The following is a 115,343-nucleotide window of genomic DNA, read 5'->3' as shown; positions in this document are numbered from 1 at the left end:
CCGGCCGGGGTGGACGCCACCGCCGACGAGGTGGTCCGCCTGGTGACCGAGCTGGCCGACCGGACGCTGGCCGGCACGGCGTTCGCCACCGCGGACGACCCGGCCGTCCTGGCCGGAGTCGGGGTGGCCGCGCCGGGCCTGGTCGACGGCACCCGCGGGACCGTACGAGTGGCGCCCAACCTGCGCTGGCGCGACGTACCACTGCACGACCTGCTCGCCGACCGGCTGGCCGGTTCTGCTCTGCCCTGGCTGCCCGGCGGGTCCCGGCCCTGGGACGAGCGGCTGCTGGTGGACAACGAGGCCACGCTGGCCACCCTCGCCGAGTTCGCCGGCGACGCCGGACCCGACGACCGCGACCTGGTGCTGGTCACCGGCGGGGTCGGCGTGGGCGGCGGTCTGGTCGTCGACGGCCGGCTGGTACGCGGCAGCGGCGGGTTCGCCGGTGAGGTGGGTCACCTCGCGGTGGCGCCGGACGGCGCCCGGTGCGGCTGCGGCCGCCGCGGCTGCTGGGAGACGCTGTGCGGGCTCGGCGCCCTGCTCGACCTGGCCGCCCCGCCGGACGACCCGGTGCACCGGCACGACGAGGACCTGGACGTACGCCTGGACCTGCTGCTCGAACGCGCCCGCGACGGCGACGAGCGCACCCTGGCGGCGTTCGACCGGGTGGGCCGGGCGCTCGGGCACGGCGCCTCGATGCTGGTCAACCTCACCAATCCGCGGGTGCTGGTGCTCGGCGGCTACTTCGCCCGGCTGGGGGAGTTCCTCCGCCCGGTGGCCCAGGCCGAGCTCGCGGCCCGGGTCGTCGCTCCGGACGCCGGCGGCGTCCGGGTCACGTTGTCCCGGCTCGGGCTGGCGGCGGCCGCGACCGGTGCCGCCCACGCGGTGCTCGCGCCCGTACTCGACGACCCGACGCTGGTGCCGACCCTGGCCGCCCAGTCCCCGGCGACCACCCAGTCCCCGACGTCAGCCGTACACGCATCACCAACTCTCGTAGAGGAGATCGGATGACCGACTACACCCCGACCCGTGAGGACAAGTTCTCCTTCGGCCTGTGGACCGTGGGCTGGGAGGGCGTCGACGTGTTCGGCTCGGCGGTCCGCGCACCGCTGGCGCCGGCCGACGCGGTCCACAAGCTGGCCGAGCTCGGCGCCTACGGCGTGACGTTCCACGACAACGACGTCTTCCCGTTCGACGCGACCGCGGCCCAGCGCTCCGACCACGTGGCGGCGTTCCGCAAGGCGCTGGACGAGACCGGGCTGACCGTCCCGATGGCCACCACCAACCTGTTCGGCCACCCGATCTTCAAGGACGGCGGGTTCACCGCCAACCACCGCGACGTACGCAGGTTCGCGATCCGCAAGGTGGCCGAGAACATCGACCTGGCCGTCGAGCTGGGCGCGAAGGTCTACGTGTGCTGGGGCGGTCGGGAGGGTGCGGAGTCCGGTGGCGCCAAGGACGTCCGGGTCGCGCTGGACCGGATGAAGGAGGCGTACGACATCCTCGGCCAGTACGTCCTGGACCAGGGGTACGACCTGAGGTTCGCGGTGGAGCCGAAGCCGAACGAGCCGCGCGGCGACATCCTGCTGCCCACGATCGGGCACGCGCTGGCGTTCATCAACGAGCTCGAGCACCCCGAGATGGTCGGCCTCAACCCCGAGGTCGGGCACGAGGAGATGGCCGGCGTCAACTTCGCCCACGGCATCGCCCAGGCGCTGTGGCACGGCAAGCTCTTCCACGTGGACCTGAACGGCCAGCACGGCCCGCGTTTCGACCAGGACCTGCGCTTCGGCGCCGGCAACCTGCGCGGTGCGTTCTGGGCGGTCGACACGCTGGAGAACGGCGGCTACGACGGTCCGCGACACTTCGACTTCAAGCCGCCACGGACCGAGGACATGGAAGGCGTCTGGGAGTCCGCGCGCGGCTGCATGCGCAACTATCTGATCCTGCGGGAAAAGTCGCGGGCGTTCCGCGCCGACCCGCAGGTGCAGGCGGCGCTGGCGGACTCGAGGCTGGACGAGCTGGCCCGGCCGACCCTGGCCGAGGGGGAGACCCTCGCCTCCCTGCGCGAGGAGAAGTGGGACGACGCGCGGATCGAGGCCCTGGCCGAGCGGGGGATGGGCTTCGAGCGGCTGGACCAGCTGGCCATGGACCACCTGCTGGGCGTGGCCGAATGAGGGTTGGTGGCGTGGTGAGTGGGTTCGACCGATCGGACGAGGGAGTACGTACGCATGACAAGTAAGCCAACGCTCGGCGTGGGCATGGTGGGCTACGCGTTCATGGGCCAGGCCCACTCACAGGCCTGGCGGACCGTGAACGCGGCCTTCGACCTGCCGTACGCCGTGGACATGGCGGCGATCGCCGGCCGCAGCGAGGACAAGGTGAAGGCCGCCGCCGAGAAGTTCGGCTGGCGCTCCTACGAGACCGACTGGCGCGCGCTGGTCGAACGCGACGACATCGGCCTGGTCGACGTGTGCAGCCCCGGCGGCAACCACGCCGAGGTGGCGATCGCCGCCCTCGCCGCGGGCAAGCACGTGCTGTGCGAGAAGCCGTTGGCGAACACCGTCGAGGAAGCCCGGGAGATGGTGAAGGCCGCCGAGGCCGCCGCGCAGAACGGCATCCGCTCGATGGTCGGCTTCAACTACCGACGAGTGCCGGCGGCGGCGTTCGCCCGTCAACTCGTTCTTGACGGCAAGCTGGGCGCGATCCGGCACGTCCGTGCGGTCTACCTGCAGGACTGGATCACCGACCCGGAGTTCCCGCTGGTGTGGCGGCTGAAGAAGGAGGAGGCGGGCTCCGGAGCGCTCGGCGACATCGCGTCCCACATCGTCGACCTCACGCAGTTCGTCACCGGCCAGACAGTCACTGGCGTCAGCGGGCTGACCGAGACGTTCGTCAAGGAACGCCCGCTGGTGGCCTCCACCGAGGGGCTGCGCGGCACGGGTTCGTCCGAGCGCGGCGAGGTGACCGTCGACGACGCCGCGTTGTTCATCGCCCGGCTGTCCGGCGGCGCGGTCGCGACGTACGAGGCGACCCGGTTCGCGACCGGCCGCAGGAACGGCCTGCGGATCGAACTGAACGGCGAGAAGGGCTCGCTCGTCTTCGACCTCGAGCGCCTGAACGAGCTCGAGCTGTACCTCTCCGACGACGACGCCGGAACGCAGGGCTTCCGGCGCATCCTCGTCACCGAGCCCGAGCACCCCTACATGTCCGCGTGGTGGCCGGCCGGGCACATCATCGGCTGGGAGCACAGCTTCACCCACGAGGCGTACGACCTGGTGACCGCGATCGCCGCGGGCACCGACCCGGCTCCGACGTTCGCCGACGGACTGCAGGTGCAGTTGGTGCTGGACGCCGTCGAGCGCAGCGCCGAGTCCGGCTCCGGCTGGATCCCGACCACCGACAACAGCTGAGCGCAGGAGGAGAGCATGCCCCGTCCCGTCACTTTGTTCACCGGCCAGTGGGCCGACCTGCCCTTCGAGGAGATGTGCCGGCTCGCCTCCGAGTGGGGCTACGACGGCCTGGAGATCGCCTGCTGGGGCGACCACCTCGACGTCTGGAAGGCCGCCGAGGACGACAAGTACGTCAAGGCGAAGCTGGACACGCTGGAGAAGCACAACCTCAAGCTGTGGGCGATCTCCAACCACCTGAAGGGCCAGGCCGTCTGCGACGACCCGATCGACGCCCGGCACAAGGACATCCTGCCGGCGAAGATCTGGGGCGACGGCGACCCCGAAGGGGTCCGCCAGCGGGCCGCGGAGGAGATGAAGATGACCGCCCGGGCCGCCGCCCGGCTCGGCGTCGACACGGTCGTCGGCTTCACCGGCTCCTCGATCTGGAAGTACGTCGCGATGTTCCCGCCGGCGTCGGAGGCCCTCGTCGACGCGGGCTACCAGGACTTCGCCGACCGGTGGAACCCCATCCTCGACGTGTTCGACGAGGTGGGCGTGAAGTTCGCGCACGAGGTGCACCCGAGCGAGATCGCCTACGACTACTGGACCACGGTCCGTACTCTCGAGGCAATCGGCCACCGTCCGGCGTTCGGGCTCAACTGGGACCCCAGCCACTTCGTGTGGCAGGACCTCGACCCGGTGGGCTTCATCCTGGAGTTCAAGGACCGGATCTACCACGTGGACTGCAAGGACGCCAAGCGCCGGGTCGGCAACGGCCGCAACGGCCGGCTGTCCTCGCACCTGCCGTGGGGTGACCTGCGGCGCGGCTGGGACTTCGTCTCGACCGGCCGCGGCGACGTCCCGTGGGAGGACTGCTTCCGGGCGCTGAACTCGATCGGGTACGACGGCCCGATCTCGGTGGAGTGGGAGGACGCCGGCATGGACCGGCTGATGGGTGCTCCCGAGGCCCTCGCCACCGTGCGGGCGCTGTGTGAGATCGAGCCGTCCGCGTCGTCGTTCGACGCCGCGTTCAGCTCCGAGGGCTGATCCACCCCCGGGCCACCCGGGCGCACCGGGTCCGTCCCGGACGTACGACGAGAGGCCGGGGCCGCGCGAACGAGCGCGGTCCCGGCCTTCGTCGTCTGCCCCGTCCGTCTCCTCCTGGCCGCCCCTCCTGATCGTCGCCCTGCGCCCTGTCTCCCGGCTTTTCTCATCCAACGTCCGGCGCGGTGTGACAGATCGATATGCGGGGTAGCTCCTCCTTCGGTCACAGATCGCGGGGCACACGCCCTTTGCCCCGTTCATCGTGGGGGAGCCATGAACCATCACGGACCGGCCGGATCGCAGCGGTTCGCGTCGTTCGTCCCGGCCGGGCCGCGGGCCGCCCGGGTCGCTCGTGCCGTGCTGACCGGCCTGGTCGTGCCGGTGAGCCTGGCCGCCGCGGGATGTGTCCTGCCCGGAGCCGGCCTGGAGGCGAAGGCGCTGGCGGCGGTTCCGCCGGCCCGCTCGGTGCCGGTCCCCAGCTCGGACTCCGGCTCGGGTTCCGTGTCGGGTTCGCTCCTGGCCACCGAGTCGGGTGCGGTCGCGTGGCGCGGGCTGCCGTTCCGGTTCGCCAGGGACGGCTACGGCGCCCGGAGCCTGAGCGGCACCCAGCGTCCGTTCCGTACCGGCAGGGTCCTCCCGCGGATCGACCAGGGCAGCCACGACGCGCACGGCGTCCGGATGGTGGTGATCTCGGGCCGGCAGTACGACCACCCCAACTTCCAGGCCAACTACGGCCTGGCGAACCTCGAGTCGTACGAGCTCACCGGCGACCGCTTCTACCTCGGCCGCGCGCTGGCGCAGGCACGGCGGCTTCGCGACCGCCGGGTGGTCTCGGGTGGCGCGTGGTTCCATCCGTACGACTTCGACTTCCAGCTACACCGCAACTCGACCGAGACGATGCGCCGGCCGTGGTACAGCGGACTGGCCCAGGGCAAGGTGCTCGCGTTCTTCACAGAGCTCGCACGGGTCACCGGTGACCCGAGTTGGCGGAGGGCCGCCGACTGCACGTTCGACAGCTTCCTGCTCCCACCCGACGCCCATGCGCCGTGGGTGAGCATGACCGACCGCAACCACCTGCTCTGGCTGGTGGAGTATCCGTTCGGCTCACCCCAGCAGGCCGACCAGGTGTTCAACGGCCACCTGTCCGCGATCTTCGGCCTGTGGGACTACTACCGGCTCACCCGCGACCGGCGCGCGCTCGCGATGTACGACGGCGCGGTCACCACGGTCCACCGCTACCGCGCCTCGCTGCGGGTCCGGGGCGGGCCCTCGATCTACTGCCTCACCCACCACGCGGTCGCGACCAGCAGCTACCACCGGATGCACTCGCTCCAGCTCGTCCAGCTCTCGCTGCTGACCGGCCGCAGCGAGTTCGCCCATCTGGCCGAGGCGCTGGTCGGCGACAGCCCGTACCCGGTCCTCGCCGCGCCGCGCCGGGTCGGCCTGGCCGCCGGGCGGCACGTGGGTCTCACGTACGACGTCACCACCGGGAAGGTCACCGGCACCCGCACCGTGACGCTGAAGCAGGCCACCGTCGGGACGACGGTCCGGCGGATGCGGTTGCAGGGCCGGGGGATCTACTACCGCATGGCCACGGGCAGCCCGCTTGCCGGGATGTGGGTCCCGGAGCAGGCGGGGCTGAGCATGATCCGCGGCGTGGTGAGCCGGCTCGTCTTCCGTACCGACCGGCGTGCCGTGCTGGCGGCCGGCCACACCTACACCGGACTCAAGTACGACAGCGTGGGCAACCGGACCGCGATCGTGCGGGTCACCGCCCGTACCACCGCCGGCGTCAGCTACGACGCCGTCGCCTGGATCGGTGGCGTACCCCACCTGCGCATCGGCAGCGGGAAGCTCCGGGGATACTGGGTCGCGCAGCCCCAGCTGACGAAGGTGACCTGAGCCCCTGCCGACCCGGAGGCGACCCGGGAGCGACCCCGAGGCGACCGGTTGGCGACCGGAGCGGCAGACCGGCGCTACCAGAAGCGGGCCCGATGTGGGAGCCGTCGGCGCGAACTGTGCCGACGTCGGTCATTGCTCCATGAGTATCTCCAAATGCCTAACGTAACTTCCCCTGGACAGGCACACTGGATCACGCCGATCTTCCCCAGGGGAGGAGATGTGCCATGCCGGTCTTCGTGCTCTTGTCCGCGGCTCTTCGAGCCGACGCATCACCGCCTGAAAGCCCGGGTCCGGGTGGGCACTCGCAGGGGAACACCGACGGGTCCGATCGCCCCGGCGACACCGCCGGACAGCGCGGTCCGCTCGACGCCGAGGCCGCCCGGGACACCGGGCAGCTCGCCGCCGGGTCCGCTGCCGCATCGACCGCGTCGACCGCATCGACCGGGTCGGGCCCCGCCGGGGCCGATCCCGCCGAGCAGTCGGCCGAGCCCGTGGCGGCTGCCACGGCGGGGTCCGCCGCCGCGGCGACGGACGCGACCGAGTCCACGGAGGAGGAGCTGCCCTCCCTGGACGAACTCAGCGACCGGGCACCCGATCTGGTCCGCCAGTACCTCCGGGAGATCGGCCGCGTCCCGCTGCTGACCGCGCAGGAGGAGGTCGACCTGGCCCGGTCGATCGAGGCCGGCCTGTTCGCCGAACGCCACCTCGCCGAGGGTGGCCCCGTCCAGGCCACGCAGGCGGAGCTGGAGATGCTGGTCCTGCTGGGCCGGGCCGCCAAGCGGCACCTGATCGAGGCCAACCTCCGGCTGGTCGTCTCGGTGGCCAAGCGCTGCACGGGACGTGGCCTGCCGCTGCTGGACCTCATCCAGGAGGGCAACCTCGGCCTGATCCGGGCGGTGGAGAAGTTCGACTACACCCGGGGCTACAAGTTCTCGACGTACGCCACCTGGTGGATCCGGCAGGCGATCTCCCGCGCGATCGCCGACCAGTCCCGGGCCATCCGGGTGCCGGTGCACGTGGTGGACGCGATCAACCGTGTGCTCCGCGCGCAGCGGCAGCTTTTCCAGCAGCTGGGCCGCGACCCGCTGATCGAGGAGGTCGCCGAGATCGTGGGGCTGCACCCCGACCGGGCCAGCGAGCTGCTGCGGCTGGCGCGGGAGCCGGTGTCCCTGCACACCCCGATCGGTGAGATGGAGGCGTCCGAACTCGGTGACCTGATCGAGGACATGGACGCGGTGGCGCCGATGGACGCCGCGGCCGCCTCGCTGATGCGCGAGCACATCGAGTCGGCGCTGGCCCAGCTGGGCGAGCGGGAGCGGTACGTCGTACAGATGCGGTACGGCCTGACCGACGGGCAGATCCACACGCTGGAGGAGGTCGGCCGCAGGTTCGGCGTGACCCGCGAACGCGTCCGCCAGATCGAGGCCAAGACGCTGGCGAAGCTGCGGGGCGGAAGCTGGGCGCCGGGGCTGCGGGAGTACCTCGCCTGAGGTCGAGCGGTTGCTCGGGCTCCGACGCAGGCTCCGGATCACGCGGGCGCCGGGAGGTCCGGTCGATGCCGGACGGCCCGGCGCCTGCGTGCGCCCGCTACCGTGAACCCGTGCGCCGTCGGCAGACTCCTCCGCGCGAGGTGAAGAACTCCCTCGCCCTGCGTCCTCACGAGCGGATCCTCGCCGCCGCGCGGACCGCGACCGAGGAGTGGGTGGTGGCCACCGACCGGCGGCTGCACCTGCCCGAACCCGGCGGAGCCGACACCTTTGCGGGCATCCCGTGGGAACAGCTCGAGCACGCCGAATGGGACCGCGACGAGGAGGTCCTGCGGGTCACCGCCGCCGCGCCGCTCGGGCAGCCGATGCCGACGTGGCGGCTGCGGTTCGACCCGCCCGACCAGCGGCTGCTGGCGCTGATCCGCGAACGCATCACCGCGAGCGTGGTCACCGAACGCCACGTGCCGCTGCGAGGCCGCGTCGGCGTACGCGTGATCGCCCGCCGGCCACCGGCCGGTGACCCCGACGCGGCCGAGGGCGGGATCGTCTGGGCGCTCGCCTTCGACGAGGGGCTGGACCCGAACGACCCGGACGTTCTCGACGCCGCCCACCGAGCCCTCGCGACCGTTCGGGCGGAGATCGAGCCGTGACCCGGCGGGCGGTCAGGCCCGTCGCGCCCACCGCCGTGTCCACCGTCGTGCTCGCCGTCGTCCTCGTCGCGATGACGGCGCTCGGCGCCTGTACGCCCAGCGCGGGCGACCTGACCGCCCCGACCGCCCGTCCCACCGGCTCGCCTCCCGCCGGCGGGGAGCCCGTACCGCCACGAAGCCCGCCGCCCCAGCCGCGAGGGCCGTCCGGGTGCGCGGTCACCGGCGGCCCCGGCGGTGGCGACGACGCCGGCTCGAAGGTGTCGTACGAACAACCCCTCTCCGCCGGACAACTCCTCTCCGCCGAGCGGTCTTTCGTCGCGAACAGCGCGTCCGCGCCCGCCGGGCAGGCGGCGCCGTGGAAGGACCGGCCCACCGTCTCGTTGTGCTTCGACGTACGGTCCGATCCGCGGGTGGTGCGCGGCTCGGAGCAGGTGACCTTCACCCCCGACCGGCGTACCTGCGCGGTCGTCTTCCGTGCCTGGCCGAACAAGCCGGAGACCGCGCGGGCCGGCAACCGGCTCGAGGTCACCTCCGCCACCGTGGACGGCCGCAAGGAGATCCCGAAGGTGGCGGCGGCCGGGGCGCCGCCGGGTTCGCCGGGCACCCTGGTCAGGGTGCCGGTCAGCCGCTGCGTTCCCGCGGGCCGCACCGTCCAGGTCGACCTCACGTTCACGTTGACGGTTGGGGCGGACACGCCCGAGCGGGTCGGCTACTCCTCCCGCGACGGCGCCGTCTGGCTGGGCACGGCGTACCCCCTGCTGGCCTGGCAGCGCGGCAAGGGGTGGGTGACCGACCCGGCCGTCGACCTGTTCGGCGAGACCGTGACCAGCGAGGAGTTCCGGCTGCGGCGGCTCGACGTGGTGGCGCCCGACGGCGACCAGGTGCTCGGCACCGGCCAGGCGGTCGGCAGCATGCCGTCGACGAAGGTGCGGGGGAGTGTGGTGCACCGGTTCCGGGCCGACTCCGTGCGCGACGTCAGCCTCACGGTGGGGCGGTTGCGTACGGAGAGCCGCGAGGTGGACGGCGTACGCCTGCACGTCGGGGTGCCCAGCAGTTCGGTCGCCTCCGCGGGAGAGTGGGCCGACGCGACCGCCGCCGCGATGCGGTCACTGTCGACCTACCTCGGGCCGTTCCCGTACCGCGACCTGTGGGTCACGGTCGCCGACAGCGTGGGCACCGGCATCGAGTTCCCCGGCTCCATCCAGTTCGGCAACGTCTCGCCGACGCGCTACCCCCAACTCGTGCCGCACGAGGTGGCGCACATGTGGTTCTACGGGCTGGTGGGCAACGACCAGGCCCGGGACCCGTGGCTGGACGAGGCGCTCGCGGAGTACGCCGAGACGCTGGTCGACGGGACCGGGGCCCGGTCGGTGCGGTTCCAGGCGCCGTCCCGGGTGCGCGACCGGGTGGGGCGCTCGATGGCCTGGTACGCCGCGCTGCGCAACCCCGACCTGTATGCCGCCGGGGTCTACCGCCAGGGTGGGGCGATGCTGCACCGGGCGCGGCAGGCCGCCGGACCTGCGACGTTTGACCGGCTTCTGCGCGGCTACCTGAACGCCAACGCGCACCGGATCGCCACCCCGCGTGACTTCGCCCGGGCGTTCGCGAGCCGGCCGAAGGTGATCGCGATCCTGCGCGAGTACGGCGCGATCCCGCGGTGATCCACGGTCCTCGCCGACCCCGTGCGTGAGCCTGCCCGCGACCCCGCCGGGACCCCGCCCGCGACCCGCCCCGGGTCGTGCGACGTGATCTGGGGGGCTGCTAACGTATGCGTGGCCGGGCTCGCCCGGCGCGCGATCCCGCGTAGCTCAATTGGCAGAGCGTCCGGCTGTTAACCGGCAGGTTGCTGGTTCGAGTCCAGCCGCGGGAGCGTCACGAGGATCCCCCGACCGGTGGTCGTACCGGTCGGGGGATTCTGCTTTTCCCGGAGCGACCTCACCCGGGGTTTCCGGGGCCACACCGTCCTTCGTTTCCCTGTCGTTCTGCCCGTGGATGCGGTTCTCTACATCTGCCGGTCGCCCCCGCCTTGTCCGTGTACGCTCGCTGGACAGCGCCCGGCCCGGTCACCAGCCGTGTCAGCCGTCCACGCCCAGCCGTCCACCGACGCGTGGCTTGTCGCAGCGGTCCAGGGAGGTCATTCATGGCGGTTCCCGACCTCCGTTCGGCGGTCTTCTCGACGAAGTACGCCATCCTGATCGACGTCGGGTACCTCTATGCCGCTTCCGCGGACGTCCTGTTCGGCGCCCGTGAGCGCCGCGAGTACCGCGTCTCCGCCGACGAGCTCATTCAGGCCCTGCAGAAACACGCTGTCGAACGGCTGCCGGGCGAACTCCTCCGCGTCTACTGGTACGACGCCGCGCACGATCGCGTACCCACTGTCGACCAGCGGGTGATCGCGGCCCTGCCGATGGTCAAGCTCAGGTTGGGGAACCTCAACAAACAGGGGCAGCAGAAGGGCGTCGACGCGCAGATCCGCGCCGACCTGGACGCGCTGGCACGCCACGGCGCGGTGACCGACGTCGTGCTGCTCGCCGGCGACGAGGACCTGGTCCCTGCCGTCGAGGCCGCCCAGGCTTATGGCGTACGGATTCATCTGTGGGGCGTCGAGCCGTCCTTCGGCAGCAACCAGGCCGAGCGACTGGTGTGGGAGTCGGACTTCGTCGAGGTGTTGGCGGCCGACCTGCTTCGTCCGTACGTACGACAGGCGCACCCGGCGCCCACCCCCGGATCGGTGTCCGCTCCCTCGTCGACGACCGCCTCGGCACCTGCTTCTGTGGCTGGGCCGGTGACGACGCCGGAGCCCGACACCACCTCCTCCGCAGCGGCCGCGGCGGCCGCAACGCCGCCGGTATCGGGGACGTCAGCATCGGGCACGTCGGCATCGGGCGCGCAGGCAGCGGGTACGTCGGCAGCGGGCACGCCCCAGCGAGTGCCGCCGGACGGACAGGCGGGCACACCGACGCCCGCGCAGGTGTTCGCCAGGCGGGCCGGAACGACCACCGCCGTCGCGGCGGCGGGTTCGGTCCGCCCGCCGCGCACCGACTCACCGAACGCCGCACCAGCCCACGGCCCCGCGTCCGGTCCCGCCGCGGGTCCCGCTCCGGCGCCGGCCACGACAGCCGACGCCGCGCCCACGATCGGTGCGCAGAGCGCAGGTCCCCGGCTCGGTCCGGAGCGGAACGCGGTCGAGGAGGTCGGCGAGCACGTCGCGCAGAAGTGGATCCTGACCCGCGGCCGGGACTGCGTACGCGACTTGCTGCCCGGTCCGATCCTGCCGACCGTCATCGACAGCGAGCTGCTGGTCGAGGCGGAGAAGGAACTCGGCCACTCGCTGCGGCCCTATCCCGAGGCGCGGGTCTGGCTGCGGGACGGTTTCTGGGCCCGGCTAGGCCGCGAGTTCGAGCTGGCCGACCACGGCGAGCGTGCGGATCGAGGCGACCACGCCGACCATGGCGAACGTAGGCAGACCAAGTAGCCGAGGTGTCACGGCCAGGCGCTAGGCTCAGCGGGCGGTCGCGCACGCGAGCGGCACGGGGCGGTAGCTCAGCCGGTTAGAGCAGGGGACTCATAATCCCTGGGTCGCGGGTTCGAGTCCCGCCCGCCCTACCCCGGTTGACCTGCGGAGACGCAAGATCCGTCCAGACCTTTCGGAGTGTCATGGATCGGGTCATGGATCGAATCTCACTATGATCCGATCCATGCCGGCCGCGAAGCGCGTCGCCAGCGGAGACGCGGAACCATCGAGCTCCTGCCGTCGAAGAAGTACAGGGTCAAGGTCTACGTCGGCGTGGATCCCGTCTCGAAGCGCCGTGTCGACCTGACCGAGGTCGTCGCGACGCAGGCCGAGGCCGAGAAGGCACTCACCCGGCTTCTCCACCAGGTGGACGAGCGGCTGAACCCGCGGACCAGTGCCACCGTCAGCCAGTTGCTGGATCGCTGGCTGAACGTGATCGATGTCGAGCCCAGCACCCGCCAGGGCTACGAGCGCAAGATCTCCAAGCACATCCGTCCGATTCTGGGAAAAGTGAAGGTCGGTCGCCTCGACCCCGAGACCCTCGAGTCGTTCTACGCCGACCTTCGCCGGTGTCGTGAGCACTGTGGCGGGCGTCTCTATGTCGAGCATCGAACCCGGCTGCCGCATGAATGCGATGAACACCCATCCGCCGCATGCCGGCCAGCGAAGCCTGCGACGTGTCGCGACTGCTAGCGCATGTGCAAGAGGCACGTCTGCCGTGGTCTTTCCGACTCCAGCATCCGCCAGATCCACTGGATCCTCAGCGGAGCCCGCACCCGTGCGGTCCGGTGGCGTTGGATCGCGGTCAACCCAGCTACACAGGCAGAACCGCCTGCGTTGCCACATCCCGACCCGCGGCCGCCGGCAGCGGCCGAGGCGGCTCGCCTGGTGGAGGAGGCGTGGTCGCGGGACCCCGAGTGGGGTGCCTTCGTCTGGGTCGCGATGACGGTGGGGGCTCGCCGCGGTGAACTGTGCGCGTTGACGTGGTCGACCGTGGATCTGGAGAACGCAGTCTTGACGCAGACACCATCGCGGGCGCGAACCTCGCCAGCATGGACACCACGACCTGGGGTGACGCGGAGCAGACGAAGATCGTCGCCGCGCTTCGTGTGAGCTATCCAGCCGGTTTCGCCGACGTCGGGACCGCCTGGGACCACTGGAGCGATCTGGCGCTCGGTGCCGACGGAAGCCTCCAGGAAGGCCACGGGTCGTTCGTTGGCGACGACACCGACCTTCCCCTGCCGGTGTCCTGACCGATGCTTCCTCTTCCGGACCACCTTCACCGTAAGCTCGTTCATCTCAGGAGTCCGCGCCATGGCCCGTTATCCGCACGCCGACTGGGATCCGCACCCGGAGGCGACCAGCCAACCCCGCATCCGACCGTGGGGCGTCGTCCTGCACACGGCGGTCTCGAACGCCAAGAACATCAAGAATGCCTGGCTGCAGTCATCGGTAGAGAGTCACTGCTGGGTCCAGGGGCGCTGGAGCGCTCCAAGGCGGCACCAGTGCGTGAAGCGGTTGGTGAGTTGGTAAGTGAGGGCGTCGAGCCCGCGGTCCCGTGCTGTGACAATGCGATCGTTGGCGGCGACGTGTAGCGGCGATGGCCGCTCGAAACGGCTGGGCGCCAGTTCTTCGCAGGAGCACGCCGGTGCCCGCCCCGGCTCCATGTCGCAAGCGACAGCGGCCCGTCTGTCTGGCGGACGGGATTCCCAGGAAATCGGACGGGCGTCGCGGACGGTCTTGGCAGGGCGCTTCGGCCACGGAGATCCTCGTGCCGCGGAGTCGTCGCTGCCTGGCTTCAGCGTGCTGATCGGAGAACGATGATGACAAGTCCGTCCGACCACCCCACACCGGCATCGGCGGCCGAGCTCCACCTGCCCCTCAGTCGTGGTCGTGCCGTGCTCCGGTTCACCGTGCACTACCTGGAGATGGTGGTGGCGATGGTGGTCGGCATGGTCGCGCTGGGTCCGTTGGAGTCATTCCTGGCCAGGGCTGTCGGCCGGCCGGACGCGCTGGATGGCTCGACGGTGAGCATGCTGCTGATGGCTGTGAACATGACGGTGCCGATGGCGGCGTGGATGCGGGTCCGCGGGCACCGGTGGCGGCTGACCGCGGAGATGTGCGCCGGTATGGACGTCCCGTTCCTGCTCGTACTGGTGCCGTACTGGGCCGGTGCGATCAGCGAGATGGCGCTGATGATGGTCGGGCACACGGTGATGTTCGTGGGGATGGCGGCGGCGATGGTCGTTCGCCGGCAGGAGTACGCCGGCCACGGCCACTGACGCAATGGCCTGTGAGTTGTCGGAGGCTCGTCCCGACGGCGGGTCAGGCGTGCCGCGTGCTGCGCTGGGTGGCCTGGAAGTGCGACGGTGAGACGCCGTAGAGATGTTGGAACGCCTGTCGCATGGTCTCGACCGTCCGGAAGCCCACCCGCGCCGCGACGGCGTCCTGGGTCAGGTCCGTATCGGCCAGCAGTTGCGCCGCGGCGCTGGTGCGGCGCCGACGGATGAACCGGGCCGCGCTTACGGTCAACTCGCGGGTGAACAGCCGGGACAGGTGCCGCTCGCTGACTCCGACCCGCTGAGCGACCAGCGCCGGAGTCAGGTTCTCGCCGAGGTGGGTCTCGATGAACTCGACTGCCTGGCGTACGACCGAATTGCGCGGGGTCGTGGCTGTGAACACGCTCATCTGGGCCTGGTTTCCCGGACGCTGCATGTACGTCACCAACTGCCGGGCCACGGCCCGGGCGACGTCGGGCCCGGTGTCGGATTCTATGAACGACAGGCACAGGTCGAGTGCCGCTGTCACCCCCGCCGACGTGCACAGCGAGTCCTCCACCAGGTAGATCGGCGCCGGGTCGAACCGCACCGCCGGGAACCGGGTGGACAGGAATTCGGCGTGGTCCCAGTGCGTCGCCGCGCGACGCCCGTCGAGCAGTCCTGCCGCCGCGAGGACTCCGGCGCCGGTGCACACCGACGCGACCCGGCGGCTTTCGCGTGCGAGGCGGCGTACGTGAGCGACCAGTTGCTGGTCCTCCATCGCGGACATGTAACCGATCCCGCCCGAGACGACCAGGGTGTCCAGCGGGCCCTTCACCCGCTCCAACGGCGCATCGGCCTGCAGCGTCAGGCCGGTCGCGGTGCGGATCATCCCGCCCGACAGCGCGGCCAACTCCACTCGGTACTCGTGCCGACCGCGCACATAGTTCGCTATCTGCAGGGTCGAGACCACGCAGGCGATGTCCAGGGCCTCCGCCGCCGGATAGCCCACCACCAGGATCCTTCGCGCGCTGGACACCCTACCTAAGCTACGGGGCCCGGGGCCTCTCGTTCGAGGGCGTACAGACCGGAACCCCAAGATTTCAGCCAAACCCGGTGGCGTCGCTGCGCACCGCAGTGCCGCGGGAGCACGCTGACACTCGCATCCGGGTGGAGCACGCGGGAACAGACACGCTGGGAACAGAAAAGGTGACAACCGACCGGTGACGAGCAGCGACCACGGGGATCTGACCAGCTTCGTCGGGCGGGACGCCGAACTGGCCGAGTTGGCGGACCTCGTAGATGGCCGCCGTCTCATCACGCTCACCGGAGTCGGTGGCTGCGGAAAGACCCGCCTCGCCCGCCGGCTTCTCAGCCGGCCAGGTGCGGTGTGGGCGGACTCCATGGTGACCGCCGACCTCGGAGCACTGACGGACGCTTCGCAGATACCGGCGGCGGTCGCAAGGGCGGCAGGCGTCATGGTCGAGCCCGGCCGAAGTGAAGTACTGCGGCTTGCCCGCCGCCTGGCCGACATTCGCATGCTGTGGCTGGACAACTGCGAACACCTGCTCGAGGCGGTGGCGGATCTGGTCACCGCGGTTCTGCGCGAGTGCCCGGTGGTGACCGTCGTGACAACCAGCCGGGTGCCGCTCCGGATCCTGGGCGAGACGGTGTGGCAAGTGCCTGCACTCCTACCCGCGGACGCCTGCCGACTGTTTGCCGACCGGGCAGGGCTCGTCGCGCCACGGTTCGCGCTCACGCACGACGAGGCGCTTGTTCGGGTCATCTGTGAGCGTGTGGACCACTTGCCGTTGGCGATCGAACTGGCTGCGCCGTGGATCCGGGCACTGTCGCTGGAACAGATTGCCAGCGGTCTCAATCGCTCCTACGACCTACTCGTCGGCGGTCCGTCCGACGCCGCCCCGCGACATCAGAGCCTGCAGGCGTCCATGTCCTGGAGCCACGATCTGCTTACCGAGGCGGAGAAGCGGTTGTTCCGCAGGCTGTCGATCTTCGCTGAAGCGTTCACGTTGGACGATGCCGCCCGCTCGGATCTCGATGGGGGCGACTCGAAGCCCTCCGACGCCGAGGACGCTGGCGCCGCTGCCGGGGGGCCTGCCGGGGTGGCCAGGCTGATCGATGCATCGCTCCTCACCGTGACCGAAATCCAAGGCGAGTTGCGCTACACCATGCTCGACACGGTACGGCAGTTTGCCAGCGAGCGACTGGTCGAGTCCGGCGAACTCGACGCCGTCAGACGGCGGCACCTGGCCCTGCAAGCGGCGCTTGCGGTCGAGGCGGATCGCGGCCGCAACGAGAACCAGGAACGGTGGCGTGGCGAACTGATCAGCCGTCAAGGGGACCTTGCAGCCGCTGTGACCTGGGGCCTCGCGAGCGACGCCGGCGCAGACAACAAACGTGCCGCTGAACTCGTCGCGAACCTCGGTCACTACTGGCTGCTCGACGGGCAGATCGGCGAAGGCCTGGGACTCACCGACGTGGCACTCGACTCGTGCCCCGACGACCCCGCGCTCCAGGCCCGGCTGTACGCGACGCGCGCGCTGCTCGCTATGGCCTCCGGGCACCTGGATGCCGTCACCGAGGCCGCCCAGAAGGCCGCGGACCTCGCTCGCAGATCAGGGGACTTGGCGACCCAGGCGCGTTCCGAAGCCTTGGCCGCCTTCCCGCAGTTCTTCGCCGACTTCGACGCCTGCGCCACAACCGCAACTCGCGCACGCGACCTCGCCGACACCGCCGGCGACGCGTTCGCGGCCGACTGGGCCGGCGTCCTGGAGTCCTATGCACTGCTTACGCGCGGCAGGAACGATCAGGCTGATGCGCTTGCGCGTACCGTTGCCGATCGCGCGCGGCTACGCCGCGACCGCTTCTGCGGCGCCTTCGCGGTCGGCGTGGGCATATACACCTCGATGACGCGTGGCCAGCTTTCGGTAGCCGTACGCGTCGGCCATGAGGCACTCGCCCTGGTGGCACCGCTGGGTGACCACTTCGCGACCGGAACGTTGACGGGCAACACCGCACATGCTTTGGCGGTCCACGGTGACCTGGACGCCGCGATGAGGCTGCTGCACCCGATCGCCCGGTCTCTTGACACGACTGTGGAGGCCGACGCGGTGGGGTTCATGGTTCCCATGGGGCTTGTCCACCTCTGGCGCGGTGAGCCAGAGCGCGCGTTGACGTGGTTCCAGCGGGGCGTCGCGAGACTTGAGCGACACGAACTCGACTGGTCGGCGGCCCGCAGCCTCCCCGGTCTGGTCGCGGCGTTGCGCTGCACCGGGCAGACCGATGCGGCCGAGGAATGGGCTACTCGCGGGTCCCGTCTCCTCGAGAAGTTCGGGGCTCCCTTCGAACTGGCTGACCTCCTCGACGAGCATGCTCGTCTCGTTGGGGACTGTGCACCTCGGGCCCGCGAGTTGCACCTACGCGCGCTCTACATCCGTCACAGGAACGGCGTGCCGCTGGGTAACGCCGCAAGCTTGGAGGGCCTCGCGTCATTGGCCGAGGCCGGCGGGGACCTGTGCGAGGCTGCGCGTCTCAGTGCAGCTGCGGATCGGACAAGGACGCTCATGGGTCATCCCCGGGCCGCAAACGACCAGACTCGTCACCGGCGGATGGAGGCACGCCTTCAGGGGGCACTGGGTCCCCGGTTCGGGGAAATCTGTCGCGAGGCGGCGACGACAGATCCTCGATCGATGGTGACGGCGCTGCTCCGCGGGCGGGGGCCACGCGTCCATCGGTCCGGTCCCCTCGCCGCACTCACTCCAAGCGAGCTGGAGGTTGCGACCCTCGTGTCGCAGGGACTCAACAATCCCGAGATTGCCGCTCGGCTGTTCATGAGCCGCGGAACCGTCAAGGCCCACCTTGCACATGTCTATCCCAAGCTGGGCGTCCCAAACCGGGCGGCACTCGCCGCGTTGGTCCACCGAACGCGGAACTGACGGTACCGCCGCCCCCACTTGCCGGCGCTCAGCAAGCCGTGGCGAGCTGGGCCTGAGTGATCGAAGCGCGGCGCGTAGACGCAGTTCAGGAACAAGCTCTCGGCGCCTTGCAGCCTGCACCACCACCACCATCACCGCCTCAAGATCGACGATTGGCTCGCCGGGCACGACTTGTCCGCCAGGCACGAGCCGCCGCGGCGACGCCGGCAGCCACGACTCCGGTGCCAAGCCCGATGAGCATGGCAATTCCACTCGTGTAGATCCGCAGGACGAACTCGCGCCGGCCGGGACTGAACAGGTCGGCGAATCCGACGGCGCTGTCGGGTGGCTGGTGGCCCAGTGACGCCCCCGCGCCCCACAGCAGTTGGTGGACCAGCACCAAGGAGAGTCCATAGAGGGTTCCGAGGACGAGGAAGTCCAGGACGGGCCGGCGGTTCTCGCGGATGATCGCCACTGCCAGCCACGCCGCGAACGGCGTGAGCGCCAGCACGTAGTAGAGCGGACCGCTCTCGGGGCGAACGATGCCCAGATCCGCCAGGACGGTGCGCGGCAGGCCCAACGCCGCAAGCAGGAGCAGCAGCCAACTCGGCATGTCCGAGGCCGGGAACCGGCCACGGAGTGGTCTGCTGCGCTGGTAAGTCGGTTCTTCCTGCGCCGGCGAGCCTGAACGGCTGTCTATGGTGTCGTCACGCTGATTCATGCCTCGGATCCTCCGATCCGGTCGCGACGTGAACATCAGCCAGGTGGCCATTGCACGCGCCGGCAAAGTTCACGGTCGTCCGGGCGGCCAGGGGCTCGTCTGGCCATCTGGCCGATTCGGTCGCACCCGGATCCTCCGCATAGTTGAGGGCCGCTGGTCGACGAAAGTACCCACAGGGAGGCCTGCATGTGGACGATGAGTGCCGGTGTGACCCGTACCCGGCTGTGGCGTCTCTCCCAGCGGCGGCGCCGCATGACCCTGCTCCTGCACGTGATCTCGGCGGGTGCCTGGATCGGAATCGACGTGGTCGTCGCGGTGCTGGTCCTCACCGGCTGGTTCGCGGCCGACGTGGACGTCCGCAGCCTGGCCTACCGGGCCCTGGCCGAGTTCGTGGTCTGGCCGATGCTGGCATCGGGGTTGGTGTGTCTCGCCACGGGGGTGCTGCTCGGCGTGGGCACCAAGTGGGGTCTCGTGCGGTATCGGTGGGTAGCGGTGAAGCTGGTGCTCAACCTGGTGCTGTGCACACTCATCGTCGTGGTGCTGCAGCCGGGCATGGACGCCGTGGGCACCTACGGTGAACACCTTCTTACGGGGACCCCATCATCCAGCCGCGTCAGGACGCTGTTCTTTCCGCCCGCCGTCTCCTTGTCCACACTCACCTTCGCCACTGCGCTGGCGATCTACAAGCCCTGGGGGCGACTACGTCGCTCGACCCGACGTGCGGATTCCTGACGTAGCCCGCCGTCGGGGCGCCGTGCCCGTGGAATTGCGTGGCTCGATCAGCATGGGATCTCCCGGTTGGAGTAGAACGGCGCCGTGAAGGGGATTTCGTCGCCGATCCAGCCTCGAAGGGCTTCGAACGTGGCGGCGTACAGGCCCGCCTCGTACGCCGGGGGAGTGACCCACCAGCTCACGTCCACGTCGTGGTGCAGCGTCTCCTCCGTCAGTGGGCGACGCACACCCAGGGGATACAGGTACAGGCATCCGATGTATCCGTGGTCGGGGTTGGTGAGCACGTAGGTGTAGGACTTGTCGTCGCGGAACTCGGCTTCATGCCAGACCAGGTCCACGTAGTTGCCCTCGAGGGTGACAGGCCCGGTGGGCCAGGACCCGCCGCGTGTGCGCCGGATCAGGTCCAGACTGGCGTTGATGCCGGCCACGTCGGCTTCGAGGTCGTCGCGGGAGATGGCGTGAGCCTGGACCCGCCCATGCTTGAGGTTCCGTGGCACCACGGCTCCGGGGGCGATGGCCAGCTTCTTGGTCAGCCCGGTGAGGTCCATGTCGTCTCCGGTTCGTTGGTCCTCGAAAGTGCGGTGCATGCTCCGCGCGTCGGTTGGGTCGTCAGATGGTGCCGCGCCTGATCGCCGCGTCGATCAGGTCGAGCATGCCCTCGACCCCGCGGCGGGGGGCCTCCTCGTCGGCCGGGGCCGGCCAGCTGAGGAACACGTAGGTGAGGTCGACGGATCCGTCCGAGGTCTCGGCCATCGTCACGGTGACCAGCTCCCGCGGTTCGTCGAAACGAAGGGCGACTCGGTGCGGAGGGTCGAGCTCGGCGTACTCGAACCCGAAGGAGATCTCCGAGCCGTCCGCGTCGGAGATCATGACCGCTTCCATTCGGCCGCCCGGTCGAGGATCGACTCGCATCCGTTCGGCAGGAGTCTCATAGCCGGGCACGACGAACCACTGCTCGAGCTTGCTGGGCTCCACGAATGCGGCATGCACTCGTTCGGCGGTCGCGGGGAGATGTCGACGCACGGTAAACCCGCCGCTCGTCTCCTGGTGGGATTGCTCGGACATGATGCCTTCCTTCCGACCGGGCCGGTCCATCGACCAGCACCCGTGATTCACGCGTCGGGGTTGCGGAGCGTGAGTACGACGACTCCGGAGTCGAGGGTCCGGTTGGCCGTCAGCCTGAACTTCTTGTTGAGCCCTTGCTCGATGAGGAGGTCACCCTCGTCGCCGACGCCGGCCAGGTGGGGATGGACCCACAAGTGCAGCTCGGTGAGAAGGTCTGCGCGCAGGAGCGTCTTGGCCACCGGCCCGTAGCCGTGCATCAGTATCGACGCGCCGTTCTGAGCACCCAGTTTGCGCACCTCCTCGACGAGATCGCCGTCGAGAACTGTGGTGTTGTGCCAGGAGGGCTCGGTGAGGGTCTTGGAGGCGACGTACTTGGGGATGGCGTTGATCGCCTCGGCGTACTCGCTGTCTCTTCCCGGCCAGGCGCCGGCGTAGACCTCATAGGTCTTGCGGCCCATCAGCATGGCGTCGGCGGCCCGGAGTTGTTCCAGCGCCAGGGCGTCCGATTGATCGTCGATGTAGTCGAAGTGCCATTTGTCCATGTGGTTCACAACTCCGTCGAGACTGACGAACGTCGAGCTGCTGATGTTCCTCACAGGGTTCCTCTCATCGGGTCGTGGGGCCGGCAGGCGGCGCGCTCGCTCGTCGCCGGCGATTCGGAGAGATGCTCCTCGCCCCGACAGCTTGATCGAGCGAATCGGCGGTGACGAAGTCCGGAAACTTGGGCATTCCGTCTGGACGCGCCCGCCGGTCGGACACCACGTCGAGCGTCGAGACGGTGGTCCGCCGGACCTTCCTGGGACCGCGGCCCGCACTACGCCGACGCCGCGGGCCTGCGGTGGAGCTGCCGAAGAAGGTCAGTGACGGAGGTTCCCAAGACCTTGATGACCCCGTACCGCCTCGATACGATCTTCCGAATATCGGAGCTGTCTCTGTTATTTCGTACGGTCGTTGCCTTCCCCCTCTCACGTTGAGGTCGGTGAGCCATGGCAGTCGAGGTACCGGTACGTCTCGCGCTCGTCGGCCTTGGCGCGATCGGCTTGGCTGCTCATCTCCCGGCGATGCTGAGGTCGGAGGCTGTTCAGGTGGTTGGCTTAGCCGATCCATCGCCGGAGCGGCGGGCGGCCGCAGCTCCCCGTGCACCAGGTGCAGCGGTGTACGCGGACGCGGCGGAGGTGTGCGGGGCGGCCGGGGTCGACGGCGTGGTCCTGGCGACGCCGCCATGGGTGACCACCGGACTGGCGGAGCAGTTTCTGCGGGCCGGGCAGTTCGTGCTCGCGGAGAAGCCGATCGCAGTGTCGACGGCGGATGCTCGGAAATTGGCCACCTTGCCGGACGAGAGGCAGCGACGGCTGCAGGTCGGGTTGACGTATCGACACGATCCGGCTCTCGCGCGGCTGCGGGAGTGGATCCGTGATGGCCCGCTCCACGGTCCGCTGCTGATCCGCGCGCACATCTACGACGAACGCCTGAACGCGAAGGACCCCGACCACTCGGCACGCATCCGCCAGACGCTGCGCCACGGTCCTCCGGTGCTCCACGAAGGTGCGCACGTGTTTGACTGGCTGGCCTTCCTGCTGGACGGTGCGAGCCCACGCGTATCCGATGCTTGGTCAGTGCGCTCAGATCCGGGTCTTGCCTCGCCCAACCTCAACGGGGCAAGGCTGACCTACCGGTGCGGAACGAATGTGCTTGTGGAGTTCGGCTGGCTGACGTCCGAGCTTCCACGCTGTGAGCTCTCCATCCTCGGACAGCATGGCTATGCCGTCCTCGACGGCTTCACCTTCCGCCTGACGCTTACCGCCGACGGCGAGACGAAGGTGTACGACGATCCGGTCGACCGGACCGAGCGCTGCTTCGACCGCCAGCTCGGCGCGTTCGTGGACCTGGTGAGGGGACGGAGCGATCGGGCGGTACCGGGGCTACCCGAGGGGCTTGCTGCGCTGGACCTGAGCGAGCGGATCGCAGCCACGGCGTCGATGTTCACGATTCCCGGGAGGGAGCGCACGTGATCGACTTTCACACCCACACGCCGGCATGGAAGACCGCGACCTGGTTGGCAGGCGCGTCGTTCGGTGCCCGGGAGTTCGTGGAGTTCATGGACTCCACGGGGATCGACGCCGCCGTGGTTCTGAGCCACGACGGACTCTTCAATCCAACTCCAGAGGCCAACGACGAGGTGGCCGCGTTCGTGGCGGAGTATCCGGACCGGATGGCGGCGTTCGGCACCGTCAGCCCCCGTCAGAGCGGCGCGGTGTCGGAGGTCGAGCGCTGCTTCGCCCAGCTGCACATGCGAGGGCTCAAGCTGCACCCGTGGCTGCAGGGGTTCTCGATGCACGAGCCTGCACTCGACCCGATCTGCGAGGTGGTCGCCGAGGCAGGAGGAATTCTGCTGAGCCACGACGGCACACCGCCGTACTCCACGCCGCTGCAGATCGCGGCCCTGGCTCGAAGGCACCCGAACCTCCCCGTGGTGCTGGGACACGGTGGTCTGCACGACTGCTGGCGGGAGGCTCTCGCCGCCACGGTGGAGACGCCGAACCTCTACCTGTGCATCTGTGGGACACCGCCGTACGCGGCTCGCAGGATCCTGGCCGAGGCCCCGCCCGGAAAAGTCCTCTTCGGCACCGACGCCGGCCTGTCCGACAAGGCGAGCCAGGACTACGCGGTGGCGCGGGTCCGCGAGATCGACGGCTGGGGGATCACGCCGGCTCAGCGGCGATCGATGCTGGAGGAAGCTCCGCGCACTCTGCTGGGCGACCGAGGGCCGGCTCGGGGGAGGGCATGACCGACACGATCGCCGCCGTTCACACCGCGTTGGTGAGCATCCCGGCACATCCTGACCTTGTCGTCCGCGGCGCGAAGGGCTCGCACGAGCGGTCCGACTTCTGCCTGGTGAGGGCCGTCACCGCTGCTGGGGTCGAGGGATACGGCGAAGTGAGCTGTACGCCGCTGTGGAGCGGTGAGGACGGGCCGACTGCCCAGCACTTCGTACGGACCGTGCTGGCGCCGGCCCTCCTCGGTCGTCCCCTGGTGCCGGTGGCCGCGTTGGACCAGGCGATGGACCGGGTTCTTGCGCGCAACCCGTTCACCAAGGCGGGTGTGTCGACTGCGCTGTGGGACGCGTACGCGCGCACGCTCGACTTACCGCTCGCCGTCGCACTGGGCGGCCCTCTTCGTACCGAGGTGCCCATCAAGCTCTCGCTGTCCGGCGATGGGGAGCGCCTCGAGCAGGTGCACGCCGCGGCTGTGCAGGCGGGTTTCACGGCGTTCAAGGTCAAGGTCGGTCTCGGCGTCGAAGGGGACGTCGCCAGGGTCGCGCATGCGAGACGGTTGGTCGGCCAGGGCGCGTTCCTCGGGATGGATGCCAATGGCGGCTGGTCCCGGGGAGAGGCGCGCATCGCACTTCGCCGGCTGCATGACCAGGACGTCGCCTTCCTCGAGCAGCCGGTGGAGGCCGGCGACCTGGAGGGGATGGCTGCACTTCGGGCCGAAGGTCTCCCCGTGGTGGCCGACGAGTCGGTCTTCGACCTGGCCGACCTTCGCCGGGTGATCCGGCAGGACGCCGCGGACGTGGTGAGCGTGTATGTCGGGAAGGCCGGAGGGCCCGGCCGGGCGGTGGAGCTGGGTACGGTCGCGCACGCATTCGGGTTGGCTTCGCTGCTGGGTTCCAATGGCGAGCTCGGCCTTGCTGCCGCCGCCCAGATTCACGTCGCTGCGGCGCTTCCGGGCCTGACCACGGCCTTTCCGTCCGACATCATCGGCGCGCACTACTACGCCGAGGACATCCTCGCCGAACCGCTGCCGAGCGACGGACAGCGCGTACGTCTGCCGCCTGGTCCTGGGCTCGGTGTACAGCTTCGTGAGGACGTGCTCACCCGGTTCCGCTGACCTCGGTGACGGGCCCAGAAGAGGGGACGCAGCTGCGATGATCGTCGACGTTCACAACCACACTCCGACCCACCGTGACGCGGTACCTGACGGCGAACACCTGTCCTTCGACAGCTGGCGTTCTGACCGCTCGGTCGTGACCACGAACAGCTGGGACGACTTCGACCGGGAACAGGCCGACGCCGACGTCACGATCGTCTTCAACATCGCGGTGGACGATCCGTTGCGTGCGACGGGCCTGCCGTACTTACCTGAGCGGACAAACGACGCTACCGCGGAGTTCGTTGCCGCGGCGCCGGAGCGGCGGATCGGTTTCATGTCTGTCAACCCGCTCGCACCACGGGTGTTCGACGAGGTGGAGCGCTGCCGCGACCTGAACCTGGTAGGTGTGAAGCTCGGGCCCAACTACCAGAACTTCGACCCGCTCTGTGACGAGGCGCGTCGCCTCTACGCCTACTGCGAGCGCGAGGGCCTGCCCATCCTGTTCCACCAGGGGACCTCGCCCATCCAAGAGGCACCGTTGCGGTACACCCACCCGCTCGTGATGGACGAAATCGCGCTGGCATTCCCCGAACTGAGGGTGGTGATGGCGCACATGGGTCACCCCTTCGTGCGGGAGACCGTCGCCGTGATCCGTAAGCATCCACACGTGTACGCCGACGTGTCGTCGGTGTACCTGCGGCCGTGGCTGGCCTGGGAGGCACTGACCTTCGCCAGTGAATGGGGCGTGCCGCACAAGCTCCTGTTCGGTTCCGACTACCCGATCTCCACCTCAGGTGAGGCGATGGCGGCGCTGCGACGGGTCAACGACATTGTCGAGGGCACGAAGCTTCCGCGGGTGCCGGACGACTCGATCGAGCGGATCATCCACGCGGACGCCCTGTCGGCGCTCGGATTGGAGAAGCAGTGATCATCGACGCGCATGTACGGGTTGGCAGCGGGCGTGAGGTCGACCTGACCGTCGAGCAACTCCTGGCGACGATGGACACGCTGGGCATCGATCGCGCGCTCGTCGCCCCTGGCGAACGCTGTACGGCCTACGACAACCGCGAAGGCAACGAGACGGTGTGCAGTGTCGCCGCGGCGTCAGATGGGCGACTTGCTGCCTACGCAGTCGCGAATCCCTGGCGCGGCCGCTACGCACTGGACGAGCTCACCCGAGCGAAGGACGCCGGCGCGGTTGCCCTGGCGGTGGATCCGGTGCTTCAGGGGTTCGACGTGCTCGACGGTCTGCTCGACCCGTTGCTCGCGTTCGCGGCGGAGCAGGACTGGTTCGTCTACATCCGTACCGGAACTCCCCCGACCGCGCTCCCGCTCCCGGCGGCCTCTCTCGCGCGCCGTTACCCGGAGCTGCGCTTCCTAATGGGCAAGAGCGGCGCGACCGACTTCTGGATCGACGCGGCACCGGCCCTGCGCCACGCGCCGAATCTCCACGCCGACACGGCGTACGCGCCGTGGGACACCGTTCTCAGCGAGTTCGCCCGCGACGATCAGATCGGATCGGGGAGGTGTGTTTTCACCACGGATGCGCCCTACACGGTGCCACAGGCCGAACTGGCCCGGATCCTCGAGTGGGCGACCATCGATGACGCACAGCGTGCGGACGTCCTCGCCGGATCCGCGACGCGGCTGCTCGGCGCGAACCTCCCAGCAGGCTGGAAGTGACAAATGCGAGGTGGACGATGACGCCCGCGGAACAGGCGGCGACCACCACCGCGCCCAGGGTGCCGCCCGGCGATACGGCTCTGCTGGTGCGCGGGGTCTCGCCAGTGCTGGAGGTTCCCTTTACCGACGCGGGTGAGGTCGACTACACGGGTTTCGAGCGGGTGGTGAGGTACGTCCTGTCCACCGGTGTCACGAGCGTGATGTTCCCGGGCTTTGCCTCGGAGTTCCACAAACTCTCCGATGCCGAACGCGCGCGACTGGTCGACATTCTGCTGCAGCACACGCGGGACCGAGCGGACGTCGCTGCAGTGCTCGCCGTCCAGGATCACGCCACCCGGCTCGCGGTCGCCCATGCACGCAGGCTCGTCGAGGCCGGCACGGACCTGATCAATCTGCTTCCGCCGTACTTCCTCACACCGACCCCGGAAGCCGTCCGCACGCACGTCCGTGCCGTGCTGGAGGCGGTGGCGCCGACCCCGGTCGTACTCCAGTACGCGCCTCATCAGACCGGCACCAGCCTTGACGCGGCCACGATCTCCGGGCTCGCCCGCGAGCATTCGAACCTGGCATTGGTCAAGGTGGAGTCGACACCACCTGGTGCGTTCATCGCAGCCTTGGGTGCGCAGGATCCGGCGCTTCCGGCGGTGGTGGGCTACGCGGGCGTGCAGCTTCCGGACGCCCTTCGACGCGGAGCCGTCGGCCTGCAGCCGGGCTGCTCGGTGACCGAGATCTACGTCGAGATCTGGCGTCTGTTCGAGCGGGGCGACCGTGTCGAGGCGCTGGACCTCCATCGGCGTCTGTTGCCGTACATCTCCTACTGGATGCTCGACACCGAGTTGATCATCGCTGCGGAGAAGCTGGTCTCCGTCCGGCGTGGCCTGTTCGAAAGTGCCCACTGCCGAGCCCCAGCCCACCGACTGGACGCCGAGGAGATCGCGATGATCGACCGGCTGCTGGAGGAGTTCGCCGACCTGCTCCCGCCGCTGGGCAACTGACGGGGAAGCTCAGCACGTTTCGACAGTGATCTCGTGGGGGGACGCCCGGTCGTGCTCGACGCTGATCGGGATCAGGCTGCACGACCAACCGAAGACATCAATGCCGGTCACCGGGACGACCTCGGTGTCGACGGTGGCTCTGGACACCCGGTCGGATGCAACCGGCAACAGGATCGTCAACGAGCCGGTGGGGGACTTGCCGGTCACTCGGTAACGAAGAACGCCGTCTGTGCACGTGGCGGCGCTGATGCGGGCCTGGTCCCGTGCCACCACGAAGTCGGCCCACTCGAAGGCGCTCCAGATCGGCATCCTGAGCTCACTTGCAGCCTGCCAGCACAGCTCCATGTAGGCCCGGGAGTAGGTGAAGAACGACACCGGGTGGGAGAGCATGGACAGCGGGCTGAAGTAGCGAGTGACCTTGTCCTCCATCAGCTTCCGGGTGAGGTGTGCCTGTCCCCGTGGATCCGCTGAGAGCAGACCCTTGACGGCGAGGTCGTCGTAGGCCTGGGTGGACTGCTGGAAGCAGTTCACGACGGTGCCGTCGGCGTCGACGAACCTCACCGGACGCGCGGAGCCGGTGAGGTACTGCAACCAGGAAGGCCCGGCACCGACGGAGTTCAGGTCCATACGGACACCGAGTTCGGCGTAGAGCTTCGGCAGGTCGACGTAGCCCTTCCAGGCAAGGCAGTGGTTGCGGTTGGTGGTCGGGACACCGCCGCCGTAGTGGCGATCGAAGTCTGCGAGGTCCTTACGCACCAGGTCGAGGATCACCTCTTCAGGGTCCTCGCCACCGAAGGAGGGGTCGGACGGGTCGTGGTGGACGCCGAACGAGTGCCCGCGGGCACGCCACTCCGCGACCTTTTCCGGAGAGGCGACGGTGCCCCTGGACGTGCCCGACATGAGGTAGACGGTGATCTTCCCGCCGTGGGCATCGACCGCACCGAGCAGTGTGTCGAAGTGTTCCGATGCCGACCAGTCGTCATCGGAGTCGAGAACGAGAACGCTCCTGTGGACGGGCTCCGGGTAGTACCACATCCGAGCTTGTGGGAACGTCGCCATCTGGTTGACCGCGTTGACCAGCATCGCGGCGTGAAGATCGGCCTGCGGCAGATGCCAGCATCCGGAGTCCGCGTAGCCGGTCAGCAGGTCCTGGATGCGGTACGGCTCGCCTGCGCCGAGGCCCCGTCCACCCACTCGGTCCGGGTCGCCCTGCCGAATCAACGAAACGGCCTGGGCCAGGTCGTAGGTGAACACGACAACATGGCCGTCTCCGAACGGCAACTCGACGATCGCGGGAAATGACGTCGCCGTGCCGATGTCGGCGTACAGTCGTGCGACCGTCAGGGCATCTGCCGGCAGGGCTTCGGGTGCGTAGGCGTCCGCGGGTAGGTGGGTCTCGATCGGCTCCTGGGGCAACCCGCTCGCGATCGGGCTGGTGTCGCTCGGGCGGACGTATGCCGGCGCCACCATGGTCGAAGCTGACCTCAGCCCGAGGGCACGGGCCAGGTAGTAGGAGGGCCGTACGAGTACCAGCCGTCCACCACCCTCGGCGAAAGCGCGCAGCCGGGCGGTCTGCACCTTGGAAGGACGCGACCGCGCGACCACTACGGCTGCGAACTCCGTAAGGTCGTGGAGTCGCGGGCTGCGCAAACCGATGATCTCGAGGTCCGCGAGGCCCTCCGCACGGAGGATCTCCGCCAGGTAGCGGCCGAACTTCCCGACGTCCTGTTCGTCGGCGACGATCACGGCGACAGTCACGGCGCTTGTCCCGGTGTTCGAGTCGGCCCTGGTCGGAAGTCCGGAACCTCGAGCAGAACGCTGCCGGCGGCCATCGACCGGGCTGCCAGCACGGCCGGAGCTGCTGTGTCCACCGCCTGGTACACGTCGAACGACGGCTGGCGGCCTGCGAAAACGGCGTCTCGGAAAGAGACGTGGGTGTAGTAGTCCGCGTCACCGTGACCACTGCCGTGTGCCTCGGCAGGAGCATCGGTGCGTTCGTACCGCCAGTCGACGTCGGCGAGGTCGTGCATCTGCGCGTCCGTCAGCCACACCTTCGGTCGGTCGCGGTTGCTACGGGTCCACTCGACCCGCCCACCCGTGCCGATGAGTTGGTACCAGTGCCAGTTGCCGGGCGGGTGTGGCTGGGCGAAGCTCGCCGCCATCCGCAGGATGGTCCCCTTCCTGGTCCGCATCAGTGCCACCTGCATGTCGGATTGGGCGATCAGGGGGTTCGCCACGCTCGGTGACTCGGTACTCATCCCCACCACCTCGGTGACACGGTCGTCGAGGATCCTCAGCATCGGGCTCAGTTCGTGTGGCAGGTAGTGGATCGGCGGCATCTGCTGCGCCCACGTGGGCAGGGCATCCGGGCGCTCGGAGATCCCGTCTGGTCCCATCAGCTCACCGGATCGAGGGTCCTGGAACATCCCCTCTGTGTAGTGGTGGAAGTACTGCCCCTCGCCGAGGGTGACGCGGCCGAGTCGGCCGGAGGACACGAGGTCGCGCCAGGCGTCGACGAAGCCCCAATACCGCGTCTGCTCGGCCAGTTGGTAGGTCATGCCGCTCCGCTCGACCGCAAGCACGAGCCGCCAGCAGTCCTCGACGCTGTGCGCCGCCGGCACCTCCGCATGGACGTGCTTTCCCGCATCGAGGGCCCGTGCGGCGAGCAAACCCTGGTCCCGGCTCCTGACCGTGAGCGCCACCGCATCGACGGAAGGATCTTGAAGCACGTCGTCGTAGTCGCTGTACGTGTGCACGGATGCCGGATCCTCGGTGCGGGACAGTGCGGCCTGGTGCAGGGCCTCGATCCGATCGCACAAGGCCGTGATCCGGTATCCCGGAATGCGCGCCAGCAGCGGGATCCACGTCAAGAGGGCCCGAGGACCGAGACCGACGACGCCGACGCGGATCTCGTCCATCAGGTGCCGGCCGCGCCTGCGTGGGCGTGGTACTCGGCGGCTACCGCGGCGAAGGAGCTCTGCGGACGGTCGGGGATGAAGATATCGATGCTCGGGACCGGGACGCCGTGGCTGGAGTCGAGTGTCCAGCCATCTGTTGTCTCGAATCCCGGGTTGTCGACGGTGAACCCCAGCGTCTCGATGTGATCGAATCCCACGTCGACGGGGAAGATCTCGTCCCCTCCCCGGCCCTGGAGGAGGCGGAACGTCAAGGTTGCGCTGGTCCTGCCGCGCAGCCGTTCGGTCACGTCGAGGGGGCCGTGAAGTGTGGAACACTGCTGCCACAGAGCGAAGCCGTGGTGGCGGACATCCTCGGACCAGATCAGCTCGCCGTCGAGCAGCACCTGCTTGACGTGCTTGCCGGGGCTGCCGACCAGTCCACTGAAGACGTCGTTGTGCCAGAACGAGAGTTCGTGTCGTGGCGCGTCCGGGTCGACCCGGACGTCCTGTGAAGCCTGGGCGTAAGCCCCTTCCTGTGTGCGGACAGGGGGGACCAGCAGACTGAGGCGCCCGTTACCGTACATCGCCTTGTTGGTGGAGGAGATGGTCGGCGCGTTGTCGAGTTGCAGCCCGTACGCCGTGACGCCGGCGATCTTGCCGGCTCGGGCGTACTCGAGCCCGGTGCGAACCGCCGAGGCACAGTAGTCGGGTCCGGGTTCGTTCCATGCGTCGAGGAAGCGACCCGTGTACACGAGCAGGACGACGTCGAGGTCCCACGGATGCACGGCGGCGCGGATCTCGTCCAGGCATGGTCCGGCGCTGTCGGCGACGACGGTGTTGAGGTTCCGCCCGTCCAGGAACGGATAGAGCACGAGGTCCAGGTAGGGGCCGTACTTTGCGAGGAACCCCGGATCGGTCGCCGCGTGGAAGTAGGTGCAGAGGTAGAAGGCCAGGTCAGGGTTGATGTCCTGAGCCACCTTGCGCAGCTGTGCGACGTACTCGGTGGTGAAGGTCTCCTGGTTGAACTCGAAGTCGTCGATGCCCCACGCCTTCACGTTCGGATACGCGACAGAGAGCTCGGCGCAGGCGCGGGCCCAGGCCACGTAGTCCATCACGTAGGGCCGTGAAGCGCGGCCTCCGTCGCGGGAGGTCTCGCTGGGAGGAACGAGATAGACCCAGACGTCGATATCCACATCCGCGGCGGCCGGCGCGAACTCGAGCCGCAGGTCGTCCCAGTCGGTAGGGGAGTCCCACACCCCGTAGATGTAGGTGTTGGCCCCGAGATCCAGCAGCTTCTGGATCATCGCGGGTGTGTCGACGTGGCGGTAGCCGTCCGTGCGTGGAGACGGCTCCCGCAGCGTCGCGCCGACGGTGTTGCCCCCGCACTGGGAGGCTCTGATGCCGCCGGTCGGGATCAGGCCGGACAGTCGTGAGTTGCCTACTTCGGTCATGCCGACCTCCTGGCACGGGCGGCTCGTCATCCAACGGGATTTCGTAGATGCAACTCAATTCTTGAAGGATGCTAGAGACAGTACGTGAGCCAGGCAAGGGCTCTCCTGCATCGAAACCTTGGTGGAAGCCCAGTTTCGGCACCTTCGAAAGTTCGGTCACTCGAAGGCTGTGCAGCCGTCCGTCCCAGAGGTAACATCTCGCATCTCGTAGATGTATCTGCTATCTCGAATGATCGTTCCAGCCACTCACGTTTCGGAGCTGCACTGCCTGCCGGCAGGCCCTTGGCAGGCGTCGTGGAGTAGGTGAACCGGCTTGGACACGACGCTCCGCCCGGAACACGAGGAGGGCTCATGGTGGCATCGAGGATCTCCCGCAGGGACTTGCTACGTGCCGGCGGCGTAGCCACACTTGGCGCCTGCACCCTTACCGGCTGCTCGTTCCTCTCCACGAACCCCGACAAGGGACCTGGGCCGACGGCTGCGGCGAAGGGAGCGAAGGAAGCGCCCATGCTCGCGGCGCAGGTCAAGGCTGGGAAGCTGCCGAAGCTTACAGAGCGGCTCCCGAAGGATCCCATGGTGGTGAAGCCGCAGAGCGAACTCGGCACGTTCGGCGGGACGATGCAGCGTGGACAGATCGACCTGAACAACGACGGCCTGCAGTACATGGGTTGGGCCGGACTCGTCGAGTGGACTCCCACCACCCCACCGACCCCGGGGCCGGGGCTCGCGAAGTCATGGGAGATCGAGGACGGCGGACGCGCGTACGTGTTTCACCTACGTGACGGAGTCCGGTGGTCGGACGGCAAGCCCTTCACGACCGACGACATCATGTACGTCTACGAGCACGTCTACTCGAACAAGGAACTGGCTCCGGTCTTCCCTGCCTGGCTGTCTCCGGGAGGCAAGCCAGCGAAGTTCGTCCAGGTCGACAAGACCACCTTCCGGATCGAGTTCGCGGCACCGAACGGACTGCTGCTGAAGTACATGTCCTTCGTAGGCACCTTCGTGGGCGCCAACCCGTTCCTCCAGCCCAAGCACTACATGAGCAGGTTCCATCCCGACATCGCCGGGAAGGACGCGGTTCAGTCCGCCCTTAAGAAGGAGAACTTCTCGGCCTGGGTCGACTTCTACCACTCCAGGCACGACCACTGGCGGAACCCCGGCCTTCCGGTGCTCGGCCCGTGGCGGATCACCAAGCCGGCGAAGGGCAACAACGCCACCGCGGAGAGGAACCCCTACTACTGGAAGGTCGACCCCGAGGGCCGGCAGCTGCCTTACATCGACCGGGCCGTCTACACGTTCCTCGATCAAGAGGCTTTCGGACTACGCGCGGCCAACGGGCAGGTGGACCTCGCGGCGTGGGACCTCAGCTACCAGTCGGCACCGATGCTGATCAAGAACCAGAAGGACAAGGGCTACCGCTTCCTGCGCTGGAAGCCCGACGGTCTGTTCCACGCGGTGAACCTGAACCAGAGCCACCCCGACCCGGTACTGCGTGAGCTGTTCCAGGACATCAACTTCCGGGCTGGTGTCTCCCACGCCATCAACCGCGAGGAGATGCGGGACTCGCTGTTCTCCGGGCAGGGGTCCTTCCAGCAGCCCTGCGCACAACCGGAGGACCCGTACTTCGTCAAGGGCATGGGCCAGCGCTTCGTGGCGTTCGACGAGGCCAAGGCGAACGACTACCTGGACAAGGCCGGGCTCACCAAACGCGGCGGCGACGGCATGCGCCTGCGCCCCGACGGGAAACCGATGAAGCTCGTCGCCCAGACTTTCACCATCGGCGTCGGTGTGCCCAGCGTCAGCATCCTCGAGTTCGTGAAGCGCTACTGGGCCAAGGTCGGCATCGACATAGCGATCAAAAACATCTCGTCCGAGCTGTGGTACGCCAGCATCTGGCACGGCGACTTCGACCTGAACTGCTACGTGCCGGCCGGCTACCTGTGGGACATCGACTCGCTGTGGTACATCCCCACCAACGGCCTCACCTACTGGGCCCCGAAGTACGGAAACTGGTACTCCGACCCCAAGGGCAAGTTCTCGATGAAGCCGGAGGGCGAGATCCGGCAGCTGCAGGTGCTGTACGACGAACTGGTCCAGCAGGCCGACGACGATCGGCGCCTCGCGATCGGCCGGGAGATCCTCAAGCTGCACGACAAGAACGTCTGGATCATCAACACCGTCAAGTCGGCCTTCGCCCCAGTCGTGGTGAGCGACGACCTGGGCAACGTTCGCGAAGACGCGGTGGCGAGCTACCGAACGCTGTACGAGGCGGCGACCGACCTGTCCCAGCTCTACTTCAGGCACCCCGAACGGCACACCTGAGCATGGGGCGCTACCTGCTCCGCCGATTCGTCTACATGATCCCGACGGTGTTCCTGATCTCGTTGGTGTCGTTCGCGATCATTCAGCTACCGCCGGGTGACTACCTGACCACTGTGGTGGCCAACCTGTCGCGCAGCGGGCAGACCGTCGACCCGGCGCAGCTGGCAGCACTGAAGCAGCGTTACGCACTCGACCAGCCCCTGGTCGCGCAGTACGCCAAGTGGATCAGCAACATCGTCCTGCACGGGGACTTCGGCCAATCCTTCGAGCACGGCCGCTCGGTCGCCTCACTCCTGGCTGAGCGGCTGCCGCTCACTCTGGCACTGGGCATCGCGACATTCCTGTTCACGTGGGCCGTCGCGCTCCCGGCAGGAATCTACTCAGCGGTGCGAAAGTACTCGGTCGGCGACTACCTCATGACAGCGATCGCCTTCGTCGGTATCGCCGTACCAGGCTTCCTGCTGGCGCTCACCGTCGCGTACATCCAGTTCCGTTACTTCGACAAGAGCGTCGGGGGGCTCCTGTCCCCGGACTACGTCGACGCTCGGTGGAACCTCGGCAAGGTCCTTGACCTCCTGGACCACCTGTGGCTGCCGATCGTCGTACTCTCACTCGGGGGTATCGGAGGGACGATCCGCGTGCTCCGGGCCAACCTGCTGGACGAGCTCCGCAAGCCCTACGTCGTCACCGGCAGGGCCCGCGGCCTGTCCGAACGCAAACTGATCGCGAACTATCCGGTCCGGGTGGCGCTGAACCCCTTCATCGCCACGATCGGCTGGCTCATCCCCGCTCTCTTCGACGGCGAAGTGCTCGTGGCGACCGTACTCGGGCTGCAGACGACGGGACCGTTGCTGCTCGGCGCCCTGCAGAGCCAGGACATGTACCTCGCCGGAAGCATCATCTTCATCGCATGCGTCCTCACCGTGATCGGAACCCTGATCTCGGACATTCTTCTTGCGCTCGTCGACCCGCGGATCCGCGAAGGCCAGTACTAGGAACAGGAGGGAGGGCCATGACCGCCGTGACAGACGGGCCGTCGCCGACCGGACAGACGTCGAGTGAGATCTATGTCGCTCCTCAACGCAAGCTGATCTGGTGGCGCTTCCGGAAGAACCGGTTGGCTGTCGCCGGCGCGGTCGCTCTCGGCCTCATCTACCTCCTGGCCGCCTTCTGTGAGTTCTGGGCGCCGGCCACACCGGACACCTATCGTGCGACCTACAGCTACGCGCCCCCTCAGCGGATCCACGTGTCGTTCCAGGGTGGTCTGCACTTCTTCGTCGACGACTACAGGTCACAGGTAAGCGGGAAGACCCTGCTGCGAGAGTTCACACCCGATCCCAGCCGGCGGGTCGCCCTTCGCTTCTTCCCTCACGGCGAGAAGTACAAGCTGTGGGGCGCTTTCCCTACCACGGTCCACTTCTTCGGACCGGCGCAGGCCGGACACCCGTTCTACCCCCTCGGCGCCGACGAGCAGGGACGTGACCTACTGACCAGGCTGATCTACGGGAGCCGGATCTCGATGTCGGTCGGCCTGATCGGAGTCGGTCTCGGACTCGTGCTGGGCACCGCCCTCGGCGGAGTGTCCGGCTACTTCGGCGGGATCACCGACACGTTGATCCAGCGGGTCATCGAGTTCATCATGTCGGTGCCGACCCTACCCCTGTGGCTCGGCCTGGCGGCGGCCGTGCCACCCGGGTGGGGCCCGATCAAGACGTACTTCGCGATCACCCTGATCCTCTCGCTGATCGGCTGGACCGGCCTGGCCCGAGTGATCCGCAGCCGCTTCCTGCAGATCAGGTCCGAGGACTACGTTCTCGCCGCGGAGTTGGACGGTGTGCGGCGGTCACGAATCATCGGCCGCCACATGTTGCCAGCGTTCACCAGCCACATCATCGCCACCCTCACTCTGTCCATCCCGGGCATGATCCTCGGCGAGACCGCCCTGTCGTTCCTCGGTCTTGGACTGCAGCCACCCGTGGTGAGCTGGGGAGTCCTCCTGCAGGACGCACAGAACATCAGGGTCCTCTCGACAGCACCGTGGTTACTGCTCTCGGGGGCCGCCGTCGTGGTCGCGGTCGTGGCGCTGAACTTCCTGGGTGACGGCCTACGCGACGCCGCCGATCCCTACGACAGCTGAGGAGGGTAGATGCCAGGCGAACTTCCGCCGCTGCTGAGTGTTCGAGGCCTGAGAACCGGCTTCGACCTCGACGAGGGCCATGTACGGGCGGTCGACGGCGTCGACCTCACCGTGCGAAGCGGCCACACGTTGTGCGTCGTAGGTGAGTCGGGATGCGGCAAGAGCATCACCGCCAGGTCGATCCTCCAACTGGTGGAACGCCCAGGCCGAATCATCGAGGGTCGAGTGCTCTACCGACTCGGTGAAGACCACCCTCTCCTGAAGGCTCCGCACCCATCTCGACAGGATCGCGCAGCGGTGCAGGCCGCCAGTGACGGCACGCTCGACCTGGCACGCCTCGATCCGAAGGGAACCGCGATCCGGGCCATCCGCGGCAGCGAAATCGCGATGATCTTCCAGGAGCCGATGGTCTCGCTGAGTCCCGTCCACACGATCGGGCACCAGATCGCGGAGAATATCCGCACCCACGAAGAGGTGACCAAGAAGGAAGCGCGAGAGCGAACCATCGACGAACTCCGAAGGGTCGGTATCCCGCGACCGGAGCGTAGGTTCGACTCCTACACCTTCCAGCTCTCCGGCGGGATGCGACAGCGCGCGATGATCGCGATGGCGCTGGCGTGTCGACCGAAGCTGCTCATCGCCGACGAGCCCACCACCGCCCTCGACGTCACCACTCAGGCTCAGATCCTCGAACTCATTCAGGAACTTCAGGAGCAGCTTGACATGGCGGTGATGCTGATCACCCACGATCTGGGAGTAGTGGCCGAGGTTGCCGACGAGGTGGCCGTCATGTACCTCGGCCTCGTCGTCGAGCAGTGCGGTGTCGACGACCTCTTCCACGATCCGCGGCATCCGTACACCAGGGCTCTCTTGGACTCGATACCGACGGTGGGCCCCAGGGCCAAACGCAGACTCGCGGCGATCCGCGGCATGGTTCCCCATCCGTACGACCGACCGGTGGGTTGCCCCTTCCACACTCGCTGCGTTTCCGCGATGCCGGGTGTGTGCGATGCCGTCGTACCGCCCACGCTGACGGTCACAAGGGCTGACGGGACCGTGGACCGCGCGGTCCGATGTCTGTTGTACGACTCCGCCGAGTCGGTGCGGAGAGGGCCGATCAGGGCCGGGGAGGCGGGGCGATGACCGCGCTGGAAGAACACTCGGACAAGGGGCGGGGTGCCGGCTCAAGCAGACCTGACACCGACGACGAGGCGCTGCTCGCAGTCAGGAACCTCTCGATGAGCTTCCACGTGTCGCGTGGCTTCCTCGGTATGGGTGGTCGGATGACCGTCAACGCGGTCACCGACGTTGACCTGACGATCAGGCGGGGGGAGACGCTTGGTCTGGTGGGGGAGTCAGGCTGCGGCAAGACGACGCTGGGGCGCTGCGTCCTGCGAGCGTACAAGCCGACATCGGGCACTCTGGCGTATCGGCGCGAGGACGGGAACGTGGTCGATCTTGCCGGGCTGAGCCGAAGCGAACTCCATCCCTACCGCCGGCAGATCCGCACCATCTTCCAGGATCCGAACTCCTCGCTCAACCCGCGCATGACGGTGCTCCAGATCGTCGCGGAACCCTTGCTGGCCCATGGGCTGGCCAAGGGAGACGACCTCAAGGACTGGGTCGCGGAGACGTTGCGGCTCGTGGGCCTGCGCCCGGAGTTCATGCGCCGGTACCCGCACGCGTTCTCAGGCGGTGAGCGTCAGCGCATCGGCATCGCGCGGGCGCTCATAACCCAGCCACGGCTGGTGGTGGCCGACGAGGCAGTCTCGGCTCTCGACGTGTCGATTCGCAGTCAAATCCTCAATCTGCTCGAGGACCTGCAGGAGCAGTTCGGACTCACGTACGTCTTCGTCTCGCATGACCTGTCGGTAATCCAGCACCTGTGCGACCGCGTGGCAGTCATGTATCTGGGCCGCATCGTCGAGGAAGCCGTCACCGACGACCTGTTCTCCCACCCACGTCACCCTTACACCGAGACGCTGTTGCGCGCCCTGCCACTACCGGATCCGCGGCTTCGCGGCGCCAAGAAACGCATCCCGCTCCGGGGTGAGGTACCGGACCCAGCGCAACCACCTTCAGGATGCACCTTCCACCCGCGCTGCCCGTACGCCGCGGACAGGTGCGATTCCGAGGAACCGGAACTCGCGCCGGTGGGTGGCGACCGCACGTCGCGGTGCCACTACTCCGCCACCCTGGACCTCATGGGCGTCACCGCCTAGGCGACGGCCGCCACTAACATTTCCGAGATACTGAAAATAGCAACGAGGAGGGCCGCGTGGGCGCGGAACCAAACCCCCGGGCGGCGTCCCCTTCGACGGATCGCGCGCTGCGGGTCCTGGAGACTCTGGTCCAGGCCGAGAGCTCACTGACGTTGACGATGCTCGCGCAGGAAGCCGGCGTACCGCTCGCAACCTGCGCGTCGATCGTGCAGACCTTCGAGGAGCGAGGCTACGCAAACCGGCAGGTCGTCGGCCGAAGCCACTTCTGGCAACCGACGCTTCGGCTGTACGCCATGGCAACTCGCCTCGTGCGCAAGATCGACCCGACCAACGTCTCCCGCCAGCATCTTCGTTCGCTGAGCGACAAGGTCGGCATGCCGGCCCACCTGGGGGCACTGGACGGTGCGACGATCGTCTACGTCGCCAAGGCCGCGACACCGGGCTTCGTCCAGTTCGACACCTTTGTCGGGAAGGTCGCGCCCTTCAACCTGACAGCCCTGGGCCGAGCGATCGCCGCCTACCTGCCGGAGTCGGAGCTTGTGTCGCTACTTGACCACCTGGCTCCCGGCGCCGGTCCTCGAGCGCGACGACCAAGTGTTCGGGCTTTCCGGCGGGAGCTTGCCGAGACGCGCGAGCGCGGTTACGCGTTCGAGGACGAGGAGGAACAAGCCGAGATCAGCTGTGTCGCCGCTCCGGTGTTCGACGCCGGCGATCGGGTAGCGTACGCCGTCGGTGTGACCGGCTTCTCAAGCGAGTTCTCCGGAGCCAAGCTCCATACGGTGGCTGCCGCCGTTCGGCAGACAGCGAGTGCGATCTCTTCCGAACTCGGCTCCCTGGTTCCGCCACAGCGGACCCTCACCTGATCCGCAGCGCGGAGGCGCGCCGCTCCGGTCCACGCCGTGTCGCTGACTGGCTGCCGGCGAACTGCCGCTCGAACTCGTCCGCCAAGTCGGGCGGCCTGGATATAGCGGGGGGTCGGGGCCAGGGGCGCGAAGTGCCGAGGTCGCGGGCGCCTCCTCCGACCGTGGATTCCTCGCCTACGCAGATCTGCGTAGGCGACCGGTGCCTGATCGCGCTTGCCGTCGTAGCTGGTTGCGCAGCTGGTAGGAGCTGGGGAACGGTGCGGGAGCCCTAGGATCTCGGTATGCAACGCCAAGTCGAGTCGTTCCGTGTGCCGGTCCGGGTACAAGATGCGTTGCTTGCACTTTTCGTCACGGTCATGCAGGTTCAGGGCGCCGTCGCCCTCGGTGCGGACAAGGTCTCGGCCCGGCCGCTTACCGATCTGGGCTACCTCGGATACGTGCTTTTGGTCGCCAGCGGTGTGGTGATCGCGTTCCGGCGCCGGTGGCCGCTGGCGGTATTCGTCACGACTGCGTTGGCCAGCCTGGTCTACTACGGCTTCGACTTCCCGGATGCGCCCGGCTGGCTCGGCCTGTTCGTCGCCTTGTACACCCTCGCCGCCTACGGTGACGGGCGCCGGTCGCTCCTGATCGCCGGCGGGGGCATCGCCGTGCTGGCCACGAGTTGGCTGGTCGCCGCGGCCGACATCGAACCCAGGGCCGCGATCGGCTGGGTGTTCTTCCGGATCGGAGCGTCGGTGATGAGCGTGGCTCTCGGCGAGTCGGTCCGGTCCCGGCGGTTCATAGCGGCCGAGGCCCAGGCCCGAGCTGAGCGGGCTGAGCAGACTCGCGAGGAGGAAGCGCGCGCTCGGGTTGACGCCGAGCGGCTGCGGATCGCGCGCGAGGTGCACGACACGGTCGCTCACGCCATCGCGATCATCAACATTCAGGCCGGGGTCACCGCACACGTGCTCGACAAGCGGCCGGAACGCGCGCGGGAAACGTTGGTGGCCATTGCGCAGACCAGCTCCGAGGCGCTGCGGGAAATGCGGGCCATCCTTGGAGTGCTCCGGGACGCGGGCGACGGGCGAGGGCCGCACCCGGGCCTGGGGCAGATCAGCGAGCTCACCGCGAAGGCGCGCGATGCCGGGCTGGACATCAAGCTCGAGGCGACTTCGCCAACCCCTTCACTGCCGAGCGCGGTCGGCAGTGCCGCTTACCGGATCTTGCAGGAATCGATCACCAACGTGATTCGCCACGTCGGCCCGACCCGGGTGACTGTTGCGCTCAACTACGGCATCGACGCCTTGGAACTCCGCGTGATCAACGAGGCGTGTCACGCCCCAGCCCCTCACTCCGCCGGCTCGCAACCGCCACCCCAGCTCCCGACCGACAATCGTGCCGGTAGCTCGGCCGAACCACCGGGCCGCGGCATCCTCGGGATGCGGGAGCGCTGTCAGCTGCTCGGCGGAGAGCTGCTCGCAGGGCGACGTCCAGACGGCGGGTTCGAGGTGCAGGCACGGCTGCCCCTGGCACCAAGCGGAACCACTCACCTATGAACGCAGCAACCGCACCGCAAGGCACCATGCCGATCAAGGTTCTTCTTGCCGACGACGAACTGCTCGTGCGATCCGGTTTCAAGGTCCTCCTCGACCTCGAAGACGACATCACGGTGGTTGCCGAAGCCACCAACGGCGCCGAAGCGGTCGAGCGGGCCCGCACCACCCGCCCCGACGTTGTGCTCATGGACATCCGCATGCCCAAGCTGGACGGAATCCAGGCCACCGACCAGATCGGCAGGACACCCGGACTGGAACACGTTCACGTCCTGATCCTCACGACCTACGACACCGACGCGTACGTCTTCGAAGCGCTGCAGGCGGGGGCCAGCGGCTTCCTGCTCAAGGACGCCGGACCGGCCGAGCTCCTGCACGCCATCCGAGTGGTCGCTGCCGGGGACGCACTGCTCGCACCACGGATCACCCGGCGCCTCATTGCCCAGTTCGCCGCGCAACGAACAGCCACCCATGCCGGGCAGGAACGACTCGCTCCGCTGACCCAGCGCGAACGGGAGGTCCTGGCCCTGGTCGGACAGGGCCTGAGCAACGATGAAATCGGTGCCGAACTCTTCCTCAGCCCCGCCACCGCCCGCACCCATGTCAGCCACGCCATGGTCAAACTAGCTGCTCGCGACCGTGCGCAACTCGTCGTCATCGCCTACCAGACCGGACTCGTCAGCCCGTAGGCATAGGGGCCACCCGTTCATGCGGGTGATGGATCAGGTGAGTGCGGAACGCACGCGTTCGTAGGAACCGCACTCGGAACCCTGCCGGCGACGTCGCACCAGCAGCGGCCCCCTCGTCTCGTGACGTCATCGCCCCACCTTGTTGCTGCGCCATGTCCGGGGCCCGAAACCTTGTCGGATCCGAGGACGACGGTGGGGTCCCCGCTTCGACTTGTCGCGCACGACCTACGACGACGGGCCTTGTCGGAGACCGGTCGCCTACGCAGATCTGCGTACGCACAGCCGTCCGTCGTCGGAGGCAGTACGGAACCCGACGACGCAAGGATTGAACCCATGAAGGTGCCTGCGGACGTTTCCTGCCTGCGTGATGGACGTGACCCGCCGAGCGGGTCACAGAGTGAGCAGATCCGCGCTGACGACAAGCGTGCTGGATGATTCGCGACCTCTTTGGTCCCTCGCTTCGTAGAAGGCAACGGGACAAGGAGATCGGGCGCAACGGTCAAGGACTTGAGGAGAAACTGGTGACGACGACCGAGACCCACACAACGGACGGGGCCCTGGCGAGACTGGCCCGGTCCTGTTACCGGCGGCGCCGCCTGGTCCTCACGATCTGGATCGTGGGCGTGGCCGCCTTGGCGTTCCTCGGCTTCGGCTACGGCGCTACCCCCGACAACGACTTCTCCGGCGGAAACACGAGCTCCGCCAAGGCGCAGGTCCTGATCGACAAGCACTTCCCCGAGCAGCAAGGGGACACGCTGACGCTGGCGATCAAGGCGGACAGGGGGGTCGACGATCCGTCAGCCCGGCGAAGGATCGAGAAGGTCATCGCCGACCTGGACGCCTCGCCCATCACCGGTCCCGTCACCTCGCCGTATCAGGACAAGAGCCTGGTGACGCCGGATCGCCACATCGCCCGTACGATCATCCCGCTGACCGACAAGGATGTGGACACATCCAAGGTCAAACTCCTGGTCGACACGGTCAAGGAAACCTCCGGTGACGGCGTGACGCTGGCGCTGGGCGGAGACGAGGCAGCCAAGGCCGAGACACCCAAGCAGGGACCGGCCGAGGGTGTGGGCGTACTCGCAGCGGCGGTGATCTTGTTCATCGCCTTTGGGTCGCTGGTGGCAATGGGCCTGCCGATCGTGACCGCGTTGCTGGCGATCCTCGGTGGCATCGCCCTGATGCAGCTGGTGGGGTACGTGGTCCCCTCGCCGGACTTCACCGTGATCATGGCCGCGATGGTCGGGCTCGGTGTCGGCATCGACTACGCGCTGTTCATCGTGACGCGCTACAAGGACAACCTCGAGGACGGCGACGAGCCCGAGAACGCCACGGTCAAGGCCATCACCACCGCCGGTCACGCGGTGCTGTTCGCGGGCACTACCGTCGTGATCGCGTTGCTCGGCCTGATCGTCATGGGACAGCGGCTGATGACCGGAGTGGCCGTCGCCACTTCCGTGATCGTGCTGGTGACGATGATCGCTGCGGTGACCCTGCTGCCGGCGTTCCTGGGCTTCACCGGCCGCAAGATCAACTCGCTCCGGCTGCCGCGTCGCACGACCCGCCGCGAGCCCGTCGGTGCCGCGTCACAGGGACGCCGGAACCTCGCCGAGCGTTGGGCCGGCGTGGTGCAGCGCAGGCCGCTGGTCGCCGCGATGCTGGCCGGCGTGGCTCTGCTGGTGCTGGCCGCCCCCACCCTGTCGATGCGGCTGAGCCTGCCCGATGCCAGCGTCCAGCCCCACGACAGGAGCAGCTACATCTCATACAGGATCGTCTCCCAGGGCTTCGGTCCCGGCTTCAGCGCACCGCTGATCTTCGCTACGGAGGTCGACGCCAAGCACGCGGATCTGCGTCCCGTGGTCGAAGCGGTCAGCGGGACCAAGGGCATCGCCTACGTCACCCAGCCTCGGGTCAGCAAGGACGGACAGGCCGCGACCTTCATGGCCTTCCCCAAGACCGGATATCAGGATGCGGCGACAGCGGACCTGGTGCATCGGCTCCGCGACGAGGTACTGCCCAAGGCGCCCAGCGGCGATGGGATCTACATCGGCGGCCCCAACGCCGCCACGATCGACTACGCCGACCAGGTCAACTCACGCCTGCCGCTGATGATCGCGGTCGTCATCGCGGTGTCCATGGTGCTGCTGATCGCGCTGGTCCGGTCGGTCACGATCGCGCTGCAGGCCGCCGTGATGAACCTGCTGTCGATCGGCGCCGCCTACGGTGTGATCGTCGCGGTCGTGCAGTGGGGCTGGTTCGGCTCGGCGCTCGGTTTTCCCACTGCCATGCCGATCACGACCTGGGTGCCGATGATGATCTTCCCGGTCTTGTTCGGCTTGTCCATGGACTACGAGGTCTTCCTGATCTCGCGGGTCCGGGAGGAGTACGAGCGCACCGGTGACACCCGAACGGCGGTCATGGCCGGATTGGCCCGGACTGCCAAGCTCATCACCGCCGCGGCCGCCATCATGATCGCCGTCTTCACCACCTCCCTGCTGGGCCCGGACGTCGCCGTCAAACAGGGAGGCCTGGGTATGGCCGTCGCCGTGCTCATCGACGCCACCATCGTCCGGATGGTCCTCGTCCCCGCGGTGATGGAACTGTGCGGCAAGGCAAACTGGTGGATGCCCGGGCGCCGGGCATCGAAGCAGACGCCGATCCTACCGGCCAGGGCGAGGGAAGAGGCCGGAGTCTGACCGAACCCGGAGCCGGAGTGCGGGAACCTCGGGCGGTTCCCGCACTCGACCGCCGAACAGCGCATCCCGCACTACATTCCCGAGTCGGAGCTTGGGTCGCTGCTGTCTGGCTGCCAGCGAACTGCCAGTCGATCTCGTCGCCAGGTCGGGCACATCTCCGCCCGCCGTGGTGCGGGTTGTGGTGCGAAACGCCGGCGATCGGTGTGGTCGGAGTGGCTGTGGGGGAGAGGCGTGAGGGCAAAGTCGCTGGTAGATGGCCTGGTAGGCGTTGGTAAGGGTTCTCATAATCCCTGGGTCGCGGGTTCGAGTCCCGCCCGCCCTACCCCGGTCGGCTGCTCACTGGGGCTGGGCCGGCCCCTTCCGGTAGAGCGCGGTGGGACGCCATCACTGCGGCACGATGAACCAGGCACGAGCTCGGCGACACCGAGCTCTCGCAACCGTTGAGCGTGTTGCGCACGGTCACCCCGACAGGGGTCGGGAGGCGCCACCGGAAACGGCCCCCGGCCGCGTGGAGCCTCGCGCCTCAGGTCTCGTCGCGTGCGAGCCGGTTGCGGCGGTCCTCCTCTCGCTTGGAGTACGTGGCCGCACGGATGGCTTCGTCGGACTCGAGGCCGCTGCCCAGTGCGCCGCCGACGGTGGCCGCCGACGCGACGAACCAGGCCAGCACGAACAGGTCTGCGTAGCGGAATGGTTGTTTGAGGGAGCTGCTCATCACGGCGGGATCGAGGATGAACAGCGCCCAGAGCAGGTTCAAGACGTAGAGCGCCACGTAGCAGATGAGCACCCCGACGGTCAGGGTCACCAGCGTCGAGGTGTTGTACAGACGCGACCGCTCCCGCGCTGGAGAGGAGTCGTCATCCGGCCGGTCCCACAGGCCACCGTCGATGACGAGCCAGCCGACGACGAGCGCGATGGAGGCGATCGTCGCAATGACCAGGCGCCACGGCGACAACGAGCCTGCCAACAGCCACACGGTGGAGTTGATGGTGGCGATGGCACCGGTCGTGAGTGCCGCGACGAGGGCTGTCTTGAGCCCGGGCACGAGTAGCCACGGCCGGTTGGCGAGCACCATCCCCAGGAGCAGGCGCCAGCGGCCACTTCGCCGCGGCAGCGGCACTCGGTGGCCGTGCTCGGAGGTGGGGTCGAACATGCCGCTGATGACCTCGCGCAACGCGTGTCTGCTGCGCCTGTGCATGCCGAGCCCGCCGAGCGCGGGGAGGGACAGCACTGCCGCCCGGTGCTGCGGGTCGGTCTCGATCAGCAGGTATCCGCCGTCTTCGTCACGAAGGGGAAGTTCGGTGAGTCCTACGACCACATCCCACTGATGTTCGTGGGCGTGGTCGTTCAGTCGGGACAGCGCAGTGTCCACGTCCTCACTGGCGACCGTGAACGGCTCGCTGACCACCTCGAGGGCCCACTCGCGCCGATCCTCGCCGTCGGGCGGATGGAGGTCGCCGAACCGGCGGGCTATCTGAGTGGGCTTGGCAGGGTCGGCGACAAGGCCGACGCGTATCGCCTTCATCTGCCCGCCGTACCCGCGGCGCCTACGTGGAAACGCGCGAGCGAACGGGTTGACCGTCGCAAACGGAGGGGCTCCAGACGCTACACACTCATCCGCTGCCCGCAGCCGGCTGCTCATGGGTTCACAGCCGGTGGCGGACCGTCTCTGTCCTTCCGGATCGCTCGATCACGAGGTGGTCTGGGCGTGCGGCTTGAGCACGACCTTGGTCCAGCCGTGCTCGCGGGCGTCGAAGTGCTGGTAGGCCTCGACCGCCTTGCTGAGTGGGAGTTCGTGGGAGACGAGGAACGACGGCTGCGCGCTGTTCGCGGCGATCAGGTTGCAGAGCTTGCGGTTGTAGCGCTTGACCGGGCACTGGCCGGTTCCCATGTGCTGGCCCTTGAACCAGAACTTGCCGTAGTCGACCGCCGCCTTTCCCTGTTTGCCGAGCTCGTCCGGCGATCCCGGGTCACTGGGAACGAACACGCCGACCACGCCGATCCCGCCGGTGAACTTCACCGAGTCGATGAGACGGTTGAGCGTGAGGTTGTTCTGCTCCTTGCCCTGCGGGTCGTGCGCCTGGTAGCCGACACATTCACAACCGCGGTCCGCTCCCTTGCCGTCGGTCTGCTCCAGGACCGCCTGGACCGGGTCGGTCTTGGAGTCGTCGATCGGAACGGCCCCGATCTTCTCCGCCAGCGCCAGGCGGTCGGGGTGCCGGTCGACCACCATGACCTTGGAGGCGCTCTTGAGTACGGAGGAGTAGGCCGCGAAGAGACCGACAGGTCCGGCACCGTAGACGACCACGGTGTCACCGGCGGCGACACCTGCCATCTCGGTGGCGTGGTAGCCGGTCGGCCAGATGTCGGCGAGCATCACGTAGTCGTCTTCCTTGTCCCGGGCACCAGGTGGGAGACGAAGGGCGTTGAAGTCCGCCCAGGGCACCCGCAGGTACTCAGCCTGTCCGCCGCTCCACGGACCCATGTCGGCGAAGCCGTAAGCCGCGCCCGCAAGCTCTGGATCCGGATTTGCCGTGAGGCAGTAGTTCGTCAACCCCGCGTTGCAGTTCTCGCAGGTTCCGCACGCGACGTTGAACGGCACCGCCACCATGTCGCCCTGGTGGAGGTCCTGCACGGCCGATCCTGTCTCGACGACCTCGCCGAGGTTTTCGTGCCCGAAGATCCGCCCTGGCTCGAACGACGTCCTGCCTTCGTACATGTGCAGGTCGGACCCACAGATGTTCGTCGACGTTATCTTGACGATCGCATCGGTCGGTTGCTCGATCGTGGGATCGGGAACGTTCTCTACGGCTATGTCACGTGGGCCGTTGTACACGACTGCTTTCATGGGCGATACCTCGCCTTCCGAGCTGGGTTCCCGGCCGCCAGTGGTTGGAGCCTCATCAGCAGGGGTACGTCGGGCCGGGGCTGGACGCACACCAAGATCCGCTGTTCCGCAGCCTCGATTCAGTTCCGGCAGTCCTGTCAGGCGGCTCTGCTGGGAGCGCGAGCGAACTGGTCGACGATGGCCGCGCAGAAGGCCGGCAGGTCCGCCGGTGAACGGCTGGAGGTCAACTGCCCGTCGATGACGACCTCTTCGTCGACGACTTCTGCTCCGGCGTTCCGCAGGTCGGTGCGCAGGCTCGGCCACGAGGTCATCCGGCGGCCGCGCACCGCGTCGGCCTCCACGAGGGTCCAGGGACCGTGGCAGATGACACCTATCGGCTTACCGCTCTCGACGAACGCCTTCACGAAGGCGACCGCATCCTTGTTCATGCGCAGTTGGTCCGGGTTCATGGTGCCGCCGGGCAGGACCAAGGCGTCGTAGTCGTCCGCGGAGGCATCGGCCAGGAGCCGGTCGACCGGGAAGGTTCCGGCGGGATTGAGGTCGAACTGGCGTGCCTGGATCTCGCCGGGGTGAATCGAGAGGATCTCGCTTCTTGCCCCGGCGCCATACAGTGCACCCCGAGGTTGTTCGAGTTCCACCCGCTCCACTCCGTCGGTGGCCACGAACGCCACCGTCTTGTTATTCAGTGGGTAATCCATGGTTTCCACCTTCCTGACCGTTACACGCGTCGGGTGTTCCCGGCCTCGGATTCCACGCAACCAGACTGGGCACTTCCTCACAAGGGCCTGCACCCGGAAATAGTTGCAGTGCTAATCGCCACCGCACAATATTTGTCATCCTTGCCAGGGACCGCTCACGACACTCAGGGTTAGGGTGGTGGGAACTATGACGCGATGCCGTGTCTGGAGACCAGGAGGCGAGTATGCCGGTCCAGAGTAGGAGCAGATTCGAACGGTTCTTTCGTGCAGCGGCGAGCCTGGACGTCGACAAGAACGATCTCAAGCGTTACCAAGATTTCCTGGACAACAAAATCTACGATCTGTTCCTGATCGCGAAGGCGTCGGCGAAGGCCAACGGCAGAGACGTCATCCAGCCGGCCGACCTGCCCATCACGAAGGGGCTCCAGGAGAGCATCCATGAGTTCCGGCGGCTGGACGAGGAGATCGAACTGACCCCCACCCTCGACATCCTGGCCGCACGGCCTCCGTTGGACGTCACGATCAGCGACGAGACCGAGGAGAGGCTGCCGGGCGTGGCCGGCGGCCTCAGCATCGCACTGGCCAGGACCTTCAAGATCATCGACCCTGGTCTGAAGAACCCACAGACGGAGCACTGGTCACGAGTGTTCCAGATCTTCGGTCAGCTCCTCTGAAGCCGCCCTGAGGTGGACGTCCGCGAGCGTTCACAGGAGGTGTACAGATGCCCAAGGTCTTGATAATTACCGGTGATGGTGCTGAGTCACTCGAGGTGCTGTATCCGTACCAGAGGCTCGTCGAAGAGGGTTATGACGTCGAGGTCGCGGCCGTGGAGAAGAAGAAGCTTCAGTTCGTCGTACACGACTTCAGCCCTGATTTCGACACCTACACAGAGAAACCTGGCTATGCATGGCCCGCGGACGTCGCGTTCGCCGACGTCGAACCCGCCGACTACGCAGCACTCGTCATCCCCGGCGGACGCGCACCGGAGTACATCCGGAATGACCCCGACTGTCAGCGAATCGTGCGTCACTTCTACGAAACCGACGCGCCGGTGGCGCAGCTGTGCCACGGGCCGTTGATCCCGGCAGCCGCGGGTGTCCTTGCTGGCCGACGCACGGCGGCATACCCGGAACTCGAACCGGACGTCACTCTTGCGGGTGCGGAGTTCGTGGACGCAGCCGCTGTCGTCGACGGCCAGGTGGTGTCCGGAAGGGCGTGGAACGACCACCCTGCCTGGATGCACGAGTTCATGCACATCCTCCAGGCCAAAGCAGAACCGCCGGTGGTCTAGACGAGCCGCTTCGGATGACCTGTTACGAGGGCGTCCTCCGCCCATGACCGCACGGTCACGGCAGGTGCTGGGCCGACGTGTGTAGCGAGCACCTCGCCCCTCTTCATGACGATGAGCGTGGGCACGGAACGAACTGCAAGGCGTTCGGTGACCCGTGGCGCTTCGTCCACCTCTACCTCGACGAGTTTCACCTGTCCGGCCAGATCCTTGGCGACCTGCTCGAGGATGGGCGTCATGCGGCGGGACGGAGGGCACCACGGTGCGCACATGTAGATGAGGACGGGAACCTGCGACCTCTCCACGATGTCGGTGTATGAGTCGTCGTCGGTGTCGACGACCCAGGGGAGCGCCGACTTGCAGGTGCCGCAGCGCGGCGCATTCTCAACCGTGCTCCGTACGCGGTTCATCCTGCCGCAACGCTCACATGTCACGCTGGCCAGGGGGTCGTGCGACGTCATAGGCTTCTCACGCTCCATGTCGAGCCGCATGGGTTGTTGCCCGACGTCAACGATCGCGAGGATCAGCGGGGTCGATCCATAAGCGTTTTCACCTAGCCTGCGGGCAAAAATGTCGTTGAGTGCAGACCGCGCCCGTGACCTGGTTGTAGAACATCCCCGTCACCAGACATCGTCCCGCGCTCCCCGAACCCTGTAAAGGTCGAATCCGGTGCGGCGTGATCAGCCGCGGAATCCCCACGTGATTCCTGCACGCCCGGGCGGCGGTCGCGGCGCTGCGATGAACAGGTATGTGCCGTGATCGGGTCCCCTTCGCTCTGCTAGGGCGTGATCTTCTCGGGCAGTACATGTTCAGGGGTCGGCCGGGATGGACCCGGTAGTGGCGAAAGCGCTGCCCGCCTGCGGGACTGGCCGGCGGGAGCCATCCATTTCCTGAGGGCACGGACCGCTGTGGCCCAACGGCGGGCGGCCGCCCGCTGAATCTGGCCCGATCGGGAGTGTCGGGTCTGCCCGGGGGGCCGTGTGCCTACCTGAAGGTCGGCCATGAGCCGGTCGACCGCGGCCAACAGGGCTCCCGCCAGCTCCCAACCCTGTGGGTCGCGCCACACCAGTGAGCGCAGAAGCTGGGCTGCCGCGTCGCGATCTGTACGGGCCTGGGCCAAGGCGTGGCCCAGGTCGTCCCGGTTGGGCTTGGCGTCCGGGGTGATTTCGGTGGTGACGATCACGCCGAAGGCGTCGAACGAATCCGCCAGACGGCTGAGGAGGACCGCCAGCAAGGCAGCCAGTTGCTCGTCGGACAGAAACGCCCTGCGGTGAGGACTGCCGCAGAGGTCAACCATGGTTCGGCAGAGCGACCGGACCGATACCGCACAGTGGTCCAAGGTGTCCATGCGGCTGCGCAAGATCAGCCGCGTATGCAGCAGTTGACGGCCGCGAGGGTTCAGGCGCAGGCTGTCCTCGGCCTTGACGAGTGCGACATCCACCCTGACGAAGTCCCGGTCGATCCGACGGGCCTCAGCCAGCCATGAACCGGCGTTCTCGGCGCTCACTCCCTGTTGGATCTCACGCGCCATGCGGCGCAGTAGCTCACTGAGCTGGTCGGCAAGCTTGTCGACGGCTTCGCCGGCCGTCTGGACGTAGACAGAGGGGGGCACCAGCAGGTTCAGCAGCACTCCCACCCCGGCCCCGATCAATGTCTCAAGTGCCCGTCCTTGAGCCGTTGCCGCTGGGTTGGCAACCCCTATGACGAGCATGCCGCTGATGGCGACCTCCTGTACGGCCGGCCCGAGTCGCAGGATCCGGCCCAGTGCAAGGGACGCGAAGATCAGGATAGCCAGACTCCACCAGGTGAGTCCCACCAAATGGGCGAAGCCAACTGCGACGAGCACACCCACAACCACGCTGACCACCCGCTGCACTCCGCTGGTGAGGGTGGCATACAGCGTGACCTGGACGACGATCAACGCGGTGAGTGGCGCAAGCAGAGGCTGCGGGCTGCCCGACACCTGCTGCGCCACTATGTAGGCGATGACCGCGGCGGCCGTGGCCCGCACGGCCTGTCGGACGAACGCGTCAGGGCCTCGCCGGGTAAGGCGTACGATCTGGGCTGGTCCGTGGGCGTGTTTCAGCTGCCGCTCCGCCCCACCGGCACCTGGCCGCCATCGGTGGCTCAGCACCAGCTCGCGCCTGACACGGGTAGACACCCGGGGCGTCGGCGCCGCGCCGGAGGCGTACCCGGTGACAGCGGTCGCTTGTGTGTCACCGTGCGACCGGAGGCCCCGCCGATGGCCGTCTCGGACGTCGTCACGGTATAGGCAGTGGACAATTATTGGAACTTTCTGCTCTGTACCAATGAAGAGTCGGCTGATGCGCGTCCATCACCTGATAGATTCGCCGGTCGTTCTCAGCATGTGCCACGTCGTGCCGGACTGTCGACAAATCACTGAAACTCTCGGCCAGGACGAGAATGCTCGCCTCGAGGAGCGCGGTTTCTGAGAGTATGGGAGCGGTACCTCGGTATTGAGAACGAGGAGCCTGTCGACACAGACGCGCACCGGAGATTTCCTGCGGTGGCTTCGTGAAATCCTCCGATACGGAGTGATCAGCACGCGTGCATCCCAACGTCTTCACCCTTTTGCAACGAGAGATTGCAACATGGACTATGACCAGTTTCTTACCATTGTGGAACGAGCAGGCGGGGCCGCAGGAGTAGGGGCAGATCGCGCCACCGCTGTCACTCTGCAGACCCTGGCCGAGCGGATCTCTCCCGCCGAGGCGCGTCATCTCGCCGGCGAGCTCCCACCGGAGCTGGGTCCCCTGCTGTTCACCGCCGACCCGGCGGAGGGGTTCGATGTCGACGAGTTCGTCCGCCGCGTAGCGGAGCGGGGCGACATGGATTTTCCGACCGCAACCCGGGCCGCGAGCGCGGTCTTCACGGCACTCTCCCGCGCGCTGAGCGAGCGCGAGTTCGCCCACCTCGTCGCGCAGCTGCCCAAGGATTTCGTCCTTGTCCTGCCCACCGGACCGGAAATCCTTCCGGCCGGGGCCTTCCTCGAGCGGGTTGCCCAGCGCGCCCAGCTCCATGACGGCGATGCCAGCCGGGTCACCGATGCCGTTCTTCAAACCCTCGCCGAACGCATCGCCGCGGGGGAGGTCGACGATCTGATCAGCAGGTTGCCCTTCCCGCTCCATGACCCCCTCCGAGCCGGCAGGTCCGTGGACGGCGATCAGGCCCGGCGCATGTCGGTGGAGACGTTCCTCGACCGGGTGGCCGAGCGTGAAGGTGTGACACCCCAGGAGGCGTTCGTCCACGCTCGAGCGGTCATGACCACGCTGCATGAAGCGGTCGGGGAGGAGTTCCACGACGTCGTGGCGCAACTCGGTCCGGCGTACGCGGCCCTGTGGTCGGGCTGAACGCAAGCCGTTCTTCCTTCGGTACGAAACACCCCGGGTCACGGTCGATCCGGAGCCGCGTTTCGCGAGTCGCCGGCCTCGGGGACGTGGGGGCGGTTTGACAGAACCCGACCAGGACGGGGCTTTCGGCCTTGCCCACCACCCAGCCGTCGGCATGTGCTTGGTGGTAGTCAATCGGTCGGGGAGACATCATCATGACCGCCACGCCATCAGTCGCACGAAGGTCGATCCAGAGCGTCAATCCGTACCAGAACGAGGTACTCCGCGAGGTCCCCGCGATGTCCGACGAGGAGGCCGACCGAGCAGTCGACCAGGCTCAGCGGGCGTTCCAGGAGTGGCGGTGGCTGCCCGCCGGAGAACGCGCGCAGGTCGTACGCCGGGCTGCCGACCTGATGCAGCAGCGTCGCGACGAGTTCGCACGTACCGCGACCTTGGAGATGGGCAAGCTCATCGAGGAGAGCTACGGCGAAGTGGATCTCGTGGTCGACATCCTCCGATACTACGCAGAGCAGGGGCCGGAACTCCTCGCCGACGAGCCGATAGCCGTGGACGAGGGCACTGCAGTCGTGACGAACCGCCCGCTCGGCGTGCTCCTGGGCATCATGCCCTGGAACTACCCCTTCTACCAGGTGGCCCGCTTCGCGGCGCCCAATCTGGTTGCGGGTAACACCATTCTGCTCAAGCACGCAAGCAACTGCCCGCAGTCGGCACTCGCGCTCGAGCAGCTGTTCCGGGATGCGGGCGCTCCCACAGGCGTCTACACGAACCTGTTCGTACGCGGATCCGCGATCGGGCAGATCATCGACAATTCACTCGTGCAGGGTGTGTCGCTGACCGGCAGCGACCGGGCAGGTGCGAGCGCGGCCGAGCGTGCCGGGCGCAGGATCGACAAGACCGTGTTGGAGCTCGGCGGGAGCGACCCGTTCATCGTGCTCGACGGCAGGGACTTCGACCGGACCATCGACGCCGCGGTCGTCGGCCGCCTGGGCAACATGGGGCAGAGCTGCGTGAGCGCCAAGCGGATGATCGTCGTGTCCGACGTCTACGACGAGTTCGTCGACCGGTTGCGCCGACGCTTCGAGGCGCTCACCCCGGGCGACCCGATGGACCCGGCGACGACCCTCGGCCCTCTATCGTCCGAACAGGCCGCCGAGAACCTCGTGAGTCAGATCCGTGACACCGTCGCGGAGGGCGCCACCCTGGTGACCGGTGGCAGGCGCATCGACCGGCCCGGCGCCTTCGTCGAGCCCACGATCCTCACCGACGTACGTCCCGGGATGCGTGCCTACCACGAGGAGCTCTTCGGGCCGGCGGCCGTGGTGTACCAGGTCGCCGACGACGACGAGGCTGTCGGCCTGGCCAACGACAGCCAGTACGGGTTGGGCGGCGTCGTCATGTGCCGGGATCTCGACCGGGCCCACAGGGTCGCAGAGCGGCTCGACACCGGCATGGTCTGGGTCAACCACCCCACCTCGTCCCGTCCCGAACTGCCCTTCGGCGGCATCAAGCGCTCCGGGTACGGGCGAGAGCTGTCCGACCTGGGGATCAAGGAGTTCGTCAACCAGAAACTGGTCCGTACCTTCCCGACGACCTCGGCGATCGGCTTCGCCCAAGGCTGAGCAGCGCCGACACGCACGATGGGAGGCGGCACATGGGAGCGCGCGAGGAACTGGATCAGGTCTGACACATGCCGGCACGGTTTGAGGGCACGATCTTCGACGTGGACGGCGTCCTCGTCGAGTCTGCCGCACGAGAAGGCGTGGCGTGAGTCGTTGCGCGAGCTGATGCAGCCGGACTGGCGCGACACCCGCGACCGGGAGGGCTGGACACCGGAAGCCTTCACGTCGCGCGTCTACCAGGAGGAGTTGTCGGGAAAGCCACGCATGAGCGGTCCGCAGCCCCCGTCACGACCCGAGATATAGCCTGGCCGCAAATACTGAGCAAAGAAAAACGAGCAACACCCAGGGGTATTTAGCGTGATCACCGGATTGCCGTCAGCCGCGCTCACCCAATTCAAATGAAATACTCGCGTAGCTCGGCACGGGACAGTGCTAAAAGGTGGCTTGGAGATCGACGCTGTAAGCCTCTTTACACTCTGCCCTGAGGGGGTGAGACTGCGAGGTAGTGCGCAGACTTTCGCGACCTCGTGTTTGTTGCGTTTCCTGGTCGAATCTCTGCGTCCAGGTGTCCGGTCTGGATCACAGCCTTCCGGTGCTGCACGCGTTCCGCTGATGTGGCTCATCCATGTTCGGCGACGGACATGACCTGCAGTTGAGACCTTTCTGAACGGATTTGATCATGGCGAAAGCGGTTGGTATCGACCTGGGTACGACGAACTCGGTGATCGCCGCGGTGGTGGATGGTACGGCCACCGTGGTCCCGAACGGCGAGGGGCAGCGGACGACGCCGTCGGTGGTGGCTTTCACCGAGCAGGGTGAGCGGCTGGTGGGCCAGTTGGCGCGCCGGCAGGCGATCCTGAACCCGAAGGGGACGATCACGTCGGCGAAGCGGTTCATCGGGCGGCGGTTCGACGAGGTGAGCAGCGAGAGCCATGCGGTGTCGTTCGATGTGGTGGCCGGCCCGGATGGTGCGGTGCGGTTCGATGTGCACGGGAAGATGTACTCCCCGGAGGAGATCTCCGCGCTGGTGCTGCGCAAGCTCGCCGAGGACGCGGCGAAGTTCCTTGGTGAGAAGGTGCACGAGGCGGTCATCACGGTGCCGGCGTACTTCAACGACGCGCAGCGCCAGGCCACCAAGGACGCGGGCCGGATCGCCGGCCTGGAGGTGTTGCGGATCATCAACGAGCCGACGGCGGCGGCACTGGCGTACGGGCTGGACAAGAAGGGACACGAGACCGTCCTGGTGTTCGACCTGGGTGGTGGGACGTTCGACGTCAGTTTGCTCGACGTCGGCGACGGGGTGGTGGAGGTGCGTGCCACCGCGGGCGACACCCACCTCGGCGGCGACGACTTCGACCGCCGGGTGGTCGACTACCTGGCTGACGAGTTCCAGCGCACCGACGGCATCGACCTGCGCCGGGACCCGCAGGCGCTGCAGCGGTTGTTCGAGGCCGCGGAGAAGGCGAAGGTCGAGCTGTCCTCGGTCACCCAGACCACGATCAACCTGCCGTTCATCACCGCCGACGCCACCGGCCCCAAGCACCTGAACACGACGTTGATGCGGTCGACGTTCGAGGAGATCACCCACGATCTGGTCGAACGTTGCCGGGGCCCGGTGGAGCAGGCGATGGCTGATGCGAAGGTCACCGCCGACGACATCGACGAGGTGATCCTGGTCGGTGGGGCCACCCGGATGCCCGCGGTGCAGAACCTCGTCCGGCGGATGACCGGCGGCAAGGACCCGAACATGACCGTCAATCCCGACGAGGTGGTCGCCATCGGCGCGGCCATCCAGGCGGCGGTCCTCAAGGGCGAGATGAAGGACGTCGTACTGCTCGACGTCACTCCGCTCTCGCTCGGGATCGAGACGTTGGGCGGGGTGATGACGAAGGTGATGGACCGCAACACCACCATCCCGGCGCGGCGCACGGAGACGTTCAGCACGGCCGAGGACAACCAGTCCGCGGTGGACGTGGTGGTGTTGCAGGGCGAACGTGAGCGGGCGAGCGACAACCGGGTGCTGGGGAGGTTCCGGCTGGAGAACATCCGCCCGGCGCCGCGTGGTGAGCCGCAGGTGGAGGTGACCTACGACGTGGACGCGAACGGCATCCTGAACGTGTCCGCCCGGGACAAGGCCACCGGGGCCGAGCAGGCGATCACGATCAGTGAGAGTTCGAATCTGGACAAGTCCGAGGTGGACCGGATGGTGTCCGACGCCGAGCGGTACCGCGCCGATGATGCCCGGATCCGGGAGGTGGTGGACGCCCGTAACGGTCTGGACGCGGCGGCGTACCAGGTCGAGCGGCGGCTGGGTGAACTCGGCGACGCGGCGCCCGAGCACGAACGCGCGCGGGCGCAGTTGTTGTTGGGTGATGCCCGTGAGGCGGTCAAGGACGACAGCGCTCCGCTGGAACGGCTGCGGTCGCTGACCGGTGAGCTGCAGCAGATCTACCACAGCCTGAGCACCGCGGGAACCGGCGGCGAAGCGGGCGGCCCCGAAGGGACCGGGGGCCCGGATGCCGGCGGACCGGGCGGTCCCGGTGGTCAAGGTGTGCCCGGGCAGCGTGGAGCGACCGAGAACGAGGACGTGATCGACGCGGAGTTCACCACCGACTGACGTAGGAACGTCTACGGGACAGGGTCTGCGATGACGGAGCAGAAGCCGGGACGCCCGCCGGACCTTGAGGGGCCGGGGGCCACCGAGACCGACATGCAGAACGCAAACGAGCAGCCTGGCCCGCCCGGCCGCGATGATGCGCTGGTGGAGGCGCAGGCTCGTGCGGCCGACTTCGAGGACCGGTGGCGCCGTGCCCTGGCCGACGCCGACAACCAGCGCAAGCGGCAGGCGCATGGGTGGGACCGGCAGCGCGCCCAGGTCACGGCGAGCCAGGCCGCGCAGTGGCTCCCGGTTGTGGACAACCTCGACCGGGCTGTGGCGCACGCGCAGGCGGTGCGACCGGAGGAGAAGCAGGACTTGTTGCTGGAGGGTGTCCGGGCCGTTCTGGAGCAGGCGGTCGGGGTGCTCGCGGCGCTCGGCTACCCACGTCGGGACGACGAGGTGGGTGCGGTGTTCGACCCGGCTCGGCATGAGGCGGTGGCTACCGTGCCCAGTGCGGAGGTGCCGGCGGGGACGGTGCTGGACGTGGTGAGCCCGGGCTATGGCGAGGGGGAGCGGCAGCTGCGACCGGCGGGCGTGGTGGTGGCCACGAAGGCGGCGTAGGGCGAATGGCCGACCGCGACTTCTACCAGGTTCTCGGGGTGCCGCGTACGGCGACCCGGGAGGAGATCCAGCGCGCCTACCGGCGGCTGGCGCGGGAGAACCATCCCGACGTCAACAAGGATCCCGGTGCCGAGGACCGGTTCAAGGACGTCTCGGAGGCCTACGACGTGCTGTCCGATCCCGATCTGCGCAAGCGGTACGACGTGTTCGGCGCGGACTTCCGGCGGGTGCCCGACGACGTCGACCCCGACACGTGGGCACAGGCGCAGGCGCGGGCCCGCACGGGTGGCCGTGCCAGGGCGGGCGCGGGTGCTCGCGGTGCAGGTGGGTTCGGCGGGTTCGAGGGGTTCGAGGGGTTCGGCGGCACGGAGGGCGAGGAGATCGACCTGGAGGACCTGCTCAGCGGCATGTTCGGCGGGCGGGCAGGTCGCGCCGGACGTGGGCGGGCTGGTCGGGGCGGTCGCGGTTTCGGCCCGATCCCCGGTGCGGACCAGGAGGCCGAGCTCCCGTTGACGGTCGAGGAGGCTTACCGGGGTGGGCCGCGGTCGGTGACGTTGTCGACGTTGTCCGGGCCGGGTGGCACCCGGCAGTACGAGGTGAACGTTCCGCCCGGCGTGACCGACGGGCAGCGGATCCGGCTGGCCGGCCAGGGCGGGCAGGGCAGCGACGGCGCCCCGCCCGGCGATCTGTATCTCGTCGTACGACTCCTCCCGCATCCCCGTTATCGCGTGCGGGGGCGGGACATCCATCTCGACCTGCCGCTCGCTCCGTGGGAGGCGGCCCTCGGCGCGACCGTGGCGGTCGACACCCCGGGCGGTGAGGCGAAGGTCAAGGTGCCGCCGGGGACTTCAAGTGGGAGGTCGCTGCGGCTACGCGGCCGGGGGATGCCGAACCCACGCGGCCAACCGGGTGACGTCTACGCCGAGGTCCGGATCGTTGTGCCGTCGCACCCGAGCGAGGAGGAGCGCCGGCTGTGGTCGGAGCTGGCCCGCATCTCCGGGTTCGACCCGCGTGCGGGCTCCGGCACCGGCGCGCCCGGTACGTCCAGCTCATCGTCAAGTCAGTCGTCTGGTTCCGGGGCAGGGAGGCGCTGATGTCGTTCGCACTTGTCCGGATGCGGGTCCGTCGGGAGGAGCGTTCCGGCCGGGAGGTGCACCTCGGCCTGGAGGAGTTCGCCGCGCGGGTAGGCCTGCACCCAGATCATGTGCGCCGATTGGTGGTGCTCGGCCTGCTGGACGCCGACGCGGATCCGTCCGGGCGGCTGCACTTCGCCCCTGCTCAGGTGGCGCGTGCGGCGCGGATCGAGCGGCTGCGGGCCGGGTTCTGTCTGAACTACGCCGGGATCGGGGTGGTGCTGGACCTGCTGGACCGGATCGCCGAACTGGAGGCGGCCGAACGCGCGGCCGGTTTGCGCCTCTCGCGGCACCCGCCGCAGCCGTCTACCTCTGTCGACACCGGTAGGCGCATCGTCACCAGATCCAGTGGGCGCGGACAGCCGTCTGCCGCCCGACGCTATGGAGGCATCTCGTGGACCCGAACCGGTTGACTCAGAAGAGCCAGGAGGCACTGCAGGAGGCGCAGTCGGCCGCGTTGCGGTTCGGGCATACCGAGGTGGATGGTGAGCACCTGTTGTTGTCGTTGCTCGACCAGCCCGAGGGCCTGGTGCCGCGGTTGTTGGGGCAGGCTGGTGTGGACCCGGGCTTGTTGCGCAAGCAGGTGGAGGAGGAGCTGGAACGCCGGCCGCGGGTCGGCGGGCCGGGTGCGGAACCGGGACAGGTGTACGTCACCCAGCGGCTGGCCCGGCTGCTGGACTCCGCCGACCGGGAGGCCAAACGGCTCAAGGACGAGTACGTCTCGGTGGAGCATCTCGTGGTGGCGCTGCTGGAGGAGGGGCCGGCCAGCGCCTCGGGCCGGATGTTGCACGACCTCGGCCTGTCCAGGGACCGGTTCCTCGCGGCACTCACCCGGATCCGGGGCAACCAGCGGGTCACCTCGGCCCAGCCGGAGGCGGCGTACGAGGCGCTGGAGAAGTACGGCCGCGACCTGGTGGCCGACGCCGCGGCCGGTCGGCTGGACCCGGTGATCGGCCGGGACGCGGAGATCCGGCGGGTGATCCAGATCCTGTCCCGGAAGACGAAGAACAACCCTGTCCTGGTAGGAGATCCCGGGGTCGGGAAGACCGCGATCGTGGAGGGCCTGGCACAGCGGATCGCCAACGGCGACGTACCGGAAGGCCTGCGCAACAAGGTGGTCTTCGGGCTGGACATGGGTGCGCTGGTCGCCGGTGCGAAGTATCGCGGTGAGTTCGAGGAACGCCTCAAGGCGGTGCTGAACGAGGTGCGTGCCGCCGAAGGGCGCATCATCTTGTTCGTCGACGAGTTGCACACCGTGGTGGGTGCGGGTGCGGCCGAGGGGGCGATGGACGCCGGGAACATGCTCAAGCCGATGCTGGCCCGCGGCGAGCTGCACATGATCGGCGCCACCACGCTGGAGGAGTACCGCAAGAACGTCGAGAAGGACGCCGCCCTGGAACGCCGCTTCCAGCCGGTGATGGTGGACGAGCCGTCGGTGGAGGACGCGATCTCCATCCTGCGCGGGCTGCGGGAGCGGCTGGAGGTGTTCCACGGCGTGACGATCCAGGACGCCGCTCTGGTCGCGGCCGTCGTACTCAGCCACCGTTACATCTCCGACCGGTTCCTGCCGGACAAGGCGATCGACCTCGTGGACGAGGCGTGCGCGATGCTGCGGACGGAGATCGACTCCATGCCGGCCGAACTCGACGAGCTGACCCGGCGGGTGCGCCGGCTGGAGATCGAGGAAGCCGCGCTGGCAAAGGAGACCGACGCCCCGAGCAAGGAGCGGTTGACACAGCTGCGGCGCGAGCTCGTCGACCTGCACGCGCAGGCGGACGCGATGCGCGCGCAGTGGGAGGCCGAACGCCAGGCGCTGCGGCGGGTGCAGGAGCTACGGCAGGAGATCGAGCAGGTACGCCGCGACGCCGAGCAGGCCGAGCGCGACTACGACCTGAACCGGGCCGCCGAGCTCCGCCACGGGAGACTGCCCGAACTCGAACGCCGGATGCATGCGGAGGAGGAGCAGCTGACCGAGAAGCTCGGCGAGCGGCGGCTGCTGCGCGAGGTGGTCACCGAGGAGGAGATCGCCTCCATCGTGTCCCGGTGGACCGGCATTCCGGTGAGCCGCCTGCAGGAAGGCGAACGCGAGAAGCTGCTGACCCTGGACCAGGTGCTGCACGAGCGGGTGATCGGCCAGGACGAGGCGGTCAACCTCGTCGCGGACGCGGTGATCCGGGCGCGGTCGGGCATCAAGGACCCGGCCCGCCCGATCGGGTCGTTCATCTTCCTCGGGCCGACCGGTGTCGGCAAGACCGAGCTGGCGAAGACGCTTGCGCGGGCGCTGTTCGACACCGAGGACAACATGGTCCGGATCGACATGAGCGAGTACCAGGAACGCCACACGGTGAGCCGGCTGGTCGGCGCGCCCCCCGGCTACGTCGGCTACGAGGAGGGCGGCCAGCTCACCGAGGCGGTGCGCCGCAAGCCGTACTCCGTGGTGCTCTTCGACGAGATCGAGAAGGCGCACCCCGACGTGTTCAACCTGCTGTTGCAGGTGCTCGACGACGGCCGGCTCACCGACGCGCAGGGCCGCACGGTGGACTTCCGCAACACGGTCATCATCATGACGTCGAACGTCGGGTCGGAGTACCTCCTCGAAGGCGCGACCGCTAAGGGTGAGATTGCCCCGGACGCCCGGGCGCGGGTGATGGCCGACCTGCGGTCGCGGTTCCGGCCGGAGTTCCTCAACCGGGTGGACGAGATCGTGTTGTTCAAGCCGCTCACCGAGGCCGAGATCGAGCAGATCGTGGAGCTGATGTTCGACGAGCTGCGGGCCCGCCTGGCCGACCGGCGGATCACCCTCGACGTCACCGAACAGGCCCGCCGGCTGATCGCGGCGGAGGGATTCGACCCGATCTACGGCGCGCGTCCGCTGCGGCGGTTCATCTCCCGGGAGGTGGAGACCCGGATCGGCCGCACCCTGATCGCCGGCGACGTCCACGACGGGGCGGTGATCACCGTCGACGCCCACGACGGCGACATCACCGTCACCTACCACAACCCCACACCGAAGGCCCGCCTGGAGGCAGCGTGACGGTTCGATCGAGGAAGGAACGGGACTGATGACCACACAGACCGAGACGAACGTCGTCGAGTGCGCCAAGTGCGGTCGCCGCAACCGGGTTCCGGCGACCGGGGACGGTGAACCCCGATGCGGCAACTGCCGCGCACCGTTGCCGTGGATCGTCGACGCCGACGACGAAACGTTCGCCGACGTGGCGGACCGCTCGCGGCTGCCCGTCGTGGTCGACCTGTGGGCAACCTGGTGCGGCCCGTGCCGGATGGTCAGCCCGGCGCTGGAACAGGTCGCCCGCGACCTCGCCGGCCGGATCAAGCTGGTGAAGGTCGACGTGGACAAGGCACGCCTGGTGTCCGAACGCTTCCGAGTCCAGGCCGTCCCCACGCTGCTGGTGATGCGTGCTGGCCAGGTCGTGTCCACCCAGCTCGGCGCGGTACCCGCCGCGCGCCTGCGTACCTGGGTGGAGGAGGCGCTGGCCGAGGATCGGCCGGCAGGGGAACAGACCTGACAGCCGGGCTGGGAGCCCGAACCGAGAACCCCACCGGAGAACGGAGGAACCGACATGCCCGTCGCGCTGGATCCACACCTGGAACAGATCCGTACGGTCGAGCCTCGCACACCCACCGGGTGCGAGGAGTGCCTGCGAATGGGCTCGCCGTGGGTGCACCTGCGGCTGTGCCTGACCTGCGGCCACGTCGGCTGCTGCGACTCCTCACCGCTCAAGCACGCCCGCGCGCACGCGCACCACATCGGGCATCCGATCGTGGCGTCCTACGAGCCCGGCGAGGACTGGCGCTGGTGCTACTTCGACGAGCAGTTCGTCTGACCGCAAGACCGGTGAACCGCCGCGAACGGGCCGTGAACCACCACTGATACGACATCGGAGAGAGGGCCGTCACATGAACGACCGAGCCCCGTCCACACCGCAGGAACCGTCCACGCAGGTGGAGACCCCGGACGCCCACGGCGCCTACCCGCGACTGGACGCGCCCCAGATCGACGCGCTGACCGCCCGAGGCTCGCGACGCCCCGCCGAGGTCGGGGACGTCCTCTTCGGCGAGGGGGACGAGCCGTACGACTTCTTCGTGGTTGTCTCGGGCAAGGTCGCCAATGTCGCCGACCACGGGACCCCGGAGGAACGGGTCATCAGCGTGCACGGTGCCGGCCGGTTCCTCGGCGAACTCGGTGTCCTCACGGGACAGCCGTCGTTCTTCACCGCGGTCGTGGTGGAGGCCGGGGAGGTGCTGGACGTGCCACCCGAGGCGTTGCGGGAAGTGGTGGCACACGACCCGGCGCTCGGCGACCTGATCCTGCGGGCGTTCCTGCTCCGGCGGTCCTTGTTGATCGAGTTCGGCGTCGGGGTCCGGATCGTCGGTTCCTGCTACTCCCAGGACACCCGCCGGCTGCGGGAGTTCGCGGCGCGCAACCGCCTGCCACACCGCTTCCTGGACCTGGACAAGGACCCCGGCGTCGAGAAGCTGCTGCGCAGCCTGGCCTTCCGTCCGGAGGACACACCGATCGTGATCCTGGGCGGGCGCCAGGTGCTGCGCAACCCCAGCAACGCCGAACTCGCCCAGCGGCTCGGCCTGCTCGTCCCCGAGCCGTCCACCCCGCTGCACGACCTCGTGGTGGTGGGCGCCGGCCCGGCCGGCCTGGCGGCGTCGGTGTATGCGGCGTCAGAGGGCATGGCGGTGATCACTCTGGACTCGGTCGCGACCGGCGGGCAGGCCGGCACGTCTTCCCGGATCGAGAACTATCTCGGCTTCCCCTCGGGCATCTCCGGTGCGGAACTCGCCGAACGTGCCGTCCTCCAGGCGGAGAAGTTCGGTGCCCGGATGCACATTCCCGCCACCGCGGCGGCGCTGAAGCAGGACGCGGGCCATTACGTCGTCGACGTGGAGGACGGCCCGCCGGTGCTGGGCCGCTCGGTCCTGATCGCCACCGGCGCACGGTACCGCCGGCTCCCGGTGCCCCGACTGGAAGAATTCGAACCGACCAGCATCTACTACGCCGCCACCCAGCAGGAGGCGCTGTGGTGCGGACGCGTCCAGGTGGCGGTGGTCGGCGGCGGCAACTCGGCCGGCCAGGCAACGCTGTTCCTGTCCAACTCCGCGAGCCGGGTCGTCCTCCTCGTCCGCGAGGACGACCTGGGAACGAGCATGTCACGCTACCTGGTCGACCAGATTCGCCGCACGCCGCAGGTCGAGGTACGCACCCACACCGAGGTCCGCGAACTGGTCGGGGACGGCACCCTGGAGACCCTGGTCGTCGAGGACAACCACACCGGGAAACGCGAGGACGTTCCGGCGCGTGCTCTGTTCGTCTTCATCGGCTCGACTCCCTGCACCTGGTGGCTGGGCGACGAGGTGGCACGCGACGACAGCGGTTTCGTCCGGACCGGATCCGACGTCGAGCGCGACGGAAGCTACCCGGGAACCTTCCTCGAGACCAGCCTTCCCGGAGTGTTCGCGGCCGGTGACGTACGCAGTGGGTCGATCAAACGCGTTGCCTCCGCGGTCGGGGAGGGTGCGATGGCGGTCCGGCTCAGCTACGCCCACCTGACGAGGGGCGAGGGGTACACCGTCGGTAGGAGTTGACCGCTGCGAAGATGAATACGGTTCCTTATGATTTGTCCTGGTGTCAGCGCCGCATCTCGGTGAAGTGGCACCCTGAGTTGTACGAGTCGTACACTTGGCCGCATGAGTGCGGCAGCAGAGGTTCCTCCGGAGCTGGCGATCAGCGATGCGCGTGATCGTCTGGCGGACGTGGTGAACAAGGCGACCTACGCCGGCAGCGTTACCTATCTGACTCGGCGCGGCCGGCGTGTCGCGGCGATCGTGCCATTGGCGAGGGCAGCGGCGGACGAAGCGAAGGTGCGGGAGGCTGCTGTGGCGGCGGCCTGTCGTGAGCTTTGGTCGTCGGTGCAGGAGGCGGACCAAGCCACGAAGGAGCGGGTCAGGCAGGTGATCGATCGATTGATCGAGACCGCTGAGGACGCTGCCGATGAGGCCTCCGTAGCGGCAGTAGAGGCGGAGCGGGAGGCCGGCGCGAGAGCGGTTTCGTGGGAGTCGCTGCGCGACGAGCTCGACTCGTGAGCTACCAGATCCAAGTCGAGCCCGCCGCGGTGCGGGCGCTGCGGCGTCTACGCAAGGGCGACCAGTTGGCGTGGAAGCGTGTCGCCGTGGCGATCGACGAGCTGGCCGCCGAGCCGAGGCCCCACGGAGCCAAGGCGCTGCAGGGGAGAAGTGGACTGCTCAGGATCAGGGTTGGCGACTACCGGGTCATCTACGAAGTTCAGGATGCGCAGCTGGTGGTCCTCGTCGTGGATCTCGGCCACCGGCGCGACATCTACCGCTGACCGAGCCGCAGGCTACGGTTTTGGACCCACTGGGTTGCGTACACAGAGGCTCTCCCGATACGGCGAAGAGGCTCCTCGTGGTGCGGGTTGTGGTGCGAAACGGTGGTGATCGGTGGGGTCAGGGTGGCTGTAGGGGGTGGACCTGGGGACAAAGTCGCTGGTAGATGGCCCGGTAGGCGTTGGAAGGGGTTCTCATAATCCCTGGGTCGCGGGTTCGAGTCCCGCCCGCCCTACCCCGGTTGACCTGCGTAGATCACATTTCGTGACCGAAATCTATGTCCGTTTCGCCCCTTTTCGTGGTGCGAGTTAGTCCCCTGGTCACCGTCGTCGGTGGCCTCATGCTTTGACTGTGTCCACACGTAAGCGCACGGATGAAGTCGGCCCCAGAACCCCAGGAGCTCATCCGTCGCGGTGAGGAGCCTGCTACTGGTGGAACTCAGCACGTTGGTGCGGCGGCGTCGTAACGGGCTTTAGCTAGTTGAGGGGTGGGAGCATCCACGACGCAGGCGTTGACGAACCTCCCGAGTGGATTTCCCTGTGCCGACGGGACAAGGCCCCTGTCACCGAGATGGTGAGATAGCCGCGGCCTTCAGGTCAGGGGTCCAAGGTCGTCAGTGGCCGCGCGTCACCTGGGAGTCTGCAAGGGTCTCATCGACTTGTACGAACCGGGCTCGTTGGGCACAGCGGGTGCGCATGCTGATTGATCACGCGCGTCTGCCACGCGAACTGCGCTGGAGGGGAGACCTCATCCGTACGTTTCCTGCCGTAGGGCTGCTTGCCGTCGAGGAGACAGTGCTTGCCACCATTCTCCGTGCCGTTGCGCGAGGCTGTGCTTGTCAGGAGGGCTCGTGTAGGTAGTGGTCGGGGTTGGCGGCGAACTTGTCCAGGTCGCCGGGGCCGGGCCTTCCGACGTCGTAGAAGACTTTCGTTCGGCGGGCTGGGCCTGCGCCCACTGGATTACTTCGCGTAGGTCGTCGGAGATTGTCGTCGCTGGGCTCGCGTACTCGTCGTACCAAGCGCCTTGCCGGTGGCTTGCCTTTTTCGAAGGTGATCTCCAGGATCCCGCACCCGGGATCGGGGTTACGGTTCACCGCAGGCGGCAGTTCGATCCGGCACTTCTTGCGACGTGTGCTCGATGAGTTCCACAACTTCGGCGGCAGGAGGTCGAGCGGCCCGCTCTTACACGCCGCGCCTGTGGGTGACCGGGCAGTTGACGCTCCCTGGCCCGTCCTCGGTTACCCACGTCGCGGACCCACTCGGGCATTAACACGAAGTCCGGAACGTGCTTGCGGTCGACCAGCCCAGCCCTTCGGTGAACGGAGGGGGATAGCTGAAGATGTGGATCTTGCCGGTGCCGGGCTCCGGATCGCCGGTATAGGTGCACCAGCGGTTGATGATCCCCTGGCCGGGAGTGCGGTATTGATCACGGCCGTCGAGTCGCACCATGGAGTTGCGGGCCGGCCTACCGACCCGAACTCGCCGACCCCGACTGAGGCGTCCGAGCCCTCGCTCGACGCTCCGTCCCACGTGGACCGGTTCCCAACCTCGGCATTGACCTATTGAGCCTTCTCAAATCAAGCCCCCGGCCGCAAGCGCCTACAGCGCGGCGCGTGTCCTGCATCGCTTTGGTCTGCGCCGCTGAAGGTCGTTTCACTTCTCATCGGTAGTTCGGAGACCCGAACTGATGCCGACAATGTTGTCCGCTTCTCTAATGGTTGAATGACGAAGAGCGGCACACCAGGTGAACAAATTCGCCAACCTTGCGCGATCCTGACTCGTCGTGAGAACTCTGGGCGAGCAATTTCGAGCTCTGTCGAACTGCAGAAAGACTCGCGTCGGTATCTATTGCACTCTGGCGTCTGGAGTAGGTCGAAGGTCGATCCCTTTGTGGACCCGAATCGTCGTAGCCTTGCACGCCGCGGTGTTGGGAGGCGCCCGACACCACTGGTACAACCCCAGGAAGCCACGGCGCGGATGGTACGCGCCTCGCTGGCGGGGTTGGGCTCTGCGCACGGGACGGTGCAGCAGCTCGTGCCCGGGTCGGCGAGCCGGGTCGTAGTGGCCGAGGCGGGTTCAGCCATCGTCGCAAGGCTCGGTTGATTCGGAGTTGAGGAACTCTTGACCGTACGGTGAGAGTGGTGTTTTCTAGTGCAACCGGCCTCACAAAAGCGTTTGGAGGCCGTTGCCCAGGGGGACGGGAGTTCCGATGCTGGTCTCCTCTTTTTCTGTTAACTCGACCTCCTCGTCGACCAGACGTGCAAGGTCTTGCTCGACTCAGTCGATCGGCCTCAGCCATCCCTCGACGTTCGCGCCGAGACGGGGCCGGGTTTCATCGCGGCGCGTCACACGGTGCGGGTACTAGGAGGCGGCGATGGACGTCGGGCTCATCGAGCGAAATCCTCAGGCAGTGCCGGCGCGGATGAGTCGTTTCGCGCATCAGAAGTTCGCAGGGCCCGAGGTTGACGGTGACCTCAAGGCTGCCGCCGAACGACTGGAGGAGATCCGGCAGCACCACCTCGACCTGTACGCCAGGCGCGACGTCGTCACCCAGACCACGTCCGCGGCCGGCGACCGGGTCGACTGGGTGCCTGTCGAGTCCCAGGTCGACGGCGCTCCGGCCGAGCCGCCGACGCTGAATGGCATCGAGCAGGACCCGGCCCGTCCCACCCGTGCCGCCGCCCGTGCGCTGCGCGCACCGGAAGTGGAGAAGGGCCCGCCAGGCACGGTCCCGGTGATGCGCAAGAACATCGACCAGCTCCGCCCGGTCGGCACCCTTCAGGACTACCTCGCCAAGGGCCCCTACCGGCCCGAGTTCACCCCGCCGGACGACCCGCATCCGCCCGCCATCGGCGCCGAGCACAAGTACGCGCACGCCTACCAGTTCGTCACGAACTATGGCACCGAGGCCTACATCAACACCTGGAAGCCGTACGTCCAGTGGTCCAACGAGTTCTCCCTCGGCCAGCTCTGGACCGTACGGGGGAGTGGCGCCGCTCTGCAGACTCTCGAGGTCGGCGCCCAGACCTACAAGGACCTCAACGGCGACTGGGAGCCGCACCTCTTCATCTTCTACACCACGAACGCGTACTCCCAGAGCGGCGACAACCTCGGGGGTTACAACACCGACGTCAGGGGCTGGGTCCAGGTCGGCACGTCCTCCTTCCCGGGCATGCGGGTGGCCGAGAGCATCGCCGGCGGCGACCAGTACGACCTGCTGATCAAGGTCCAGCTCTACCAGGGCAACTGGTGGGTCCGCATCGGCGCCGAGTGGATGGGTTACTACCCGGCCAGCCTCTACAGCGACACCGGCCTTCGCACCATGGCCGACCAGGTCGACTGGGGCGGCGAGATCGTCGACGACTCAGCCAACCATCCCGAACCCACCAGCACCGCCATGGGCAGCGGGACCCTCCCCGGCGCGGGTTGGACGCACGCCGCGTACATGCGCAACCTCACCTACCAGAGCGACGCGAACGGCACGATGGTGGGGATTCAGGGCGTGCCACAGGTCACCAACGCCGCGGCGTACGACATCTGGACCGACTTCAGCGGCACCAGTGGCTGGGGCTCGTACTTCTACTGGGGCGGGCCCGGGGGAGTGTGACGTGACCGCGGGAGACGAGCTGCCTCCGGTACTTCCGTCAGGGCCGGACGACGAGTACGAGTGCGTGCTCATCGATCCGGAGGCGGCTCGCGCCCCGTCTGCGGGCGAACCCGGTGAGTCGCTGTGCCCGCCGGGATACGTTCCGCGGCTCAAGCGCCGAACACCTCATCGTCTGCACGGCAAGGAAGTGGCCTCGGAAAAGCCACCCGAGGAGAACCCGCATCCACCGCCTGCCGACTGACGAAGTGTGTCGACTGGCTCCCCGCGTAGTTCCGAACGAGTGATGGGTCCATCTCCACCTCTCCAACCGAGGAGGCAGGCGATGCCAGGAGCTCAGCTACGGCGAGTTCCTCGTCCAGGCATGGATCTGGAGACGCTACGCCGCATAGGGCCGTTCCGGCCCGGAATCCCGCGGTCGCAGCTCACCGTGCCTGTCAGCCCCGACGGGCGGGTCGACGACACGGTCCTGTTCCAGGATCCGGCCGACGCCGCGAAGGCCTACTACCTGCCCCGCTACCGGCTCCGCGTAAGCCAGGCCACCGGTCACTACGAGATCACCACCTCGTTGGCGGACGGTCTGTGGCGGACGACGTTCGGGCTGGAGAGCTTTCCGGCGCCGGAGATCTCCCGGGCCGATGCCACAATCCTGCCGCACCAACTCTCCGTGAGTGTTTCGTCGGCCGGACAGATGGTGCGCGACTACCCCGTGGCCGAGTTCACCCCCAACTTCGGCGACACGCAGGTTCGGCCGGAATTCGTTCTGCTACTGGCGTTGCCGGAACGCGACGCGCTGCTGCGCGCGTTCACCCGCGACGAGGAGCAGGCCCGACTGGTGGTCCACCGCAGCATCACGGTCGCAGTGCAGTCGGCGTGGCGAAAGCCCGATCCGGGTGTGCTGGTCGTGGTGAAGCCCGACGTGCTCGACACGCACGTGATCCTCCCCGACCTCGTACTCAGCGTCGGCCCGAACCCCATCCCGGAGCCGATACGGCACTTCGAACCCATTCCGATCCCGGAGGAGGGGACTCCGAAGCCTCGTCCGAACGAGACACTGCTCCAGGCGGAGGGCGTGGCAGAGCGACTGGCGCAGGTGAACCTGCGACAGCAACTCGTCGTTGACCGGTCCTTCCGCCGGTTCTCGCTTCAGCCGGCCGTGGCCGCCGCGCCGCTGCTGCGGCAGGTCGTCGTGCGGGACGACGTGCGAACGCCCGACGTGGTGGTTCGCGACCACCGCACCCCCAGTGGGGACGGGACCGGACCTATCGTGCGTGACCACCGGCGCCCCCTGCCCATCCCGTGGCCACTGCCAGTGCCTCCGGTACCTCCGGTGCCGATACCCGACCCGGGTCCTGTCGTCGTCGTCGACGATCCGAACGACACCGAGTCCCGGTACCTGCTCGTCAGCAACACACTGGACAGCGTCGTGCCGCTCCGCTTCGACGTGGACGCCCACCCCTATCTGTTTCCCTCCGGCCAGCCGGCCGCGTCGAAGGGATTCGCCACCCTGGTCGTGCCCTGGCCGGCCGAAGGGCCCACGTCGCGCAACCACGTGTACTTCCAGGACCAGAACGGCGGCAACGTCTTCTACTACCTCCCCGACGCCTTCCTCATCGGACAGCTCGCCGAGGCGCCCTACGGCCCGGAACTGTCCTTCACGGTCGGCAGGGCGACCGATGCCCAAACCGGCACCGAGCGTGCGCTCGCCCTGATCAGCGTGCACCTGGTGCCTCAGACGTCTCCGGCCCGGCTGTACGCCGCTGCGGCCGCCCTGGCCGGGCACGTACCCGCGGGCGCAGGCCCGCCGGAGCTGCGAGCGGCCGTCCATCCCGCCACCTGCACTCTTGGACTGCCCGGGGGAGCGATCACGACGCACGCTCCGCCGGACCTGGTGCGCGGCTGGTGGGTCTCGGAGAGCTTCGCCTTCGACGACCTCCGCGACGTCTACGCCGTCCTGACGACCGGAGGCGCGGCCAGTGCACTGCTGCGCGGCCGGGTGGACGTCACCGTGGACGATGAAGTCCACCAGGTGCCGGTCGAGTTGCGACTCGATCGGCCGGCCGTCCCTCCACTGTCCTGGATGGAGAAGCCCGGCTCCGACGGCTCCCTGACGGTCACCCTGCTCAACGAGGGTGACGTCGAGTTGGACGTTCCCGTGTTGTCTGCCTGGACCGACGGAGCCGCGGCATCGATGACGGGTCCGCTGCCCGCGACGCTCGCTCCAGGCGCGACGCTCGACGTCACGGTCATCCCTTCGCAGGCCCCGGCGCAGCCGGACAAGGCCGACGTGACTCTCGACGTCACCGGGGTCCGCGTCGTGGTGCAACCCGAGCAGGTCGTCAGCCAGACGCTGGACCGCCGGGTCGAACGCCTTCCACGCGTGGTCACGCTCATCACCACCACTGGAGGCCTTGGCACCTCGGGCGACCCCGAGCGCGACCTCTCGGTCATCGGCGTGCAGTTCGAGGGCGTGTCCGGCGCCGTACTCCTCGACCACACCACGCTCCAGCACGACATCGCCGTACCGGTCCCACTCGAGGACTGGCTGCTCGACCGCGGGCTGGGGTCGTTCCGCTTCCGTCAGACCCTCGTGCACGTCTCCGGTCGCAGCCAGGCCGACACCGACTGGCGTTCCACCGACAGCAACCTACTGGCCCTGCCCCAGCCATAGGAGAACCAATGTTCACGGGCCTTCCCGACTTCGGCCGACCCGAGCGTTCCGGCGTGGCCGAGGGTTACGTCGCCTACGAGCAACCCGGCATGCTGTCGGTCGCTCCCACCTCGTTGAGTCCGGAGCCTCTGCAGGTCGACCAGTACCTCCAGGAGCGGGACGGCGGGATCGCGCAGTTCACGCTTGTCGCCGCCGGTTTCTCCTTTGAGACAAGCACAACGGCGACTGATCCGGCCACCGACACGGCGCACTCACGCCCCGCACCGCTCGGTGAGGGATGGGTACGACTCGTCGCTCCCGCCGACCTCAGGCTGCCGTCCACCGCGCTCGTGCCGCAACCATGCGACGCCGTGGCCGGTGTGGTGCTGCCGACGTTGGTCCGCCTCGACGGCGTGGCCGGTGAGCTGCTCGTCGGCACCCTCAGGGCCGGCCTGCGAACCCTGGGGGCGGTCGCGCTGGTCACCGTCCGCGGGGTCGCCGCGCGCTGCCAGGGCAGGCTGACGGTGGACGTGGACGCACTGTCGAACGGGATCGGCCCGGCACCTGTGCGGCCCGCGAATCTGGAGGAATGGGCGCGTGCCGGTCTGCCTGGCGTCACGGTCACCGAAGGTCCGGGCGACGTTCACCTGTTGGCCTCTGCCGTGGTGGATCGGATCGTGGCGCGACTGGCCGCTCCGGTGTTCGTGGACGAGGAGGAGGGCGGGTGGCAGTTCGCCGAGCAGGTGCGCACCTCGACCTTCACCTGGGACCTGACCGAGCCCGTGCTGGCCGTACGCCTGCTGCGCCTGACCTGTGACCCGGTGCTCGGCGAGCGCGGGGACGCCGTCGTTCGCCGTCACGAGGTGCCACCGCTCACCGACGGGCGGGAGCAGGTGACCGTTCACAGCACTCTGCCCGCGATGCCGGCCGGAGCGGTCGTTGCCTCGGTCCGTCTGACGGCACCGCCGGCCCCGCCCGTCCGACCGTTCGCGGCCGCGGCTACCGCTCGCCTCGTGCCGCCCACACCTGCTTCGGCGACGCTCCACCTGGCGCCTGGCGAAGCACTCGCCTACGACCTCGAGGGCTCGGTGGTGCTGGAGACCGACCAGGCGCCGAGGACGGTCGCCGGACAAAGCCGCCGCGTGACGGCGGACTCCACCCCGGTGGTGACTCCGGCCGACCTGGGGGTGAGGCTGATTTCCGCGCACGCCACCGGCGAACTGCTCGGCCTGGCCAACGTCACGGTCACCGCCCGGGCCCGAGTCGCAGAGGACCCAGCCGTCTTCGTCAGCCGGGCTTCGCTGTCCGTGGATGACACCCGCGCCTGGCTCGCCGTCCCGCGCGAGGCCATCGACGTGGCGGTCGAGGCGGAGGCAACCACCCGCGGTCCAGATCCCCGAAGCGTCCGGCAAGCCTTACCCGACGCCGCGGTCTGGCTCGACCCGTTCTCGTTCACCAACCCACCATGGGTGGAGCCGGACGACCGGGTGCTGGTGGTGGATTCAGCGGGCCTCAGGGTGGCCGGCCCGAAGGCCGGCGCGGACTGGCGCTTCCTGCCGTTGACCGCGGGGCCCGCGCGCGACGCGAGCGGCTCGCCGCAGCTGTCGCTGATCGAGGCGGCGGGTCTGGCCATGCTTATGGTGACCACCTCGCTGGGGGTGTCCGACGCCGCCCAGGAGACCGCTCGCCAGGCATGCGTAGCGGCCGGCGCGGCTGCGGATGTCCGGCTGTCGGTGGCGCCGTTCGAGGTGGAGGGCGCTGTCCAGCTCCTCGTACTGCGCGACGGGCAGATGGTCACCCTGGCCGCGGTGGGGTCGTCCAACACCGTCACGCAGGATGCGTCCTTCAGCACCGCACTCGCCGAGACCGACCTCGCCACCGTGAAGCGAGCGCTCGCCGGGGAGGCCGGTCTGGTCGCCGTCCACTACCTGCTCCGGGTCGCGGCCACCGGGCCGCAGGCCCTCGCCCTGGCCGGGGGATCCGGTGCCGTGCTCGTCGTCACCGATGCCAGTACCTGGCGGGTCTGAACCATCTTCAGGAGGGGAAGCTTCCATGCTCAAGCTGGACAACGTCAGGACGATAGAAAGCCACCAGGTCCACGGGGACGACGACCCGGCCCGCCCGAACGTCTTCTACGTCCTGCCCCGGTTCCCCCGGATCGCGCGCCTCGAGAACGGCGGACTGGCCCTGCGGTTCGTCGAGTACGACGCGATCCGGGTCGATGGCGACAGCCAGTTCGGCGGCTTCGTCGCCTTCGACACCGACCTTGGCCTGCTGCCCGAGACGGAGGACAAGATCCGGCAGAAGCTGCAGGAGGAGGTGAACGCTCGGTTCGGCGGCAACGGACCGAAGGTGGAGCTGCAGACCGTGCCCTGGCTCAGTGGCGCGGTCCGGCTGGTGCTGCAGCAGGACGGCAAGATCGTCGAACGGATCAGCGGAGCGACCACGCCCTCGCTCACCGGTGACAACACGGCCTGCTTCTTCCTGGAGCTCACGGTGCTCGGGACGGCTATCTTCAAGGAGACGCTGAGCAAGGGCACCTCGTCGGCCATCCAGGTGGTCTACGACCTCGACCACTACTGCCGGCTTCCCCAGGCGCATGCCTGGGGCACGTGGCACTCGTCGGCGTTCTACTCCTTCTGGCAGGACGTCGACACCGAGGACAACTTCTGGAGCGAGGACAGCTACACCGAGATCACTCGCTCCTCGCGGTACCAGAACGAGGTCACCGAGACCCACTTCGATCTGGTCGAGGACCCCAACCTTCCCCAGGACCAGCGTGCCCAGTTCGACAGCTGGGTGCACGACCTGATCACGAAGCAGCTCGAGGCCGGTGTCCAGCGCAACCTGCTGCAGGCGATCCAGGCCGTCGACCCCAGCGTCAAGGAGTGGACCGAGGGACAGGACATCGAGGACGTCCACCGCGAGGTGACCAACACCCAGATCAGTGACGTGCGGGTCGAGTGGACCGAGGCCAAAGCGATCGTCCGGAGGATCAGCCCGAACGGCAGCCTGCCCACGGTGACCAGCCTCAAGGGCCCCGACGGTCAACTGCTGAAGTGGGAGGACTACTACTCCAAGGTCAGCGTCGACGAGTTCCTGCGTACGCTGCGACTCAGCATTCGGGTGGACGCCGACTTCCCGGGGTACGGCATCACACTCGTCGAGGTGAAGGTGCGCTACCCGCATGGCGAGAATGCCAAGACGGTCGAGGCCACCTTCACCAAGGACGACGCCGGCAAGCCACAGAAGGCGGAGTTCATCGTCGCCGACAGGATCCGGACGTTCTTCTGGTCCTACATCGTGCACTTCGAGGGCGACACTCCGGCGTGGACGTCGGCGGAGGTGGAGGACGACGGCACCGATCTCAACGTCAAGCTCGCCAACCTGCCGGTGCTCAAGCTCGACATCGTCAACGGCGACGTCAACTTCGACCAGGTAAGCCGGGCCCGGGTACGGGTGCGATACGAGGGCGGCGTCCGCCCGGTCGAGCGGTTCTTCAACCTGACCGAGAACGACGCCGAGCACAAACTGCTGGAGGTGGTCGGCAAACCGCGCACCGGCGACGTCACCTACCAGACCACCTACACGATGAAGGGTGACGGCCGCGAGATCGCCGGACCCGAACTCACCACCGACGCCGACATCATCTCCGTCGACGACCCCTTCCGGGCACTGAAGACCATCACCTTCGTGGCTGTCGGAGACCTGCAGAACGACATCGGTGACATCTCGCTGCAGGCGACGTACGCGGAGCCGGACAACGGCTACCAGCAGACGTTCGGCGTCACGTTGAGCGGCGAGGGGAAGACCTTCGACACCTGGACGTTTCCCACCATCGACGAGGCCAAGGGCAAGCTCTCCTACCAGGCGACGGTCGGGCACCGGGACGGCACCAGCGAGGACGTCGACGTTGCCGACGCCAAGGGCACGCGGTTCGAGGTCGGCCGGAAGTTCGCGGACAAACTGGACGTGCAGCTCGTTCCCGACCTCCTCGACTGGACCAAGCTCAAGCTGGTCAACGTCTCGCTCCGCTACGACGGGAGTACGCCGCCCAAGACCGACGACTTCCTCTTCCGGTCCAGCGACACCGCAGCCAAGGCATGGACGGTGTTCCTGGCGAAGGGCGCGCCGGCCTCCTACTCGTACACCGCGACGTACTTCCTGCTCGACGGCACCCGGAAGATCGACAAGAAGGATGCCGCCACGGACGAGTCGCTCTTCCTCGAGATCCCGGCCTGAGGGGTTGTCATGTTGCTGCTGGACTCCCGCTGCGCCGTACTGGACGGCATCTCGGTGTTCCCCGACCACTCCGACCCGTTGCAGTGGTACTACCTGCCCACCCAACCGCACCTGACCGTCGTCGACGGTACCCCGGCGTTCCAGCTCGTCGGGTTCCGCGGTAGCCGGGACGGCGGACTGCTCTCGTTCGACTGCAACATCGGGCTCGACCAGGCCGCGATCTCCGCGTTGCAGCAGAAGATCCGGTCCCAGTTCGACCTCGACGGCGATCCCCGCGTGGCCACCGTCCCATTGGAGGACGGCACCGTGCACCTGGTCGTCATGGGTGCGGACAGCTCGGCTGCGCCGCCGTCGCCCGACGACGGGCAGCCGGCCCCGGAGCAGCCGTTCGTGGTCAAGGCGGTGCACAACGCCAAGCCCTCGCTCTACAACGAGAACCAGGCGTCGTTCTCGGTCCAGCTCGACGAGCAGGGGTACGCGATGGTGCGAGCGACGCTGGACGCCGCCATCCTGCCGGTGGCCGTCATCTACTCGCTGGACTACCTCGCGCTGCGACCGGCCTACAAGGTGACGCTGTCGATCGACTGGGACCGCGTTCAGAAGCATCTCGACGAGACGTTCGGCACCAAGGTGTTCATCTTCTCGGCGGACATCTCCAAGGCGGTCGACGAACTCGACGAGTCCAAGGCGATCGACCTGCGCGCGGACACCTTCGTGGCGGAGGACACCGAGGGCGTGATTGACCGCCGTGACGCCGCTCTGGCCCAGGTGAAGGCGATGATCACCAGTGCCTTCTTCGAGCCCAGCCTGCCGCCGTGGACGCCGGAGAAGCCGTCGGACTGGGAGCGGGCGCTGAAGGCGATCGGCGAATTCGCCACCCAGCAGGCCGCCTGGGCGGCCGGTGGCCCGGCCGGGCAGAACAACGAGGTCAGCTTCAGCTACAAGAAGACCGACTACACCCGGATCGACCGTAAGAACCTCGACGTCAACTTCTCCGAGCGGACCACGGTGCGCCGGTCGATCTACCCACAGGGGCACCTCACGTCGCTGTTCGCGGCCATCGCCGCCTCGCCGGAACTGCTCGGCCGGCTCGTCCGTGAAGTGCAGGCGAGCGACTTCTTCACCAGGCGGAGGCTCCAGGCGCTCTACCGGCCCAACCTTGGTGCGCCGCTCATCGACAGCATCGACGTGCGCGCGGAATACGGCGGCATTGTGCACAACGCACTCCTGACGCCCGATACCTGGAGTACGAACTTCGAGTGGCTGAGCGACGTCCGGGACGGTGTCATGCAACAGGAGGTTGACATCTCCTACGACGTACGTTTCAAGAACGCCGACACCACCGAACGGCCTGCCGAGCTGAGCAGCGAGCACGAGAAGACCTCGCTACCCATCGTGTCGTTGCTGCCCGAGGCCGACCTCTTCACGATCAGGTCGGTGAGCCTGCTGGCGGAGCGGATACCGTGGACCCGCTTCGACTCGGTCGAGGTGTACGTGCGTCACCGCGACGAGGAGCACAAGGTCGACGAGCGGGAGCTGTTCCGGCTGACCGAGAAGTCGCCCTCCGCGGTGTGGCCGATGTTCGTCGTCGACCGGGAGAAGACCTCGTACGAGGTGCGCACCGTGATGCGCGCCGTCGACGGCAACGACGTCGACAGTGGTTGGTCGATCAGTGACGAGGAACAGATCTCGGTACGCAACCCGTTCCGGGCCCGCACTTTCAGCGTCATGGCGAACGTGTCATGGACCGAGATACGCGACGTGTTCGTGGACGTGCGCTACGAGGACAAGGCCAACGACGTCCTCGTCGAGGACACCCTGCACCTGAGTCAGGGGACCGCCACGCCGACGTTCGTCGTCGACCTGCGGGACCCGACGCAGACGGCGATCGAGTACACCGTCACCTTCAGCTACGTCGACGGGCGGGTGAAGCAGCTGCCGCCCTCGGTGACGTACGAGCCGCGGATCATCGTCGACCCGAAGAGCCACGGGCACCGGGTGGTCCAGGTGATGCCACCGCCGGATTGGAAGACCCGAGGTGTCGAACTGATCTCCCTCGAGCTGCGGTTCGAGGACTTCCTCGAGAACCTCAACTACGCGGCCCAGCTAGAGCTCGACGGCCCGGACGCCCGAGCCCGGTTCGAGTTCGACTACGTCGACGTCTCCCGCAACCGCTACGAGTGGCGCTCGACCGTCCTGTTCAGGAACGGCCTGCGGCACGTCACGAACTGGGTGGCGTCGGCCGAACCGGTACTGGTTCCCCGGCTCCCGTAGTCCGCCCCGATCGGAGAGCGAAGATGCTCAGCCTGGAAAAGCCCATGGTGGTGGACGGAATCACCGTCTATCGCGACCACGCCGACCCGAGCCGGTTCTGGTATCTGCCCGGCCGGGTGGCGCTGGCCCACCGCACCGACGGCGCACCCGCTTTGTCACTGCTGACCTACCGGCCAGCGCAGGCTGGCGGGGTCTCGAAGGGCGGCGGGTACATGATGTTCGAGAGCACGCTCGAGTTGCCCAGGGCGACGCTCAGCAAGATCGAGTCGCGAGTGAGCACGGAACCCGGAGCCGTGCTCCCGGTGACCATCTCGCCACCCCCGTTCGAGAACGGCACGGTCCAGTGCATCGCGCTCGACCTGCAGGGGTCCGGCGGCACCGACGCGACGCCCGCACCGGAGGGTACGTTCCGTGCGACCGAGCAGATCCTCGGAGCAACCGTCCCGACGATGGACGCGGCCAACCGCGCGGCGTTCAACCTGGTACTCAGCCAGGAGGGCGCGATCATCATGGAGCAGGCCATCAAGCAGGGGCTGACCCCGGTCGGCGTCGTCTACTCGCTGCAGTACCTCGCGCTGCGTCCCAGCCTCGACGTGACGATCACCGCACACCTCGAGCAGGTGTACTCGGGACTGAGCGCGAGTCTCGAGGGGCAGTACATGTACTTCAAGGTGGGTCTTGAGGCCGCGTTGGAGTGGCTGAAGGCCCAGGGCGCGATCACTGTCACAGTGAACAAATTCAGCGACGACGCGGACCTGAAGGACCAGGAGAAGTGGGCTCTCCAGCTCTTCACCGACCACCTGCTCGCCGAGTGGTTCACGCCCACGCTGGCTCCCGGCAAGCCGGCCACGCCCACCCCCACGCCCACTCCGACGCCCACGCCGACGCCCACGCCCACGCCGACGCCCACGCCGACGCCCACGCCGACGCCCACGCCCACGCCCACGCCGACTCCCAACCCAACGCCGACGCCGACCCCCCGCCCCACGCCCACTCCGACTCCGACTCCTAATCCAACGCCGGCGCCGACTCCCAATCCCTCGCCGGCGCCGACACCGCCCGTCGGCGGTGTAACGGTGCCGGTGCCACCTGCGGCGCCTCCGGCGGCGGTACTCCAGCAGGAGTCCAGCTCACCCAATCCGCTGCCGACCGGCCTGTCGGTGACGCACACGCCGTCCACCACCGGCACGACCGAGAGCGTGCGGATCACCGGCGCCGGCGCGCACGTCCGCCTGGCCGGGCAGGAGGTGACTCTGGGCGCCGACGGCACGGTGACGCGGGTCCTGAACCCCGGTGAGTCGGTCCACATCGACGTGAACTGGGATTCGCCCGGCGCGGGGGAGACCTTCTGCCTGTACTTCGACATGGACAAGCCCGCGGAGAGCGGCTGGTCCACCCAGCCGCCGAACACCGAGTTCCGCTCCTATGTCGAGAACACCACGACCGACCCGCGATTCAGGTCGGCGACCGGGATTCAACAGATACAGGGGGATGGCGCCTGGACCGGTCCCGAGCAGGGCGCGGACCGACTGAGCCGGTGGATCGCCCAACTGCCCGCACCCAGACAGGTCGAGGTCCGCGGCTACGCGAGCCACGAGCACACCCATCCGGAGGCGGATTCGGTACGAGCGGCGTACAACCTGCGACTGTCCCGGCGCCGGCTGGACGTGGCCGTTGCCCTGGTACGGCGAGCCGGCGGGGACCCGGTGGTCCAGGACGCGCTCGGCGACACCGTTGCCGCCGCACGTCCGGGCAGCCACAGTGAGTTCGGGGGCGACCCGGACAACCGCGTCGCTCAGATCAGGCAGCACAACTCGGCGGCCGGACCTTCCTGGAGCGGGACGCTGAGCCGAGCAGCCGCTCCGAACCCGACGCCGACTCCGACGCCGAACCCGACGCCGACTCCGACGCCGACCCCGACTCCGACGCCGACCCCGACACCGAACCCGACTCCCACGCCGACGCCGACGCCGACTCCAACTCCCACGCCGACTCCCACACCCACCCCGACTCCCACACCCACCCCGACTCCAAGTCCGGCTCCGAACCCCGGCCAGGCCCAGTTGCCGACGTTGGCGGCGTTCAAACTCCGCTACGTCAGGCAGGAGGAACGCCGGGACCTGACCCTTCGCTACCAGCGCAGCGACGCGGTCCGGGAAACCCTTGCACCGCAGGGATTCCTCGGACTGCTGGCCAAGGACCTGAACGATGCGGAGAAGGTCGTCACGCTGATCGATCTCGACCACAGGTTCTTCCGGCAGTTGGACGTCACCGCCCGGATGCCGGGAGACATCAGCGACCTCGGGCTGACCGAGGCGCAGCTGTCCATCGACTACGGTCCGGCGGACCACATGCGTCACGGCGACCTGGTGTTCACGCCACAGCAGACCGCTCCGCAGACGTTCACGACGTTCCTCGACGACAAGCTGACCCTCAGCTACAACGCCCGCCTGGACCTCACGTTCGACGGGACCTCCGGTTGGGACGGCGACGCCCTGAGGTACTCGATCCCGCTGCCCAACTCCACGGACCGGGACGTGGTGATCAACCCGTACGAGCATCTGGACCTACGGACCATCACCATCGAGCCCGGCAACATCGACTGGGAGGTGGTGGCCTCCATCGACGTACAGCTCACCGCGAAGGGTTACGGGGAACGGGACCTGCGGCACCTGGTGACACTGCGGAAGGACACCGCCAGTCAGGTCTGGCGGCTGCGTGGAGCCCTGCCCGCGCCGGCGGAGCGAGGGATGTCGGTCAGTTTCGTGCAGACGCTCACCGACGGCACCGTCGACCGGACGGAGCCGGTACCGGTCGACCTCTCCCTGGTCCGGGTGCACGACCTCTTCCCCGATGCCCTCGAACTCGTCCTCGTACCCTCGTTCCCGTCCGCCGGAGTGGACCGCGTGTTCGTCGACATCCAGTACCACGACGAGCCGCACGCGTACGAACGGGTCCTACGCCGTGAGCTGCCGGGCAACGCCACCGAGCCGCTGCGCCTGCGTATCCCGCTGCGGGACGCCACCCAGCGTGAGTACAGCGTGCGCTTCACCTTCACCGGGCCTGGCGGCTTCGACCAGCGTGCCTTCGTGAAGACAACGGAGGAGGTGATCCCGATCCGGTGAACGCCGCATCCGCTCGGCAGTGGCCGCCTGCGCTCGGTCGAGCCTTCGACCGGATCCGAGTCACCCAGGCAGCCGCAGCCGATGCCGACGCTGCCGAAGAGGCGCTGACAGAGGCACTCCGGCCGGTCGTCGACTCGAAGTGGCCGGATGTCGCGTGGCGCTTCGGCGTGCTCACGGCCACCGGCTACCCGGTCGAAATGGCCTGGGCGTCGCGGGACGTCGCGCTGCGGTGGACCTGTGAGGTGGCCGGACCCGAGGTCCCCGAAGCGGATCGGCTGAGGTTGGCGCAGCAGGCGGCAGCAGCCACGGCCGGGTCGCGGCTGGATCTGCGTCGATGGAGCAAGGTTCAGGATGGGCAGCGTCTGCGTTGGGGAGCCTGGTTGGGGCTACGTCAGCTCGACGGTTCGCGGCGGGCCAAGGTCTACCTTGAGTTGCCGTCGGAACCGTTGGACGAGGGCGCGCCGGAGCCATGGGCCCACGCCGGCTTGCAGCTGGCGTCCAGGGTGCTCGGGCTGACCTGGCGGATGGCGGGGGTCAACGACGACGGCTCGGTCGAGCTCTACGCCCGCATTCCGGAGCTGAGCTGGTCAGAGCTGGCCGCGGCGGCAAGCCTGGTCGGCCACGAGGACCGGCTGGTAAGTCTGGTCGGCAACCTGATCACACGGGATCAGCTGGGTCGTCGTGTCGTGCTCCCACGACCTTCCGGGCTCAGCCTGGTGCTGGCGCCGTGGGGAACACCGATGGCGTTCACCTGGTTCGCCGTCGCGAAGTCGGTATGGGCGGACGACGAGGACGTCCGGGCGGCGGTGTTGCGGACGACCGATCTCGTCGTCTGTCGATCGGACTCCACCGGGTTGTACCAGGCCCTCTCGTCGGGACCGGACGACGGCCGCTGGCGTCACGGCATGGTAGGCGTCGGGGTCGACCGCGCCGGCGGCACCTGGCTGCAGGCAGGTCTGCGACCGACATGACCGCGCCGGGGGGCGTGTGCAGTGTGGTGCGGTGGGCCGACGGTCGTTCGGTCCACGACTCCAACGGGTTCGTCACTGCCCTGGCCGTACGTGAAGTACGGCGTGCGGGGAAGACGGTGCCCGAAGCCTGGCTCGATCTGCTCGAGACCTGTCGTCGTCCCAACGGCTCGTACGGGTTCTGGCCGTACGGCGCCACCCCGGCATGGGCGCCGGAACTCCCCGCGGACAGCGACGACACCGCGGTCATGCTGCTGGAACTGGCACGGGCCGGGCGGGTCTCACGCACCGAAGCTCGAAGCGTGGCCTGTCACACGGTGGGCGCACACCGGCTCCGCCGCGTGCTCGATCCCGGCCCGCCCTGGCTGCGACAAGGCATGTTCACTACCTGGCATCGTCGGGGAGCCGGTCGTGACATCGACCTCGTGGACCTGACGGCGGCCACCAACGTGTTGGCCCTGCTGTATTCGCTCGGGCTGCAGCAGATCCCCGGGGTGGAGGAGACGTTGGCCGGCCTGACTACCGGACTGGGCTGGGCGGCATCCTCCGCGGCCCGCTGGCAGAGCCTGTCACCCTTCTACCCGGAGCCCGACGAACTGGCGCGGGCACTGGATCACGCCACTCAGTGCGGCGTACGGGGTCTGACGGACGGAGCCCGGACCGCGCGGCAGGTCTGCCCCCGTCAGAGCCTGGACGCCGTCTGCTCGATGGCTTACGGGCCGCCGATCTGGCACAGCTCAGATCTCGCGGCCATCCGCCGGACCGCATGACAGCGGTCCCTCCTGAGCACCACGGACGGTGACGTGGCGCCCGTGCTGTGTGCGGCATGCTCGGCGCCTTTGCCCTGATCGTTGGATCGCCGGCGTCGCGGCGGGGATCATCCGTGGTGCGGGTTGTGGTGCGAAACTGCGGCGACAGGTGTGGTCAGGGTGGCTGTGGGGGAGCGGCCTGAGGACAAAGTCGCTGGTGATGGCCTGGTAGGTGTTGGAAGGGGTTCTAATAGTCCCTGGGTCGCGGGTTCGAGTCCCGCCCGCCCTACCCCGGTCGACCTGCGAAGATCGCATTCAGTGACCGGAATCGGTGCCGTTTCGCCCTTTTCCGTGGATCGAGTTAGTCCCCTGGTCACCATTAACCAGGGCCTCACGCCTTGGCTGTAGCCACACAAGCGGACGGTCGCGATCGGGTCTGAGCCGCATATGAGTCTCTCCGTCGCCATGAGGGGCCGGCCTTCGGTGCAGCTGTGCACGTCTGCGGCGGTGGCGTAGTGGGCGCCGAGTCGTCGACCGGCGCGAGCAGCATGACAGCGCAAGGCCCTGTCTGTTGAGGTGATGAGATGGCGGCGGCTTTCAGGTCAGTAGTCCGAGCCGGTCAGCTGTCGTGCAACGCCTAGAGGGCTGCAACGGCATCGACTTGTGCGAAACGGGTTCGTCGTACACGGCGAAAGCGCATGCTTGGTTGATCATCGCGCTCATCCGTGCGCTGGGCCGGAGGAGACCTCATGCGTGCGTTTCCTGCCGTAGGGCTGGTTGCCCTCGCCGTCTGCATCACGTTCGGCGGAGTATCGTCGGCCGCAAGTGGAGGAAGAGCCGACGCGGCTGTGACGACTTGTGCGCCCACCTTGCCGAACCAGGATATGAACGGGGGCGGAGCTCCTCCCGATACCGACAACGGTGACCTCGTCGCGGGCGCATCGGGGGAGAACCACGCCGCGGGTGCGATCCATGTCTTCGCGGGCACTCCAGAAGGTCTCAATGCCGGTGACACTGCGAGCACGTACGAGGACCAGTGGATCAGCCAGGACACCCCCGGAGTCGCCGGCGGGTCTGAGCCGAACGACCGTTTCGGTGCGGCCGTGGTCACCGGCGATTTCAACGGTGACCGCTGCGCCGACGCCGCGGTAGGTGTCCCTGGCGAGGACGGCAACGCTGGTGCGGTCAACGTCTTCTACGGTGCTGACAACGCACGTCTTCTCGTCACCACCGGGAACAAGATGCTGCTGGAAGGAACCGCCTCGATCCCCGGTCCGCGCACGGTGGGGGAGCGTTTCGGTTCGGCGTTGGCGATCGGTGATCTCAATGACGACGGGATTACCGACCTGGCCATCGCCGCACCCAGTGATGTGGAGAGCGGTGTCGCCGCGGGTGCGGTGTTCATCGTCTACGGCAACACCGCCGGGCTGAACGCCGGACCAACCCATGCGGTGCGCCTGGCACAGTCGTCGCCGCTCATCCCGGGAGCTTCGGAGGCGTCGGACCGGTTCGGTGCCAGCCTGACGGTGGGCGACTTCGCCGGTGACGGGATCGACGACCTGGCGATCGGTATCCCCGGGGAGAACTCGAGCTCCGGCGGTGTGGTCGTCGTACCGGGCAGCCGCGGTGCCGCGCTGACCGGCGCCGGGTCGAGGTTCTGGTCCCAGAACACCGCCGGCATCGTCGGGGCTGCCGAACCCAATGACGGCTTCGGCAGCGCACTCGGTGCCGGTGCTGTCACCCCGGACGGGCGTGATGATCTGGTGGTCGGGATCCCGGGGGAGAACGGGAGCGGGGGCATCGCTGTGCTGTTCGGCTCCTCGACAGGCATCGGGCCCGTGGGGAACGAGTTCTGGTCGCAGAACACCGCGGGCGTGACCGGAACTGCCGAGGACGGGGACGAGTTCGGCGCCACCATCGCAGTAGGGCACCTCAACGCGTTCGCGACCGCCGAGGACGTAGTTGTCGGTGTCCCCGGTGACAGTGTCGGCGGTGTGACGGCGGCCGGGGCGGCGCAGGTGTTCTGGGGTCAACCCGGCGGACCCAGCGCCACCGGCGACGCAGAAGAACTCCTCAGCCAGGACACTCCCACAATGCTGGGAGCCGCAGAGACCGGCGACAAGTTCGGCGCCTCCCTAGCCATCGTGAACCTCGGAGGCCCAGATCACGCAGAACTTCTCATCGGAGCACCCGGCGAAACACTGAAGGGCGTCCAACATGCCGGCGCGTTCCACTACCTGCTGGCCGGTCCCAACAGCGATGGGATACTCAACGCCTTCTGGTCAGCCGGGACCTACGAGGTCAAGGGACCACTCGAACCAGACGGCGCCTTCGGCGCCGCACTCAACAACCCAGGCCGCCCCTGACCCGGCTCAACGGCAGGTAACGACGTAGGCCGGTTGAGAACTGGTGGGAGGGTAAGACAGTGAGTCGGTTCGTTGATGATATTCGTGCCGCTCGTCTTGCTGGTGCTCTGCCGGACCGCTTTAGGGCAGCGGATGTGCGCCGGGCGTGCCCAGGATGGGCGGAACCGACGTACAACGTCTTCCTCCCGAAGCACAGGAGGGGCAATCCCGGTGGCTACACGGCGTACTTCGAACAGCACAGCGATGGGTCTTATAGCTTGATCAAATAGCCCATCCTCACTGGAGAGGTGGTGAGGACCGCACGATGTACGAACACCTCGACAACGACCAGGTGCACCACGTGGGGATCCTGCAGGCAGCCATCGGTGCGGTAACCAATGGCTACAAGGTGGAGGTGATACCCGAGGACCGGCGGTTCCGGCTTGACGTCAACGGCCGCATGATGCAGGCCTTGGCGACCACCTTCCGGTCGACATGCCAGGTTGTCCCTGTGATTCGACAGTTGATCCGCGCGACATAACCGCCAGCTGAGTCGGTCCCCTTGTCACCGTCATGTGTGCACCGCGACCGCGGCGGGTTGGCGGCCACGTGGTTGTACGGGTACTACAAATCAGGTTCTCCGCGATCGCTCTCCGCGTCAGGCGGTGCGACGCCGACAGTTCACTGCCTACGACAAACACCGATGTACCACCGACCGGGACCGCGCATCGTGGCTGACTCCTGCAAGTGATGGTTGACGCCGAACGCAGGACATGATGACTCACGATTGATCATCTTGTCCGGCGAATCCGCAAACTGCCTCGTCATCGAGGGTCGGTCGGATCCCTTGCACAGAAGGGATCGCCCACCCGTTTCCCAGCCCCTGGCCGTTTGACGGTGGTTTGACGCGGGCTCCGAAATTTGATCTTGACGGCGGGTCACCTTGCTGCAAATCTCTTGGGCACGTCGCTTCTGCGACGCGACTGGGGGATTCTCATGCACTGCTCTCGGCGTACTCGTGTGCCCATCTGCTGCCGACTCCACGGCCCTTCCCGACGTCGACCGGGTGCTCACCAGGTGCGCTCATGACGGGGAACTGGGCGCCACTCCTGCGGGAGCTGCGGCTGTTCGTGTCACCGATCGCCGACGCGACCGACGTCACCGGCCTCGCGGCGCGGCTCGGTTGGGACCTCGACGCGGCGACCGGGCTTCCGATCACCAGGATCGAAGCGATGCTCGCGGCCGGGGCGGACGCCGCGGAAGAGTTGCTCGCGCTGCTGACCGCGCCGGAGTTCGAACTCGCCGACATCGCTTCGGCACTTCCGGTGGTGGGCCGAACTGTCGAGGCGGTCCGCGCCGTGGCCGCGGACTGGCGCCCCCCGGCGGGCCTGCCACTCGACCTGATGGAGAAGTTCGGCGACGACCTGCTCAACCATCTCGTCTCGACCTGGCTGGACCAACATCACCCGCGTGTCGCGGACGTGCTCGCGGTGACGGGACTCTACGTTCCCGCGCGGCTGGCGGCCGCGGAGGCGCCGATCATCACCTCCGGTGGCACGGTGATCCGCGGACCCGGCCCGCGCGGCCATCTCGACACCGCACTGCTCGAGGCGTTCCTCCGCGATCCGGTGCGCGCACTGCGCGATCGATACGACACGGCGTCGGCCGACCTCACCGCCCGGCTCGACAACATGGCGCGGTTGTTGCTGCCGATGCTCGCCGACTGGCTGCGCGGGCTGGGACTGGACGCGGCGAACGACCTGGCCGGCGAACTCGCCGCAGCACTCCCGGCCGACCAGTGTGCGCTGACCCACCGGATGCTCCGGGTGGGGGTGCCGGTGAGCCCATACCACCAAGGGGAAATCCTGCCCGTTGCCGACTCCTACACCGGCGGGGATCTGGGAGCCGGCGCCGTCTTCGTGCTGACCGGCGAGGACTTCGGCCGACTGGCTCTCGCGATCGAGGCGTTCGGCACCTGGTCGGGTAGCTGGCAGGTCGGCGCCTGGGATCTCGTCGCGGAGGTGGGAGTGCTCGCGCCGGGCCTGGTCGTTTCCGCCGAGGGTGCCCACCTCGCCGACGGGTCCGGTCAATCGGAGGTCCTCGTCCGGTTCAGCCTCACCAGGGTGGGAACGCCGAACACCTACGGACAGGTCGATGGTGGCGAGGTCGGCACCGGCGTCTCGGCGGCCGTCGCGCTGCCCGCGGAGAAAGGTACCCGGGTCGAGATCGGTGGTGCCGGACTGTCCGTCTCCCTGGTCGCGGGCCCGACCTCGACGGTGTTCGACGTGGCGGTGTCCTCCGGGCCGTCCGCGCTCGTGGTCGAACCCGGGGACGGCGACTCCTTCCTCGCGAAAGTACTTCCTGACAAGGGGATGCGGGTTCCCTTCGACGTCACCGTGGGATGGAACTCCGACAAGGGCCTCCGGGTCACCGGCAGCGCCGGGAGCGGAGGACACGGCGGCGGGCTGGCCGTGTCGCTCCCAGTGCACCTGAGTCTCGGGCCGTTGCAGGTCGACGTACTCGAGCTGGCGCTGCCGACGTCGCCGGACGGGTTCGCGGTCAGTGGTGCCGGCACGTTCCGGGTACGGCTGGGGCCGATCACCGCTGCTGTGCAGCGCACGGGCGTGGAGGCGTCCCTACGTTTTCCAGAGGGGGGCGGCAACCTAGGGCCGGCAGAACTCGCACTCGCGTTCAAGCCACCAGCCGGTATCGCCCTGGCGATCGAGGCGGGCCCGGTCGTCGGCGGCGGCTACCTCTTCTTCGACCCGGCGAAGGAGGAGTACGCCGGCGCGCTCCAGTTGGAGCTGGAGGGCATCGGTCTGAAGGCCGTCGGACTGCTCACCACCCGGATGCCCGACGGGTCGGAGGGCTTCTCGCTGCTCGTCATCGTCGCCGCGGAGTTCACGCCGATCCAGCTCGGTTTCGGGTTCACCCTCAACGGTGTCGGCGGCCTGCTCGGCATCAACCGGTCGGTCGCTGTGGAAGTCCTACGGGCGGGCATCCGCACCGGTGCGCTGGACTCGGTCCTGTTTCCCGCCGACCCGGTGGCCCGAGCCACCGAGATCGTCGCCACTCTCGGCACGGTCTTCCCGCCGACGCCGAACCGGCACGTGGTCGGGCCGATGGCGCGGATCGGGTGGGGTACGCCGACCCTGCTCACGCTCGACATCGGGCTCCTGCTGGAGCTTCCCAGCCCCGTCCGGCTCGCGCTCCTCGGGCGGCTGCGGATGGCGCTGCCCACCGAAGAGGCCGCGGTGGTCGTCATCAACATGGACGTCCTCGGGCTGATCGACTTCGACCGTGGCGAGGCGTCGGTGGACGCCACGTTGTACGACTCGCGGATCGCGGCGTTCGCGTTGAGCGGCGACATGGCGATGCGGGCCCGGTGGCTCGACCGGCCGACGTTCGCGCTGTCGGCGGGCGGGTTCAACCCGCGTTTCCAGCCACCGCCCGGCTTCCCTGCCCTGCGTCGGCTCACGCTGTCGCTGATGACCGGCGACAACCCGCGGATCCGGCTGGAGTCGTACCTCGCGCTCACCTCGAACACTGTGCAATTCGGCGCCCGGCTGGAGCTCTACGCGGCCGCGCTCGGCTTCAGCGTGGAGGGGATGCTGTACTTCGACGCCCTGGTACAACTGGACCCGTTCGGCTTCATCGCCGACATGGGGGGCGCACTCGCGCTCAAACGGGGCGACACCACCCTGATGGCGGTCCGAGTCGACGTCACCCTGTCCGGGCCGAGCCCGTGGCACGCGCGTGGCCGGGCCACGTTCGAGATCCTCTTCTTCAGCGGGGAGATCTCCTTCGACCAGCGGTTCGGGCAGCCCGCACCGGCGGTCGCATCCGCCCCCGTCGACGTCGCCGGGCGAGTGGAGGCGGCGCTGGCGGACAGCCGGAACTGGACGGCGCAGCTGCCTGGCGCGGGTCGTTCGGTCGTGTCCTTGCGGCAGGTGGCGGCCCCGGACGGGACGCTGCTGGCGCACCCGCTCGGCGGCCTCTCGGTCACCCAGCGCGTCGCACCGCTTGGGCTGGCCCTGGAGCGGTTCGGCGCAGCGCCGGTGACCGACCACCGGCCTCTGCGGATCGAGAGCGTCCGTATCGACGACGGTGAGCCGCTGGATTCTGAGGGTAGGTCCGAGCACTTCGCGGTGGCGCAGTTCCTCGACCTGAGCGACGACGAGAAGCTCTCGCGACCGTCGTTCCAGCTCTTCGACGCCGGGCGGGCGGTGACCGCGGACCTGACCGACCGGGACCACGGCGGCCTGATCGAGGCGCCGCCCGCGTACGAGGAGAAGGTCGTGGTCGGTGCGTCGGGCCCGGCCGTCGCGTCGGCGAACGACCGGGACGGACTGCGCGCGGCCACGGCAGAGATGGCACCGGCGGAGATGGCACCGGCGGAGATGGCAGCAACAGCCCGCTCGTCAGCGGTCGCCGCACGCCGGGAGCGAACAGCCCTGCTGGCTCGCGTAGGTGTGGGCCCGGCTGCCCGGGCCGGCACCCGCACGACCGGACGCGGCCGCTTCGCGGAGCCGAAGCGCCGGCTGGCCGTCCACGACACGGGTGCGAGCAGAACAACGACGGACGGCACCGGGGCGGAAGACCCGCGGATGGCCGGCCGCCGCCGGGCCCGGGCCGCCCAGCAGGAACAGATGACGGGGGCGAACGCATGAGCGGTCTGACATTTCTATCGTGGGTACGCGAGGGACTCGGGGCCAGCGGTTCGGGTACCGATCCGCTGATCGGCTCGCTACCGGCGCGGGGAACGGTGACGGTGAAGGTCCGGATCAACGACCGGCCCGAGGTGGAGGTGCCGACCCGGCTCTACGGGCCGGGGGACGTCGCCGGCATCGACCCGCGGCAGGTACTGCGGACCGACCCGCCGGCCGGTACCGACGGGTTCGAGCCGCACCTGTTCGCCCAGGTGGAGTTCGACCGGCCGGACCTGCCGTGGATGTTCAGCCCCGCCGCGCCTACCGGCGAGGAACGGCTGCGTCCGTGGCTGGTGATGGTCGTGGTCGAAGCCGACCGCGCCACCGTCGTACCCGACCCGAACGGCGGACTTCCGCGACTCGTCTGCGCGCCGGAGGACCTGCCCGACCTGTCGGAGTCGTGGGCCTGGGCGCACGCGCAGGTGGTCACCGACGGGAACCTGGACGACGCTACCGTCGACGGCCTGCTCGCCGAAGCACCGGAACGAACGCTGTCCCGGCTGGTGTGCCCCAAGCGGCTCGACTCCCACGTCGCCTATGTCGCCGCGGTGGTGCCCGCCTTCGAGGCCGGCCGGCTCGCCGGTCTCGGCGAACCCGTCGAGGGACCCGACGCTACCGAACTCCGCCCCGCCTGGCCGCCGGTGTCCGCGCAGGCGGGCTGGGCGCTTCCGGCGTACCACCACTGGACGTTCGTCACCGGCGAACGCGGCGACTTCGAGTCGCTGGTCGGGCGGCTCGTGCCGCGCGCCCTACCCGGGAAGATCGGTGTGCGGGAACTCGACGCAGGCTCCGCGGGTTCGGGGCTGCCGGAGTTGCCCGCAGACGATTCCCACCGCGTAGTGGATTTCGAGGGTCCGCTGCGATCCGTGGGCACCCGGCCGCGGACGTGGGACGAGAACACCCGGCGCGCGTTCGAATCGGCGTACGACCGTGTGCTGGCCACCGCGCCGGACCGGCTCTCCCCGCCGAGCTACGGGGACCAGCTGGCGGGTCGTTCTGGCGTACCCGGCGACGGAGAGCCGCCCCTGTGGCTGCGCGACCTGAACGTCGACCCACGGCACCGTGCCGCCGCCGCGCTCGGTGCGGAGGTCGTCCGCCGCCACCAGGAGGATCTCGTAGCGGCGGCGTGGGACCAGGCGGCGGAGGTCAGGCAGGCGAACGAGGCACTGCGCCAGGGACAACTGGCCCGCGAACTCAGTGACAGCATCTACCGGCGTCGGCTGGGCGTCACCGCGAACCCCGCCGATGGGCTGGACGACCCTCACCTGCTTCAGGTCGCCGCTCCCGCCCGGCACGACGTCGTGGTCGGCGACGCGACCGTCGGGGACGAGCTGACCGGCAACCGGGAGGCCGAGGCCGCGGTGTCGCCGGCATTCCGTCGGCTCAGCCGCCCCGGCGGTCCGGTCGACCGGCGTAAGTCCGGCGAGTCCGGCGACCTCGGGACCACCGCTCTGCAGGCGCTCGCCAGCCGGGACGTGACCGCGACTCCGGCGCTGCGTACGCCACCGGGGCTGCTGGGGTTCGAGGACTTCTCCGACAGCGAGACGTTCGACCATCTGCGCGGGGAACGCCTGACGCCGCGGTGGTGGGAGCAGGATCCGCAGCTGCCGCGCGACGAGCCGGGCGCCTACTCGCCGCCGCTGAGCCGGGTCGGCGCGCCGATGGGCGGGCGAGTCTTCGTCGTCACAGTCGACGGCCGGCTGATGTCGCGGGTGGAGAACGACGTGCACGTCGGCTGGGTGGACCACGGCCGGCCGCCGGACGCCGCCATCAACTCGGACCCGGTGGGCATCCGCGACCTGCACGCGTTCGTGACCGGTGGCAACGGTGCCCTCTACGAGTGCGGCTGGGACGGCGAACGCTGGGGCTGGATCTCCCACGGCACACCGCCGGGCACCACGATCGGCTGGGCATTCGGCCTCGCCACCAGCGCGTGGGACTCCCGTCCTCTGAGCGGGGGACTGGCGCAGACCGGGACGTTCGACAGCGTGTGGTGCGTCGGCGCCAACGGTGTGCTGTACGAGCGCAAGGTCGGCGGCGGTGGTTCGGTCTGGGTGACCCACGGCACGCCGCCGGGCACCCTGTGCCAGAGCGGCCCGTCCGTGCTCAGCTGGTGGCGGCTCGCCGTCGCCGACTCCGAGGGACGGCTACAGGAGTACCGCAACTCCGGCAACGGCTGGGTGTGGACGAGCCACGGCAAGCCGTCGACGTACGTCCGGGTCACCGGCAGGATCGCCGAAGTCGGCACCTACCTCGCCGCGATGGCCACCGACGGGAAGCTCTACCTGACGATGCGGGTCATCCTGATGGGGGACCTGTGGCTCGCGCAGTCGCCGCCGCAGCCCGCCGGGGCGCTCCTCGGACGGGCACCCGACGGTTCTCTGCTGGTCAAGTCCACCGCGCAGACCGTCATGGCGCTGGCCGCGGGTGGGAGCTGGCAGACACCGAGCGGGCCGCCGCCGACCGACCCCGCCTGGGGTATGCAGGCGGTCATAGCCGGCGCCGACGTGTACGGCGTCGGCCAGTCCAGGCTGGTACGTCTGCTCCGCGGCGGCGCACCCACCTGGCAGGACCTCGGCCAGCCCGTGTTCGGCGGGCGCGGCCACCCCGACGCCACTCCGTCCGCGCACATCCGGTGGCGGCCGCGGCTCGGCTTCATGTCCAACCTCGTGATCGGGCACGTCGACAACCCCGGCGGAGTCAACCCGGCGTACGTGCGGTTCGGGCGCGACGTCGGCTTCGACGGCGAGGTACGCGGCGGGTGGGAGCTGAGGCCCGCGCTGCCCTACCGCGTCGGCGACCCCACACAGGGTTTCGCGCTGGCGGTCGCCGACCTCGACGGAAACTCCGGACGCCCGGACCTGCTGCAGTTCTGGATCGAGGAAATCCCGGGTTACGGCAACTTCGGAAAGTGGCGGATCGGCCGCAACCTCGACGCCGACGGTAACCCCGCCTACTGGACCGACGAACGCCGGATGCCGACGCCGATGTCGACGTTCTACGGCTCCAGTGGCGCGCTGAGCATCAGCTACCGCGTCGAGAACGGCACGGCCACCCTTGCCGACCTCGACGGTGACGGGCGGCAGGAACTCGTCGTCGTCTACGTCAGCGGTGCGCCGGCCGACCGCCGGCTGTACCTGCGGATCGGCTGGCGCATCAACCCCGACTCCGGTGCGGCCGAGGGCGGATGGTCGGAGTCGGTGGAGGTGCCCTGGGAAACCCGTACCGCCGCGACCGCGCCGCCGGTCGTCGGCATGGGGGTGTCCGTCGACGACCTCAACGGTGACCTTCGCCCAGAACTCACGGTCCTGCTAATGGAACAGGTCGGCGGGGCGGTGCGTGCGTCGTACCGGATCGGCTGGCAGTTGAACGCCCGCGGCAAAGTGACCGGCGGCTGGAGTCCGATCAAACAGATCCCCGGCAGCTTCGGGGCGAGCGTCGCCGGCGCGGGCATCGCGGTCGCCGACGTCAGCGGCACCGCCCAGCCGGACCTCGTGGTCTTCCACCTGGAGAACCCCGAGATGGACAACCGCGCGTACTACCGGATCGGCTGGGACTGCAACGCGGCCGGTGACCCGGCGCGGTGGGGGCCGGCCACTCCGATCCACGCCGGCGGTTGGTTCGGGTGGGAGAACCAGGGGGGAAGCATCGCCATCGCCGACCTGGACAACGCCCTGCTCGGACAGAAGCGGGAGATGGCAACCCGGTTCCGCACCGCCACGTTGGCGAACCTCACCGCGGTGCATCGGGCGCAGGAGGTCGCCGCCGCCGACGACGAACAGGCCCTGGCGCTCGGCCGGATCGCCGGTGACGTCCGGCAGGCCCTCGTTCCCGACCTCACGGTGACCGCCCGGGTCACCTCCCGGCTCACGGGCATCGACCTCGCGGACGCGGAGCTGACCGACCCGCTCGGCCAGCTGCTGGTGCCGCCGCGGTTCGGTCAACCGATGTCGGAGCTGCTCGCCGAGTTGGGGCAGGAGCACCTGCTGCCCGGGGCCGGGAACGTCCCGCTGGACACGGTCACATTGCTGCGGGCCAACCCGGCGTTCGTGGAGGCGTTCCTGGTGGGCGCCAATCACGAGCTCGGCCGTGAACTGCTGTGGAGGGAGTTCCCGACCGACCGGAGGGCGACCGCCTTCCGGGAGTTCTGGGACTCCCGCGGCGCTGACGGGACCACGGGGGACACTGCGGACATCCCGCCGGTCGCGCAGTGGCCGGGGTCCGCGCACCTCGGTCAGGTGGCGACGACCGGCGCCGGCAACGGTGCCGTCCTGCTCGTCCGTGGCGAGGTCGTACGCCGGTTCCCTTCGCTCGGCCTGCACGCTCGTCGAGCGCTGCCGCCTGCGGTGCCCGGCGGCCCCGTCCGCCTCGGCAGTGAACGCCAGGAGCCGGCCTTTCAGGGAATGCTGGAACCCGACATCCTCTTCGTCGGTTTTCCCTTCACCGTCGAGCAGGCGCGTGGCGGCGCCGGCGACCCGGGCTGGTTCTTCGTCTTCGAGGAACAACCCAGTGCTCCGAGGTTCGGCATGGACGTCCCTCCGGACAAGGATCCCGGCTACGGCACCGCGCCGGCCACCTGGCGCGACCTCAGCTGGGCCGCGGTCGCAGGCGACCAGCAGGCACTCGATCACCTCGGACACGTGCCGGTGCTGCACGCACCGTTCGGCATGCCCGAACGCCCGCTGGCGACCGACTCCGAGGCGCCGTCGGTGACGTGGGGCCACAACTCGGCCCACATGGCGCACATCCACCTGCAGCAGCCGGTGCGGGTGGCCTACCACGCGACCGCTCTGCTGCCGCCCGGCGTGGGCGACGGGTGGCGAATCACGCACGTGCGTAGGCGCACCGCCGGTGATCCACAGACGCGGATACGCGCGGTCGCGGGTCGCTACCCCGACGGCACATGGTGGCGGGCGAGCGTGGACGAGGTGGTGGCCGCCATCGCTCGCCGTGAACGGTTCTACGTCGAGGAACCCACCGGAGATCCGGTCGACGTGGTGGTTTCGCACACCCACCTCGGCCGCTCCTACCTCCGGACCCGCGCCGACGGCGACGCGCCCAACAACCTCCTTTCCCTCCCACCGATCCCGGCGGACATCTCATGAGCGATCCTGGCGCCACCAACCTCTGGACCCTCTCGACCGCCTGGCCGGTGCTGTTGTTGCCGGTGCGTCTCGAGACCAGGTTCACCCCGACCCAGTTGCTGCTCCGGGTGTATCCGGACGACCTGCACGTCGACAGCCACGAACGCGACCTCACCGCCGACGAGGCGGACTGGGCGCGCCGCTACTGGACCACGGTGTGGACGGCCGGTGCCGACACCGGTGTGGAGGACGCCGGCTGGGCGGAACTCGCCACGCGGTTCGGCGCGGAGCGGGCGGCCTGGATCGCCCGGGTGACCGAGCCGACGAACCCCGGCGACCGGCCCGCGCCCGGCACCGACCCGAGCCTAGCGCCGCCGCCGGCCATCCCGGACGTGTCCCTGCGGACCACGACCTGGACACGGCGGGCCACGGCCGGGTGCCTGCCGTCTCGCTGGTACGTCGTCGCCTATCCACTCGGCCCGGCCGAACCGGTCGTTCGGGTGGTCGGCGGGGACATCCCGGCGAGTCTCGCCGTCGGACCCGATCCGAACCCGGCACCCGACCCTGCCTCGGACTCGACCACCACCTCGACCACGACCGCGGCCACTGAGCCCGGTGTGGATCCGCGTACGCAACCGCCGGTTGACGACGCGATCCGCTGGCTCGTCGACTTCGACCAAGCCGAGGCCGTGGGCATGGGCATCCGGTTGCCCCGGCCGGCGGGTGGGTACGCCCGCATCTTCGTGTACGGCGTGCGCGAGGACGCGACGGACCCCGCCACGGGACGACCGGTGGCGTCCACCCAGGCGCTCGCGGACCTGATCACCGCGCAGTACCACACCCGCGGCCTGGGATACGTACCGCCCGGTGCCGCGACCAACAACACCGAGACGACCTCGTCCGCGTACAGCCGCAACGATCCCGCCCACGCGGCGGCGTACCAGGTGCGTTTGTCCGTAGAGCAACCCGATCGGGACGACCGGGGCGACACCAACTCGCACGTACTCGCCGCCGCTTTGGGACTCGACCTGACGGAGCCGCCCGTTCCGCCGGAGGGGGAACCCGGAACGCCTCCGCCGCCCGCGCCACGGCCGGGCAGCGCCACGCCGCTGCGTCGTGTGCGTGGCGGCGACGGCACCGACGACGTCACCGCCAGAGCGATGGTCACCGCGCTGTGGGGAACGACCTGGGGGTACTTCCTCAGCCAACTGACCGCCGGGCGGTTCTCCGAAGCCGCCGTGCGTGGGGCGCGGGAGCACGCGATGGACTACTTGCGGCCCAACGGCCCGGTGCCCGCGCTGCGGATCGGGTCCCAGCCCTACGGCATCCTGCCCGTCCTGCCGTTACGGCGCTGGGCCGACGTGGAGGGAAGCGCGCTCGGACGGCGTCGCATGGACCCGGCCGTGGTCGGGTTCCTGGGCCGGGTGCGGCAGTTGGTCTTCGAGCCTGCCGTGGCCGACACCCAGGCGGTGCCGAGGATCAGGCCGGACGACACCCGACCGGACCTGACCCTCGTGCGGCTGCTGGCGATGTCGCCGCTGGCTCGCCGGCTGTTCGGCCGCAACGCGCTCGGGGCGGAGTACGTCGCCTACCTGTGGCGGTTCGCAGAACTCGAGCTGCGGCAGGAGTGGCGGACCGAACTCGCCGTCGGCGCCGCCGCCCTGGGACAGCGGCTCGGGCTCACTCCGTTCGACGTCCGGGTGACGCAGCTCGTCCATGCCCGCGAGTCGTTCCCGCTCGACCTGCCGTGGGTACGTGCAGACGGCGCCGAGCCGTCGGCGTACCTGCGCAACCTCACCGCGGCCGTCCGCACGGCGGAGTGGCTGCGTGACGCGGTCGACGTGGTTGCACCGGAGCGCACGCCGCTGCTGTACCGGCTGCTGCGCCAGTCGCTGCTCGCGGAGTACGTCATCGCCGCCGACCGCATTCTCGGCACGCCACTCGCGGAGCGGGCGGAGGCCGAACTCGTCGACGTCGTCCCTGGCACCGACACGCCGACCGCGTGGCGCAGGCTGCAGCGTCAGCGGCCCGGCTCGACTCAGGCCGTCGGGGCGTACCTCGCCGGACAGGAGTCCACCCGCGACGTCGGCGCAGCCGACCTGTGGGAGGCGCGCTCGGCGATCACCGCGCTGGTGAACGTCCCGGCACGCGATCTCGAACGAACGATGGCGCAGACTCTCGACGCCGCATCGCACCGCCTGGACGCCTGGATCACCTCGCTGGCCACCAAACGGCTGGCCTGGCTACGCCGACCCGCCGGCGGACAGCCGACCGGGGTGCACGTGGGCGGTTTCGGCTGGGTGACCGACGTACGCCCTCGTCCCACCCGGCCGGCCGTTCCGGCGGACGAACTGCCGCCGAACGAGCCCGGACCGCTCACCCGGATTCCAGACTCGCCCGGATTCGTGCACGCGCCCTCGCTGGCGCAAGCCACCACCGCGGCGGTCCTTCGCTCGGGGCACCGTGCCCACGGAGAGGACCCCACCGGGCCGCTCGCGGTCTCCCTGCCTTCGGACCGGGTACGCACCGCAGCCTGGATCCTCGACGGCGTACGCCAGGGCCAGCCGCTCGGCACCCTGCTGGGTTACCGGTTCGAACGCGCCGTCCAGGACCACCCGCTGCCGGCACTGGCGGCCCACATCGATCGCTTCCGGGCGGTCGCGCCGCTGCGGGGATCGGCGCTCGACCCTGAGGGTCAGGTCAGCGAAGCCATCACCACGACGTCGGTCGTCGACGGCTTGGCGTTGCACCGGCTTCGCAAGGCGGGCCGCCTGGACCTGGTCCGCGACGTCGGCGTACCCGCGAACCAGACCGACCAGATCGCCGCACTCGCCCAGGTGCTCGACGACCTGGACGACGCGGTCGATTCCGTGGCGGACGCGCTGCTGGTCGAAGGCGTACATCAGGCGGTCCTCGGTAACCCGCTGCGAGCGGGGGCAACATTGGACGCGCTCGGCCGCGGTGAGGCGCCGCCACCCGAACTGGAGTCGGTTCGTACGCCGCGGACCGGTGTCGCGCTGACCCACCGAGTCGTGACCGTCCTGCCCGCCGGGTCGTGCGCGGACCCAACCCGGTGGCCGGTCGACGCTACCGCGCAGGCACGCGCTGTCGCCTCCCCGGAGGCCGACGCGTGGATGTCCAGCCTGCTGCCGGCATCGACGCGTGTCCGCGTCCGAGTGCGCGTGGACGCCGGGGCGGGTGACGGGGGGAGTGAGGCGGTGAGCATCGTGGAGTTCTCGCTGAGTGAACTCGACCTTTCCGCCCTCGACGTGGCCGCGCTCTCGGTCGGAGCCGGCGCACCGGCCGGGTGCGACCTCGAACGCCTGCTGCTGCTCCGTGCCGCGGACCGAGCGGACGTTCCGGACGGAGCTCGACTCACCCTGTTCGCCGATCGGGCACCGGAGTGGGGGAGTGACGTTCTCGGGCTGCCGGAACTGCTCGAGGCCGCCACGGCCGCACGTGATCTGGTGAGTTCGGCTCGGCCGCTGGCCGTCGCGGACCTCGACCTGCCGGAGTCCGTCGCCTCTGCCGGCGGGCAGGCCGAGGAGAGCGAGGCCGTCGACGAGTTCGCCACCCGGGCGGACGCTGTCCGGGCAGTCACCGACACCGCGCTCGCAGCACTGCGCGTCCCCGGACAGCGACGGGATGGCCTGCGACGCGCGGCTCTGCTCGGCATCCCCGGGGTGCTGCCGGCGCCGTGGGCAGCAGATGCCGAGCTAGCCGCCCTCGCGTCCTCGGCCACCACCGAACTGGGCCGCCGGATCCAACAAGCTGACATCGCGGAGTCCGGTCGGGACATCCTGTCCGCTCTGATCGGTCGGCAGGTGCCCCTGCTCGGTAGTTTCACCCCGCCCAACGGCGTGGCGCTCGAACAGGTGCTCGCCCGCAGCGCCGAACTCCAGGGCGGCGACCCGACGGCGGCCGCAGCCTGGCTCACCTCGGTCGGCCGCGTCCGCCGAGGCGTCGACCGGCTGGTCACCAGCGTCGGCTATGCGGAGGCGCTGGGCGCCGGCGACACTCTTGACCTGCGTGTCGCCCAACTGCCGTACGCACAGGGTGACCGTTGGCTCGGCCTTCGGTTCGAGGGGCCGCGTGTGGCAGGAAGCCGTGTCTCTCTGCTCGTGCACGCACCGCTCGCTGACCCGTGGTCCGGCCGGGTGAGCATGGATTCCGGTCTCACCGGGTTCGTCGTGGACGAGTGGGCAGAGGTCCTTCCGGCCGCAGCGGAGACCACCGGCATCGCACTGAGCGTGGACAGCCCGAACGCCGCGCCGCCGAACACGATGCTGTTGGCCGTACCACCGGACGGACGGCCCACCTGGGATCCGGACATCCTCGGGGAGACGGTCGAGGAGGCGCTTGCCCTGGCCCAGCTGCGGGCTGTCGACCTGGAGGCCCTGCATCCCACCAACCCCGACGCCCTCACCGACGTCGGACAACTCCTGCCCGCGGCCGTACTCCCGATGAACGTGGTCGGCACCGACGCGACCGCGACCGACTTCTCCCGCACATTGGCGAGGTGACCCATGTCGTCCATCACCACCTGGACCCGGATCGAGCCACGGGCCCGTGCCGGCGACATGCGGCCGGCGCTGGAGGCGCAGGTACACGACCCGCTGTGGACGCTGGCGCGACAGTGGCAGTTCGGGGAGTTCCTCGGCGACGACGCCGGGTCGCCCGTCTGGGTCCGAGTCCGCGCCACCTCCGACCGCGTAACCAGGTTCCGTCCCGGTGCCGACCTCGTCGCCGAGGACTACGACGGCGCCACACCGCTGGAGGTCCTGGTCGAGCGGGAGGAACCCGCACCGGATCTGCGTGCAGCCGCCGAAGCCGGGCAGCACTTCCTGCGTATGCTAGCCGCCGCCGGGTTGACGGGCGCGGTGGCCGACGCCATCGTGGCCGCGTACCCGTTGCGGGCGGACGAGGCGCCGGTCGGCCCGCTCGTCGACGCTTCCGCCCGTCGTTACCTGGCGGTGGTCTCAGGTCGCGTCCCCGACGGAGCCGCCCTGGCGGACGCGCTGGGAGTGACGCTGCCGGACGGCCTGCCCGAGTGGGGGCTGCAGGGCGCGGATGCCGAGACCGCCCGGCAGGTCGCGGTGCGCTGGCTCGGGTGGGCGAAGTCCCGGCTGTCGACCGTGCCGCCGGAGCGGTCCGCGTGGAAGCCCGCTCGCATGGAGTACGAGTTCGCCGTTGGCGCAGACCGCGGCGGGCAGCAGATCACCCTCGGCGCACCCGCGTACGACGGGGGGCGCCTGGACTGGCACTCGTTCGTCGTCGACGACAAGGCAACCCCGCTGCAGGCGCCGGCCGACCGAACAGAACTCGTCCGCACTGTCCTGCCGGCGCCGGCGTTCTTCGCCGGGATGCCCTCTCGGCGTTACTGGGAGTTCGAGGACGCCCGAGTGAACTTCGGTGGGATCGAGACCGCGCCGGAGGATCTCGCCCGCATGCTGCTGGTTGAGTTCGCCACGGTGTACGCCAACGACTGGTACGTCGTGCCCGTCGACGTTCCGGTCGGCTCGCTGACGAGCGTCACCTCTGTCGTTGTCGCGGACACCTTCGGCGAGCAGTGCCTGGTGTCCGGCCAGGGCGATGGCAGGGGCGACGCCGGATGGTCACTGTTCCAGCTCAGCGCCTCGGGAGGAGTTGCGGCGGAGTCGGGCCTGTTCGTCGCGCCGGTGCTCGCCCAGACGCTCGAGAGCGACCCGTTGGAGGAGGTCGCGTTCGCCCGTGACGAGGGCGCGAACCAGGCATGGGCGATCGAACGCAAAGTCACCAACGCCGTCGGTCGCACCCTCGATCGGGCCGAAGCCGCGGCTGCCCGCACCTTCGACGGAACCGGCGGAACCGCTGTCATCGGCAGTGACGGCACCGACCCGGCAAGGCTGCCCTACCGGCTGATGACCGACGTACCCGAGCACTGGATCCCGCTGCTGCCGGTGGAGGTACGGCCGGGCGCCAACCACCTGCGACGCGCCACCCTCAGTCGCACCGGGCGGGACGGCCAACCGGTCCCGCTGAACCCGCTCGGCCGGCTGCTGCGACCGGGCGAACCGCTCGAACTGCCCGAGGAGGAGGTGCCGTCCGAGGGGGCCGTGGTCACCCGCACCACGCAGTACGCCAGATGGGTCGGCGGGGAGTCCTACTTCTGGGTCGGCCGCGGCAAGCGGGCCGGACGCGGGCAGAGTTCCAGCGGCCTGCGCTTCGACACCATCGACTGACGTTGCCGTACACGGACCAAGACTGTGTAGGCACCGCGCCGTACACGAGTGACACCTGGGGGAACGCATGGGGACGGTAGCTTCGGCGGCTGGCCTGGCGGCGACGATGCGGCTGCGCCGCCGGCACCGGGAAGCGTGGCAGGACGGACCGGCGGTTGGCTCGGAGGAGGTGAAGGCCTACACAGCTCGGCTGGCGGACTATCTCGTCTGGATCGACCGTATGGAAGGAAACTCGCCCACCCGCGAGGACTTCCGACGGAACGTCCTCAATCTCCGGCGGCTGGCCTACAGCAGGTTCACCAAGGGGGCCGGCGCGAAGTTCGACGTTCTGTTCGACACCGAAAAACTGGCCGCGCCGCTCACCACCAAGGACGTGTCGGCGACGACACTCGACCGCCTCTACTCGACCGGCAACATCATGACGGGGTCGCCGTTCGCCCCCTATTCCGGGTTCGAGCAAGCGCCGGTTGACACCAGTCACCTGTTCGTCGGAATCGACTTCGCGTTCAACCGGCGCGAGCTCAACACCTGGCGGATGGTCGCGACGATGCTGGACCCCTCTCTGGGTGAGATGTTCGACACCGGTATCCAGGGGCTCGTCACCTGGGTGGGTGACCTCGCCTCATGGTTCGTCGAGTGGAACTCCGAGCGCATCAAGGCGGAGGCGGCCGGTACGCCGTGGACTGCGGCGCAGAGCGAGGAACACCGCAAGTCGGTGCTGGTGCGGAAGATGTCGCTGCAGGACCTGCTCAGCGATCTCGACGCGCAGGTACTCGCCGCACACGCGGTGGGCACTCCGAGCATCGCCAGCGTGGGCGCACTCCTGCGCGGGTACTACCTCGACCCGCCGGTGGCGGGAACGCCCCACGTCACCACGCGGTTCGCGTCGTTCGTGAAGGCCGCCCAACCACCCATCCCGCACACCGAGTCCGGCTCCACGGTCACGCTGGACGCCAAGGCCGCGGAGTCGGTGGCCAAGGCCCTCACCCTGGTCGCCTGGTTGTTCCTGGTCATCGAACGCCGTGGCACGAAGGGAATCAAAGGAGCCGCCGAGTCGGCACTCGCGGACGTGACCGCCCAGGCGGCTGTGATCCGGTCGATGGCCGACGACTTCGTCGCGTTCCTCACCGCCGCGCTCACCGGAGGAGTGCCCTCCTGGCCGAGCGACCACCTCTACGCCCTGGAGACGAGATACGGCGGCTTCTACCTCCAGCCCGGTGACTCCGATGCCACGAAGAAGTACGGCGGTGCCGTCCGGGCCGGAGATCCGGGCAGCCACGTGGAGAAGCTGCACGACGACCTGGTCCTCGTCGGCTTCACCTGCCTTCCGGCCAAGGGAACCGCCGCGTACCGCGAGTACGGGCGATCCACGCAGTGGGCCGTTCGGCACCTCCAGGGGTACGCCGGCACCGAGGGAGTGGCCGGCGTACTGGAGCCGCTCACCGGCCCGCACGCAGCCGACCCGTTGTTCCATCTGCACAACCCACGCAGGTACTGGGGGCCGGTGCACGGCCTGCTCGACCCGGAGACCGCCACGGTGCTTGCCCGATGGGTGACCGAGACGACCGCCCGCCGAGGTACGGCTCCCGGTGTCACCGAGCGGGTCAAGGTCGCCGACCGGATGCACTGTCCGGTGGTGATGGAGTCATGGAAGTGGAACACCGCCAGTGCGCCGACGACGTTCGTCAAGGACCGGATCTGGTTACGGGACGATCCGGCCGTCGGGGACGCCGTCTGGGCGCGAGACGCCTCGATGTACTACGACATCCCCGCCAACCGCGTGGTCGCTCCCGTCGACGGCGTGGCGGCCGGTTCGATGGCGAGTGTCCCGGACATGGGGCAGGGCCCGATCAGCCGCTCGTACAAGCCGAACTCCCTGTGGTCGCCGGACACCCGCGTCGACCCGGCGCGGCTCACTGGTGCGGCGATCGATCCCGCGACCAACGTGGCGCGTGCCAGCACCTACCGCGTCGTCGCAGCGGTCGCAGCGCTGGAGTGCGGGTCGTACCTGGACTCGATGAACGGCTGGGACAGCGCGGTGGTCTCGCTCGGCGTGGCGCACTGGACCATCTGGCCGGCGCACCACACGGGGGAGTTGTTCGCCCTGCTGGCGTACCTGCGAATGAAGTACCCGGCGGTCTACGAACGCTATCTCGGCGTCTTCGGCGTCTATCCCGCCTACCCGTGGCCGCAGACCTGGCCCAACCCGATGTGGGACACGGGCGCGCGGAAGTACGTCTGTGCGCCGGTGCTCTACGGCCTGCCCGGAAGTGGCGGGAGCTACCAGCGCGATATCGCCGTGCCCGTCACCGAGGCGGACGACTTCGAACGCTTCCGGGACTGGCACTGGTGGTACCGCTTCCTGATGATGTGCCGGAACAGCCCGGAGCTCTGGCGGTGTGAATGGGACATGGCCCGCACCCGAATCCGGGACATCCTTCGCACGCCGTGGGCGAAAGCCATGGGGACGAACGTACCCACCGTTCCCGACGGCAGTGGTGGAACCCGTCCTGCGACCTTCGGCGACGTCTTCACCTGCGAGCACGCGGTCGCGCTCGTGTACCGCTACCACGTGAACTTCCCGAACCCGATCATCTCCTCAGGCCGGGCCGGAACCAAGATGGCCGACACCATCGCGGGCGCGAACCTCGCCAGCATGGACACCACGACCTGGGGTGACGCGGAGCAGACGAAGATCGTCGCCGCACTCCGTGTGAACTATCCAGCCAGTTTCGCCGACGTCGGCACCGCCTGGGACCACTGGAGCGATCCGGCGCTCGGTGCCGACGGAAGCCTCCGGGAAGGCCACGGGTCGTTCGTTCTGGACGACACGGACCTTCCGCTGCCGATGTCCTGACCGATCCTCCCTCTTCCGCACCACACTTCACCGCAAGTTCGTTCGCCGCAAGCTCGTTCATCGCAAGCTCTTTCATCTCAGGAGTCCGCGCCATGGCCCGTTATCCGCACGCCGACTGGGATCCGCTCCCGGAGGCAAACAGCCAGCCCCGCATCCGACCGTGGGGCGTCGTCCTGCACACGGCGGTCTCGAACGCCAAGAACATCAAGAATGTCTGGCTGCAGTCGTCGGTCGAGAGTCACTTCTACGTCGCCGAGGACGGCAACGTCATGCAGTACGTCGACACCGAACGCGTCGCCCACTGCCAGTTGGACGGCAACTACTTCGGTGGCGGCAAAGGCCACATCAGCATCGAGACCTGGGACGGCGCCGGCCGGGTCTGGGACGGCAAGGACGTTCGCAAGGTCCCTCGATGGAACGACCACCAGATCGCCGCGATGGCGAACCTGCTCGTCTGGCTGAGAGACACCCATGGCGTGCCCCTGGTGAAACTGCCTGAGATCTTCGGCCGCGGCATCGGTTGGCACGCGCAGTACACCAGTTCCAAGCCTCCGCGGTTCAACCAGCACCATGCGTGCCCGGCGCCCGCACGCATCGCCCAGGTCGGTGCCGTCATAAGCGCCGCCGTCGGGGAGAAGCCGCCCAGGCCACCCCGTCCGGCGGGGTCGGCCGTAAGTCTGGCCGCGGTCGCCAAGGCGGCGAAGCTGGACCCGAAGCGACCGCAGGGTGCGGCCACGCCGGGCGCGGCGGACGACGTACGAATCGTGGAGCGGGCGCTCGCGGCCGAGGGGCTGCTGTCGTTGCAGTACGCGAGTGACGGTTCGTTCGGCACCCGCACCGTCGACGCCTACGCTCGGTGGCAGCGGCGCTGCGGATACTCCGGGGCCGACGCCGACGGAGTTCCCGGATCGGAGAGCCTGAAGAAACTGGGAGACAAGCATGGATTTCGCGTCGTTGCCTGAACGGTTGGAACTGCGGCGGGTGGGCCGGTTCGTCGACTCGACCCGGCTGGCTCGTGAGCCGCTGCTGGCCCGGGCCGCGGTGGCCGGCTCGGTCACCGCACTGGCGGCCCTTGCGGGCGTGAGAAGCGGAGCCGTCGGAGCACGCGACCGCCGGGTCCTGGGCGTCGCCAGTGTGCTGGCGCCGGCCGTCGTCTGGACCTGGGCGGTCACCTCGGCGCGAGCGAAGATCACGCCCGTCGACAGGCCGGCGGACCACGCCGGCAACCGACTCGTTCCGGAAGGTCTGCGCCACGATGTCGAGGACTCCGACGAACTCCTCGAGCCTGCGGACGTGTCCGAGTCGTCCGCAGGTACGGCTCCGAACTGAACTGACGCTGTGTGGGTGGCGGTCCTGACCGCCACCCACACAGCTCGCCGGCGAGGACGGTCAGGAAACAGTGGCGCGGACCGTCGCGGTCAAGCTGTATCCGCCGACTTCGACCCGAAGAATCCGTTCCGATCGAACTGGTGGAGTATCAGGTGTCCACGTCACATTGATTGCACGAGCGTCGCCCGGCCCTAGGGGCCCATTGTCGGTCCACGTGACCGTGAACTCGGGGTCGCCGTTGATCTTGAGCCCCGCCGACTTCAGATCGAAGGTGTCCTGAGTGTTGTTGAACAAGGTGACGCTGCCGCTCACCGAACCTCCTACTGCGGCTTCGGCCTGAAGGAGGAGGATGCCGGGAACGAGAGCCAGTCTCTGCGTGGCTGCTTTCTCACCGGGGCCGAGCAAGACGTCGACGACCCTCTTCACCAGTTCACGAAATGTCTCTTCGCGGTAGCCGACGACGAAAGCGATGACGAACAGGACAGCGGTCCCGCCGGGGGTGTAGTTCTCATCGGACGCCGGGATAACGTCTGGGGCGATCCCCTTCAGAACGAAGAGCAAAACCAAGACGGCCACCGAGCCGGTGATCATGCCGAGGATCGGTCTTGCGAGATGCCAGTAGGCAAACCCAAGACCGTCCCATTCGCGACTGTGGCTGACCACGCCGACGACGCTGATCGTCGAGCCTCCCAGCGCCCCGGCCCATGGAACCCAGAGGGGAACGACATGGTCCCAGCTGTAGGAAGGCGGGGCCGCCTTGCCTCTCGTGGCGGCCACCATCAGGGCCACCAAGGCCGTGATCCACGCTACTTGGTAGACGAGGAAGACCAGGGGCGACCATCGGGTTGGTCCGAGGCTGTAAATTACGCTTCTTACGGCCTTGCGGAAAGGTCGACGCTGTGCGTCCATCGGCCGCCTCCTTGTTGCCGCGAGTGTGCCGGCCATCCCTGCCCCGAGCACGACGCCGGCGCCACCTCCGGGTCGTGCACACAAGATGATCTCGTGCCCGAGGCCTGTCAACGCCGCTCCTTCTTGTGCTGCCTCGACCTGCATCGCACGGTGGACTTGGCAAGCGGTCATTGGTGACTTGTGGCGAAACGGGTTCGTCGCGCACGGCGGGAGCACACGCTTGGTTGATCACGCGCGTTCTGCCACGCGAACTGCGCTGGAGGGAGACCTCATGCGTGCGTGGCCGCGGTGCAACTACCTCGGTGGCAGAGCAGGCCCCGACGGCCCGCGCTCCTACGACTCACGCAATGACGGGCTCGACAGGTCCACGTGCATGCAGCAAGGTCGTACAGAGCTCGACGGCGCCAGTGTCCGATGAAAGGCAGGCCCACGCATCGCACATTCCTGAGCGTGACACCCGTACGACATTCATGGCGCACGCAGGGTTGGTCCCGAGCAACTGGGCCTTGTGCGAGGAGTCGGCGGATCCGGCCTACGCGCAGGGATCTGGTCAGCGCCGTGGTGTTGGGAGCGGTCGCCGCACCGTTGACCTACGCGGCCTCCGCACGACAGAAACAGGAGAACGAGGAACCCCTCGTTCACAGCGAGGACCTGGGCCTGGAGCTCGTCCAGTGGTCGCGGAAGATGCCGCCCACGCCTTCGTTCCCGGCGAGGATCGACGCGTACGCCGCCTACGACGGGGGGACGACGTGTGGCACTGCGTCGAAGCCCGGCGTCGTCGACGTGAGGAACCTCATCCTCCGTACGTACGGCGACCGTGCCTGGAGCATCGGTCACCCCTGCACCGGCGGCGTCAGCGAGCACGCCGAGGGCCGTGCTTTGGACGTGGCGTTCAACGCGTACTCGCGCTCGTCCCGGAAGGCCGCCAACGACTTCTTCTGGTGGCTGCTGCGACCGGACAGCCACGGCAACCGGCACGCCATGGCCCGCCGATTGGGAATCATGTACGCGATCTGGAACCGCAAGATATGGCGCGCCTACCGGCCTGACGAGGGGTGGCTGCCGTACTACGGGACGGCGAACCTGCACACGAACCACTTCCACCTCAGCTTCAGCTGGGACGGTGCACTCCGTCGTACGACCTGGTGGACGCTGCAGTAGTTCCCGGGCGCCCATCGGCGGAACGAACCGGGGGGGGGGGTGTCAGCCGATCTGCCCGGGTCCTTGCCCCTCGGTGCGATGGTTCGCTCGTTTGCCATTCATGGACGGGCCTCGAAGGTGATCATGGGAGCTGTCCATGACACTGACGGGGTTGGCGCTGGCGGCGGAGCTGTCCGCAGTCGCGAGCAGTGATCGCGTCTCCTGAGAGGCGGCCGAGTTGCCCACAGATGCTATTACCGTGTCCGCGACAGTTACGCCCATGCAGGACTTCGCGGTCGCCGAGGCTTGGTTGGTCAGCTCGGCAGGCGATGCGCCGGCGTCGTCGCAGTCGCCGGCGCCGTTTCTGACACGGTCGTCGGACGATCGGGTTCAGGTCAACGGTGTTGTCGAGCGCGGGGGGATCAGACCCAGCTCCCTGCTGCGTGCCGGTGAGGACGACGGGTCCGGTACGGGGTGGGCGCAGACCGACCAACTGCTGCTGGGCGCGTGGCTGACCGGTTCGTACGCCGCCCGGCTCGTGCTCACCGACGGCACACACGCCATCGGGCTGTGGTCGGCCTACACGCCCGGCCCGAGTCCTGCAACGCCCGAGGCCGAGGTCGCAGGCGTCGAGACCTCGGGTGTGGCGTCGGCAACGCAGGCACCGGACGGGTCGTTCCAGGTGGTTCCGGTAGGTGCGGACGGCAAGCTCGGCCAACCTGTCAACGGCACCGCGAGTGGCTCGAGCCCAGCACTGCTCACTCGTGGTCTGCTGCACCTACCGGCGGGCAATCGCTACATCCTGGAAGGTGGCCAGGACCTTGGCACGAGAATGCAGCTGCGGGACACGACAACCTGGCAAACCTCCCCGGTGAACGGCATACCGTCCGTGCACACCTGGTACCAACCGCTGCCGAGCACGTCGGCGAATGCGCTGTACTTCGCCTATCTCAGCGGGGCGGTCGACGGGAAGGCCCGCTTGATCACTGGCCAGGTGATCTACACAGGCGGCCAGTGGTCCTCCGGCCAGGGCGAGTTCATCACCGATGTCACGACGTCGCCGACAGCCTGCGGGGCGGTCGCCGACCTCGGTGGCGGCAAGGTCGAACTCGTCACCATCGACGCCGTAGGCGACGGGAAGGCCACGCCGCAGGTGGTCACGGTGACCGGGACGGTGCCGGCCGATGGGTCTGTCCCCGTCTGGGATCCGGCGCAGACCGCGACCCTGGACCTGCCCAGCACCGTGCGGGCGACCGCCGTATGGCCGGTGCCCATGTCCGGCGGCCTGGCCGTGCTGGTGCAGGCGGTGTTCACCGACACGTCGGGGGCGCACTCGCAGATGTGGCTCGCCACTCGGCAGCCCGACTCGAGTGCCTGGGACAGCTGTGTGCTACTCGACTCCGGTGCCACGATCGTCGACGTCGAGCACGACGGGCCGGCGCTGGCGCTACTCGTGCGACGTGACGCCGGGCAGGCGGCAGGCACGCCGATCGGGTACGAGGTCTGGCGTCGTAGCGACGACGGGTCGTTCAGTCCCTCGTTCGTCGACGTCGAGTCGTGGCAGGCCACGCCGACCGAGTCTCAGGGATACCGCATCGGCATCTCCGCCCTCACGGCGAACAACGAGCCCGCGCCGGCCACCTTCACCGTCACCTCGTCGGAGTCGGTGCGGTGCACGGTCGACGGTTCCACCGTGCTGCTGCAGCCGTCCGGTTACAGCATCACCTGTGCGGGCAGCACGTGGATCACGCTGCCCATGAACGGCCGTCTCGGAGCGCCCACACTGACGTTGACCGCGCCCGGCCTTGCCGACCCGCTGGTCATCCACCCCGAGCGTGGCGTGCAGAACCTACTCGCCACCGTCACCGCTGCCGACCTGACGGCCGCCACAGATCCACGCACGGGTGCGCCGCTACTCCGGCCCGGAGTGTCCGCACAGGACTTGAGTTCGGTCCTCAACCAGGTGATGGCTCAGGTGCAACCGCCGACGACGCCGGACGCCGCGGCGCAGCCGACCTCCGGTGGATGGGAGATCGACGCCACGGGCCCGACACCGGTGATCACCTTTCTGAGCGGGCAGGAGGCCGACGAAAGGCTGGCGGCAGCGCTGGCCAACCCGCCGGTCGACGTGTCGACGTGGCCGGCCTGCTATGTCGACCAGGTGTACCCCGCGGGCCTGGGCGGCTTCCTGGGCGACGCGTGGGACTTCCTCTGCGAGGGTGCCCGCGCGGTCTGGCACGGGGTGGTGGACGTCACTCACGTCGTGATGCAGGGTGCGACGGCGGTGATCACGTTCGGGGTCGACGGCGTCAAGCACATAGTCCAAGCGGTGATCGACACCGTCGACCGTGCATTGGACGCGGTCAACTGCGTACTCCACGCCGCAGGCATCGCCATGGGCCAGGCCGTGGGATGGCTGCTGAGCAAGCTCGGCTTCCTGTTCGACTGGGACTCGGTCAAACAGCGTCGTGACGCGGTGCGGGTGGCGTTGAAGCACGCCATCTCACTCGCAATGGCGAAGATCCCCGACCCGGCTCTGGGTGCGGGAGCTGCCGCGGCGTCGGTCAGCGGCGCTCGACAGCAGCTCGACGACTGGTTCACCGCTCTCGGCTCGGATCCGATGGCCAAGAGCAGCTTGCCGGCCAGTGCTGCCGTGGCCGGCGCAGCGAACGGGATCTCATCGGAGTTGTGGGCCGCGGTGACCTGGCTCCTGGACAAGGCCGGCTCGGCCTTGCGGCTGCCGACAGACCTGCTGGCGGGCCCTTCGATTCCCGGGCTGGGCGATGCCGCACAGCAAACCGGGACCGCGCTTACGGACGCGGCAACTGCGAGCGCCGCAACGCTCGCCGACCTTGGCGCCATGCTGATGAGGCTGATGACGGACCCACGGGCGGCACTCAACACGCCGCTCGGTCAGTTGCTCGGTCCCGTGCAGCACGACCTGGACGCCACGCTGGACGCCACCGCGAACACCGTGACCTCCGCCGGCACGTTCGCCCACCTGCTGTGGGCCAACCCCGACCAGATCGTCGACTGGTTGGACACCCCGTTCCCGTCGTCCTACTTCACCGGCTTCTACCGCGGCCTGACCGATCGGGACGCCAGCGCGTACGAGCTCATGTGCATGGCCGTCGCGGTCTGCGTGACCGAGGACGTGCCCACGTTCGGTGCTCTGGAAGGTCCGGCACACGCGTGGTCGGCGGACCTGTCCTCGGCCGTCGATTACGAGTGGTACCAGACGGTCGGCATCGTCCTCGGGTCGGTCATCGTGCCCCTGACCGGTGCGGTGACGTTCTGCGACGCGATGGCGCTCGCCCCCTGGACCACCGCGTTCAGCGCGGTACGGCTGACCCTGGTCGTCACCCGCATGTCGGTGCTTGCCGTGGCCGCCACGAACGACAGAACCCTACGGGCCATCGTCTATGCCGGAGACGGGCTGTTCCTCCTGGCAGGCCTCGTGATGTTCACCCCTCAGGCGCGGGCAGCTCTGGCCCGGCTCTCGGAGTTGGAACGGCAGGAGATCCTTTTCCTGGTCAGCCTGGTGTTGCTGATCGTCGATACCGTGCGGGAACCACTGTCGTGGAACAGCGGGATCACAGGTGTCGCGTTCGCTCAACAACTCTTCGCCGGGGGGCAGGCGGTGTTGAAGGAAGAAGAAGGCGGTGGCCCGCTGCCTCCGGAAGCCGTCGGACTCTACACCGTGATCCAGACGGCGCTGGCGTCAATGGCCGTGATCTTCTACGACCAGGCCATCCGGCACGAGAACAACGACACCCGATGAGGGACGCTGATCGGTTCAAGGTGCCGCTGCCACGGACCTGCCAAGATCACATCTCGTCACCAGGATCGGGTGTTCGTTCGCGCTTTCCGCAGTCCGAGTCGGTGGCCCGGCCAACCAGGACGACCGGCGGTTCCCCGACGCTGGGCAGCTCGACATCACCCATCCCAGGAGCGGACACCTGGGGTGACGTGGAGGGAGGGCAGCACTTTCCGGGGACTGGAACGCCTCCCGTACGACTTTTCCGACGGCGTCCAACGTGCTTCGCGTCCGACTGCCGACCGTCGATCACCCAGTCCTCCGTGCAGCGGTGGTCAGGGCCGCGGCGGTGCCGATCGTGACCAGGAGTCCTGCGGCTCCGGCTGCGAACAGCACCGCGCCGGGTGACGTCGACAGGAGAACGATGCCGCCGCCGACGTAGGAGACACCGGCGGCGAGGCCGATTGCGGTGGAGAGATTGGCGAAGACCCGTGCCTGCATGGCGTTGGGGACACAGCGTTGCACGAGCGTGCGGCTCCCGGCTTCCAGCGACGCGATCCCGACGCCGCGCACGGCCTGACAGACGATCGCCGGGAGTACGGCCCAGGACAGTCCGGTGAGCAGGTTGCCGAGGCTGCCGACCGCCATGCCGGCCACGAAGTAGGGGACCGCTGCCAACCGGGTGACCCTGGTGAGGGCGAGGAACCCGAGCAACACTCCGACGTCGGCTCCGGCATAGAGGAGGCTCGCCACGGAGTCGCCGGCGTGGAAGGTGTTCTTGGCCAGGAACACCAAGGCGACGTCGTCCAAACCGGTACAGGCCACCAGCAGAGTGAAGCCGATCAAGGTCGCACGGACGGTTCGGTCGGCCCACACGTAACGCAGGCCCGACATGGTGTCGCGCCACAGCGCTGGTCGATGTCTCGGCGCGGGCTGATCCTGGCCTGGCTGGGTCGGCGAGAGAGGCGGGAGTCGCCGCAGGAGGGCGACCGAGATGAGGAAGGCTCCGGCGTTCGCCACCAGGACTCCACGCAGGCCGACGAGTGGCGTGAGGGCGGCGGCGCCGAGGGGGCCGACGAGTGCGAGTCCGTAGGTGCCGAAGCCGATCATCGAGTTGGCGCGAACGAGGTCGGCGTCGGACACCAGTTGCGGGACGGCGCTGGAGGAGGCCGGCTCGAAAGCCCGCGCCAGGCTGGCGTTCACGGCAACGAGGAGGAGCAGGACGGGCAGGGCGGGCAGCCATGCGGCGATCGCCAGTACCGTGCCCGCCTGCAGTATCTGTGTGGCGATCATCAGTCGGCGGCGATCGAACCGGTCTCCGATCGACCCCAGTACGGGTGCGAGGAAGCTGGGGGAGAAGTCGGAGACGATCAGCAGGGTGGCAACGGCGGGTCCGCCGCCACGGCTTGCCACGTACAACACCAATGCCATATGCGCCAGTGACCCGCCCGCGAAGGACATGGTGCGGGCCACACACAGCAGCGCGAAGCTCGGATTGGTTCTGAGCAGGCCCATGCGGCGTTCCCCCGGGAGGCGGCGCCCTCATCCTGTGCACCGACATCGAGGCGCACACTGGCAATAGTGTGCAGCACGTGGTGGTTCACCGCACACATGCGCTCTGCCACGCGCCTGACCCACGGCAGGTGACAGCCGCCCGTCGCATGGTCGAGATTCCGGAATGTGTGGGCCGTGCACGGCCTGGAGACGGATGATGCTGGCGGGTCGGTCCCTGTGTCAACGGCGGCTTGCGCGGCTTCGCAACCAGCTCAGCTTCCCCTCCCAACGCGTCAGACCATCCCGGTGACTTCTCTCCGGACGGAAAACGGCTTGTGCTCCCGCACGACGAGGAGCACTTCCTCGGCTACACCTCGCCGGCCAGGAACAGCATCTACACCATGCGCACCGACGGCAGCGACATCAGGGGAATCCCGAACACCGAAACCTCCGAATCGCCGGACCGGACTCAGAAGTAGACCACTTCCAGCGCCGCCCCGTACAGGACATGAGTGGCGTGTTCCACGCGCGGTTCGAGCGCCGTACGTAGATCTCACAGTTGACACGAAGACACTCGTCACCCGCCACGGTCAGATGACACCGGCCCAGGGCCAAGGCCGTCGCACCGTCGCAATTTCCTGTCTGGACGGCTGAACTGCCCGCGAGTATTCAGAAAAGGCAAAGTCGGCGTGTCCGGAACTGTTCTGTGCACGTCCCGGCTCATCCAAGGTGGCTGACCCACTGATCCGCCCTGGCTGCGCCACGAGGGATGTGGCACCGGCGCGCCGTCGCCGTGACGGTCGAGAAGGGACGGCGCGCTGATGAAACCCACAGGGTCGCGTGTCGCGTGGAGTCGGCGAGCAGCCACGAGTGCTGTGCTGCGGACCGCGGTGGTGGTGTTCGCCGCCGCGGGTCTGGCAGCGCTTCCGCAGGCGGGCTGGTCATCTACAAGTGCACTTGGACCGGGAGCCGCGCCCGAGCTCAACCCGGTCGATGGGGCGTTCATGGCCGGCACCCGGACACTGGCGGCGACGCCGACGGTTGCCGACGAGGACGTGGTGAGCCTGACCGTGGACGGCCGCGAGCTCGAAGCCGAACAGACCGTAGGTGTTTCGCACCTGCGCTTCGACGTCGGCACCAACTCCGTGGACATCGCCTTCGGCAACTACCTCACGGTCAACGGTCATCGGATCGACCAGCCACAGACCTGGGCGCTGGAGCGAGCCGACCTCGAGGTCCCCAACGAGTATCTCGTCAGCGGCGAGAATGTGGTCGAGATCGTCGTCGGCACGACCCCGACCGCGACATGCGACGCCAACTACGACGACTTCGTGATGTCCGACTTCGCGCTCGAACTGCTGGGCGAGACCGCCGACGGTGAGCGGAACGAGTTCACCTACGACTTCGGCGACGGCGACTGCGGTTCCCAACAGGGCAAGCTCCTCCGCGCGGAACTGACCTTCACCGTCTCGGGTGACCCGAGGCGTACGACGGGGCTCGCAGCTGAATGGGACACCACGTCGGTCGGCAACGGGAAGCACGCCATCACCGCGGCGACGACGGCCGGCGGCACGGTCACGCACACCGTCACGGTGAACAACGCCCCCAGCGGTGCGCCGAACGTGGCACCGGTGGACGGCACCATGACCAACGGCACGCAGCCGGTGTTCGCATCGCTTCCCGCCGAGGGCACCGGCGACGTGGCCTCACTGACCGTCGACGGCAAGAACCCATCGACCTCACCGAACCTCGGCAGCGGCACCGCCACGTTGAGCTTCGACGTGGGGTCCAACTCCATCGAGGACAGGTCCGACAACTTCCTGCTGGTCAACGGCAAGCGCATCGACCTGGGTGGCGACTGGGTCGGCACCCAGGTCAACGCCGCTGTACCCGCGCGCTGGCTCGTACCCGGCGAGAACGTGATCAAGGTCGTCACGGGCGACATCAACGCCACCTGTGGAATCAACCGCGACGACTTCACCATCTCCAACCTGGAGCTGTCCCTCGAGGGCGCCACGATCACCGGCCACGACATCGCTGGAACCTATGCGATGGGCGACGGCAACTGCGGCTCCAACACGGTCCTGCTCCGTGAGGCCGAGCTGCACTACACGATCGACGCGCCCGCCGTTCACGTCGAGAAGACCCTCGGGTCGGGTGAGGCGATGCTCACCTTCACCGTGGGGTCGAACTCGATCGACGACGCGTTCCTCAACACGGTGCGCGTGAACGGTATGGAGAGGCTGATCGGCGGTGACTTCGTCAACGAGCGCGTCGACCTGCCGATCCCCAACGAGTGGCTCACCCCGGGCATGAACACGATCGACGTCGTCACCGGCACACCCGCGACCGGCTGCAACCGGGACGACTTCGCGATCTCGGCCATCTCGCTCACGCCGGCTCGGGGCACCGCCACCGGCCAGATGATCAAGCAGACGTACAACATGGGTGACGGCAACTGCGGGTCCAACCACAACTTGCTGGCAGAGATCGACCTCAACTTCCTCGTCGACGGACCGGCCGGTGGCCTACGGGCCGACGTCGACACCACCAAGCTGGCCGACGGGAACCACACCATCGCCGGGACGTCGGGTGCCGGCCAGGTCGCCACTCGGCTGCTGGTGACGGACAACACCGCCCCCGTCGTTGCGGCCAGCACACCTGAAGCGGGCCGGCGGATCACCTCGTCCGTCCCGCTCGGTGTGCAGGTGCAGGACCCCTCCTCCGTCCGCTCCGGCCCGGACGTCACCCTGGACGGCGACCCCATCCAGGTCGGCGACCTGGTCGGACCCGGGCTGTCCGCCGGCGACCACACCCTTGCGGTGACCGCGAGCGACTCTCTGGGCAACAAGGCCACGCGCGAGGTGGTCTTCACCTCCGCCGCGATTCCCGACGTCCCGGCCGAGATCTCGCCGGCGTCGGGCGCGACCGGGCAGCCCCGCACGGTGAAGCTGTCGGCAAGGGTCTCCGAGCCGGACGGCGGCGCGGTCACCGCGACGTTCTCGCAGGCGAAGATCCTCCCCGCGAGCATGGGCTGGCAGGGCAAGAGCGACGCCGTGCCGACGACCCTGAGTGTTCCCGGTGAGTCGAACATCGGCGACACCAGGGCTCTGGCGCCCGGCGACGGCGCCATGATCGACGCCCCCACCGCAGGGGGCGTCACCTTCCAACGGTTCGACATCCCGATCCAGGGTCACGTCGACGCTCCCGTGCTGCGGTGGGAGGGTGTCATCGACCCGGAGCGACTGGCGAGGTTGTGGGCGTGGAACACTCAG

General features: G+C 68.5%; 79 protein-coding genes and 2 tRNA genes (2 of these 81 running past the window's edge). 66 read left to right on the top strand and 15 right to left on the bottom strand.

Annotated features, from left to right (window positions below; translation table 11 throughout):
• From FHR37_RS13490 to FHR37_RS13420, 14 genes are all read left to right on the top strand, one after another.
• Nucleotides 1-1,008 carry the 3' portion of an ROK family protein gene (locus FHR37_RS13490; protein WP_202818069.1) on the top strand. The gene continues 402 nt to the left of window position 1, outside the view, so the window shows 1,008 of its 1,410 coding nt (coding positions 403-1,410); its start codon lies off the left edge, out of view; its stop codon occupies nucleotides 1,006-1,008.
• Nucleotides 1,005-2,174: a xylose isomerase gene (xylA, locus tag FHR37_RS13485; RefSeq protein ID WP_092883295.1), complete on the top strand. Its 1,170-nt coding sequence runs from the start codon at nucleotides 1,005-1,007 to the stop codon at nucleotides 2,172-2,174. Before FHR37_RS13490 ends, xylA begins: the two co-directional genes overlap by 4 nt.
• 54 nt (nucleotides 2,175-2,228) lie before the next feature.
• A complete protein-coding gene (locus FHR37_RS13480; RefSeq protein WP_092883294.1) occupies nucleotides 2,229-3,410 on the top strand; it encodes a Gfo/Idh/MocA family protein in 1,182 nt (393 codons plus the stop codon).
• A 15-nt stretch (nucleotides 3,411-3,425) separates the two neighbouring features.
• Nucleotides 3,426-4,436, top strand: a complete 1,011-nt coding sequence (locus FHR37_RS13475; RefSeq protein WP_092883293.1) for a sugar phosphate isomerase/epimerase family protein — start codon at nucleotides 3,426-3,428, stop codon at nucleotides 4,434-4,436.
• 270 nt (nucleotides 4,437-4,706) lie between these two features.
• Entirely contained in the window at nucleotides 4,707-6,335 is a 1,629-nt protein-coding gene (locus FHR37_RS13470; protein WP_092883292.1) for a D-glucuronyl C5-epimerase family protein, read from the top strand.
• Nucleotides 6,336-6,559: 224 nt separating this feature from the next.
• Nucleotides 6,560-7,825, top strand: a complete 1,266-nt coding sequence (locus FHR37_RS13465) for an RNA polymerase sigma factor (RefSeq protein WP_237768758.1) — start codon at nucleotides 6,560-6,562, stop codon at nucleotides 7,823-7,825.
• Nucleotides 7,826-7,935: 110 nt separating this feature from the next.
• On the top strand, nucleotides 7,936-8,472 hold the full coding sequence (locus FHR37_RS13460; RefSeq protein ID WP_139238927.1) for a hypothetical protein: 537 nt from the start codon (nucleotides 7,936-7,938) through the stop codon (nucleotides 8,470-8,472).
• Nucleotides 8,469-10,133 carry a M1 family aminopeptidase gene (locus FHR37_RS33110; RefSeq protein WP_092883290.1) on the top strand — a complete coding sequence of 555 codons (1,665 nt, stop codon included), beginning with the start codon at nucleotides 8,469-8,471 and terminating at the stop codon, nucleotides 10,131-10,133. The genes FHR37_RS13460 and FHR37_RS33110 overlap by 4 nt, the downstream gene beginning before the upstream one ends.
• Before the next feature lie 136 nt (nucleotides 10,134-10,269).
• Nucleotides 10,270-10,342 (top strand) — tRNA-Asn (locus FHR37_RS13450).
• 270 nt (nucleotides 10,343-10,612) lie between these two features.
• Nucleotides 10,613-11,947 carry an NYN domain-containing protein gene (locus FHR37_RS31540; protein ID WP_237768757.1) on the top strand — a complete coding sequence of 445 codons (1,335 nt, stop codon included), beginning with the start codon at nucleotides 10,613-10,615 and terminating at the stop codon, nucleotides 11,945-11,947.
• 57 nt (nucleotides 11,948-12,004) lie between these two features.
• A tRNA-Ile gene (locus FHR37_RS13435) sits at nucleotides 12,005-12,078 on the top strand.
• Between the two features lie 46 nt (nucleotides 12,079-12,124).
• Nucleotides 12,125-12,679, top strand: coding sequence for an N-terminal phage integrase SAM-like domain-containing protein (locus FHR37_RS33105; RefSeq protein WP_202818068.1), 555 nt, complete (start codon nucleotides 12,125-12,127; stop codon nucleotides 12,677-12,679).
• A gap of 359 nt (nucleotides 12,680-13,038) precedes the next feature.
• Nucleotides 13,039-13,239, top strand: coding sequence for a hypothetical protein (locus FHR37_RS13425; protein ID WP_139238926.1), 201 nt, complete (start codon nucleotides 13,039-13,041; stop codon nucleotides 13,237-13,239).
• A 567-nt stretch (nucleotides 13,240-13,806) separates the two neighbouring features.
• On the top strand, nucleotides 13,807-14,268 hold the full coding sequence (locus FHR37_RS13420; RefSeq protein WP_237768756.1) for a hypothetical protein: 462 nt from the start codon (nucleotides 13,807-13,809) through the stop codon (nucleotides 14,266-14,268).
• A gap of 43 nt (nucleotides 14,269-14,311) precedes the next feature.
• Here FHR37_RS13420 and FHR37_RS13415 read toward each other — a convergent pair whose 3' ends face one another.
• The gene (locus tag FHR37_RS13415) at nucleotides 14,312-15,283 is read right to left on the bottom strand and encodes a GlxA family transcriptional regulator (protein WP_237768755.1); all 972 of its coding nucleotides are present in this window, start codon (nucleotides 15,281-15,283) and stop codon (nucleotides 14,312-14,314) included.
• A 184-nt stretch (nucleotides 15,284-15,467) separates the two neighbouring features.
• On the opposite strand from FHR37_RS13415, the gene FHR37_RS33100 reads away from it, so the two are divergent.
• Nucleotides 15,468-18,200, top strand: a complete 2,733-nt coding sequence (locus tag FHR37_RS33100) for a helix-turn-helix transcriptional regulator (RefSeq protein WP_139238925.1) — start codon at nucleotides 15,468-15,470, stop codon at nucleotides 18,198-18,200.
• A gap of 139 nt (nucleotides 18,201-18,339) precedes the next feature.
• Here FHR37_RS33100 and FHR37_RS13405 read toward each other — a convergent pair whose 3' ends face one another.
• Entirely contained in the window at nucleotides 18,340-18,900 is a 561-nt protein-coding gene (locus FHR37_RS13405) for a hypothetical protein (RefSeq protein WP_139238924.1), read from the bottom strand.
• Between the two features lie 186 nt (nucleotides 18,901-19,086).
• On the opposite strand from FHR37_RS13405, the gene FHR37_RS13400 reads away from it, so the two are divergent.
• Nucleotides 19,087-19,632: a hypothetical protein gene (locus tag FHR37_RS13400; protein ID WP_202884522.1), complete on the top strand. Its 546-nt coding sequence runs from the start codon at nucleotides 19,087-19,089 to the stop codon at nucleotides 19,630-19,632.
• A 47-nt stretch (nucleotides 19,633-19,679) separates the two neighbouring features.
• On the opposite strand, the gene FHR37_RS13395 is transcribed toward FHR37_RS13400, so the two are convergent.
• The 3 genes from FHR37_RS13395 to FHR37_RS13385 are packed head-to-tail and all read right to left on the bottom strand — an operon-like array spanning nucleotide 19,680 to nucleotide 21,293.
• Entirely contained in the window at nucleotides 19,680-20,219 is a 540-nt protein-coding gene (locus FHR37_RS13395; protein WP_237768754.1) for a GNAT family N-acetyltransferase, read from the bottom strand.
• A 22-nt stretch (nucleotides 20,220-20,241) separates the two neighbouring features.
• The gene (locus tag FHR37_RS13390; RefSeq protein WP_175542497.1) at nucleotides 20,242-20,697 is read right to left on the bottom strand and encodes an SRPBCC family protein; all 456 of its coding nucleotides are present in this window, start codon (nucleotides 20,695-20,697) and stop codon (nucleotides 20,242-20,244) included.
• A 47-nt stretch (nucleotides 20,698-20,744) separates the two neighbouring features.
• Nucleotides 20,745-21,293, bottom strand: coding sequence for a dihydrofolate reductase family protein (locus FHR37_RS13385; protein ID WP_092883285.1), 549 nt, complete (start codon nucleotides 21,291-21,293; stop codon nucleotides 20,745-20,747).
• A 390-nt stretch (nucleotides 21,294-21,683) separates the two neighbouring features.
• Here FHR37_RS13385 and FHR37_RS13380 point away from each other — a divergent pair, with 390 nt between their 5' ends.
• Genes FHR37_RS13380 through FHR37_RS13355 form a run of 6 tightly spaced genes read left to right on the top strand, consistent with a single transcriptional unit; the run spans nucleotide 21,684 to nucleotide 27,248 of the window.
• Nucleotides 21,684-22,709, top strand: coding sequence for a Gfo/Idh/MocA family protein (locus FHR37_RS13380; RefSeq protein WP_092883284.1), 1,026 nt, complete (start codon nucleotides 21,684-21,686; stop codon nucleotides 22,707-22,709).
• Entirely contained in the window at nucleotides 22,706-23,485 is a 780-nt protein-coding gene (locus tag FHR37_RS13375) for an amidohydrolase family protein (RefSeq protein ID WP_092883283.1), read from the top strand. Before FHR37_RS13380 ends, FHR37_RS13375 begins: the two co-directional genes overlap by 4 nt.
• Nucleotides 23,482-24,588 (top strand): mandelate racemase/muconate lactonizing enzyme family protein, encoded by a 1,107-nt coding sequence (locus tag FHR37_RS13370; RefSeq protein WP_092883282.1) that lies wholly within the window; start codon nucleotides 23,482-23,484, stop codon nucleotides 24,586-24,588. The genes FHR37_RS13375 and FHR37_RS13370 overlap by 4 nt, the downstream gene beginning before the upstream one ends.
• A 37-nt stretch (nucleotides 24,589-24,625) precedes the next feature.
• The gene (locus FHR37_RS13365) at nucleotides 24,626-25,498 is read left to right on the top strand and encodes an amidohydrolase family protein (protein ID WP_092883281.1); all 873 of its coding nucleotides are present in this window, start codon (nucleotides 24,626-24,628) and stop codon (nucleotides 25,496-25,498) included.
• Nucleotides 25,495-26,253 (top strand): amidohydrolase family protein, encoded by a 759-nt coding sequence (locus tag FHR37_RS13360; protein ID WP_092883280.1) that lies wholly within the window; start codon nucleotides 25,495-25,497, stop codon nucleotides 26,251-26,253. The genes FHR37_RS13365 and FHR37_RS13360 overlap by 4 nt, the downstream gene beginning before the upstream one ends.
• 17 nt (nucleotides 26,254-26,270) lie before the next feature.
• Nucleotides 26,271-27,248: a dihydrodipicolinate synthase family protein gene (locus tag FHR37_RS13355; protein WP_092883279.1), complete on the top strand. Its 978-nt coding sequence runs from the start codon at nucleotides 26,271-26,273 to the stop codon at nucleotides 27,246-27,248.
• Nucleotides 27,249-27,257: 9 nt separating this feature from the next.
• Here FHR37_RS13355 and FHR37_RS13350 read toward each other — a convergent pair whose 3' ends face one another.
• Genes FHR37_RS13350 through FHR37_RS13340 form a run of 3 tightly spaced genes read right to left on the bottom strand, consistent with a single transcriptional unit; the run spans nucleotide 27,258 to nucleotide 31,596 of the window.
• Nucleotides 27,258-29,006, bottom strand: a complete 1,749-nt coding sequence (locus FHR37_RS13350) for a hypothetical protein (RefSeq protein ID WP_092883278.1) — start codon at nucleotides 29,004-29,006, stop codon at nucleotides 27,258-27,260.
• A complete protein-coding gene (locus FHR37_RS13345; protein WP_092883277.1) occupies nucleotides 29,003-30,166 on the bottom strand; it encodes a Gfo/Idh/MocA family protein in 1,164 nt (387 codons plus the stop codon). Before FHR37_RS13345 ends, FHR37_RS13350 begins: the two co-directional genes overlap by 4 nt.
• Nucleotides 30,166-31,596, bottom strand: coding sequence for a hypothetical protein (locus FHR37_RS13340; RefSeq protein ID WP_139238923.1), 1,431 nt, complete (start codon nucleotides 31,594-31,596; stop codon nucleotides 30,166-30,168). The genes FHR37_RS13345 and FHR37_RS13340 overlap by 1 nt, the downstream gene beginning before the upstream one ends.
• Nucleotides 31,597-32,103: 507 nt before the next feature.
• Between FHR37_RS13340 and FHR37_RS13335 the strand changes: the two genes are divergently transcribed.
• The 9 genes from FHR37_RS13335 (at nucleotide 32,104) to FHR37_RS13295 (ending at nucleotide 44,063) form a co-directional block, all read left to right on the top strand.
• Nucleotides 32,104-33,921 carry an ABC transporter substrate-binding protein gene (locus FHR37_RS13335; RefSeq protein ID WP_175542496.1) on the top strand — a complete coding sequence of 606 codons (1,818 nt, stop codon included), beginning with the start codon at nucleotides 32,104-32,106 and terminating at the stop codon, nucleotides 33,919-33,921.
• Nucleotides 33,922-33,923: 2 nt separating this feature from the next.
• Nucleotides 33,924-34,916, top strand: coding sequence for an ABC transporter permease (locus FHR37_RS13330; protein ID WP_092883274.1), 993 nt, complete (start codon nucleotides 33,924-33,926; stop codon nucleotides 34,914-34,916).
• 17 nt (nucleotides 34,917-34,933) lie between these two features.
• Nucleotides 34,934-36,058: an ABC transporter permease gene (locus tag FHR37_RS13325; protein ID WP_092883273.1), complete on the top strand. Its 1,125-nt coding sequence runs from the start codon at nucleotides 34,934-34,936 to the stop codon at nucleotides 36,056-36,058.
• A gap of 9 nt (nucleotides 36,059-36,067) precedes the next feature.
• On the top strand, nucleotides 36,068-37,201 hold the full coding sequence (locus FHR37_RS13320; RefSeq protein WP_092883272.1) for an ABC transporter ATP-binding protein: 1,134 nt from the start codon (nucleotides 36,068-36,070) through the stop codon (nucleotides 37,199-37,201).
• Nucleotides 37,198-38,280: an ABC transporter ATP-binding protein gene (locus FHR37_RS13315; RefSeq protein ID WP_092883271.1), complete on the top strand. Its 1,083-nt coding sequence runs from the start codon at nucleotides 37,198-37,200 to the stop codon at nucleotides 38,278-38,280. Before FHR37_RS13320 ends, FHR37_RS13315 begins: the two co-directional genes overlap by 4 nt.
• 56 nt (nucleotides 38,281-38,336) lie before the next feature.
• Nucleotides 38,337-39,143, top strand: coding sequence for an IclR family transcriptional regulator (locus FHR37_RS33095; protein WP_237768753.1), 807 nt, complete (start codon nucleotides 38,337-38,339; stop codon nucleotides 39,141-39,143).
• Between the two features lie 281 nt (nucleotides 39,144-39,424).
• Nucleotides 39,425-40,678: a sensor histidine kinase gene (locus FHR37_RS13305; protein WP_092883270.1), complete on the top strand. Its 1,254-nt coding sequence runs from the start codon at nucleotides 39,425-39,427 to the stop codon at nucleotides 40,676-40,678.
• A complete protein-coding gene (locus tag FHR37_RS13300) occupies nucleotides 40,675-41,364 on the top strand; it encodes a response regulator transcription factor (protein WP_092883269.1) in 690 nt (229 codons plus the stop codon). The genes FHR37_RS13305 and FHR37_RS13300 overlap by 4 nt, the downstream gene beginning before the upstream one ends.
• A 521-nt stretch (nucleotides 41,365-41,885) precedes the next feature.
• Nucleotides 41,886-44,063: an MMPL family transporter gene (locus FHR37_RS13295; RefSeq protein WP_202818067.1), complete on the top strand. Its 2,178-nt coding sequence runs from the start codon at nucleotides 41,886-41,888 to the stop codon at nucleotides 44,061-44,063.
• Nucleotides 44,064-44,586: 523 nt separating this feature from the next.
• Here FHR37_RS13295 and FHR37_RS13290 read toward each other — a convergent pair.
• The 3 genes from FHR37_RS13290 to FHR37_RS13280 form a co-directional block, all read right to left on the bottom strand.
• On the bottom strand, nucleotides 44,587-45,702 hold the full coding sequence (locus tag FHR37_RS13290; RefSeq protein ID WP_237768752.1) for a hypothetical protein: 1,116 nt from the start codon (nucleotides 45,700-45,702) through the stop codon (nucleotides 44,587-44,589).
• A gap of 48 nt (nucleotides 45,703-45,750) precedes the next feature.
• Nucleotides 45,751-46,908: a glutathione-independent formaldehyde dehydrogenase gene (locus FHR37_RS13285; protein ID WP_092883266.1), complete on the bottom strand. Its 1,158-nt coding sequence runs from the start codon at nucleotides 46,906-46,908 to the stop codon at nucleotides 45,751-45,753.
• Between the two features lie 137 nt (nucleotides 46,909-47,045).
• On the bottom strand, nucleotides 47,046-47,699 hold the full coding sequence (locus tag FHR37_RS13280; RefSeq protein WP_237768751.1) for a type 1 glutamine amidotransferase domain-containing protein: 654 nt from the start codon (nucleotides 47,697-47,699) through the stop codon (nucleotides 47,046-47,048).
• Nucleotides 47,700-47,830: 131 nt separating this feature from the next.
• On the opposite strand from FHR37_RS13280, the gene FHR37_RS13275 reads away from it, so the two are divergent.
• Together FHR37_RS13275 and FHR37_RS13270 are read left to right on the top strand one after the other, a co-directional pair.
• The gene (locus FHR37_RS13275; protein ID WP_092883264.1) at nucleotides 47,831-48,280 is read left to right on the top strand and encodes a DUF1931 family protein; all 450 of its coding nucleotides are present in this window, start codon (nucleotides 47,831-47,833) and stop codon (nucleotides 48,278-48,280) included.
• Nucleotides 48,281-48,327: 47 nt separating this feature from the next.
• Nucleotides 48,328-48,897 carry a DJ-1/PfpI family protein gene (locus FHR37_RS13270; RefSeq protein ID WP_092883263.1) on the top strand — a complete coding sequence of 190 codons (570 nt, stop codon included), beginning with the start codon at nucleotides 48,328-48,330 and terminating at the stop codon, nucleotides 48,895-48,897.
• Here the strand turns inward: FHR37_RS13270 and FHR37_RS13265 are convergent.
• A complete protein-coding gene (locus FHR37_RS13265; protein ID WP_202884521.1) occupies nucleotides 48,894-49,373 on the bottom strand; it encodes a thioredoxin family protein in 480 nt (159 codons plus the stop codon). The genes FHR37_RS13270 and FHR37_RS13265 overlap by 4 nt on opposite strands.
• A gap of 299 nt (nucleotides 49,374-49,672) precedes the next feature.
• Nucleotides 49,673-50,905 (bottom strand): FUSC family protein, encoded by a 1,233-nt coding sequence (locus FHR37_RS13260; protein ID WP_269086078.1) that lies wholly within the window; start codon nucleotides 50,903-50,905, stop codon nucleotides 49,673-49,675.
• A 601-nt stretch (nucleotides 50,906-51,506) separates the two neighbouring features.
• On the opposite strand from FHR37_RS13260, the gene FHR37_RS13250 reads away from it, so the two are divergent.
• From FHR37_RS13250 to FHR37_RS13110, 29 genes are all read left to right on the top strand, one after another.
• A complete protein-coding gene (locus FHR37_RS13250; RefSeq protein WP_202818065.1) occupies nucleotides 51,507-52,265 on the top strand; it encodes a DUF2267 domain-containing protein in 759 nt (252 codons plus the stop codon).
• A 194-nt stretch (nucleotides 52,266-52,459) separates the two neighbouring features.
• Nucleotides 52,460-53,884, top strand: a complete 1,425-nt coding sequence (locus FHR37_RS13245; protein ID WP_092883261.1) for an NAD-dependent succinate-semialdehyde dehydrogenase — start codon at nucleotides 52,460-52,462, stop codon at nucleotides 53,882-53,884.
• 679 nt (nucleotides 53,885-54,563) lie between these two features.
• Complete coding sequence (dnaK, locus tag FHR37_RS13240) at nucleotides 54,564-56,501, top strand: molecular chaperone DnaK (protein WP_179771000.1); 1,938 nt, start codon at nucleotides 54,564-54,566, stop codon at nucleotides 56,499-56,501.
• Between the two features lie 30 nt (nucleotides 56,502-56,531).
• Nucleotides 56,532-57,104 carry a nucleotide exchange factor GrpE gene (locus FHR37_RS13235; protein ID WP_179770999.1) on the top strand — a complete coding sequence of 191 codons (573 nt, stop codon included), beginning with the start codon at nucleotides 56,532-56,534 and terminating at the stop codon, nucleotides 57,102-57,104.
• A 5-nt stretch (nucleotides 57,105-57,109) separates the two neighbouring features.
• A complete protein-coding gene (locus FHR37_RS33090) occupies nucleotides 57,110-58,198 on the top strand; it encodes a DnaJ C-terminal domain-containing protein (protein ID WP_179770998.1) in 1,089 nt (362 codons plus the stop codon).
• Nucleotides 58,198-58,650: a chaperone modulator CbpM gene (locus tag FHR37_RS13225; protein WP_092883257.1), complete on the top strand. Its 453-nt coding sequence runs from the start codon at nucleotides 58,198-58,200 to the stop codon at nucleotides 58,648-58,650. The genes FHR37_RS33090 and FHR37_RS13225 overlap by 1 nt, the downstream gene beginning before the upstream one ends.
• A complete protein-coding gene (gene clpB / locus FHR37_RS13220; RefSeq protein ID WP_179770997.1) occupies nucleotides 58,632-61,271 on the top strand; it encodes an ATP-dependent chaperone ClpB in 2,640 nt (879 codons plus the stop codon). The genes FHR37_RS13225 and clpB overlap by 19 nt, the downstream gene beginning before the upstream one ends.
• Nucleotides 61,272-61,299: 28 nt before the next feature.
• A complete protein-coding gene (gene trxA, locus FHR37_RS13215; protein ID WP_092890736.1) occupies nucleotides 61,300-61,764 on the top strand; it encodes a thioredoxin in 465 nt (154 codons plus the stop codon).
• Between the two features lie 54 nt (nucleotides 61,765-61,818).
• Complete coding sequence (locus FHR37_RS13210; RefSeq protein WP_092890739.1) at nucleotides 61,819-62,082, top strand: UBP-type zinc finger domain-containing protein; 264 nt, start codon at nucleotides 61,819-61,821, stop codon at nucleotides 62,080-62,082.
• A 73-nt stretch (nucleotides 62,083-62,155) separates the two neighbouring features.
• Complete coding sequence (locus FHR37_RS13205) at nucleotides 62,156-63,853, top strand: FAD-dependent oxidoreductase (protein WP_092890742.1); 1,698 nt, start codon at nucleotides 62,156-62,158, stop codon at nucleotides 63,851-63,853.
• A 102-nt stretch (nucleotides 63,854-63,955) separates the two neighbouring features.
• Nucleotides 63,956-64,351: a type II toxin-antitoxin system prevent-host-death family antitoxin gene (locus FHR37_RS13200; RefSeq protein WP_092890745.1), complete on the top strand. Its 396-nt coding sequence runs from the start codon at nucleotides 63,956-63,958 to the stop codon at nucleotides 64,349-64,351.
• On the top strand, nucleotides 64,348-64,614 hold the full coding sequence (locus FHR37_RS13195; RefSeq protein ID WP_092890747.1) for a type II toxin-antitoxin system RelE family toxin: 267 nt from the start codon (nucleotides 64,348-64,350) through the stop codon (nucleotides 64,612-64,614). The genes FHR37_RS13200 and FHR37_RS13195 overlap by 4 nt, the downstream gene beginning before the upstream one ends.
• A 2,419-nt stretch (nucleotides 64,615-67,033) precedes the next feature.
• Complete coding sequence (locus FHR37_RS13190; RefSeq protein ID WP_175542872.1) at nucleotides 67,034-68,218, top strand: neprosin family prolyl endopeptidase; 1,185 nt, start codon at nucleotides 67,034-67,036, stop codon at nucleotides 68,216-68,218.
• Nucleotides 68,219-68,579: 361 nt separating this feature from the next.
• A complete protein-coding gene (locus tag FHR37_RS13185) occupies nucleotides 68,580-70,886 on the top strand; it encodes a hypothetical protein (protein WP_092890756.1) in 2,307 nt (768 codons plus the stop codon).
• 8 nt (nucleotides 70,887-70,894) lie between these two features.
• Nucleotides 70,895-72,892: a hypothetical protein gene (locus FHR37_RS13180; RefSeq protein ID WP_092890759.1), complete on the top strand. Its 1,998-nt coding sequence runs from the start codon at nucleotides 70,895-70,897 to the stop codon at nucleotides 72,890-72,892.
• 25 nt (nucleotides 72,893-72,917) lie between these two features.
• Nucleotides 72,918-75,107: a hypothetical protein gene (locus FHR37_RS13175; RefSeq protein WP_092890762.1), complete on the top strand. Its 2,190-nt coding sequence runs from the start codon at nucleotides 72,918-72,920 to the stop codon at nucleotides 75,105-75,107.
• Between the two features lie 9 nt (nucleotides 75,108-75,116).
• Entirely contained in the window at nucleotides 75,117-77,381 is a 2,265-nt protein-coding gene (locus FHR37_RS13170) for a hypothetical protein (RefSeq protein WP_092890765.1), read from the top strand.
• A gap of 23 nt (nucleotides 77,382-77,404) precedes the next feature.
• Nucleotides 77,405-80,506, top strand: a complete 3,102-nt coding sequence (locus FHR37_RS13165) for a hypothetical protein (RefSeq protein ID WP_179770964.1) — start codon at nucleotides 77,405-77,407, stop codon at nucleotides 80,504-80,506.
• 242 nt (nucleotides 80,507-80,748) lie between these two features.
• On the top strand, nucleotides 80,749-81,477 hold the full coding sequence (locus FHR37_RS13160) for a hypothetical protein (RefSeq protein ID WP_139239236.1): 729 nt from the start codon (nucleotides 80,749-80,751) through the stop codon (nucleotides 81,475-81,477).
• A gap of 116 nt (nucleotides 81,478-81,593) precedes the next feature.
• Nucleotides 81,594-82,244, top strand: a complete 651-nt coding sequence (locus tag FHR37_RS13155) for a hypothetical protein (protein WP_139239237.1) — start codon at nucleotides 81,594-81,596, stop codon at nucleotides 82,242-82,244.
• An 863-nt stretch (nucleotides 82,245-83,107) separates the two neighbouring features.
• Nucleotides 83,108-84,589 carry an FG-GAP repeat protein gene (locus FHR37_RS13150; RefSeq protein WP_175542835.1) on the top strand — a complete coding sequence of 494 codons (1,482 nt, stop codon included), beginning with the start codon at nucleotides 83,108-83,110 and terminating at the stop codon, nucleotides 84,587-84,589.
• A 304-nt stretch (nucleotides 84,590-84,893) separates the two neighbouring features.
• Nucleotides 84,894-85,109: a hypothetical protein gene (locus tag FHR37_RS13145; RefSeq protein WP_092890102.1), complete on the top strand. Its 216-nt coding sequence runs from the start codon at nucleotides 84,894-84,896 to the stop codon at nucleotides 85,107-85,109.
• Nucleotides 85,110-85,653: 544 nt separating this feature from the next.
• Nucleotides 85,654-89,238, top strand: a complete 3,585-nt coding sequence (locus tag FHR37_RS13140; protein WP_092890105.1) for a DUF6603 domain-containing protein — start codon at nucleotides 85,654-85,656, stop codon at nucleotides 89,236-89,238.
• The gene (locus FHR37_RS13135) at nucleotides 89,235-94,382 is read left to right on the top strand and encodes a DUF3892 domain-containing protein (protein WP_139239238.1); all 5,148 of its coding nucleotides are present in this window, start codon (nucleotides 89,235-89,237) and stop codon (nucleotides 94,380-94,382) included. Before FHR37_RS13140 ends, FHR37_RS13135 begins: the two co-directional genes overlap by 4 nt.
• Nucleotides 94,379-98,884 carry a hypothetical protein gene (locus tag FHR37_RS13130; RefSeq protein WP_092890108.1) on the top strand — a complete coding sequence of 1,502 codons (4,506 nt, stop codon included), beginning with the start codon at nucleotides 94,379-94,381 and terminating at the stop codon, nucleotides 98,882-98,884. Before FHR37_RS13135 ends, FHR37_RS13130 begins: the two co-directional genes overlap by 4 nt.
• 3 nt (nucleotides 98,885-98,887) lie before the next feature.
• A complete protein-coding gene (locus tag FHR37_RS13125) occupies nucleotides 98,888-100,582 on the top strand; it encodes a hypothetical protein (protein WP_092890111.1) in 1,695 nt (564 codons plus the stop codon).
• Between the two features lie 67 nt (nucleotides 100,583-100,649).
• The gene (locus FHR37_RS13120; protein ID WP_139239239.1) at nucleotides 100,650-103,439 is read left to right on the top strand and encodes a hypothetical protein; all 2,790 of its coding nucleotides are present in this window, start codon (nucleotides 100,650-100,652) and stop codon (nucleotides 103,437-103,439) included.
• Nucleotides 103,440-103,531: 92 nt separating this feature from the next.
• Nucleotides 103,532-104,401 carry a peptidoglycan recognition protein family protein gene (locus FHR37_RS13115; protein ID WP_092890116.1) on the top strand — a complete coding sequence of 290 codons (870 nt, stop codon included), beginning with the start codon at nucleotides 103,532-103,534 and terminating at the stop codon, nucleotides 104,399-104,401.
• On the top strand, nucleotides 104,394-104,768 hold the full coding sequence (locus FHR37_RS13110) for a hypothetical protein (protein WP_139239240.1): 375 nt from the start codon (nucleotides 104,394-104,396) through the stop codon (nucleotides 104,766-104,768). Before FHR37_RS13115 ends, FHR37_RS13110 begins: the two co-directional genes overlap by 8 nt.
• A 60-nt stretch (nucleotides 104,769-104,828) precedes the next feature.
• Here FHR37_RS13110 and FHR37_RS13105 read toward each other — a convergent pair whose 3' ends face one another.
• A complete protein-coding gene (locus FHR37_RS13105; RefSeq protein WP_139239241.1) occupies nucleotides 104,829-105,677 on the bottom strand; it encodes a hypothetical protein in 849 nt (282 codons plus the stop codon).
• Nucleotides 105,678-106,235: 558 nt separating this feature from the next.
• Here FHR37_RS13105 and FHR37_RS13100 point away from each other — a divergent pair.
• Both FHR37_RS13100 and FHR37_RS13095 read left to right on the top strand, forming a co-directional pair.
• Nucleotides 106,236-106,838, top strand: coding sequence for a hypothetical protein (locus FHR37_RS13100; protein WP_092890125.1), 603 nt, complete (start codon nucleotides 106,236-106,238; stop codon nucleotides 106,836-106,838).
• Nucleotides 106,839-107,076: 238 nt separating this feature from the next.
• Entirely contained in the window at nucleotides 107,077-110,598 is a 3,522-nt protein-coding gene (locus FHR37_RS13095; RefSeq protein WP_139239242.1) for a hypothetical protein, read from the top strand.
• Nucleotides 110,599-110,883: 285 nt separating this feature from the next.
• On the opposite strand, the gene FHR37_RS13090 is transcribed toward FHR37_RS13095, so the two are convergent.
• Nucleotides 110,884-112,089 carry an MFS transporter gene (locus tag FHR37_RS13090; protein WP_092890131.1) on the bottom strand — a complete coding sequence of 402 codons (1,206 nt, stop codon included), beginning with the start codon at nucleotides 112,087-112,089 and terminating at the stop codon, nucleotides 110,884-110,886.
• Between the two features lie 314 nt (nucleotides 112,090-112,403).
• Between FHR37_RS13090 and FHR37_RS13085 the strand changes: the two genes are divergently transcribed.
• On the top strand, nucleotides 112,404-112,547 hold the full coding sequence (locus tag FHR37_RS13085) for a hypothetical protein (RefSeq protein ID WP_175542836.1): 144 nt from the start codon (nucleotides 112,404-112,406) through the stop codon (nucleotides 112,545-112,547).
• Between the two features lie 396 nt (nucleotides 112,548-112,943).
• Nucleotides 112,944-115,343 carry the 5' portion of a metallophosphoesterase gene (locus tag FHR37_RS13080; RefSeq protein WP_139239243.1) on the top strand. The gene runs 1,518 nt beyond the window's last position, so the window shows 2,400 of its 3,918 coding nt (coding positions 1-2,400); its start codon is at nucleotides 112,944-112,946; its stop codon lies off the right edge, out of view.

This window comes from Actinopolymorpha cephalotaxi, from assembly GCF_013408535.1.
GTDB classification, from domain to species: Bacteria; Actinomycetota; Actinomycetes; order Propionibacteriales; family Actinopolymorphaceae; genus Actinopolymorpha; species Actinopolymorpha cephalotaxi.
This window is presented reverse-complemented; position numbering and strand designations above follow the sequence as displayed.

Excerpts from the sequence above, each read along its gene's own strand:
- FHR37_RS13090 (WP_092890131.1), bottom strand. The coding sequence starts at position 112,089 with ATGGGCCTGCTCAGAACCAATCCGAGCTTCGCGCTGCTGTGTGTGGCC.
- FHR37_RS13320 (WP_092883272.1), top strand. The coding sequence starts at position 36,068 with ATGCCAGGCGAACTTCCGCCGCTGCTGAGTGTTCGAGGCCTGAGAACC.
- FHR37_RS13405 (WP_139238924.1), bottom strand. The coding sequence starts at position 18,900 with ATGAATCAGCGTGACGACACCATAGACAGCCGTTCAGGCTCGCCGGCG.
- FHR37_RS13190 (WP_175542872.1), top strand. The coding sequence starts at position 67,034 with ATGAGTCGTTTCGCGCATCAGAAGTTCGCAGGGCCCGAGGTTGACGGT.
- FHR37_RS13325 (WP_092883273.1), top strand. The coding sequence starts at position 34,934 with ATGACCGCCGTGACAGACGGGCCGTCGCCGACCGGACAGACGTCGAGT.
- FHR37_RS13125 (WP_092890111.1), top strand. The coding sequence starts at position 98,888 with ATGTCGTCCATCACCACCTGGACCCGGATCGAGCCACGGGCCCGTGCC.
- FHR37_RS13315 (WP_092883271.1), top strand. The coding sequence starts at position 37,198 with ATGACCGCGCTGGAAGAACACTCGGACAAGGGGCGGGGTGCCGGCTCA.
- FHR37_RS13175 (WP_092890762.1), top strand. The coding sequence starts at position 72,918 with ATGCTCAAGCTGGACAACGTCAGGACGATAGAAAGCCACCAGGTCCAC.
- FHR37_RS13380 (WP_092883284.1), top strand. The coding sequence starts at position 21,684 with ATGGCAGTCGAGGTACCGGTACGTCTCGCGCTCGTCGGCCTTGGCGCG.
- FHR37_RS13180 (WP_092890759.1), top strand. The coding sequence starts at position 70,895 with ATGTTCACGGGCCTTCCCGACTTCGGCCGACCCGAGCGTTCCGGCGTG.
- dnaK (WP_179771000.1), top strand. The coding sequence starts at position 54,564 with ATGGCGAAAGCGGTTGGTATCGACCTGGGTACGACGAACTCGGTGATC.
- FHR37_RS13355 (WP_092883279.1), top strand. The coding sequence starts at position 26,271 with ATGACGCCCGCGGAACAGGCGGCGACCACCACCGCGCCCAGGGTGCCG.
- FHR37_RS13395 (WP_237768754.1), bottom strand. The coding sequence starts at position 20,219 with ATGCACCGCACTTTCGAGGACCAACGAACCGGAGACGACATGGACCTC.
- FHR37_RS13390 (WP_175542497.1), bottom strand. The coding sequence starts at position 20,697 with ATGTCCGAGCAATCCCACCAGGAGACGAGCGGCGGGTTTACCGTGCGT.
- FHR37_RS13265 (WP_202884521.1), bottom strand. The coding sequence starts at position 49,373 with ATGGAGCGTGAGAAGCCTATGACGTCGCACGACCCCCTGGCCAGCGTG.
- FHR37_RS13120 (WP_139239239.1), top strand. The coding sequence starts at position 100,650 with ATGGGGACGGTAGCTTCGGCGGCTGGCCTGGCGGCGACGATGCGGCTG.
- FHR37_RS13135 (WP_139239238.1), top strand. The coding sequence starts at position 89,235 with ATGAGCGGTCTGACATTTCTATCGTGGGTACGCGAGGGACTCGGGGCC.
- FHR37_RS13420 (WP_237768756.1), top strand. The coding sequence starts at position 13,807 with ATGATGACAAGTCCGTCCGACCACCCCACACCGGCATCGGCGGCCGAG.
- FHR37_RS13200 (WP_092890745.1), top strand. The coding sequence starts at position 63,956 with ATGAGTGCGGCAGCAGAGGTTCCTCCGGAGCTGGCGATCAGCGATGCG.
- FHR37_RS13185 (WP_092890756.1), top strand. The coding sequence starts at position 68,580 with ATGGATCTGGAGACGCTACGCCGCATAGGGCCGTTCCGGCCCGGAATC.
- FHR37_RS13400 (WP_202884522.1), top strand. The coding sequence starts at position 19,087 with ATGTGGACGATGAGTGCCGGTGTGACCCGTACCCGGCTGTGGCGTCTC.
- xylA (WP_092883295.1), top strand. The coding sequence starts at position 1,005 with ATGACCGACTACACCCCGACCCGTGAGGACAAGTTCTCCTTCGGCCTG.
- FHR37_RS13225 (WP_092883257.1), top strand. The coding sequence starts at position 58,198 with ATGTCGTTCGCACTTGTCCGGATGCGGGTCCGTCGGGAGGAGCGTTCC.
- FHR37_RS13370 (WP_092883282.1), top strand. The coding sequence starts at position 23,482 with ATGACCGACACGATCGCCGCCGTTCACACCGCGTTGGTGAGCATCCCG.
- FHR37_RS13170 (WP_092890765.1), top strand. The coding sequence starts at position 75,117 with ATGTTGCTGCTGGACTCCCGCTGCGCCGTACTGGACGGCATCTCGGTG.
- FHR37_RS13425 (WP_139238926.1), top strand. The coding sequence starts at position 13,039 with ATGGACACCACGACCTGGGGTGACGCGGAGCAGACGAAGATCGTCGCC.
- FHR37_RS13345 (WP_092883277.1), bottom strand. The coding sequence starts at position 30,166 with ATGGACGAGATCCGCGTCGGCGTCGTCGGTCTCGGTCCTCGGGCCCTC.
- FHR37_RS13145 (WP_092890102.1), top strand. The coding sequence starts at position 84,894 with ATGTACGAACACCTCGACAACGACCAGGTGCACCACGTGGGGATCCTG.
- FHR37_RS13270 (WP_092883263.1), top strand. The coding sequence starts at position 48,328 with ATGCCCAAGGTCTTGATAATTACCGGTGATGGTGCTGAGTCACTCGAG.
- FHR37_RS13335 (WP_175542496.1), top strand. The coding sequence starts at position 32,104 with ATGCTCGCGGCGCAGGTCAAGGCTGGGAAGCTGCCGAAGCTTACAGAG.
- FHR37_RS13285 (WP_092883266.1), bottom strand. The coding sequence starts at position 46,908 with ATGAAAGCAGTCGTGTACAACGGCCCACGTGACATAGCCGTAGAGAAC.
- FHR37_RS13140 (WP_092890105.1), top strand. The coding sequence starts at position 85,654 with ATGACGGGGAACTGGGCGCCACTCCTGCGGGAGCTGCGGCTGTTCGTG.
- FHR37_RS13275 (WP_092883264.1), top strand. The coding sequence starts at position 47,831 with ATGCCGGTCCAGAGTAGGAGCAGATTCGAACGGTTCTTTCGTGCAGCG.
- FHR37_RS31540 (WP_237768757.1), top strand. The coding sequence starts at position 10,613 with ATGGCGGTTCCCGACCTCCGTTCGGCGGTCTTCTCGACGAAGTACGCC.
- FHR37_RS13165 (WP_179770964.1), top strand. The coding sequence starts at position 77,405 with ATGCTCAGCCTGGAAAAGCCCATGGTGGTGGACGGAATCACCGTCTAT.
- FHR37_RS13305 (WP_092883270.1), top strand. The coding sequence starts at position 39,425 with ATGCAACGCCAAGTCGAGTCGTTCCGTGTGCCGGTCCGGGTACAAGAT.
- FHR37_RS13480 (WP_092883294.1), top strand. The coding sequence starts at position 2,229 with ATGACAAGTAAGCCAACGCTCGGCGTGGGCATGGTGGGCTACGCGTTC.
- FHR37_RS13115 (WP_092890116.1), top strand. The coding sequence starts at position 103,532 with ATGGCCCGTTATCCGCACGCCGACTGGGATCCGCTCCCGGAGGCAAAC.
- trxA (WP_092890736.1), top strand. The coding sequence starts at position 61,300 with ATGACCACACAGACCGAGACGAACGTCGTCGAGTGCGCCAAGTGCGGT.
- FHR37_RS13250 (WP_202818065.1), top strand. The coding sequence starts at position 51,507 with ATGGACTATGACCAGTTTCTTACCATTGTGGAACGAGCAGGCGGGGCC.
- FHR37_RS13470 (WP_092883292.1), top strand. The coding sequence starts at position 4,707 with ATGAACCATCACGGACCGGCCGGATCGCAGCGGTTCGCGTCGTTCGTC.
- FHR37_RS13475 (WP_092883293.1), top strand. The coding sequence starts at position 3,426 with ATGCCCCGTCCCGTCACTTTGTTCACCGGCCAGTGGGCCGACCTGCCC.
- FHR37_RS13105 (WP_139239241.1), bottom strand. The coding sequence starts at position 105,677 with ATGGACGCACAGCGTCGACCTTTCCGCAAGGCCGTAAGAAGCGTAATT.
- FHR37_RS13210 (WP_092890739.1), top strand. The coding sequence starts at position 61,819 with ATGCCCGTCGCGCTGGATCCACACCTGGAACAGATCCGTACGGTCGAG.
- FHR37_RS13150 (WP_175542835.1), top strand. The coding sequence starts at position 83,108 with ATGAACGGGGGCGGAGCTCCTCCCGATACCGACAACGGTGACCTCGTC.
- FHR37_RS13300 (WP_092883269.1), top strand. The coding sequence starts at position 40,675 with ATGAACGCAGCAACCGCACCGCAAGGCACCATGCCGATCAAGGTTCTT.
- FHR37_RS13365 (WP_092883281.1), top strand. The coding sequence starts at position 24,626 with ATGATCGTCGACGTTCACAACCACACTCCGACCCACCGTGACGCGGTA.
- FHR37_RS13465 (WP_237768758.1), top strand. The coding sequence starts at position 6,560 with ATGCCGGTCTTCGTGCTCTTGTCCGCGGCTCTTCGAGCCGACGCATCA.
- FHR37_RS13130 (WP_092890108.1), top strand. The coding sequence starts at position 94,379 with ATGAGCGATCCTGGCGCCACCAACCTCTGGACCCTCTCGACCGCCTGG.
- FHR37_RS13205 (WP_092890742.1), top strand. The coding sequence starts at position 62,156 with ATGAACGACCGAGCCCCGTCCACACCGCAGGAACCGTCCACGCAGGTG.
- FHR37_RS33090 (WP_179770998.1), top strand. The coding sequence starts at position 57,110 with ATGGCCGACCGCGACTTCTACCAGGTTCTCGGGGTGCCGCGTACGGCG.
- FHR37_RS13290 (WP_237768752.1), bottom strand. The coding sequence starts at position 45,702 with ATGAGCAGCCGGCTGCGGGCAGCGGATGAGTGTGTAGCGTCTGGAGCC.
- FHR37_RS13235 (WP_179770999.1), top strand. The coding sequence starts at position 56,532 with ATGACGGAGCAGAAGCCGGGACGCCCGCCGGACCTTGAGGGGCCGGGG.
- FHR37_RS13245 (WP_092883261.1), top strand. The coding sequence starts at position 52,460 with ATGACCGCCACGCCATCAGTCGCACGAAGGTCGATCCAGAGCGTCAAT.
- FHR37_RS13340 (WP_139238923.1), bottom strand. The coding sequence starts at position 31,596 with ATGACCGAAGTAGGCAACTCACGACTGTCCGGCCTGATCCCGACCGGC.
- FHR37_RS13330 (WP_092883274.1), top strand. The coding sequence starts at position 33,924 with ATGGGGCGCTACCTGCTCCGCCGATTCGTCTACATGATCCCGACGGTG.